Below are 102,437 nucleotides of genomic sequence, written 5' to 3'. Positions count from 1 at the left end.
TGTGGCACGGGACCACCGACACCACCCTCGCCTATCCGAACTTCGGCGAGGAGCTCAAGCAGTGGACCAACCTGAACGGGCTGAGCCAGACCGCGGCGTTCACCGACCATCCGCAGTCGAGCTGGACCCGCACCCGCTACGGCAGCACCGGCACCCAGGCCACCGTCGAGGGGATCAGCATCGCCGGGGTCGGCCACCAGCTGCCGATGTCCGGCCAGATCGCCTACGCCATCGCCTTCCTCGGCCTCGACACCGGCGGCGACGCCACCGGCTCGCCGACGCCGGGCGGTACCACCGCGCTGGTCGGCGCCGCGTCCGGGCGCTGCCTCGACGTGCCCGGGTCCAACGCGGCCAACGGCACACAGCCGATCATCTGGGACTGCCACGGCACCGCCAACCAGCAGTGGACCATCAGCGGCCTGACGATCCGGGCGCTCGGCAAGTGCCTCGACGCCCCGCTCAACGGCACCGCCGGCGTCAAGGCCCAGCTGTGGGACTGCAGCGGCGCGACGAACCAGCAGTGGACCCTCGTCGCGGACGGCTCCATCCGCAACGGGCAGTCCGGGCTGTGCCTCGACGTGTCGGGGGCCGGCACCGCCAACAACACGCCCGTGCTGCTGTGGACCTGCACCGGCGCCGCGAACCAGCGCTGGCTGCGCAGCTGACAACCCCGGCGCTACCCGCATCGGCAAGTTGTTAGCGCTCACAGTGACGTCCCTACCGCCAGAAGGACTGACGCTCATGCTCGCTGCATCACACAACCGGCGGCGCCGCACCCCGCTGCGCTGGGTCGCGCTCGCCGCCGCCCTGCTGGCGTTCGCCGCGGCCGCCGTCGCCGTCCTGCGCCCGCCCAGCGCCCAGGCGCTGGAGAACGGCGTGGCCCGGACGCCCCCGATGGGCTGGAACTCCTGGAACACGTTCGGCTGCAACATCAACGAGACCCTGATCCGGCAGATGGCCGACTCGATCGTCAGCTCCGGCCTGCGCGATCTCGGTTACCAGTACGTCGTGGTCGACGACTGCTGGTTCAATCCGAACCGGGACGGCTCCGGGAACCTGCAGGGCGACCCGTCGCGGTTCCCGAGCGGCATGAAGGCCCTCGGCGACTACCTGCACGGCAAGGGGCTGAAGTTCGGGCTGTACGAGGTGCCGGTCGACAAGACCTGCGCGCAGTACTTCAACTCCTATCCGGGCGCCACCGGCAGCCAGGGCCACGAGGCCCAGGATGCCCGGCAGTTCGCGGCCTGGGGCGTGGACTACCTCAAGTACGACTGGTGCTCGCCCAACGGCTCGATCAGCGACCAGGTGACGACGTTCGCGAAGATGCGTGACGCGCTGGCGGCGACCGGGCGGCCGATCGTCTTCAGCATCAACCCGAACAGCATCCACGCCAAGACGGGGCCGCAGCGCAACTGGGGCGACGTGGCCAACCTGTGGCGTACCACCGAGGACATCACCAACGCCTGGGACACCGGCCAGAGCAACGGCTACCCGATGGGTGTCCGGAACATCGTCGACGTCACGGTACCGCTGGCCGGGTACGCCGGCCCGGGGCACTTCAACGACCCCGACATGCTCGAGGTCGGCCGCGGCGGCATGAACGACACCGAGATGCGCAGCCACTTCGCGCTGTGGTCGATGCTCGCCGCGCCGCTGCTGGCCGGCAACGACATCCGCTCGATGAACGCGGCGACCCAGACCATCCTGGGCAACCGCACGCTCATCGCGATCGACCAGGACTCGCTGGGCCTGGCGGCCACCCAGGTCTCCAACGACGGCACGCGCCGGGTGCTGGCCAAGCGGCTCGCCAACGGTGACGTGGCGGTCGCGCTGTTCAACCAGGGCGGCTCCGCCACCACCGTCTCGACCACCGCCGCGGCCGCCGGCAAGGTGGGCAGCTCCTTCACGTTGCTTGACGCGTGGACCGGTGCCGTCAGCACCACGTCCGGCCAGATCGCCGCGAGCGTGCCCGCCCACGGCACGGTGGTGTACCGGGTCAGCGGCGGCACGGGCGGCACGACCACCCCGCCGCCGTCTGGCGGCACGCTGGTGAGCGTGGCCTCGGGCCGCTGTCTCGACGTGCCCAACGCGAACACCGCCAACGGCACCCAGCCGATCATCTGGGACTGCAACGGCGCGACGAACCAGCGCTGGACGATCAGCGGCCAGACCGTGCAGGCCCTCGGCAAGTGCCTCGACGCCCCGCTCAACGGCACCGCCGGCGTCAAGGCCCAGCTGTGGGACTGCAACGGCGGCACGAACCAGCGCTGGACGCTCAACGCCGACGGCACCATCGCCGGCGCCGCCTCGGGCCTGTGCCTGGACGTCAACGGCGCCGCCACAGCCAACGGCACGACGGTGATCCTCTGGACGTGCACCGGCGCGGCCAACCAGCGCTGGACCCGGTCCTGACCACCCCCGCCACCGCACAGGAGGGAACCATCCATGACCATCAGGCATAGGGCCGCCGTGATCGGCGCCGCCGTGCTGACGCTGGCCGGGGGAGCCGCCGTCGCGCTGCACGTCGGGCCGGCCGCGGCCGCCACGGTCGACACGAGCGCGTGGTACGTCCTCGTCAACCGCAACAGCGGCAAGGCGATCGACGTGTACAACTCGGCGACCAACGACGGCGCCCGCATCACCCAGTGGACCCGCAACAGCGGCGCGAACCAGCAGTGGCAGTTCGTCGACTCCGGCGGCGGCTACTACCGGCTCAAGTCGCGCTCGTCGGGCAAGGTGCTCGACGTCTACAACCTCTCCACCGCCGACGGCGCGAGCATCGTGCAGTGGAGCGACGGCAACGGCGTCAACCAGCAGTTCCGCCTGGCCGACTCGGACAGCGGCTACGTGCGGCTGCTCAACCGCAACAGCGGCAAGGCGGTCGAGGTGCAGAACGCGTCGACGGCCGACGGCGGCAACATCGTGCAGTACAGCGACTGGGGCGGCGCCAACCAGCAGTGGCAGCTCGTCCGCGCCGACGGCGGCGGCACCAGCCCGACGCCGACGACACCGGCGCCCGGCGGCCAGTACAACAACCCGGTGGTGTGGCAGGACTTCGCCGACGGCGACATCATCCGCGTCGGCGACGCCTACTACTACTCGGCCTCCACGATGCACTACTCGCCCGGCGCACCGATCCTGCGCTCGTACGACCTGGTGCACTGGGAGTATGCCGGGCACTCCGTGCCGAGTCTCGACTTCGACTCCAACGCCTACAACCTCAGCGGCGGCCGGGCGTACGTCAAGGGCATCTGGGCCTCGACGCTGAACTACCGGGCCAGCAACAGCACGTACTACTGGCTCGGCTGCGTCGAGTTCAACCGCACCTACGTCTACACCGCCTCCGCGGTCGACGGCACGTGGTCGAAGAAGGCCCGGATCAACAACTGCTACTACGACGCCGGCATGCTCATCGACGACAACGACACGATGTACGTCGCCTACGGCAACACCACCCTCAGCGTCGCCCAGCTCTCCGCCGACGGCACCAGCGAGGTCCGCCACCAGCAGGTCTTCAGCACCCCGTCGAGCGTGGGGACGCTGGAAGGCTCGCGTTTCTACAAGCGCAACGGCTCCTACTACATCTTCGTCACCAAGCCGGCCAACGGGCAGTACATCCTCAAGTCGAGCAGCCCGTGGGGCCCCTACGAGATGCGCCAGGTGCTGCTGAACATGCCCGGCCCGATCTCCGGCGGCGGAGTGCCGCACCAGGGCGGCCTGGTGCAGACCCAGAACGGCGACTGGTACTACATGGCCTTCGAGGACGCCTACCCCGGCGGCCGCGTCCCCGTCCTCGCCCCGATCACGTGGAGCGCCGACGGCTGGCCGAGCGTGCAGACCGTCAACGGCGGCTGGGGCAGCAGCTACCCGGCGCCGCAGATCTCCACCACGAAGACGGTCAAGCCGATGATCGGCACCGACACGTTCGGGACCGCCGCGCTCGGGCCGCAGTGGGAGTGGAACCACAACCCCGACAACACCAGGTGGTCGGCCGGCAGCGGCCTGCGGCTGCAGACCGCGACCGTGACCAGCGACCTGTACTCGGCCCGCAACACGCTGACCCAGCGCATCCAGGGCCCGAGCTCGACCGCGACGATCGAGCTGGACTATTCGGCGATGGCCGACGGCGACCGGTCCGGGCTGGCGATGCTACGCGACTCGTCGGCGTGGATCGGCATCAAACGCGACGGTGCCACCACGCGGGTCACCATGGTCAACGGGCTGACCATGGACGGCAGCTGGAACACGACCGGCACCGGCAGCGAGGCGGCCGCGGCCACCGTCTCCGGCGGCCGGATCTGGCTGCGCGCCACCGCCGACATCCGGCCCGGCTCCGGGCGGCAGGCGCGGTTCTCTTACAGCACCGACGGCGTGACGTTCACGACGCTCGGCCCGGCGTTCACGCTCAACAACGCCTGGCAGTTCTTCATGGGCTACCGCTACGGCGTCTTCAACTACGCCACCAAGTCCCTGGGCGGCGCCGTGACCGTCCGCTCGTTCGGCCAGACCGCACCCTGAGGCTCGCCGGGTAACCACCCCGATCCGAGCCCGTTCCCGGCCGGGTCCGCACCCGCGGACCCGGCCCGTGGAGGCGTGGCCGTCGCCCTGCGCGAACGCATTCGTGAAATCGATGTGCGTCATTGACGTATGACGTATGACGGTTCTACGGTGGGTCCTGCTCGCGCCGGGAAGCCGCGCGAACCGAACATCCCCCGGTCATTCGGGCCGGGAGGCCGGCGCGCGCCGGCCGACACCCCATGGCGTTTCTGAACGCGGCCGGCGCGCATCCCCAGGATCGAGAGGTCCCCCAAATGTCGTCGTTGTTCCTGACCCGCCGCCGGCTGCTCACGACGGCCGCCCTCACCGGCGCGGCCACCGTCACGGGGCTGTCCCGGCTCGGCATCGCCGCCGCCACCAGCGGTCCCAGCAGCTACACCGCCAGCTGGTCGTCGGTCGACCAGCACCCGCCCGCGCCGGAGTGGCTCCAGGACGCCAAGTTCGGCATCTACTACCACTGGGGCGCCTTCAGCGTGCCCGCCTTCGCCAGCGAGTGGTACCCGCGCAACATGTACAACAACGGCTCGAACGAGAACAACCACCACAAGTCCGTCTACGGCGATCCGTCGGTGTGGCCGTACCACAACTTCATCAACGGCGCCCGCGACAAGGCCGGCAACTTCGTGCAGTTCGCGCCCAAGCTGCGCTCGGCCGGCGGCGCCTTCGACCCCGACGAGTGGGCCCAGCTCTTCGCCGACGCCGGTGCGAAGTTCGCGGGGCCGGTCGCCGAGCACCACGACGGCTTCTCGATGTGGAACAGCAGCGTCAACGAGTGGAACTCGGTCGCCCGCGGCCCGCGCCTCGACCTGCTGCGGCTGCACGCCGACGCGATCCGGGCGAAGGGGCTGCGGCTGTACGTGTCGCTGCACCACGCCTACAACTTCACCGGCTACTACCAGTGGGTACCGCAGCAGTCAGACGCGAGCCTGCGCAAGCTCTACGGCCAGCTCGGTTCGGCCGAGCAGCAGCTGTGGTACGACAAGCTGCGCGAGGTCATCGACGGCTACCAGCCCGACATCATCTACCAGGACTTCAACCTCGGCCAGATCAACGAGGCCCAGCGGCTGAACTTCCTGTCGTACTACTACAACCGGGCGGTCGCCTGGAACAAGGACGTCGCCGCGACGTACAAGGACGGCTTCAACAACCGCGGCGAGATCTACGACTTCGAGCGCGGCGGCCCGGCCGACATCCAGACTCCGTACTGGCTCACCGACGACAGCGTCTCGAGCTCGAGCTGGTGCTACACCGTCGGCATCGGCTACTACCCGGCCACCGCCCTGTTGCACGCGCTGCTCGACCGGGTCAGCAAGAACGGCACGATGGTGCTCAACATCGCCCCGATGGCCGACGGCACCATCCCGTCCGGGCAGCGCAGCATCCTGCTCGCCATCGGCGACCACCTCAAGCGCTTCGGCGAGTCGGTGTACGCCACCCGGTCCTGGAGCGTCTTCGGCGAGGGCCCGACGCAGATGGGTGGCGGCTCCTTCCAGACCCCGCGCATCGGCACCGCCCAGGACATCCGGTTCACCCGCAGCAAGGACAGCCGGGTGCTGTACGCCACCGTGCTGGGCTGGCCCGGCAGCACGCTGCACATCACGACGCTGAGCTCCAACCGGATCAACCTCGGCTCGCTCAGCGCCGTCGAGCTGCTCGGCTCCACGGCCGGGACGTCCATCAACCTGCCGACCCGCAGCCAGGACGGCTCCGGCCTGCACATCACGATGCCGTCGGCGAATGCCCCGTACAGCGCCGGAGCGTACGTCGTGCGGCTGACGTTCTCCGGGCAGATCCCCGCGCTCGGCAGCGGCGGGCCGACGACCGGCTGGGTCCGCATCGCCAACGTCACGACCGGCCTCGTGCTGGACAGCGGCGGCAGCGTCGCGTCCGGTTCCGTGCTCAAGCAGTGGAACTACGACGGCAGCACCAACCTGCAGTGGCAGGTGGTCGACCTCGGCACCGGCTACGTCCGCATCGTCAACCGCACCAACGGGATGGTGGCCGACAGCTGGGGCAACGCCGCCAACGGCGCGAGCGCCATGCAGGCGCCCTGGAACGGCGGCAACAACCAGCAGTGGCGGCTCAACAGCGTCGGCAACGGGCGCTACCAGATCATCAACCGCGGCACGGGTACCGCTCTGGACGGCGCTGGCAGCACCGCCGTCGGCGCCACCACCGTCATGTGGGCGCCGAACGGCAGTACCAACAACCAGTGGACCATCACGGCCGTCTGAAGGAGCGCTGCTCGTGCGAACCCAACCACGCGTCCTGCGCCTCGGCCTCGCCGGTGCGCTGCTGGCCGCGACCTTCCTGGTCGGCGCGACCGCGGAACCCGCCGCGGCCGCCACGGCCATCACCATCAACGGAACGTCCGGCGGCCGGACGTTCGACGGCGTCGGCGCGGTCAGCGGCGGCGGCGGCAACAGCCGGCTGCTGATCGACTACCCCGAGACCCAGCGCGCGCAGATCCTGGACTATCTGTTCAGCCCCGGCTACGGCGCCGCGCTGCAGATCCTCAAGGTCGAGGTCGGCGGCGACACCAACTCCACCAGCGGATCGGAGCCCAGCCACGCGCACTTCCGCGGCGATCTGAACTGCGACCGCGGGTACGAGTGGTGGATCATGGAGCAGGCCAAGGCCCGCAACCCGAACATCAAGCTGGCCGGGCTGGCCTGGGGCGCGCCCGGCTGGATCGGCAGCGGGAACTTCATGTCGACCGACATGATCGACTATCTGATCTCGTGGCTGGGCTGCGCGCGGCAGCACAACCTCACCATCGACTACATCACCGCGGCCCAGAACGAGAAGCGCACCGACGCCAACTGGACCATCAGCCTGCGCAGCGCGCTCAACGCGAACGGCTACAGCGGGGTGAAGATCATCTTCGGGGACGACTACCCCGGCAGCTGGGGCCCGGCCAACACGGTCGCGAGCAACGCGTCGCTGCGCAACGCCATCGACGTGCTCAGCGGCCACTACGTGTGCGGCTACCTCAGCGCCCAGACCTCCTGCACGGTCACGGCCAACGCCACCAACTCCGGCAAGACGCTGTGGAACAGCGAAGGCGGCTCGCAGGACTACAACGACGGCGCCAAGCCCCTCGCGCGGGGCATCAACCGCGGCTACATCGACGGGAAGCTGACCGCCTACCTCAACTGGGACCTGATCGCCGCGGTCACCCCGAACGTCCCGTGGGCCACCGTCGGCCTGGTGCTGGCCAACCAGCCCTGGTCGGGCTGGTACGCCGTCGGCAAGAACACCTGGGCGCTCGCGCACACCACCCAGTTCACCGCGCCGGGCTGGAAGTATCTCGACTCCTCCGGCGGCTACATCGGCGGCAACCGCAACAACGGCAGCTACGTCAGCCTGAAGTCGACAAACAACACCGACTACAGCACCATCATCGAGACGATGGACGCGAGCGCCGCCCAGACGCTCAACTTCACCGTCGCCGGCGGGCTGTCCACCGGTGCGGTGCACGTCTGGTCGACGAACCTCAACTCCAGCAACGCCGCGGACCAGTTCCGCCACGCCACCGACATCACCCCGTCCGGGGGCGCGTTCTCGCTCACCGTCCAGCCCGGCTACCTGTACTCGATCACCACCACCACCGGCCAGGGCAAGGGCACGGCGACCAGCCCGGCCCAGGGTGCGCTGGCGCTGCCCTACGCCGACAACTTCGACAGTTACGCCGCCGGCCGGCAGCCCAGGTACCTGCAGGACATGCAGGGCGCGTTCGAGACCGCCGCGTGCGGGGCCGGGCGCTCCGGGACGTGCCTGCGTCAGTCCTCGCCCCAGTCGCCGATCACCTGGAAGACGCTCGCCGAGCCGAGCACCTACGGCGGCAACCTGACCTGGGGCAACTACACCGTCTCGGCGGACGCGCTGCTCGAGAAGTCCGGGTACGTCCAGCTTGAGGGGCGGGTCGGCAGCCAGAACCTGGACCCGATCGCCAACCAGAACGCGTACTACCTGCGCGTCACCGACGGCGGAGCCTGGTCGATCCTGCGCAACAGCACCGGCGGACAGCTCACCACCCTGCGCAGCGGGTCCGTGGCCGCGCTCGGCGTGAACCGCTGGCACAGCCTGTCGCTCGGCTTCTCCGGCAGCACCATCACCGCGACGATCGACGGGGCCACGGTCGGCTCCGCCACCGACGGCGCGTACGGCGCCGGGCAGGTCGGCTTCGGGACCAGCCAGGGCGAGACGGCCCAGTTCGACAACCTGTCAGTGGTGGCCGGTCCCGGCGGCTCCGGCGGGGCGACCGCGCCGCTGCGCAACCTCAACGCCGGCCGGTGCCTGGACGTGCCGTCGCGGTCGCAGACCAACGGCACGCAGCTGGCGCTGTGGGACTGCAACGGCGGCACCAACCAGCAGTGGACGCTCACCTCCGGGCGGCAGCTGCAGGTGTACGGCACGAAGTGCCTCGATGCCGAGGGCGGCGGGACCACCGCCGGCACCCGGACGGTCATCTGGGACTGCAACGGCCAGCCCAACCAGCAGTGGAGCGTCAACGTCGACGGCACCGTCACCGGGGTCCAGTCCGGCCTGTGCCTGGACGCCAGCGGGGCCGGGACGGCCAACAGCACGCCGGTGATCCTGTGGAACTGCAACGGCGGGAGCAACCAGCAATGGAGCAGAAGCTGATGAGGAGCAGGTCCGGGGTTCGCACCGCGCTCACCGCGCTCGCGGTTGTCGCCGCCGCCGGCGGCCTCACCGCCCTCGCCGCGCCGGCCGGGGCCGCGGTCATGACCACCCTCTCGGTGTCGCCGGCCGGGTCCGGCACCGCCTGCACGGCCGCGCAGCCGTGCTCGCTCGCCCAGGCGCAGGCCGCTGTCCGGGCGAGCGCGCCGTCGATGACCGGCGACATCGTCGTGCAGATCGGCGCAGGCACGTACACCCTCGGCGCGCCGCTGACCTTCACGGCCGCGGACTCCGGCGCCAACGGCCACACCGTGTCGTGGCAGGCGGCGTCCGGGACCCGGCCGGTGCTGTCCGGCGGGCAGCGGGTGACCGGCTGGACGGTGGCGGACTCCGGGCAGAACATCTGGCGGGCGAGCGTCGGCACCGGGTTCGACGCCCGGCAGCTGTACGTCGACGGCCGCCTCGCCACCCGGGCCCGCACCCAGGTCAACCGGGGTGACTTCGCTCTGTCGGGCACCGGGCTGAGCTTCACCAACGGTGCGCTGTCGTATCTCAACAACCTGGCGAACAAGAGCCGGGTCGAGGTGGAGTCCGTCGACTCGTTCACCGACCGCTACGCGCCGGTGCAGTCGATCGCCAGCAACACGCTCACGATGCAGCAGCCGGCGTGGGACAACAACACCTTCGGCTACGACACGCTGAGCAAGCCGTTCCGGGCCGGTCCGCTGTACCTCGTGAATGCGCGCGAGTTCCTGGACAGCGTGGGGGAGTGGTACCTCGACACCGCCGCCGGCCAGCTGTACTACAAGCCCCTCGCCGGTCAGGATGTGAACACGGCCGACGTCGAGCTGCCGCGCCTGGAGTCGCTGCTGCGGATCGGCGGCACCTACGCGGCCCCGGCGCACGACCTGTCCTTCACTGGGCTGCAGTTCGCCAACACCAGCTGGTTGCAGCCCAGCAGTAACCAGGGCTACGCCGATCAGCAGACCGGGGCCTACATCTCCGGCGGGTGGAGCCGGCCGGCTGACGCGCTGACGTCGTGTCAGTCCGGCTGCCGGCTGTTCGAGGCGACCCGGCCCGGCTGGCGGCAGATGCCGGCCGCGGTGCAGGTGTCGGCGGCCACCGCCATCACCTTCGCCGGGAACCGCTTCACCAATCTCGGCCAGGTCGGGCTGGGCATCGGCAACGACGCCAACGCCAACGGTACCGGGGTCGGCCTCGGCGCGAGCAACATCACCGTCAGCGGCAACACGTTCGACGCCCTCGCGGCGGGCGGGATCGTCGTCGGCGGCGTCCAGGCTGACGCGCACCATCCGAGTGACGCGCGGATGACGAACAGCGGTATCACCCTGAGCAACAACGTCATCCATGACGTCGCGCTCGAGTACCGCAGCCACGCCGGCATCCTCATGACCTACACGGCGGGCTCGTCCATCGCGCACAACGAGGTGTACAACCTGCCGTACACCGGCATCGCCATCGGCTACGGCTGGGGCGCCAACGACCCGGGCGGCAGCCAGGACTATGTCGACCGCGGCCTGTACAACTACCAGCCGAAGTACACGACGGCGACCGTCGCGGCCAACAACCGGGTCACGGCGAACTACGTCCACGACGTCGTGCAGCAGATGACCGACGGCGGCGCGTTCTACAACCTCTCGGCCAGCCCCGGCACCACGGTGGACCAGAACTACTTCCGCAACACCAACGGCTGGCTCGGCATGTACTTCGACGAGGGCTCGCGCTACGTGTCCGCCGCGAACAACGTCCTGGACAACATCGGCACCTGGGCCTACAGCCAGGCGTGGGCGAACAACAACACCGGCAACCTGACGCTGACCGGCAACTGGACCACCAGCAGTACCACGAACGTCACCACCGGCTCCCGGGGCAACACCAACTCCGGCACGGTCGTGGTCAGCGGTGGCAACTGGCCCAGTGGTGCCCGGGCGGTCATGGCCGCGGCCGGCGTCACCGGCGGGTCCACCGGCGGCACGTTCGCCCTGCGCGGGCAGGCCGCGAACCGCTGCCTGGACATCACCGGGGCATCGCAGGCCAACGGCGCCCTGGCGGAGATCTGGGACTGCAACGGCGGCGCGAACCAGCAGTTCACCCTCAGCTCAGCGGGTGAGCTGCGGGTCTACGGCGGCGCGAAGTGCCTGGACGTGACCGGTCGCGGCACGGCCAACGGCACCGCGGTCGAGATCTGGGACTGCAACGGCCAGACGAACCAGCAGTACCGGCTGGGCAGCGACGGCACCGTGACGGCGGTCGGCGCGAACAAGTGCCTCGACGTCAGCGCCAACGGCACCGCCAACGGCACGAAGGTACAGATCTGGGACTGCCTCGGCACCGCGAACCAGAAGTGGGCCAGAACCTGACGCTCCGGCACGGTGGAGACCCCTCCTGGCGGCCGCGGCCGCCAGGAGGGGTCGTACCGCTTCCGCGGACCTCCGCGGCCCTCACCGATTGATACATCAGATGTTAGTTACGGTTCGCCGAGGCAAATGTCCGGCCTCTAGACACGGCTGCGGTTTAGATCTATAAAGACATCAGATGAATGTCGTCGACCGAGCGTCGGCGGCCGGTGCGACACCCCCCAGCGCAGCCATGTCCCACGAACGACCGGCGCCCCTACGCCCGCGCCCGCGCTCGGCACCCCACGAGCGATGCGACGGGCCGGGCGGCGGCGTGGCCGCGCTGCGCCCTTGAGCGCCTCCACGACAAGGAGCCCCAGTGAACCGCAACGCGATACTCGGACTGGGCATGACGGCGGTGCTGAGCACCGCTCTGTTCACGGCGGCCTGCGGCAACGACGCCGCGTCGCCGGGCACCGGATCCGCCGCGCCGCTGATCGGCGTGGACTACCCCCGGTCCGACACGGACTTCTGGAACTCGTACATCAAGTACGTGCCCCAGTCGGCCAAGGAACTCGGCATCGACCTCAAGACGACCAACTCCCAGAACGACATCGCCGCCCTGATCTCCAACGTCCAGGCGTTCCAGAGTCAGGGCGTCAAGGGCGTGGTGATGGCGCCGCAGGACACCGCCGCGATCGCGCCGACGCTGCAGCAACTGGCCACCAAGAAGATCCCGGTCGTCACCATCGACACCCGGCCGGACACCGGCAAGGTCTTCATGGTGGTCCGGGCCGACAACCGGGCCTACGGCACGAAGGCGTGCCAGTTCCTGGGCACCAAGCTCGGCGGCAAGGGCAAGGTCGTCATGCTCGAGGGCGGCCTGGACTCGATCAACGGCCGGGACCGCACCGAGGCCTTCAACGACTGCATGAAGAAGGACTTCCCCGGCATCACCGTCTTCGGTGAGGCGACCGACTGGAAGGGCGATGTCGCCGCGACGAAGCTGCAGACGCGGTTCACGTCGGACCCCGACATCAAGGGCGTCTACATGGAGTCGTCCTTCGCGCTGTCGGGGACGCTGCAGATCCTCAAGCAGCGCGGCCTGCAGGTGCCGCCGTCCGACCCGAAGCACGTCTTCATCGTGTCCAACGACGGCATTCCCGAGGAGCTCAAGGACATCAAGGGCGGCCTGATCGATGCCACGGTCAGCCAGCCGGCCGACCTGTTCGCCAAGTACGGCCTGTACTACGCCAAGGCCGCGATCGACGGCAAGACGTTCGCGCCGGGCCCGACCGACCACGGCAGCACGATCATCCAGGTGCGCGACGGCGTCCTCGAGGACCAGCTCGCGGCGCCCCTGGTGACGCTCGACGGCGCGACCATCGGCGGCGCGCCGACCGTCAAGTTCGACGACAAGTCCCTCTGGGGCAACAACGCATGAGCTCCGCGTCATCGCCGGCCGGCGGGCCGGCCGGCGACAGCCGGCCCGTCGTCGAGGCCGCGCACATCACGAAACGATTCGGCTCGACGGTCGCGCTGGCCGACGCCGGTATCGTGATCCGCCCCGGAGAGACGCACGCGCTGGTCGGGCGCAACGGTGCCGGCAAGTCGACGCTGGTCAGCATCCTGACCGGCCTGCAGGCGCCCGACGAGGGGACGATCGCGTTCGACGGCCGCGCGGCGCCGCCGCTGCGCGACCGCGACGCGTGGCGCCGCCTCGCCGCCTGCGTGTACCAGAAATCGACAATCATTCCGGACCTGACCGTGGCCGAGAACCTGTTCCTCAACCGGCACACGCTCGCCGCGGGCCGGCTGATCCGCTGGCGGGCGCTGCGACGCGATGCCGAGCGTCTGCTCGCCGACTGGTCCGTCGACGTCGACGCCCGGCAACCGGCCTCGACGCTGTCGGTGGAGCAGCGGCAGTTCGTCGAGATCGCCCGCGCGTTGTCGTTCGGCGCGCGGTTCATCATCCTCGACGAACCGACCGCCCAGCTCGACGCCGCCGGCATCGAGCGGTTGTTCGCACGGGTCCGGGTCCTGCGCGAGCAGGGCGTGACGCTGCTGTTCATCAGCCACCACCTCCAGGAGATCTACCAGATCTGCGATCAGGTGACCGTGCTGCGCGACGCCCGGCACATCGTCACCGCCGCGGTGGCCGAGCTCGACCGGCCGGCCCTGGTGGCGGCGATGACCGGCGAGGATGTGAGCCTGCCGACGGCATCGCCGGGGCAGCGGCCGGCGGACACGCCGGTCCTGCTGTCGGTGCGGGGCCTGGTGACACCTTCCGGCGCCGAGCTTTCGCTGGAGGCGGCAGCCGGCGAAGTCGTCGGGGTCGCCGGCGGCGGCAGCAGCGGCAAGGTGGAGGTGGCCGAGGCGATCGTCGGCCTGACCCGTCCGGTCGCCGGGACCGTCGCCGTCGGCGGGCGGGTGCTGCGCCCCGGCAGCGTGCCGGACGCACTCGACGCCGGGGTCGGGCTCGTGCCGCAGGACCGGCACCGGGAGGGCTTCGTGCCGCTGCTGACGATCGCCGAGAACGTCACGATGACGGTACCGGGCCGAATCCGTCGCCACGGGCTGCTCTCGCCGGGCCGCCGGGACGCCCTCGCCCGGGGCGCCATCGCCGACCTGGCCATCAAGGCCGACGGCCCGCAGGTGCCGGTCGCGGAGCTGTCCGGCGGCAACCAGCAGAAGGTCGTCATGGGCCGCGCCCTGGCCGGCGACCCCAGGCTGCTGGTCCTCATCACACCGACCGCGGGCGTCGACGTGCGGTCGAAGCAGACGCTGCTGACGGTGGTCAACGACGTCCGGCGCCGTGGTGCCACCGTCCTGATCGTCTCGGACGAGCTCGACGACCTGCGCATCTGTGACCGCGTACTGGTGATGTTCCAAGGGCGTGTCATCGACGAGAAGGACTACGGCTGGAGCGACAACGAGCTCGTCGCCGCCATGGAAGGGGTCGATCTCCACCATGTCTGACACGCTGCCGACCGGCACGGTCCGGCCGCCCGCGGCGCCGCCGGTTGCGCCGCGCCGGGCGCCCGCCATCGCCCGCCTGCGCGATGTGGCGCTGGTACCGGCGATCATCGTGGTCGCCGTCGTGGGTTTCATCGTCAATCCGGTATTCCTCAGCTCCGGCAACGTCATAAACGTGCTGCAGAGCATGTCGGAGATCTCCATCGTCGTGCTGGCCGAGACCATCGTGCTCATCACGGGCCGGATGGACCTCTCCCTGGAGTCGACGTTCGGCCTCGCCCCCGGCCTCGCCGCCTGGCTCGTCGTGGACCCGGCCGTCACGCACGGACTGGGCGTGCACGTCCTGCCACCGGCGTTCGCGGTGCCGGTCGTGCTCGTCGTCGGCGCCCTGATCGGGGCGTTCAACGGTCTGCTCATCGTGCGGTTCGGGCTCAACGGGTTCATCGTCACCCTGGGCATGCTGATCGTGCTGCGCGGCCTGCTCACCGGCGTCTCGGGCGGCAAGACGTTCTTCGCGCTGCCGGAGTCGATGACGTACCTGGGGTCCGCCGAATGGCTCGGCGTACCGGCGTCGGTCTGGCTGTCCCTGCTGTTGTTCGCGGCGGGGATCGTCGTGCTCGGCTACACCCGCCCGGGCCGTGCGTTGTACGCCATCGGCGGCAACGCCGACGCCGCCCGGGCCGCGGGCATCCGCACCGACCGGATCCTGTGGCTCACCCTCATCGTGGCCGGCACCCTCGCGGCCCTCGCGGGACTGCTCATCAGCGGCCGGCTCGCCGCCGTTCCGTCCGCGCAGGGCAGCGGCGCCATCTTCCAGGTCTTCGCCGCCGCGGTCATCGGCGGGGTCAGCCTCAATGGCGGCAAAGGCACCCTGTTCGGCGCCTTCACCGGCGTGCTGCTGCTCTTCATGATCCTCAACGTGCTGACGCTGGCCGGTGTGCCGGCCCAGTGGACCAACTTCCTCAACGGCGCCGTGATCCTCGTGGCACTCGTGGTCTCCCGGGTGACCGGCGGGAAGGCACAGACGTGACGGCCCCCTACGGCACTACCACCCCTGGAGCACCGTGACTGAGCGCATCTCGTCCGTCGAAGTCCTGGACGTCCGGTTTCCCACCTCGCGGCACCGTGACGGTTCCGACGCCATGAACCCGTTCCCCGACTACTCCGCGGCGTACGTCGTGCTGCACACCACCGCCGGCGCCGCCGGTCACGGGCTGGTCTTCACCGTCGGGCGCGGGACGGAGATCCAGGTCGCCGCCGTGCGGTCCCTCGCCGCGATGGTCACCGGGCTGCCCGTCGACGAACTCGTCGCCGACCCGGGTGCGCTGGCCCGCCGGCTCATCGGCGACAGCCAGATCCGCTGGCTGGGCCCCGAAAAGGGCGTCGTGCACATGGCCGCGGGCGGGCTGGTCAACGCCGTGTGGGATCTCGCCGCCCGGCGAGCGGGCCAGCCGTTGTGGCAGCTGCTGGCCGGCCTCTCCCCGGAGGCGCTTGTCGCGCAGATCGATTTCCGGTACCTGCGCGACGCCCTGACCGAGGACGAGGCCCTGGCCCTGCTGCGAGCCAACGCCGGCGGGCGGGCCGAGCGCGAGCGCCGGCTGCTCGACGAGGGCTATCCCGCGTACACCACGACGCCCGGGTGGCTCGGATACGACGACGAGAAGCTGGAACGGCTGTGCTCGGAGGCGGTCGACGCCGGCTACCGGCTGATCAAGCTGAAGGTCGGCGGAGACCTGGCCGACGACGTGCGGCGGATGGGCATCGCCCGCGGCGCCGTCGGGCCGGATGTCCGGATCGCCGTCGACGCCAACCAGATCTGGGGTGTACCGGACGCCATCCGGTGGATGCGCGAGCTGACCCGGTTCGATCCGTACTGGATCGAGGAGCCCACCTCGCCCGACGACGTCCTCGGCCACGCCTCCGTCCGGCGCGCCCTCGCACCGGTCAAGGTGGCCACCGGCGAGCATGTTCACAACGCGGTGATGTTCAAGCAGCTCCTGCAGGCCGAGGCCGTGGACGTCGTGCAGATCGACGCCTGCCGGGTCGGCGGGGTCAACGAGAACCTGGCCATCCTGTTGCTGGCGGCGAAGTTCGGCGTGCCGGTCTGCCCGCACGCGGGTGGTGTCGGACTGTGCGAGCTCGTGCAGCACCTGGCGATGTTCGACTACATCGCGGTCAGCGGCACCACCGAGGACCGGTACATCGAGTACGTCGACCACCTTCACGAGCACTTCACCGACCCGGTCCGGGTCCGGGCCGGCCGCTACGTGACGCCGACGGTGCCGGGGATGAGTGCCGAGATCGTGGCCGGCTCCCTGGACGCGTTCCGGTTTCCGGACGGGCCGGAGTGGGCGACCGGGGCGGCGGCGTGATCGTCGACGCGCACCATCACCTGTGGCAGCCGGACCGCGGCTACCGCTGGCTCGACGAGCCCGGCCTGGAGCGGATCCGGCGGCCGTTCTCCGCCGGCGACCTCCTCGCCGAGCTGGCCGCCAACAGCGTGGACGCCACGGTCCTGGTCGAGGGCGGGCGCTGCCATCCCGACGAAGCCGGCGACCTGCTCGCCCTGGCCGCCGACACCGGACCGATCGTCGGCGTGGTCGGGTGGATCGACATCGCGGACGACGACGTCGCCGGCACCGTACGGCGCTATCGCGGCCTTCGCGGCGGCGACCTGCTGGTCGGCGTCCGGGCGCAGGTGCAGGGCGAGCCAGACCCGGACTACCTCGACCGCCCGGACGTGCGCCGGGGTCTCGCCGCGGTCGGGGCCGCCGGGCTGGTGTTCGACCTGGTGATCCGCGCGGACCAGTTGCCCGCGGCGGCGCGGGCGGCGCGGGCCGTCGACGGGCTTCGGTTCGTCCTGGACCACCTCGGCAAGCCGCGCATCGACGAGGGCGACGCCGGGCTGCACCGCTGGCGGGACGGGTTCGCCGCGCTGGCCGCCAATGACAACGTCACCGGCAAGCTGTCGGGCCTGGTCACCGAGGCGGGTCCACACTGGACACCGGACGACCTGGCGCCGTTCGTCGCGGTGGCGGTCGAGGTGTTCGGGCCGGAACGTCTGATGTTCGGGTCGGACTGGCCGGTGTGCCTGCTCGCCGCGGACTATCCGCGGGTGCTCGATGCCCTGGCGGCGGCGCTGCCGCCGCTGTCCGCGGAGGCGCTCGGCGAGATCTACGCCGGCACCGCTATCCGGACCTACGGACTGGCCGATCGCGTCGGGCCCGCCCGATGGTGAGCGGGGGATGCGTCACGCGGCCTGGTCGGCCAGCACCGTCCGCAGCCACGCTTCCGAGGTGTTGACGTGCATCAGCGCGCTGGCATGGGCGAGCATCGGGTCGCGCGAGCGAAGGGCGCGATAGATCGCGTGGTGCTCCTCGATGGTGGTGTGGGCGGAGTTGCCCTCGATCAGCCCGCGCCAGACCCGGGCCCGCAGGGTCCGGCTGGACAGCCCGTCCATGAGCGAGGTCAGCGTCTCGTTGCCGGTGGCCGCGATGACGGTGCGGTGGAACGCGGTGTCGACCTGGATGAGCTTCTCGTGATCGTCGGCGGCGGCGCGCATGTCGTCGAGGATGCGGCCGAGCTCGTCGAGCGCATTGTCGGACATGCGCAGCGCCGCCACGCCGGTGGCGACGGGCTCCAGCATCCGGCGCACCTCCATCACCTCCAGGAGCGTGTCGTCCTGCAGCAGCTCGACCGCCAGGCCGAGCCCCTCCAGCAGCAGGCGCGGCGCCAGGCTTGTCACGTAGGTTCCGTCGCCGCGGCGCACATCGAGGACCCGGGCCGACTCGAGGGCCTTGACCGCCTCGCGGACCCCGCTGCGGGACAGGCCCATCTGCGCGGCGAGCTGCGGCTCGGGTGGCAGCCGCGAACCGGGCGGCAGCTCGCCGCTCTGGATCATGCCCCGGATTCTGGTGATCGCCTCGTCGGTCAATGCCACGAACCACACTATAGAGACATCTGATGTCTGCCGTCCGCAACACCCTCCTGGGAAAGGAACTGAGGATGCAACGCTACGCATCCGTGATCCGGCTGCGGCCGGAGCATCGTGCGACGTACCTCGAGCTGCACGCCGCGGTCTGGCCGGGCGTCGAGCAGACCTTGCGCGCGGCCAACATCCGCAACTACACCATCTTCATCCACGGCGACCTGCTGTTCGGCTACTACGAGTACGTCGGCGACGACCACGAGGCCGACCAGGCCCGCATCGCCGAAGACCCCGTGACTCAGCAGTGGTGGAAACTCACCGACCCCTGCCAGGAGTCGCTCGCCGAGTCCGGCGCCGGGCACTGGTGGGCACCGATGCAGCAGGTCTGGCACCTGAGCGAGGAGGCCGCATGACCCGCGCGGCGTACTACCTCGGCGAGCGCACCTTCGCCGTCCGCGAGGCCGACCCCGTCCCGCCCGGCCACGGCGAGGTCCGCATCGACGTCGCCTACACCGGGATATGCGGGACCGATCTGCACATCCTGCACGGCTCGATGGACCACCGCGTCCGGACGCCGGCCGTGATCGGGCACGAGATGTCGGGCCGCATCGCCGCGCTCGGCAGCGGAGCCGGTGACCTGCGCATCGGCGATCCGGTGACCGTCATGCCGCTGGACTGGTGCGGCCGTTGCCCCGCCTGCCGGGCCGGGCACACGCACATCTGCCACCGGCTCAACTTCGTCGGTATCGACTCGACCGGCTCCATGCAGCGATCGTGGACCGTGCCGGCCCGCATCGTGGTGCCGCTGCCCGCCGGTCTGCCACTGCAACACGCCGCCCTCATCGAGCCGACCGCCGTGGCCGTGCACGACGTCCGGCGCTCGCGGCTCACGGCCGGCGAGCACGCGGTCGTCATCGGGGCCGGGCCGGTCGGGCTGCTCATCGGCAAGGTGGCCCAGGCCACCGGCGCCGCGGTAACGGTCGTCGAGATCGACCCGCACCGCCGGTCGGTCGCCGAACGGCTCGGCCTGGCGGCCGTGGACCCGGCCGCCGGTGACCTCGCCGCGCTGGTCCTGGAGACCACGGACGGCGCCGGCGCCGACGTGGTGTTCGAGGTCTCCGGCTCGGCCGCCGGCGTGCGTACGGCGACCGAGCTGCTGGCCGTCCGCGGCCGGCTGGTCGTGGTGGCGATCCACCCGGCCACGCGCGAGGTCGACCTGCACCGCGTGTTCTGGCGCGAGCTCGAGATGATCGGCGTGCGCGTCTACCAGCGCGAGGACTACGTGGAGGCGGCCCGCCTGGTGGACGAGCGCCTGGTGCCGGCCGAGGTCCTGATCTCGCGCGTCGTGCCGCTCGCCGAGGTCGCCGAGGCGTTCCACGCCCTCGAGGCCGGCGGCGACGTCAAGGTGCTGCTGGACTGCGGAGGCGACGCGTGAGCCTGTCCGGCCGGCTGGCCGTGATCCTCGCCGACGGCGGCGGGCTCGCCCGCTGACGGCGGAGCGGTCGCGCTGCAACTTACATCGGGAAGGCTCGGGCGACCCTCTTCATCCATGGGCGGACTTGAATGCGCTGCTCGAATCTGACAGCGTCGGCAGGCCGATTGTGTGAGCGCTAACACGGCGAGCTCGCGCGAGCGCCTGCTCTTCTTCCTGTGCCCTGGAAAGGAAGCTCGATGTCCGAACGCACCACGCGGCGGCGGCGCTGGCCGCTCGTCGCGGTCACCGCGGCGCTGACCATCGGTGGCGCCGGCGTGGCCGGCACCCACCTGGCCTCCGCGGCCACGACCGGCTGCCGCGTCACCTACACCGTCACCAACTCCTGGCCCGGCGGCTTCGGCGCCAGTGTCGACGTCACAAACCTCGGCGACGCCGTGAACGGCTGGCGGCTGACCTGGTCCTTCACCGCCGGGCAGGGCATCACCCAGCTCTGGAACGGTACCGCCGCGCAGTCCGGCAGTGCGGTGACCGTCACGAACGTCTCGTACAACGCCGCCATCGCCACCGGTGCCACCGTCAACTTCGGGTTCAACGGGAGCTGGACCGGCTCCAACCCGGCCCCCGCGAGCTTCGCGCTCAACGGCGTGACCTGCACCGGCAGCCCGAGCACCACCGGCCCGGCGCCGTCGTCGGCCGGCCCGTCGCCGAGCACCTCGAACCCGCCGCCCGGCCGCGGGCCGTGCGACATCTACGCGTCCGGCGGCACGCCGTGCGTGGCGGCGCACAGCACGACGCGGGCGTTGTACGGGGCGTACAACGGTGCGCTGTACCAGGTGCGGCGCTCCTCGGACAACACGACCCGCGACATCGGGGTCCTCGCCGCGGGCGGGTACGCCGACGCGGCCGCCCAGGACTCGTTCTGCGCGAACACGACCTGCCTGATCACGATCATCTACGACCAGTCGGGCCGCAACAACCGTCTCACCCAGGCCCCGCCCGGCGGCTTCAACGGCCCGGCGGCCGGCGGCTACGACAACCTCGCCAATGCCACCGCCGCGCCGCTCACGATCGCCGGGCACAAGGCCTACGGCGTCTACGTCGCGGCCGGCACCGGCTACCGCAACAACAACACCAACGGCGTGGCGACCGGGGACCAGCCCGAGGGCATGTACGCCATCTTCGACGGCACCCACTTCAACGGCGGCTGCTGCTTCGACTACGGCAACGCCGAGCGCAACAGCCGCGACAACGGCAACGGCACCATGGAGGCCATCTACTTCGGCAACATCAAGGTCTGGGGCTACGGCACCGGCAACGGCCCGTGGATCATGGCCGACCTCGAGAACGGCCTGTTCTCCGGGGTCAACGCCGGCTACAACGCCAACGACCCGTCGGTGAACTACCGCTACCTCACCGCGATCGTCAAGGGCGAGCCGAACCACTGGGCCATCCGGGGCGGCAACGCCCAGTCCGGCGGCCTGTCGACGTTCTACGACGGCAAGCGCCCCAACGTGTCGGGCTACAACCCGATGAAGAAGGAGGGCGCCATCATCCTCGGCATCGGCGGCGACAACAGCAACGGCTCCGCCGGCACCTTCTACGAGGGCGTCATGACGTCCGGGTACCCCACCAACGCCACCGAAGACGCGGTGCAGGCCAACATCACGGCGGCCGGCTACCGCTGATCGCCTGAAGAAAATGCGGCCCCTCCGTTGCCGGCGGGGCCGCATTTGTCGGGTCGGGGTCAGGCCACGGTGCAGGGGATGCCGTTGAGGGTGAAGGCGGTCGGCTCGGCGGTGTTGCCGGTGTGGGTGGCCTGGAAGCCGATGTCGATGGTGGCGCCGGGCGCGAGCGTGCCGTTGTAGCTGAGGTTGCGGGCGCTGACCTGGCCGCTGGAGGGTGTGAAGGTGGCGTTCCAGCCGGAGGTGATGGCCTGCCCCGAAGGCAGGGTGAAGGCGAGCGTCCAGCCGTTGATGGTCGAGGTGCCGGTGTTGGTGATGCCGATGCTGGCCGTGAAGCCGTTGTTCCACGTGCTCATCGTGTAGGTGACCCGCGGGCCCGTGCCGCCGCCGCTGGGCGACGGGCTGAGCGAGGGGCCCGGCGAGAGGGAGATCGAGGGGCTCGGCGAGGCCGTGTCGCCGAGGCCGGCCACGAACGTCATCGCGCTGCGGGCGGGGAGCGTGACGGTCATGGAGCCGTTCGACATGCTGAGCGCGCTCTGCGGGGCCACATTGCGGCTGGCGTCGGTGAGCCAGTTCGAGACGCTGCCGGACGCGGTGGTGTTCGCGAGGGTGAACTGCTGGGTCACCGCCGAGGTGTTCTTGTTGACGGCGACGATGACGACGGTGCTGCCGCCGCGGTACGCCGAGACGTAGACGTTCGACGCCGGGTTCGCGGTCGCGTCGATCCGCACGTATCCGGGGCGTACGAACCGGGCGAACTGCGCCATCATGGCGCCGCGCTTGCTGATCTGGCCGTCCTCGCGCATGGGGCCGTAGCTGCGCCGGATGGTCCACCAGATGTACGCCTGGAACTCGGCGTCGACCATGGCGTGGTGGATGTGCTCGCCCACGTCGAGCGCCTGCGGCCAGAGGTCCCCGGAATCGGAGCTGTTGGGGTAGTACACCTCGGTCATCCAGAGCTCCTTGCCCGCGCCCTTCTGCTTGAACAGCGGGTACGGGAAGTTCGCGTAGGACGTGCCGTAGAGGTGGGCACCGATGATGTCCACGTTGGCCAGCGCCGTGGGGTCGTTGAGGATCGGGTCCGACATGGACTTCACGTACTGGAACGACTCGGGCGCGATGACCCGGGTGCTGATCGAGCCGGCGTTCTCCCGCAGGAAGCGGACGATCTCGGCGGAGGTCCACCACGTCCAGTCCGTGGCGTAGTCGGGCTCGTTCTGCACCGAGATGCCGTAGAGGTTCACCCCGTTGGTGCGCATGTACGAGGTGAAGTCGTTCAGGTGCTGGGCGTAGGCGCCGTACGAGCCGTACTTCAGGCGCTTCGCGTTGGTCTGGCTGCCGTGGGTGAACGTCTCGATCATGCTGGCGGGCGGGTTCCACGGCGAGGCGATGACTGTCGCCCCGAGTTCGACCGCACGCTTCGCCGTCGCCAGGTCACGGCTCCAGTCGGACTGGTTCTCGCCGACGGGAATCCGCAGCAGGGAGAATCCCAGCTGGCCGTCGCCGCCGCCGAACGCCGTGGTCCGCTGGGCGGCGGTGAGGTCACCGATCCAGGCCGCGTGGGCCATGCCGCCGAAGCCCCGGATCGTCTGCCGCGGCGCCGACGGATTGATGTTCGCCGCAGCGGCCGAAGCGTCCGTGGCCAGCAGGACCGACCCCGCGACCGTGAGGACCGGCACGGCTCCCATCGCCGTCAGGACGGTGCGCCGGCTCAGCATCCTTCGCTCGCCGGTCGACGGCTCGTTCCGATCTTGCGTCATGTCTCGTCCTTCGGTCGCTATCCGTTAGCGCTCACACGGTATGGTCTCGCCGTCGTCGTGCGTCAAGGAAACGCACATAGGGGCGCATGAATGGATTGCTCCAGCGTGAAAGTTTCCATTCGAAAAAGGGCGCCGACTTTTCGCTGCGCGCGGCATAACCCATTTCTTCGAACGGATCGGCGTCAGCGGTAGCCGGCGGCCACGATGTTCGCCTGCACCGCGTTGTCGGTCGCGTCGGACGGGTACCCCGAAACCATCGCGCCCTCGTAGAACGTGCCCGCGCTCTGGTTCGTGTTCGTCGCACAGCAGTCGCCGCCGCTGCCCAGGACGATCGCGCCCTGTTTGCGCATCGGGCTGTACCCGCGGGGCAGCGCGCCGTCCCACAGTGTCGTCAGGCTGCCGGCCTGGGCATTGCTGCCCTTGATGGCGAAGCGCGAGGTGCCGTTGTTCTTCAGCATCGCGGTCACGTACCTGTTCGCGAACGCCCGCTGGTTCGGGTTCCACGACGAGCTGCCGCCCGGGTAGAGGCCGTACTCGAGGTCGGCCTGGACCCACGGGCCGCTGCCGGAGCAGCCGCCGAACCAGCAGCTCGTGCCGAAGTAGATGGCGTCCATGGCCCCGGCCCCGTCGGCGCGGCGGGTGGTCTCGCTGTTGCCGTAGTCGAAGCAGCAGCCGCTGTTGACGTGCGTGCCGCTGGTGACCATGTACATGCCCTCGGGGGCGCTGCCGGTCGGCACGCCGGTGGCGGCGCCGTTGCGCCAGTAGCTGTTGCCGGCGTTGATGTACAGCGAGTACGCCTTGGCGCTGCCGACCGTCAGCGACTCGCGGGTGGCGCTCGCCGGGGTGTCGGCCCCGCCGGCCCCGCCGGGCCCCTGGTAGGCCAGGTCGTTGCCGTGGCCGGACTGGTCGAACAGGATCGTCACGACGCACGACGTGCCCGCGCAGAAGGCGTCCTGCGTCGCGGCGTTGGCCACCCCGCCCGGCGCGAGCGCGGCGATGTTGCGCGTGGCGTTGTCGGAGGAGCGCCGCACCTGGTACAGGTTGCCGCCGTACGAGCCGTAGAGCGCCCGGACCGTGCTGTGGGCGGCGATGCAGGGGGTACCGCCCGCGGCGTAGAGGTCGCACGGCCCGCTCGCCCCCGGCGGTGGCGGGGTCGTGCTGCCCGTCGGCGACGGGCCGCCCGATGTGGGGGTGGTGCCGCCGATGCACGTGACGCCGTTGAGCGCGAAGCTCGCCGGTGCGGGGTTGGTGGCGGTGTAGCTGCCGTTGAAGCCGAACGAGACGGTGGCGCCGGTGGCGATGGCGGCGTTGTACGAGACATTGGTGACGGTGACCGCGGTGCCGGACTGCGCGGCGGTACCGTTCCACAGCTGGGTGATGCCCTGCCCGGCGGCGAAGGTCCAGGTCAGGTGCCAGCCGTTGACCGGGTCGCCGAGGTTTGTGACGTCGACGGCGGCGCCGAAGCCGCCCGGCCAGGAGTTGGTGACGGTGTACGTCACGCGGCAGCCGGTCGTGGCCGCGGAGGCGAGCTGCGCGCCGGCGACAGCGGCGCCGGTGAGCAGGAGGGCGGTGGCCGGGATCAGCGCCCACCGTCGGGATCGTGGCATGAGCCCACCCTTCGGGACATTCGCGAATGTGTATGCGGGAGTGTCGGCGCTCACTTTTGAAGGTGTCAACCGACGCCGCGGCGCGACCACCAGGGAGGCGTGCGCATAACGTTTTTCGGCGGCTCCCGTACACTCGCCGGTGTGATCGACAGGCATCTGCCCGCTCCGCGCGTGCGCTGGCGTGGCGACCTGTCCGTGGCGAAGATCGCGCAGCTCGCCGGGGTCTCCCAGCCCACCGTCTCCAAAGTGCTCAACGGCCGGGCCGGGGTCGGCGAGTCCACCCGCCGGCGCGTGGAGGATCTGCTGCGCGAGCACGGGTACCGCCGACCGGCCGGTATGCCCGCGACCGCCGGCCTCGAGGTGCTCTTCTCCGGGATGCTCAGCTACATCGCGGTCGCGGTCATGGGCGGCATCGAGGACGTGGCCGCGGCCCGGGATCTCACCGTCGGCTTCACCGACATCAAGCGGCGGGCGGCGGCCGGGCAGTCGTGGATCGAGCCGCTGCTGCTGCGCCGCCCCGTCGGGGTCGTCGCCGCCTTCGCCGGCTTCACCGCCGAGCATCTCGAACTGCTCGACGGCAACGGCATCCCGGTCGTGACCCTCGACCCGATCGGCGACCTGCACCCGACCCCGTCCGTCGGTTCGAACAACTGGAGCGGCGCGCTGGCCGCCACCCGGCACCTGCTGGGCCTGGGCCACCGGCGCATCGGCGTGATTACCGGGCCGGTCAAGGACCTCGCCGCCCGGGCCCGCCTCGACGGCTTCCGGGCCGGCCTCGACGCCGCCGACGTGCCGTTCGACGAGCAGTTGCGGCGCAGCGGCGTGCTCACCTTCGAGGACGGCCGCGACCTCGGGCTCGAGCTGCTGCGGCGGGCCGACCCGCCGACGGCGGTGGTGTGCGGCAACGACCTGCAGGCCCTCGGGGTGTACGAGGCGGCCCGGATCTCCGGCCTGCGCATCCCCGGCGACCTCAGCGTGGTCGGCTTCGACGACATCGAGCACTGCAACTGGGCCGGGCCGCCCCTGACCACCGTGCGCCAGCCATTCGCCGAGATGGGCGCGGCCGCCGCTCGGCTCGTGCTCGACCTCGCCGCGGGGGAGCGCCCGGGCCAGTCCCGGATGGAGCTCAGCACCGCGCTCGTGGTGCGCGGCAGCACCGCGCCCCCGCCGACCAGCTGAAACTTTCAGGTCGCCCCGGCCGCCCGGACCGCGGGTCACCAGCAACCGGATCTCCGGCTCGGTTTCGAGCGCATTGACGCCTGTCGTGTGAGCGATAACATTCGCGAAACTCATTCGCCAGAACGCCCGTGCCGCCGCTCAGACCGCAGATCCGAGAAGGGAACCCTTCCGCATGTCGCGAATCCCTCGAGGCCGGCACAGCCGTGTGCGCCTCGCCGTCACGCTCGCCGCGGTGAGCGCGGTCGCCGCCGGCGCGGCGATCGCCCTCGCCTCCGGGGCCGACGCCGGTACCACGCTCGGCGCCTCGGCCGCGGAGAAGGGCCGGTACTTCGGTACCGCGGTCGCCGCGGGCAAGCTCAGCAACAGCCAGTACACCGGCATCCTCGATCGCGAGTTCAACATGATCACGCCGGAGAACGAGATGAAGTGGGACGCGACCGAACCGTCCCAGGGCCAGTTCCGCTACACCTCCGCCGACCAGATCGTCTCCCACGCCCAGTCCCACGGGCAGCGGATGCGCGGGCACGCCCTGCTCTGGTACCAGCAGGAGCCCGGCTGGGCCCAGAACATGTCGGGCACGGCGCTGCGCAACGCGATGATGAACCACGTCTCGACCGTCGCCGGACACTACAAGGGCAAGATCTACGCCTGGGACGTGGTGAACGAGGCCTTCGCCGACGGCGGGGGCGGCGGGCGCCGGGACTCGAACCTGCAGCGGACCGGCAACGACTGGATCGAGGTCGCGTTCCGCACCGCGCGCGCCGCCGACCCGGGCGCGAAGCTCTGCTACAACGACTACAACACGGACGGCGTCAACGCGAAGAGCACCGGCGTGTACAACATGGTGAAGGACTTCAAGGCGCGCGGCGTGCCGATCGACTGCGTCGGGTTCCAGTCGCACCTGGGCGGCCTGCCGCCGTCGGACTACCAGGCGAACCTGCAGCGCTTCGCCGACCTCGGCGTCGAGGTGCAGATCACCGAGCTGGACATCTCCGGCTCGAACCAGGCCACCGCGTACGCCAACGTGGTGAAGGCCTGCCTGGCCGTCTCGCGCTGCGCCGGCATCACCGTGTGGGGCATCCGCGACAGCGACTCGTGGCGCACGGGCGAGAACCCGCTGCTGTTCGACGGCAACGGCAACAAGAAGGCGGCGTACACCTCCGCCCTCAACGCCCTCAACGGCCCGGGCAGCACCGTGTCGACGCCGCCGGTGTCGACGCCGCCGGTGTCGACGCCGCCCGTCTCGTCGCCGCCGGTGTCGACGCCGCCCGTGTCCACGTCGCCGTCCTCGCCGGGCGGCAACGGCTGCACGGCGACCGTGTCGCTCAACCAGTGGCAGGGCGGCTTCGTGGCGACCTTGCGCGTCACCGCGGGTACCGGCGCGATCAACGGCTGGACCGTGAACCTGACCCTGCCCTCGGGCGCGGCCATCACCGGCATCTGGAACGCCAACCGCAGCGGCGACACCGGCGCGGTCCGGTTCACCAACGTGGCCTACAACGGCCAGATCGGCGCCGGGCAGTACACGGAGTTCGGCTTCCAGGCCACCGGCACCGGTTCGGGCATCACCCCGGGCTGCTCGGCCGGCTGACTTTACGCACGACGGGGCTCCGCGCCGGCTGATGGCGGGCGGCGCCGGAGGCCCGGTCCCCGTGGCCGTGCGGTTGGCAGACCGCACGGCCACGGGCTTTCCCGGCAGCGGCCGTCCGAAACGAAAGCAATCGGCATTCAAGATCGCATTGCCGGGATTGTCGGTTGCTCAGTATCTCGCGGAATCGGTCGTCACCAACGGTTATCCGCCGTGGTCGTCGCGCCAGAGTAATCTTGCGCGCGCCGATAGGTGGTCCAGCTTCCCGATTGACCCTCATCGAAGAGTCTTCGTAGGGTCCGGAGCACTGTCGTGCTGTCCAGCGGGGAGGCCGGATCGTGCAGAGCGCGCCGTGGCGTCATCGGGGGAATTCCATCGCGTTGGCCGCGCACCTGCGACGAGGGCCGGGGCGCCTGTCGCCGTTCGTGGTGGCTCTCGCGTTGGTCGCGGCGGTGCTGTCGGCCGTTGTCAATGCGAGGCCCGCAGCGGCGGCCCCGCCGGCGAAGCCCGTATGCCCGGCGGAACGGCCGGATCGGGTCGCTGCGATGATGGCGGCGCGACTGTGCGGCGGCAAGGTGGAGGTGTCCGGGGAGAAGTCCGAGACGCTGCAGTTGTGGGCGAACCCGGACGGGACGCTGACCGCGGAGAAGTCCGCCGGTCCCGTGCGGATGCGGGACGCCAAGGGCGTCTGGCGGGCCGTGGACCCGACGCTGCAGGTGGATGCGGATGGAGGCGTTTCGGCGAAGGCCCACCCGCGGGGACTCAAACTGGCCGGACAGTCCGGCGACGGCGATCATGACGTCGTCCGGCTCGGCAGCGGCGACGACGCGGTGGCGTTGCAGTGGGCGGGTCGCCTGCCCAAGCCCAAGCTGGAAGGCGCCCGGGCGACCTACAGCGATGTGCTCGACGGTGTGGACCTCGTCATCGAGTCGACCCGCGGCGGGTACGAGCAGTATTTCGTCGTCAAGACCCGGGACGCGTTGTCGCGGTCGGGAAGACTGAACCTGCGCTTCCGGGCGGCGGGGCAGACGGTCACGCCGGACGGCGCCGGCGGTCTGGTGTTCAAGGACAAGCGGGGCCGGGAGACCGGCCGGATGCCGCAGCCGTCCATGTGGGACGCGGTTGTCGGCGAACACTCCCTCGACCATCTGCATTTGGGCGAGGTCCAGCTCGCGGCGGCGCAGCGGGGCGGAAACATCGACCTGCAGCTGACGCCGGACCCGGCGTTCCTGGCGATGAAGGATCTGACCTTTCCGATCACGATCGATCCGTCGGTGACGCTGCTGTTCGACACGTTCGTGCAGACCGGGTACACGACCGACCAGTCCGGCGGCACGGAGCTCAAGCTCGGGTACTCCGACGACGGCGGTTCGTGGACGGCCCGGTCGTACCTGAACTGGGACACCGGGTTCCTGGCCGGCGCGCATGTCAACTCGGCGACGGTGAACCTGTGGGAGACGCACTCGTGGTCGTGTACGGCGGCGCAGTGGAACGTCTACACGACGTGGGGCCCGAACACGTCGACGCGGTGGACGGCGCAGCCGCCGTTGATCAGCTTGCAGGGCTCCTCGACGCAGACGAAGGGGTACAGCTCCTCGTGCAACGACGGCTGGGTGTCGGCCGACATACCGGGGTTCTTCCAGGAGGCGGCGAACAACAGCTGGGGTGCGACGGGCATGGGCCTCATCGCCGCGAACGAGTCGAATCACAACGGCTGGAAGCGCTTCTCGTCCTCGGAGGGCAGCAATCCGCCGTACGCGGTCGTGAACTTCAACGCCGTGCCGCAGGTGACCTCGCAGCAGACCGACCCCTCGACGCAGTGCGTCACGGGCAGTGGCCGGCCGTACGTGAACAAGCTGCAGCCGAAGCTGCGGGCGCAGGTGACCGATCCGGAGGGCTCGCCGGTGTCGGCGACGTTCGACTGGTGGACGACCGGCGGGTCGAAGATCGGCTCGACCACGGTGGGCCCGCAGGCGTCGGGCTCGATGTTCGAGGCGACGGTCCCGGCGGGGGCGTTCACCAACGGCGGCACGTACAGCTGGCAGGTGCGCGGCACCGACGGCGGCACGGCCGGCCCGTACACCGGCTTCTGTGAGTTCACCGTGGACACCACCGAGCCCGGTGCGCAGCCGGGTGTCTCGTCGGCGACGTTCCCGGAGAACACGTGGACCGGGTCGGTGACCGGCTACACGGCCAGCACCGCGAGCGCCGCGTTCGTGCCGGGCACCACCGTGCTGGCCCTGACCGACGATGACAACGTCGAGCAGGTCACGCTGCCGTTCCCGGTCACCTTCTACGGGCAGACGTACACGACGGCCTGGGTGGACACCAACGGCATCATGTCGTTCGAGAATCCGAGTCGTTCCCATCCCGACGACTTCGGCCAGCTGCCGAACGCGGCCGACCCGAACGGTTCCATCTACGTGTTCGGTCAGGACATCTGGATCGACACGCTGGGCAGTATGCGTACCGCAACGATCGGTACCGCACCCAACCGCACGTTCATCGTGGAGTGGAACAACTTCAAGCACTACGCCGACCAGACCAACCGTGAGAGCGCCGAGATCGTCCTCACCGAGGGCAGCACCACGGTGCGGACCAACTACACCGGCATCGACAACAACGACGCTGAGAAGGGCGGTCTGGCCCTCGTCGGAGTCGAGAACGCCACCGGCACCGCGGCGACGCAGTACTCCTACCTGACGCCCAGCCTCGCGAACAACACCCAGGTGGTCTTCACCTACAACGCCGGAACCCCGCCCGCGTCGGCCGGCACCGCGGCGAGCTTCACCTTCACCCCGTCCGGCGTCGCCGATGTGGCTTCCTATCAGTACGGCGTCGACACCAACCCACCGGCCACCGTCGTCAACGCGGCCGCGGTCGGCGGCAACGCCACGGTGACCATCACGCCCGACGCCGACGGGCCGCACACCCTCTACGTCCGCTCCCAGGACCGCGCCGGCAACCAGTCGCCGATCAAGGCGTACCAGTTCAATGTCGGCTACGGCGGCCTCACCTCGCCCAGGGCCGGCGACATCAGTGCCGGCAAGGTGTCGCTCACCGCCGCCGCCAGCCCGTCCGCGGCCGACATCACCTACCAGTGGCGGCGCGCCGACACCGACTCGTGGCAGACCATCCCGGCCGGGGACGTCGTCCTCGCCGCCGGTGGCGGCGCCGTCACCTGGCCACTGGCCAGGTCCGGCGGGCAGTTCCCGAAGCTCACCTGGAGCCTCGACACCACCGTCAACAACGCCGAGGCCGGACCCGACCCGCTCGACGGCCCGCTGCAGGTGCGCGCCCTGTTCTCGGGCGGCGCATCCGCCCCGGTGAAGATCAGCTATGACCGCAACCAGGCCAGCGCCGCGAGCAGCGACGTCGGCCCGGGGTCGGTCAACCTGCTCACCGGCAACCTCACGCTGAACGACACGGACGTCTCCGTGGACTCCTACGGCTCCGATCTCACCGTCACCCGCGCGTTCAACACGCGCCGGCCGGCGGCCACGGACAAGGCGAGCATGTACGGGCCCGGGTGGGTGTCCGGCGTCGTGGTCGCCGATGCCGAGGCGCCGTACACGAACCTGACCGTGACGGGCTCGCTGGTCCAGGTCGGCCTGCCGGGCGGTGACACGCTCGGGTTCACCGAGAGAACGACGTCGGCGTCGGCGAAGGCGTACGACTCGGAGACCGGCTTCGAGCAGCTCGCCCTCAGCTACGCCAGCGCCGGTGACGCCTACACGCTCAGCGACTACGACGGCAACGTCGTCGTGTTCACCCGTGTCGCCGGCTCGGCGGCGGGCACCTACAACCCGACGTCGGTCAGCACCCCGGGATCCGGGCAGACGACGACCATCGGCTGGGAGAAGGTGACAATCGCCGGCGCCGAGGTGATCCGGCCGACACGGACCCTGGCCCCCGTGCCGACCGGCATCACGTGCGGCACTCTCGTCAAGGGCTGCCGGGCGCTCGACTTCGCCTACGCCACCGCCACATCCGCCACCGGCACCGGGCAGGCGCAGTGGGGCGACTACACCGGGCGGGTCACCCAGATCTCCTTCACCGCCTGGGACCCCGACGCCGCGCCCGCCGCCATGCGGACCGTCGTCATGGCCCGCTACAGCTACGACAGCAACGGCCGTCTCCGCGCGGTCTGGGACCCGCGGCTGGACTGGACCGACACGTCGGTGACGCCGGCCGTGGTCCGGCACCTCGCCGACACCTACGACTACGACGCCGACGGTGTCGTGACGACCATCAGCCCCCAGGGCGGCGATGAGCCATGGCAGCTCAGCTACACCACCATCCCCGGCGACCCCGGCAAGGGCCGGCTGGCCCAGGTCAGCCGATCCGCGCTCACGGCCGGCACGGCACGGCACACGGTCGTGTACAAGGTGCCGCTCACCGGTACCGGCGCTCCCTATGACCTCTCGGCCGCGCAGACGAGCCGGTGGGGCCAGGCCGAACAACCGGTCGACGCCACCGCCCTGTTCACCCCGGCCCAGGTGCCGACCGGCAATCAGGCCACCGGGACGATGCCCGCCACCTACGACCGGGCCACCGTCACCTACCTCGACCCCAACGGACGCACCGTCGACGAGGTCAAGCCCGGCGGGTTCACCGCCGCCACCTGGTACGACGCCTACGGCCACACCGTGCGCAGCCTGACCGCCGCCAACCGCGCCCGCGCCCTGGACGCGTCGGCGTCGGACACCGCGGCGGCCGAGGCGACGCTCGCGCAGCGTCTGTCAACGGTCAACGTGTACTCAGCCGACGGCCAGGAGCTGCGCGAGACTCTCGGCCCCGAGCACGACCTCGTGCTCGGCAGCGGCGCCGTGGTCCGCGGTCGCAACCACACCGTCAACGCCTACGACCAGGGCGCCCCGAACACCGGCGGCCCGTTCCACCTGGTGACTACCAGCACCGTCACCGCCCAGTACACCGGCGCCGGGGGCACCGGCACCGACGCCGACGCGCGGACCACCACGACCGGCTACGACTGGCCCCTGCGGCAGCCGACGATCGCCACGCTCGACGCCACCGGGCTGGCGCTGGCCACCCGCACCACCTACGACGCGAACACCGGGCTGACCACCTCGACCACGGCTCCGGCCGGCGGTGCCACCACCAACACCCCGGCGACCCGCACCACCGTGTACTACCGGGCCGGTACCGGATCCGGGCAGAGCGAGTGCGACAACCACCCCGAGTGGGCCAATCTCGCCTGCCGCGTCCAGCCCGGCGGTCAAGCGGGCTCCGGACCCGAACTGCCGGTCACCGCAACGACGTACGACATCTACAACAACCCGCGCACCGTCGTGCAGAAGACCTCGGCCGGCGCGCAGCGCACCACCACGTCCACCTACGACGCCGCCGGCCGGGTGCTCACCGTGGCCGTCGCCGGCGTCGCCGGCACCGGCCAGGCCGTGCCGACCCGGCGCAACGTCTACGACGCGGCGACCGGCCGCAACACCCGTACCCAGACGCTCGACGGCTCCGGCAACGTCACCGCCGAGAACATTCGTGCCTACGACACCCTCGGCCGGACGACCGGCTACACCGACGCCGACACCAATGCCTCGGTCACGACCTACGACCTGCTCAGCCGTCCGGCGACCGTCAACGACGGCAAGGCGACCCGGACCTACACCTACGACGGCGGCGCCGAACGCCGCGGCCTCGCCACCGGCGTTGCCGACGGCCAGGCGGGCACCTTCGGCGGCACCTACGACGCCGACGGCCGCCTGACCGGCCAGACCTGGCCCAACGGCATCGTCGTGGCCACCGGCTACGACGAGACCGGCGACGAGCGCTCCATCACCTACACCAAGCCCGGCTGCGGCCAGGCCGACTGCACCCTCTACACCGAGACCGTCCGTTCATCCGCACACGGCCAGCAGCGCGACGTCACCTCCAGCCTGGCCGCCCAGCGGTACGGCTACGACAACGCCGGCCGCCTCAGCACCGTCAACGACACGGTGGCCAACGCGTGCACGACCCGCGTGTACGGCTACAACACCGCCACCGACCGCACCTCGCTGGCCACGTACAACCCCGGTAGCGGCGGGGCGTGCCAATCCACGACCGCCGCGGGTACGACGGCGTGGACCTACGACAGCGCGGACCGGCTCACCAGCACCGGCTACGTCTACGACGTCCTCGGCCGGGCCACGACCGTCCCGGCGGCCGACACGAGCAACCCGGGCGGCGGGAACCTCACCGCCGGCTACCACGTCACCGACCTGGTCCGCACCATCACGCAGGCCGGCCGGACGACCACCTACACGCTCGACGTCGGCGGCGAGCGGGTCCGCGGCTGGACCGACTCGGACGTCACCACCACCACGGCCAAGACCAACCACTACACCTCCGACGACGACCGTCCCGAATGGACGGACGAAGCGGGCGGCGCGTGGACACGCACCGTGGCCGGCGTCGGCGGCCCCGCGGCGACCACCACCACCTTCGGCGTCACCGACACCGACTGGCAGCTGGTCGACCTGCACGGCGACGTCGTGGCCACCGTGCACAACACCGACGCCGGCCTGAGCACCGTCGACGGCTCCACCGAGTTCGGCACCGAGCGGAACGCCGCAGACACCGGCAACCGCCGGTACGGCTGGCTGGGAGCCGAGCAGCGGGCCGCGGACACTCCGTCCGGCCTGGTGCTCATGGGTGTGCGCCTGTACCTGCCGACGATCGGCCGCTTCCTCTCGGTCGACCCGGTCGTCGGCGGCAGTTGTGGCGCGTATGACTACACTTGCGCCGATCCGCGCAACAACTCCGACCTCGACGGCAAGAAGAACCGTCCCGCCCGGCGGTGGGGCTGGCCCGACTGGCGGCGACCGCTCCAGCAGATCGGCAACAAGGTCGCCAGCCGCATCGGGGGGATCGTGCGGTGGGGCGTCCGGACGTCCAATCGCGTAGCGATCTGGATGCTCGGAGGCTGGTTCAGCCGCGTCATCCACGGGCTTGGATGCATGGGCAAGCACAGCACGGGCGGTAATCCGAGCGGCTGGATCGCCGCCGGGTACTTCCTCAAGGGTTTCATCACGAACAGGCCCTGCACGTGACCTCGGCAGGTCCGGCGTGACGATTGACGCATGAGAGGGTGGCCGATGGAGGTCTCCGCGACCGGGTTCGGCGGCTCCGTGTTCCAGGCCCTGCTCGGGGCCGGGCGGCGGGCCGGCCGAAAAGGGACAGGTCCGGTGACCTCCACGGCCGTCCTGGCGCACCTGGCCCGTTGGCCGGCGCCCGATGAGGCGCCCGTGGTCAATCAGGTGCGGCTCGCGCTGCGAACCGACGGTGGATGGCCGCCCGCGCCGGAGCCGGCCGGAACGTCTGCCCACGTCGGGGCGGACCGGGTCTCCGCGGTGCTGCGGGAGGCCCGATGGCGGCTGGCCGAACGGCAGCCGGTGGATCGGCCGGTCGTCGGCTGGCACCCCTCGGTCGCCGCGGCGCTCACGGCCACCATCGCCGAGGCGCGGAGCGCGGGCGTCGACCGCGCCGGCCCGAACCACCTCATGGTCGGCCTGCTCGGCACCGGCGACGAGCAGGCCCCGTTCGCGGCGTCCCTGCGTGCCGATCCGTCGTGGCGGCAGCCCGGGGAGCCCCACGTCCCGCTGGTCAACCGGCTCGACATCACCGAGGAGCTGGACGAACGCAACGGCCGCCTCCTGGCCTGGCTCGGCCGGCAACTTCGCCGCGGCCGGGCCCGGCGCACCAGGTTCGGCGGCACGCTGGCCCCGAACCTGCTCGACGAGGCGGCACGGCAGGCGGTCCGCGCCGGCAACGGCACGGTCACGCCGGCGCATCTGGTGCTCGCGGTCGCGTCGCTGCGGGCCCAGCTCGACGCCTCCGGCCGCTCGCTGCGCGCGGCCGTCGTGCCGTGGAACGCCGCCGTGGAAACGCTCGGCCGGCACGGCGTGACGCTCGAGCGGGGGGCGGCCGCACTGGCGCCGGACCCGCGGCAACCGATCCGTCCGGAGTGGACGAGCGAGGCCGAGGCGGCCGTCGAGCGGTCGGTCGCCCTGGCCGCCGCGGCCGGCGACCCGGAGGTCGGGTCGTCGCACCTGACGATCGCCGCACTCGAGCACGAGGCCGCCGCCGCGCTGCTCGCGACGATCGGCGCCGATCCGGCCGCTGTCCGCGCCGAGCTCGAGACCGGGATGGGGCGCGGTAGCAGCGGACGGTAGCGCGGCCAGGGCGTATGGATTTGCGGCCACACGGTGGTCGCGAACAACTGACGCCCCCGCGCCGGTCCTCCGGATGGCCCCGGAGGGCCAAGGGGCTGTATCGAAGTGGATGGCCGGGCTGCGGCGGACTCAGGCGCCGGCGCCTGAGCCTCGCCTCGCTCCGACCCCCACTTCGATACAGCCCCTAGCCGTGCCATTGGCGCCAGAGGCGGGCGTACGGGCCGTCGCGGGTGATCAGGTCGTCGTGGGTGCCCAGCTCGATGATCCGGCCCCCGTCCATCACCGCGATGCGGTCCGCGTCGTGGGCCGTCTGCAGGCGGTGGGCGATGGCGATCACCGTGCGGTTGTGCAGTACCGCGGCCAGGGCCCGCTCCGCCGCGCGCGCCGCGCGCGGGTCCAGCAGGGCCGTCGCCTCGTCCAGGATCACCGTGTGCGGGTCGGCGAGCAGGACGCGGGCGAGCGCCAGCTGCTGGGCCTGGGCCCCGGTCGGCGGCTGCTCGCCGAGGTCGGTGTCCAGGTCGCTCGCCCAGTCCGCGCCGACCGTGCGCAGCGCCGCGGCCAGGCGGTCGTCCGGCGCCGGCACGATCAGGTTGTCCCGGACCGTCTCGCGGAAGACGTGGTGCTCCTGGGTCACCAGGACCACCTGCCGGCGCAGCACATCCGGCGGGAGCTCGGCCACGGCGACGCCGCCGACGGTGACCGTGCCGGTGTGCGGACGGTCCACGCCGGCCAGGAGCCGGCCCAGGGTGGACTTGCCGGCCCCGGAGAGGCCGACGATCGCCAGCCGTTCGCCGGGCTGGACCGTGAGGTTCACGTCGTGCAGCACGTCCGGGCCGCCCGGGTACGCGTAGCGGACGCCCCGCACCTCGATGCGGTCGCCGTCCGGGACCGCGGTGGCCGTCACCGGGTCGGCCGGCACGACGGCCAGCCCCTCGACCCGGGCGAACGACGCGCTGCTGCTCTGCAGCTGCTCCAGCCAGATGAGGATGGTGTCCATCGGGCCGATCAGCTGGCGCAGGTACAGGGTGGCCGCGACGACCGTGCCGAGCGTCACCCGGTCGTCGCGGTAGAGCAGGCCGCCGATCAGGAGGACCAGGACGACCGGGACGTTGTAGGAGCCCTCGGCGGCCGGGAAGTACACCGACCGCAGCCGCAGGGTGGCCAACCGGCTGCGTCTGGTCCGGGCGATCGCGGCCCGGCCCACCGCCAGCCGGGAGCGGTGCAGGCGGAAGGCCTCGATGGTGCGCGCGCCGGCGGTGGTCGCGGCCAGCTCCTCCGCCAGCTCCGAGTTCGCGGCCCCCTCCTCCAGGTACGCGGTGCGCGCCCGGCGCAGGTACCAGCGGCCGGTGACCACGATCCCCGACAGCCCGAGGAGGCCGGCCAGCCCGAGCAGCGGGTCGAGCAGGAGCACCGCCGCGACCAGCAGCAGCGCCTGCATGCCGGCCACGAACACGCCGGGCAGCACGTCGCGGAGCGTGCCGGCGACCGCGTCCACGTCGCTCGTGCCGCGGGCGGCCAGGTCGCCGGGCGGGACCCGCTCGATCACCGAGGCGGGCAGGCTCAGTGCGCGGCTCAGGAAGCCCGTCCGGATGCGGGCCGCGGTGCGCTCGCCGAAGCGGTACCCGAGCAGCAGGGCCGTCCGCGCGAGGACCGTCTGGGCCAGCGCGCACAGCAGGACGGCGCCGGCCAGCAGGTCGATCCGGGCCGCGGCGCGCGGTCCGGTGACCGCATCGATCATCCGGCCCAGCAGGTAGGGCGGGCCCAGGGCGGCCACCGCCGCCAGCACGTTGAGCAGGAGCACGGCCGCCGCGGCCCGCTTGTCGGCCGCGATCAGCCGGCCGGCGGCCCGGGCGACCTGACGGGCGTCGGCGATCGGCAGCGTCGGGGCGCTCACGACGCCTCCTCGGCCGCGGCGAACGTCCGGCTCACCAGGTCGCGGTACCCGGGCTCGCGCTCCATCAGCTCGCGGTGCGTTCCCGAGGCGGCGACGCGGCCGTCGACGAGGTAGTGCACGACGTCGGCCCGGTCCAGCAGCACCGGCGACGTGGTGGACACCAGGGTGCCCCGGCCGGTGCGGGCCGCGGCCAGGCGCTCGGCGATGGCCGCCTCGGTGTGCGCGTCCACGGCCGAGGTGGGGTCGGTCGCGAGCAGCATCTCGGGCTCGGCGGCCAGGGCCCGGGCCAGCCGGACCCGCTGCCGCTGGCCGCCGGAGAGGTTCCGGCCGTCGCGTTCGACGACGTGGTCGAGCCCGGCGATGTCGGTGGCGACGGCGGCGCCGATCGCCCGGCGGATCGCGTCGTCGCCGGCCCCGGTGCGGCCCGCGACCACGTCCCGCAGCGCCCCGGCGAACAGGTGCGCGTCGTGGTCGGCGACCAGGATCCGCTCGCGTACCGCCGGCTTGGCGACGTCGGCGATCCGGTACTGGCCCCAGGCGGCGGCGGTCTCGGCGAACCGGCCGAGCCGGTCGATGATCACGGCCCCGTCGTGGGGGCGGCCCGAGGCCAGCATGGTCAGCCGGCCCGGCTCGGCGACCACGCCGGACTCCGGGTCGCGCAGGGCCGCCGGGCCGGGCGGGGCGGCGCCGTGGCCCGGCTCCTCGACGGGCAGCCGGAGGAACCCGATGATCCGCCGGGCCGCGATCACCCCGCGGCTGACGTCGCCCGCACTGAAGATCAGCATCCAGGTGGGTACCACGAGGATCGCCACATACCCGTAGACCGCGACCAGTTCGCCGACGGTGAGCTCGCCGCGGACCGTCAGCCGCGCCGCCAGCCAGGTCACCGCGGCCAGGAAGATCGTCGGCAGGCCGTCGCCCAGCGCGGTGATCCAGCTCAGGGGGGCGCCCATCCGGTACCCCTCGGCCCGGACGGCCTCCGACTGGGCGGCGTAGCGCTGCCGGTGCGCGTCCTTGCCGCCGAGGCCGTTGAGGATGCGCAGGCCGCCGAGCACGTCGACCAGCCGCGCGGCCAGCCGGCCCTGCCGCTCGCGGTACTCCCCGCCGGAGGTGTTGAGCCGGCGCAGCAGCGGTCCGAGCAGCGTCGCGAGCACGACGACCCCGGCCGCCACGACCAGGGCGATCATCCCGGACACCCGGATGAGCAGCGTCATCACGACCACGTAGGCGACGATCCCGCCCACGCCGGGCCCGGTCACGGTCAGCGCCCGCGCGACCAGCCACACGTCGCCGATGCCGATGGTCACCACCTCGCCGGCGGTGATCCGGCGGGGGAGCGCGGCCCCGAGCGCCACCCCGTGGGCCATGACCGCGTCAGCCGTGCGCAGCGCGCCGTCCAGCCGGATCTTGGTCATGGTCCGGTGCCGGAGGATGCCGAGCACCGCGTTCGCCACCCCCACCACGAAGATCGCGCCGGCCCAGGCGACCAGCGGGCCGGTCTGCCGCGGGCGCAGGCCGCGGTCGATCGCCTGGGAGATCAGGTACGGCGTGATCGCCAGGCTGATCATCCAGAGCGAGCTCCACAGCGCGCCCAGCGCGGCCCTTCGCTTCTGCTGCCACACCAACCATCCCAGGTACTGTCCCGGCCCCCGTGTCCGCATATGTTCATCATCGCCGATGAGCCGCGGTGTCGAGGGACGGCCAGCGGTGCGCGGCCCACTCGGGCCAGCCGGGCCAGCCCGGCGGCGGCGTCGGAACCGGTGCGTCGTACCGCAGCTCGGCGGCGTCGGGCGCCTGGAACAGGGTCCGCCACCGGTCGAGGTCGGCCTCGATCATGGGGAACGTCGTGTGGGGTGCGGTCGCCTGGCGGTGGGCGATCCGGGCGCGCTGGACGTCCCGGTCGACGGGCAGGTAGATCACGCGGCTGGACGCCCCGGCCGTGGCCGCCAGCCGGCGCAGCGCCGACCGTTCGTCGCGGCTCCAGAGCCCGAAGTCGAGCACCACGCTGGTCCCCAGCCGCAGCGCCTGCAGGGCCACCGTGATGAGCCGCCCCTCCAGCACGTCACGTTTGCCGCCGGCCTCGGGCTCGCCGAACAGCGGGATCATCCACTCGTCCGGGGTCAGCCGCAGCGCGCGGTGTGCCACGGCCAGCTCCGCGGCCCGGGTGGACTTGCCGGCGCCGGGCAGCCCGACCATCAGGAGCAGTTCGGGTTTCGCGGTACCCTCGGCCAGGTTGTCGGCCATCGCGAGAAACGGGCCCGGCCGACCGAGGCGCTCCAGCAGCAGGGCCCGGCGCGGCACGTCGTGGCGGACCAGCCGGGCGTACGGGTCGCCGCCGGCGAGCTGAAGGGCCTGCAACTGCCTGTCGAAATCGCTCCCCGGGATCGAGACCCCGAGGACGGCGGGCGTGCCGTCGTGCGTGGTCGCCTCGGCGACGTAGGCGGTCCGACCGCCGTCGAGCCGGGCGCCGAGGGTGATCGACCACTCGGCGGCGAGGCCGGCGAGCAGGCGGGGAAGCCCGGCCAGCCAGGCCTCCCCGGCGGGCCCCAGCGCGCGCAGCGACAGCGCGACGCGCTCGGACACGGTGACTGATGGCAATACCGACACAGATCTGCTCCCCGGATCACAGCAGGACCCGGCAGCACAGCGAGACACGCGAGTCGGCTGCCGGAGGACACTGATCCGGCGGTACGCCTGACCGACCCGGCGGGCCGGTCACGAGGCCGCGGTTACACCAACCGCGATACCGCCGCTAAGCGGCGGCGCGGATGTTCATGGCGGCGGAGCAACCCATGCCGTAACAATACCCGACACCGCGGACCGGCCCACCGATGCCGGCCACGTCATGGGACGCGGTGGGAGGCACTCAGCGACCGCGCCCGCACGCCGGCGGAGGATCGCGAATGGGCAGTGCTGCAATGGTCGGCCGACTTCGCCGATCACGGCACCGCGCTGCGGAGCCGACGACGAGAACGGCACGTTCAACGACGTCACTCCGAGCCATGTCGCCGGCGCCGCTCGGCTGGTCACCGACGGTGCGGCACCCGGCCCGGCGGCCGGGGTGTCCAGGATGTGGCTTAAAAGGTTAACGACCCCGGCGCCGGTAATTTTCACGCGGCCTCCCAGGCTTTCTCCCGGTAGACGGCGCCGATCGGCCCGGTCGGAAACGCGCTGTTGACTTAAATGTTTAAGGTCTCCACGTTCCTAGGCACGTCCATCGACGCAGACCTCAGGAACGAGGAGACCACATGAGTCACCGAAGGGCCCTGCTGGCGTCCGCCGCCGCCGGCGTGCTGGTGCTGGGCGGCGCGGCGTACGCGGCGTTACCGGCGTCGGCCGCGGCGGCCGGCTGCTCGGTCACCTACCAGAATCTCAACACGTGGCAATCGTCGCCCACGTCGGGCGGCTTCACCACCAGCCTGGCCGTCACCAACCTCGGCGATCCGGTCAGCCACTGGACGCTGACGTTCACGCTGCCGGCCGGGCAGACCCGCACCAGCGGCTGGAACGCCACCTTCACCGGCAGCACCGCGGTCACCGCCACCGACGCGGGCTGGAACGGCGCCATCGGCACCGGCGCCACCAACACCACCGTCGGGCTGCAGGGCGAGTGGACCCGCTCGGCGGGCGGCTCCGCCCCGCCCAGCCCGTTCCCGCAGCCGACGAACTTCGCGCTCAACGGGGTGGCCTGCACCGGCAGCACGACCAGTCCGAGCCCGTCGGTCAGCGCGAGCAGTTCGTCCGGCGGCAACCGGGCGCCGACGGTGAGCCTGACCAGCCCGACCGCCGGGCAGACCTACACCGCGCCGGCCACCGTCAACTTCGCGGCAACCGCGAGCGACGCCGACGGTACCGTGGCCAGGGTCGACTTCCTCAACGGCTCCACGGTCGTCGGGTCGGACACCACCGCGCCGTACACGTATTCGTGGGGCGGCGTGGCGGCCGGCACGTATTCGGTCGGCGCCCGGGCGGTGGACAACGCCGGTGCGACCACGACCACCACCCCGATCTCGATCAGGGTCAACCCGTCCGGCGGGGGCGGGGCCGCCCCGGCCCTGCACGTGTCGGGCAACAAGCTGCTCACCGCGTCCGGGGCCACGTACCGGCTGCTGGGCGTGAACCGGGCCAGTTCCGAGTTCGCCTGCGTGCAGGGCAAGGGCATGTGGGACAGCCCGACGCCGGACCAGGCCAGTGTCGACGCCATGAAGGCGTGGAACATCCACGCGGTGCGGATCCCGCTCAACGAGGACTGCTGGCTCGGCACGTTCGGCACGCCCAGCGGCGCCACCTACCAGCAGGCCGTCAAGGACTACGTCGACCTGCTCGTGGCCAACGGCATCAACCCGATCGTGGAGATGCACTGGAACCACGGGGTGTACACCGGCAACGCATCGGCCTGCTCGGACGCCAACGCCACATGCCAGAAGCCGATGCCGGACGCGCAGTACGCGCCGACATTCTGGACCCAGGTGGCCACCGCGTTCAAGGGTAACAACGCGGTCGTGTTCGACCTGTTCAACGAGCCCTACCCGGACGCGGCCAACAACTTCCAGGACGCCACGGCGGCGTGGAAGTGCCTGCGCGACGGCGGCACCTGCACCGGCATCACCTACCAGGTCGCCGGCACGCAGAGCCTGGTCAACGCGGTCCGGGCGACCGGCGCCACAAACGTCATCATGTCGGCCGGGCTGACCTGGACCAACGACCTGACGCAGTGGCTGACGTACAAGCCCACCGACTCCACCGGCAACCTGATGGCGTCGTGGCACTCGTACAACTTCAACGGCTGCATCACCGTGACCTGCTGGGACAGCCAGATCGGCACGGTCGCCGCTCAGGTGCCCGTGGTGGCCGGCGAGATCGGCCAGAACACCTGCGCGCACGACTACATCGACCAGGTGATGACCTGGGCCGACGCGCACGGCGTGGGCTACCTGGCCTGGACCTGGAACCCGTGGGGCGTGTGCAACAGCAACGGCAACGTGCTCATCACGGACTACAACGGCACCCCGACGAGCACCTTCGGGGAGGGCTTCAAGGCACATCTGCTGACCCAGAACCCGTAGCGACGCCGTTCGGTTTCGAGCCGGGCCGTGGCAGCCGATGCCGCGGCCCGGCCTTCACATTGCGCAAAAGCGCTTCAGTAGATTCAAGATCGAATATGACGAGCATGTAACGAATGAATGTCGGCATCCATCGAGATGCTTGACTGTACCGTGGTGAGCGGCTTAGTTTCCTCGAACTGACCTTGCGCGACTCGTCGGCGCTCTGAACTTAAACATTTAAGCCCACGCGATCACTGCTGACCCTCCGGGAGATGGCGCATGAAGAAGCGATCGGCGGCCGTGCTGGCCGTGGCGTTGCTGTTGTCGGTGGCGGGCTGCTCGGGCGCAGCCGGCGGCGGCGGTTCGGCCGCGGCCCCGACCGACCCGGCCCAGGTGAGCGGCGACATCACCGTGCTCACCCACAAGACCGACCTGGCGGCCGACGGCACCCTGGACAAGTACGCGGCCGAGTTCAACAAGATCTACCCCAACGTGCACGTCAAGTTCGAGGCGATCGTCGCCTACGAGACCGACGTCAAGGTCCGGATGAACAGCGACGACTACGGCGACGTGCTCATGATCCCGGGCGCGGTGCCGGTGCCGGACTACCCGAAGTTCTTCGCCCCGCTGGGCGACCCGGCCGCGCTCAGCCAGAAGTACCGCTTCGTCGACAAGACCACGTACAACGGGCAGGCCTACGGCATCGCAACCAACGGCAACGCCAACGGCCTGGTCTACAACAAGGCGGTCTGGCAGCAGGCCGGGATCACCAAGTGGCCGGCCACCCTTGACGAGTTCCGCGCCGACCTCGCGGCGATCAAGTCGAAGACCTCGGCGACGCCGCTCTACACGATCTACCACGAGGGCTGGCCGATGACGGCCTGGCAGTTCAACCTCGGCTCGAACAGCTGCGACACCAAGGCCAACGACAACCTCGCCACCGACACCGCGCCGTGGGCCTCCGGCAAGGAGCTGAACCAGATCGACTCCCTGCTCTACAACGTGGTGCACGACAAGCTGGTCGAGGCCGACCCCACCACGACGGCCTGGGACGGCGGCGCCAAGAGCGGCATCGCCACCGGGAAGATCGGCACGCTGATGCTGGCGTCCTGGGCGATCTCGCAGATGAAGTCGGCCGCGAAGAAGGCGGGCAAGGACCCGGCGGACATCGGCTTCATGCCGTGGCCGGCGCAGGTCAGCGGGCACTACTGCTCGATCGTCCAGCCGGACTACGCGCAGGCGGTCAGCATCCACTCCAAGCACAAGGAGGCGGCCCGGGCCTGGGTCGACTGGTTCGTCGACAAGAGCACCTTCGCCCAGGACGAGGCGCTGCTGCCGACGCTCAAGAGCGGTGCGCTGCCGCCGGAGCTCAAGGCGTACCAGGACGCGGGCGTGCAGTTCATCGAGCTGAGCCAGGAGAAGAACCCCCAGGTCTCGAAGATCGACAACGAGTCCGAAATCGGCCTGAACAAGCCCGACTACCGCCAGAAGATCGTCGACCTGGGACGCGGTGCGGCCGCCGGCACCCTGGACGCCTACTTCGCCGACCTGAACAAGAAATGGGCCGCCGGGATCAAGTCGGCCGGCTGAGTCGCCGGGCGTGGCCGGACCCTCGGTGGCGGGCCCCGCCCGCCGCCCCTGCCGCGACACCGACACGATGAGCGAGGCGACATGATCGATCGACCGGACACCACCACCGCGACGCCCGCCCGCCCCGCCGTCCCAGCGCCGGCCGGCCCCCCGCCCGAGGCGGTGCCGGACGCCGGGCGCCGCCGGCTCAGCCGGCTCACGCCGTGGCTGTTCCTGGCCGTACCCCTGGCGTTCCTGCTGACGTTCACCTATGCGCCGGTCGGGAACCTGGTCTTCTACAGCCTGACCAAATGGGACGGCATCAGCCCCGACATGCCGTTCGTGGGGCAGGACAACTACGTCGAGCTCTTCTCCCGGCCGGACCTGTTCCAGGTCTTCTTCGTCAGCGGCTTCTACCTGGCCTCCGGCGTCGTGCAGATGGTGCTGGCCCTGTACTTCGCCACCGTCCTGAGCTTCAACGTGCGGTTCCGCAACTTCTTCAAGGGTGTCCTGTTCTTCCCGTACCTCATCAACGGCGTGGCGATCGGGTTCGTGTTCCTCTACTTCTTCCAGCCCGGCGGCACCCTCGACTCCGTGCTGCGCCTCGTCGGCGTGCACGGCCAGCACCTGTGGCTCGGCGACCCCGACCTGGTCAACTGGTCGCTCGCCTCGGTGTCGCTGTGGCGGTACCTGGGCCTGAACTTCGTGCTGTTCCTCGGCGCGATCCAGTCCATCCCGGGCGAGATCTACGAGGCCGCGGAGATGGACGGCGCCAACCGCTGGCACCAGGTCAGGCACCTGATCCTGCCCGGCATCCGGCCGGTGATCGGCCTGAGCGCGATCCTCGTGGTCTCCGGCTCGCTGTCGGTGTTCGAGATCCCGTACATCATGACCACCGGCGCCAACGGCAGCACGACATTCGTCATCCAGACCGTCAAGCTGGCATTCCAGTTCAACAAGGTGGGCCTGGCCTCGGCGGCCGCCGTCGTGCTGCTGCTCATCGTCATGCTGGTGACCTGGATCCAGCGGCGCCTCGTCCCCGACGAAGGAGTTGACCTGGTATGACGGTCCAGGCGTTCGCCCGGCGGCGGCGCATCCCAGGCCCGCGCGGGATCGCGGCTCGCAGCGCCGTCGCCGCCAAGTACCTCTCGCTGATCGTCGCGGCGGCGGTGACCCTGCTACCGCTGGTGGTCGTGTTCACCACGTCGCTCAAGACCGAGCGCGAGTCGGCCAACGGCGGACCGCTGGACCTGCCGCACGACTGGCTCAACCTGCACAACTACACCTTCGCGTTCACGCAGGGCCACATGCTCACCGCGTTCGTCAACACGACGGTGATCCTGGTGGTCTCGGTCCTGGGCACGGTCGTCATCGGCTCCATGACCGCGTACGCGATCGACCGGTTCCGGTTCCGGTTCCGCCGCGTGGTGATCGCCCTGTTCCTCTTCGCGGCGCTGGTCCCCGGCGTCACGACCCAGGTCGCGACGTTCCAGGTGGTCAACTCCTTCGGCATCTTCAACACCCGGTGGGCGCCGATCGCGCTGTACACGGGCACCGACATCGTGTCGATCATCATCTTCATCCAGTTCATGCGGGTCATCCCCGTGTCGCTGGACGAGGCGGCCCGCCTCGACGGGGCGTCGTCGTTGCGCATCTACCGCAGCGTGATCCTGCCGCTGCTCAAGCCGGCCATCGCCACCGTCGTCATCGTCAAGGGTGTCGTCATCTACAACGACTTCTACGTCCCGTTCCTGTACATGCCCTCATCCGACCTCGCCGTCATCTCCACGTCACTGTTCCGGTTCAAGGGCCCGTACGGCGCCCACTGGGAGGTCATCTGCGCCGGCGCGGTCCTCGTCATCCTTCCTACCCTGGTGGTGTTCCTCCTGCTGCAACGGTTCATCTACAACGGCTTCACGATGGGTGCCACCAAGTGACGCGGGTCAGCGTGCACGACGGCTGGACGGTGCGCGCCGTCGGCGGCGACGCGCCTGCGCACGTGGCGGGCGTGCGGATACCGGCCACCGTGCCCGGGTGCGTGCACCTCGACCTGCTCGCCGCCGGCCTCATCCCCGACCCGTACCTCGACGAGAACGAACGGCTGCTGGCCTGGATCGGCCGCGTGGACTGGCGCTACGAGACCGTGTTCCAGTGGGAAGGCGCCGGCGATGAGGACGAGATCGACCTCGTCGCGCTCGGCCTGGACACCGCCGCCGAGATCGAGCTCAACGGCGCTGTGCTCGGCCGAGTCCGCAACATGCACCGCAGCCACCGCTTCCCGGTGGCGCCCCTGCTGCACCGCGGGGACAACACGCTCACGGTGACGTTCACGGGCGCGCTGAGCGCCGCCGAGCGGGCCGCCGCCGAGCTGGGCCCGCGGCCGCATGTGAACCGGCACCCGTTCAACGCCCTGCGCAAGATGGCCTGCGACTACGGCTGGGACTGGGGCCCGGAGACCACCACCGTGGGCATCTGGCGCCCGATCCTCCTGGAGTCCTGGCGGGTGGCCGGCATCGCCGGCGTCCGGCCCCTGGTCGGCGTCGATGGCGACACCGGCGTGCTCCGCGCGCACGTGGACCTGCGGTGGGCCCCGGGGCGGCACGGTCCGCTGCGGCTGGACGTCGAAGTCGGCGACGTGAGGGCGCAGACGTGGGTGGCGGCCGGCCAGCAGGAGGCCGTGGTCGAGCTGCGGGTGCCCAACGCCCGGATCTGGTGGCCCCGCGGGTACGGCGACCAGCCGCTCTACGGCATCGCGGTACGACTCGACGGCGAGCAGTGGAGCGGCCGGATCGGGTTCCGCACTGTCGCCCTGGACACCACGCCGGACGCCGGCGGCACGCCCTTCACGCTGGTCGTCAACGGCGAGCGGATCTTCGCCCGCGGGGTCAACTGGATCCCGGCCGACTGCTTCCCCGCCCGGGTCGGCCGCTCCCGGTACGAGCAGCGGCTGACCCAGGCCCGCGACGCCAACGTCAACCTGGTGCGGATCTGGGGCGGCGGCATCTACGAGAGCGACAACTTCTACGACGTCTGCGACGAGCTGGGCCTGCTGGTGTGGCAGGATTTCCTCTTCGCCTGCGCCGCATACGCCGAGGAGGAGCCGCTGCGCGGCGAGGTCGAGGCGGAGGCCCGCGAGGCGGTGACCCGGCTGAGCCCCCACCCCAGCCTGGTGCTGTGGAACGGCGGCAACGAGAACATCTGGGGCTACCACGACTGGGGCTGGCCGGACGAGCTGGACGGGCGCACCTGGGGCTGGGGGTACTACACGCAGATCCTCCCGGCGATCGTCGCCGAGCTCGACCCGACCCGGCCCTACTCGCCCGGCTCGCCGCACTCGCCGGACCCGGCGCGGCACCCGAACGAGCCGGAGCACGGCACCATGCACATCTGGGACGTGTGGAACACCGACGACTACACCGGGTACCGACGCTACGCACCCCGGTTCGTCGCCGAGTTCGGTTTCCAGGGCCCGCCCGCCTGGGCCACGCTCACCCGGGCCGTGCACGACGAGCCCCTCCGGCCCGACTCGCCCGGCATCCTGCTGCACCAGAAGGCCGACGACGGCAACAGCAAGCTGGCCCGCGGCCTGGCCGGCCACCTGCCGCCGCCGGCCACGTTCGAGGACTGGCACTGGGCGACCTCGCTCAACCAGGCGCGCGCGATCACGCTCGGCGTCGAGCACCTGCGCTCCCTCGCGCCGCTGTGCATGGGCGCGGTGGTCTGGCAGCTCAACGACGTGTGGCCGGCAATCTCATGGTCGGCGGTGGACGGCGACGGGCGGTGCAAGCCGCTGTGGTACGCGCTGCGGCGCAGCTTCCGCGACCGGCTGCTGACCGTGCAGCCGCGCGACGGCGGGCTCGCGCTGGTAGCGGTAAACGACAGCGAGCGGCCGTGGCGGGCGGACGTCCCGGTGAGCCGGCGCGACCTCGGGGGCGCTGCGCTGGCCGAGGTCACCGTGCCGGTCGACGTCCCCGCCCGGGGCACGCTGACCGTGCCGCTGCCGCCGGCGGTCGCGGGGGCCGGCGACCCGGCACGCGAGATCGTCGTGGCCGGGACCGGCCCGGACCGGGCCTTCTGGCATTTCGCCGAGGATGTCGCCGCGGCGCTGCCCGAGCCGCGGCTGTCGGCCCGGGCCGAGCCGCTCGTGCCGGCCGGGCCGACGGGGCCGACAGGGTACCTTTTGACGGTGACCGCAGGCACGTTCGTCCGCGACCTGACCGTGCTCGCCGACCGGGTGGCGGGCGACGCGCACGTGGACAAGGCGCTGGTGACGCTGCTGCCGGGGGAGACCGCGACGTTCGAGATCCGCACCACGGCGGTGGTCGAGCCGGAGGCGTTCCTCGACCCGCTGGTGCTGCGCAGCGCCAACCAGCTGGTCACCCAGCCCGACCGGGTCGAGGCCCTCGACACCGCCGGGGGCGGCCGGTGAAGCGGCCGACAATCGGCGAGATCGCGACCCGCGCCGGCGTGTCCATCGGCGCCGTGTCGTACGCGCTCAACGGCCGGCCCGGGGTGTCCCCGGAGACCCGCAAGCGCATCCTGGACATCGCGAATGAGATCGGCTGGCGGCCGAGCGTGGCGGCCCGGTCGCTGTCGGGGTCCCGGGCGCACAGCGTCGGGCTGGTCCTGGCCCGCCCGGCCGACACGCTCGGCGTCGAGCCGTTCTTCATGCGGTTCATCGCCGGGCTCGAGCGCGAGCTGTCCGGCCGGCGCATCGGGCTGCTCCTGCAGATCGTCGAGGACCACGACGCCGCGATCGAGGCGATGCGGCTGTGCTGGGCCGAGCGGCGCGTCGACGGCATGGTGGTTACCGACCTGTGGTCGCAGGACTCGCGGATCGCGGTGCTGGAGGAGCTGCAGATGCCCGCGGTGCTCGTCGGCCGCCCCCGCGGCGACACGAAGCTGCCGGCGGTGCAGACCGACGACTCGGCGGCGGTGGTGTCGGCGGTCGACTACCTGGTGGCGCTGGGCCACCGCCGCATCGCCCGGGTCGCCGGCCTGCCCGTCCTGCACCACACCCAGGTGCGCATCGAGGCGTTCCGCGAGGCGGTGCTCGGCCACGGCCTCGGCGAGCCGCTGGTCGCCGAGACCGACTACACGTGGGAGGAGGGCGCCCGGGCCACCCGGGCGCTGCTGTCCCGGCGGGAACGGCCGACGGCCATCATGTACGACAACGACCTGATGGCCGTCGCCGCGCTCAACGTGGCGCAGGAGATGGGCGTCGCGGTGCCGGGCGAGCTGTCCATCGTGGCCGGCGACGACTCCCAGCTGTGCGTGCTGGTCCGCCCGGCCCTCACGGCGCTGTCATGGGACATCCAGGCGTACGGCGCTCACACCGCCCGCGTCCTGCTGGACGTCATCGACGGCCGGTCCCCAGACTCGCATCGGGAACGCGCCGCCCGCCTGGTGGTGCGGGGGAGCACCGGCTCGCCGCGGGCCTCCTGAGCGGCGCCGGGCGGCGGGCCTCAGCGCGCCGCGCCGGTGACCCCGATGGAACCGCACGTCCTGGCCGGCAAACGTGTCCAGCCAGTTCATGCAGCTCGGCCAGCGAACGAGTCTCCTCCTGCATCTCGTTCCTCCGTCATGCACCTGGTCAAGCGAACTCCGAACGACGGCTACCCGCTGCCGGTGCTGTCAACCAGCCCACTGCCCGTGGCGCTACGGCCTGGTTACAGGCCCCAGCCCCAGCGGAGCTGGGCGACGCCCGAGGTGTTGTTGACGGCCAGGCCGCTGCCGCTCTGCCGGGTGAGGGAGTAGGGGTCGCCGGCGCGCAGTCCGGGCCAGTAGACGATGCCCATCTGCCGGGCCCGGGCGAGGTCGGTGGTGGCGGCGAAGTAGGCGGTGAAGACGTTGCCGTCCTGGGTGGCCCCGTTCGTGTACGTCAGGCCGGTGGTCATCGGCGCGCCGGCCTCGTCGATGATGGTGCGCGAGGAGTAGGAGCCGAGCCGGTTGCTGAGGTTGGTGGTCCAGGCGGAGCGGGTGGTGTCGTTGGCCCAGAAGCCGTAGAAGTGCAGCGACAGCAGTGTGCCGTTGAGGGCGCTGGCCGCGCCGACGCCGGTGACGTTGTCGTTGTAGCCGGTGCCGCTGATCACGACCCGGCCGCGGGGGATGTTGGAATGCCGCGACAGCCAGCTGGAGCAGAGCGAGACCCAGGCGGAGAGGCTGTAGCCGAACGGCTCGTTCATCGGCTCGAAGTAGACGTTGCCGTTGCCGCCATAGTCGGCGGTGACGCGGTCCCACATGGTGTTCCACGCGGTGGCGTCGTCAACGCGGCCGTCCTTGTTCGCCTCCCAGTAGGAGACGATGACCTTCATGCCGTGGTTCAGCGCGGAGTCGAATGCTCCTTTGTACCGTCCCCACCAGTCGGAGTTGACGCTCTGCGGGTTGATCGGCAGCCGTACCGTGTTCGCGCCGATCTGCTGCTGGAAGGCGGTGATGATGCCGTCGGCCTTGGTTCGCACGGTGCTGTAGCTGTCCCCGGCGGTGAGGCCGGTGGGGATGACCCAGCCGTCGACGTAGTTGTCGCGCTGGTCGGCCCAGTTCACGCCGCGGAAGCTGTTGGTGGCCGCGGATGCCGGTTGGGAGATGGTCAGCAGCGTGGCGGCGAGGGCGGCGGCCGCGAGTGTGCTGATGATCGTGCGCAGGCGTGGGTGGTGCATCAGGGCCTCCAACCAACGAATGTTTACGTAAACATCGATGCGCCGGAGCGTCGTAGGCTGCAATGGGCGTCCTGTGGCGGCGCAGCATGTGCCAGGGGGCGGGCCGTGTGCTGCTGGAGCAATCCGGTGACACTTCGATGTTGCTGAATGATTGCGCTCATGTTGCGGAGGTGTCAAGAGGCAGGCCGGCGGCTATCGCCAACGGTTACGATAACCATTGCGAGAACGGTGGGCAGGGGGTCGGCATCGCCAAGGGGACGTCCCGCGACATTCGGGTGGCCAACCGGTTCGAGGTCATGCGCAGCGTGATCGCGGAGTCGACGGCCTCCCGTCAGCGGATCGCGGGGGAGACCGGGCTCAGCCTCGCCACGGTCGCCACGGTCGTCGGCGAGCTGATCACCGCCGGGCTGCTGGTCGAGGTCGGGTTCGAGGACTCCGCCGGCCGGCCCCGGGGGCTGGTTGCGGTCGCCCCCGCCGGCGGGGTACTGATCGGCGTCGACGTGGCCGAGACCTACGTGCGCGTGGACCTGTTCGACGCCGCGCTGCACTTCCTGGACGGCGTCGAGGAGCGGCTGCACCCCGAGGAGAACCGGCCCGAGCAGGTCGTGGGGCACATCGTGGCCGCGATACGCGCGGTGCTGCAACGCGCGGGAATACCCGCCCGGCGGGTGCTCGGCGCTGGCATCAGCGTTCCCGGCCAGGTCGACCGCGACGGCGGCGTCTCCGTCTTCGCGCCGAACTGGAACTGGCACGACATCCCGCTGCGCGGCCTGCTGGTCGAATCCCTGGGCATCCCGCTGCACCTGGACAACCCGCTGCGGGCCGCGGTCGTCGCCGAGTTGTGGTTCGGCGCGGGCCGCCGCCGCGAGGACGTCATCGTGCTGACCCTGGGCACCGGGGTCGGTGCGGGCCTGGCGTTCGGCGGCGCCCTGTATCGCGGTGCGACAAACAGCGCCGGCGAGTGGGGGCATACCACGCTGGTGCTGGACGGGCGGCCCTGCCACTGCGGCGGCCGCGGCTGCGTCGAGACGTACGTCGGCGCGCCCGGCATCATCCAGCACCTGCGTGAACTCGACCCCGACAGCCCGATGCTGCACGGAAACGACCAGACAGCGACGATCGACGCCCTCGCGCACGGCGCCGACACCGGTCACCCGACCGCGCTGAAGGTCATCGCGGAGACCGCCCGCTACCTGGGCGCCGCCGTCGCCAACCTCGTCAACCTGGTCAACCCCGAAACCGTCGTGCTTAGCAGCTGGGTCACCGCCCGCCTCGGCGAACCGCTGCTCACCGAGGTTCAGGCCGTCGTGACACGACACGCCCTGCGCCGCCCGCTCACGGCCGTCCGCATCGTCCGCTCGACGCTGTCCGGCGACCCGGTCAGCCTCGGCGCCGCCACACTCGCCCTGGAGGGATTCCTGTCCGGCATCACCGGCGGCAGGTCCGGCCGGCGTTGATGGAGGAGGAAGCACGTGAGCGTAACGTCGGCGAGGGCTGGGGCCAGTGGTGATGGTCGGTGCTGATGCTCAGGTGCTGCCAGGCGCGCAGTTCGTCGCGCTGGCGGCCGAGCACGCGGCTGGCCGCGGTGACCGCGGACCAGCACGTCGATGCCGCCGAAGCGGGTCTCGGCCTGCCGGACGGCCGCGGTGACCTGCGCCGGATCGGTGACGTCCAACGCCAGCGCGAGAGTAGCGGCGGGATAGGCCCGGGCGAGGTCTTCGACCTTGGCCGCGTTGCGGGCGCCCGTGCCGGCCGACTCACGGCCCGCCAAGCGACGGCATGAACGGCTTCTGCGACCTGGTCCGCAACGACGCCACCCTGCTCGCGGTGCAGCGGCTGACCCCGATCGCCGACGGCCTCGGGATCAGCCTGGCCACCCTCGCGTTGGCCTGGGTGCTGCGCCGCGGCGAAGTCGCCTCGGCGATCACGGGTGCGTCCCGGCCCGAGCGGGTGCACGCCAACGCGCAGGCCTCCGGCGTGCAGCTCACCGACGACGTGCTCCGTCAGATCGACGAGGCGCTCGGCGTGAAGCTCACCACGCGGCGCCCGGGCGCTACCGCTCGTCGATCGCGCCCACTCGTCGGATCGCAGCGCTTGCTTGAAACTTTCTAAGATCTCGCTCGATTGCCTTCCGTGTTCCCGAGGCGGGCAACCGTCGCTGAACGGCGCAATGGCCAGGCAATGACCGAGGTTGTGGCACGCGACCAGTCCGGGCCGGCGCGCCGGCCATCGGCGGAAGATGCTCCCATCCCGGACCGTCGTCAGGGCCTTCATTGACGTGTGTCTTGGAAACCACTTAGCCTGCCGACGCGAAACTTTCGCATCATGAGCGGCGAACGTATGCCGTGGCTGTGGGAGCCGTGTGATGTCCGCGGAGCCGGCATGGAGTGCGTCCGCGAGACACCCGTTCCGTGCTTGTCGTCGCGGCGCTCCGTGTCGTCACTCGAACAGCTGCGCCTACGACGGCACCGTGACCGCCGGCAACAGCACGACGTTCGGCGTGCTCGGCAACTGGCTCGCCTCGAACCGGGCGCCGGCCCTCAGCTGCACGGCGACGACCTGGCGGCAACGAAGAACAGACACCCCACCTACGGCTCCGGCGAGGAAGGGAACCGCTCCGATGAAACTGCGGCAACTACGAAGGACCCGGCTGCGGGTCGGCCTGATCGCCGGCGGCGTCGCCGCGCTGCTGGCGGCCGGGACGATGATGGCCGTCAGCGCCCAGGCGGCGGCCGGCTGCCGGGTGGCGTACTCGGTGTCGGCCCAGTGGCCCGGCGGCTTCACCGCCAACGTGAACGTGACGAACCTCGGCGATCCCATCAACGGCTGGACCCTGGCGTGGGCGTTCCCGTCCGGGCAGCAGGTCACGCAGGCGTGGAACGCGACGGTCACGTCGTCAGGTGGCCAGACCACCGCGGTGAACGCCGGCTACAACCCGGCCATCGCCACCAACGCGACGGTCTCCTTCGGCTTCAACGGCTCGTGGACGGGCAGCAACACCGCGCCGTCCTCGTTCGCGCTCAACGGCGTCACCTGCACCGGCGTCGTGGGCGGCTCGGCGTCGCCGACCGTGAGCCCGTCGGGGAGCCGGTCACCGTCCACCAGCCCGTCGGCGAGCAGATCCCCGTCCGCGTCGCCCTCGGTGTCGCCCTCGTCGCCGCCCCCGCCGGGCAACGCGATGGCGACGGTGGCGGCCATGCAGCCCGGGTGGAACCTTGGCAACACGCTCGACGCCATCCCGGACGAGACCGCGTGGGGCAACCCGCTGACCACCCAGGCCCTGCTGCACCACGTGCGGTCACAGGGGTACAACAGCATCCGGATCCCGGTGACCTGGAGCAACCACCACGGCGCGGCGCCGTCGTACACCATCGACGCGGCCTGGCTCAGCCGCGTTCAGCAGATCGTCGACTGGTCCCTGGCCGAGGGTCTCTACGTGATGATCAACCTCCATCACGACTCCTGGCAGTGGATCAACACCTACCCCACCGACCGCACCAACGTGCTCGCCCGGTACGACGCGCTGTGGACCCAGCTGGCCACCACTTTCCGCGGCTATTCGCCCAAGCTGGTGTTCGAGAGCATCAACGAGCCCCAGTTCGCCGGCACGTCCGGCGACGACCAGAACTACCAGGTGCTCAACGAGCTCAACACCGAGTTCGTCCACATCGTGCGCCAGTCCGGCGGCGGCAACGCCACCCGGCTGCTCGTGCTGCCCACCCTGAACACCAACGCCGACCAGGGCCGGCTGGACGCGTTGAACGCCACCTTCAACCAGCTGCACGACCCCAACCTCGCCGCGACGGTCCACTTCTACGGATGGTGGCCGTTCAGCGTCAACATTTCCGGTGGTACCAGCTACGACACCAACGTGGAACAGGACCTGGTCGGGACCTTCGACCGCGTGTACAACTCCTTCGTCAGCCACGGGATCCCGGTCATCATCGGCGAGTGGGCCCTGCTCAACTGGGACTACAACCGGCCCGGCATCATCGAGACCGGCGAGTTCCTGAAGTTCATCGAGGCCGTCGGCTACCAGGCCCGCACCCGCAACGTGACCACGATGGTATGGGACGCGGGGCAGTTCCTGAACCGCAACACCCTGCAGTGGCGGGACCCGGGCGTGTTCGCCATGATGAAGGCGGGCTGGACCACCCGCTCCGGCACCGCGTCCTCCGACCAGGTGTACGTGCCCCACACCGGAGCCATCACCAGCAAGACGCTGACGCTCAACCTCAACGGCACCGCCTTCCAGGGCCTGCGGCAGGGCAACACCGACCTCGTCAACGGCACCGACTACACGGTGTCGGGCAACACGCTCACTCTCACCCAGGCCGCCGTCACCAGGCTGGCCGGCAACCGCGCCTACGGCGTCAACTCCACCATCGAGGCCCGGTTCTCCCAGGGCGTGCCGTGGCAGATCAGCATCATCAGCTCCGACCCGCCGACCCAGGCCGCCGCCAGCGGCACCACGACCGCGTTCACCATCCCGACCCAGTTCCGCGGCGACCAACTCGCGACCATGGAGGCCAAGTACGCGGACGGCAGCCCTGCCGGCCCCGCGAACTGGACGCCGTACAAGGAGTTCTGGGACCACTTCCAGCCCGACTACAGCGCCAACACGATCACGCTGAAGCCGGAGTTCTTCGCCGAGGTCAACGACGGCCGTGTCACGCTCGTCTTCCACTTCTGGAGCGGAACGCAGATCACGTACTACATCACCAAGTCCGGCACCACGGTGACCGGCGGCACCAGCTGACAGCACCACTCCCATAGAGGACGGCGCCGCGGCCGGTCACCCGCCGGTCGCGGCGCACTCTGCTCAGGAGTGCCGCGACCCTTCTTTCCACGTCAGCGCTCGGCGCGTCAGCAGGACCGTGGTGCGGTCGAGCAGGAAACGGACCATCCCGCGCCGGTCACGCGGGCTGGCCGTTGCTGACGACGAGCTGGACCGGGCCGCCCTTGGTCGTGGCGCCGGCCGGGTTGGTCCGGTCGACGGTGCCGGCCGGGCACTTCGAGGCGACCTGGCCGGCCGCGACCGTGACCGCGAAGCCCGCCTTCGCGACCTTGTCCCGGGCCTGGTCGACCGCGAGGCACTTGACCGACGGGATGTCCACGAGCTTGCCCTGGGACCGGTCCTTGTTCGGCGGCGTGAACTTGACCTCCGGCTGGCCGGCCAGGCCGTCGCGCAGCACGCCGAGCGCCGCGTAGTTCACGGGCGCGTGCAGCATGTTCTTGTCGGTCTCGGGCCAGTCCGGGTCGGTCAGGAAGCCCGACACCGCGAGCTGCTTGGTCATGACGGTGAACGTGGCGCTCTTCTCCGAGTCCGTGGTACCCGACTTGCCGGCGATCTGGCGCTTCACGAAGCCCCGCGCGTACTGCGCCGTGGCGCCGTTGCACTTGCCGTTCGCGGACTGGTCGCCGACCGGGCAGCGGGCCATGTCGACGGCCGCGCGGGCGACCTCGGGGTCGACGGCCTGCCTGCACTTGGGGTCGAGGCCCTCCACCTTCTTGCCGCTGTTGTCCTTGACCTCGAGGATCGGGGTCGGCTCGCAGTACAGGCCGTCCGCGGCGAGGGTGCCGTAGGCGTTGGCCAGCTGCAGCGGGGTCGTCGCGGAGACGCCGAGGGTGAAGGCGCCCCACTGCTTCGGGTCGGCGGCGAGCTTGGCGTCGTCGGGGGCGTTGAACTGGATGCCGAGGCGCTTGGCCACGTCGACCACGTGCTCGACGCCGACCTGCTGCTCCAGGGGCACGAAGAACGTGTTGATGGAGCTGCCGAACGCGGTCCACATGTTGTACGGGCCGGACTGCCCGTTGGAGTTCTTCGGGCAGTAGTGCGCCCCGTTGCACGCGGCGGAGCTGCCGGCGCTGATCGGGAAGTCGGAGACGAACTGCTTCTCCGTCTGGATCGTCGTGGCCAGCGGCAGCCCGGACTCCAGGGCCGCGACCGCGGTGAAGATCTTGAACGCGGAGCCGGCCTGGTAGCCGGGGATGTCCGCGTCCCCGGTGATGATCGGCACCGTGGTGTTCGGGTAGTTGCCCTTCTGCCCGCGCTTGCCGGGGTTGGTGTTCTCGCGGTTGCCGGTCTGGTCGTTGCTGAAGGTCCGGTTGGTCGCGAGGGCGGTCACCCGGCCCGTGCCGGGCTGGATGGCGGCCAGCATCAGCGCGTTGGGCGAGCCGAGGTGGACCTGCTGGTTCTTGGCGACCTCGCTGGGCTGCTCCTGCGCGTACTTCGCCGCCGCGGTCTGGGTCTGCAGGTCGAGCGAGGAGACGACCGTGTAGCCGCCCGCCCGCAGCCGGCTGGCGCGCTGGTACTCGTCCTCGCCGAACACCTTCTGGTCGTTCCACCAGCGGCGCAGGTAGTCGCAGAAGAAGCCCGCGTCGAGCCCGGGGCGCTGGATCGACTCGCAGCCCTCGGGGGTGCGCTTGCCGGTGACGGTGAGCTTCGTGCCGCTGGCGGCGTCGGCGGCGGCCTGGTCGATGTAGCCCATCGCGGCCATCTGGTTCAGCACGTACTTCTGCCGCTTGACCGCCTCCGGGTAGCCCTTCTCGGTGGCCGGGTCCATCGTGCCCGGCGCCTTCACCAGACCGGCGATGAGCGCGGCCTCAGGGAGCGTGAGGTCCTTCGGGTCCTTCTCGAAGTAGACGTGCGCGGCCGCGAAGACGCCGTAGGCGCCGTGGCCGAAGGGCGCGATGTTGAGGTACCGCTCCAGGATCTCCTTCTTGGAGAACTTCTTCTCCAGGGCGATCGCGTACCGCATCTCCCGCAGCTTGCGCGTGGAGGTCTTGTCGGTCGCGTTGACCACCTCCTGCGGCGTGCGCGCGGAGTAGGCGATCGCCTGCCGGACGTACTGCATGGTCAGCGTCGAGGCGCCCTGCTCGGTCCCGCCCGCGTTCTGGTTGGCCACGAACGCCCGCGCGACGCCCTTCACGTCCACGCCCCGGTGCTCGAAGAACCGGTTGTCCTCGGCCGCGACCATCGCCTGCCACATGACCGGGGCGACGTCGTCGATCTTCACGTCCCGGCGGTTCTCGTCGTACATCATCGCCAGCAGCGTCTTGCCGTCGGAGGCGTAGACGTACGTGATCTGCGGCGAGGGCAGCACGTCGATGTCGGTCGGCAGGTTCTCGAACGTGTCGGACCCGGTCTTCGCGGCCAGCCCCGACATCGCGATCGCCGGGAACGCGGCGGCGGCCACCACCAGCCCCGCCAGGAGCCCACACAACAGCAGCGACGCCGCATTGGGCAGCAGGCCATGCTTGCGAATCCGTACCCGGGCCACGCGTCGTCCCCCTGTGTCATGCGGCGTCCTCGTTTGTCGTAGACGCGGCACGTGGAGCGTGAGGTTGGCGGCGGGGTGGAACTTTCAGTTTTCGGTACCGGCCGCCGCCGGTGCGCGCCCCGAGGGCATTGACGGGCCTCACTCGCGTGGCTAGCGTCCGCGAAACATAAACACCCAGTGTCCGGAAAGTTTCCAGATCTTGCTGAGATCGGAGAAGCCGATGAACAGACAGGCACGCCGCACGGTGCTGGTGCTGAGCGTGGTCTCCACGGTCGCCGCCGCCGTCGCGGTCGTGGCGACGTCCGCCGCGTACGCCGCGTCCGGATGCCGCGTGGACTACCGGGTGACGTCCCAGTGGGCCGGCGGCTTCGGGGCCGACGTCTCCGTCACGAACCTGGGCGACGCCCTCAACGGGTGGCAGCTGACGTGGACGTTCGGCGCCGGCCAGACGGTCGGGCAGATCTGGAACGCGACCGCCACGACGTCCGGGGCGACCGTGACGGTCACGAACCAGTCGTACAACGCCGTCGTCGCCGCGGGGGCTTCGGTCGCGTTCGGGTTCAACGGCACGTGGGGGCAGTCCAACCCGGTGCCGGCCTCCTTCACCCTGAACGGAACCACCTGCAACGGCGTGGTGGGCAGCCCGCCCGCCTCGCCGCCCGGGTCGCCGTCTGCGTCGCCGTCCGTGTCGCCGTCCGTGTCGCCGTCCGTGTCGCCCTCCGTATCGCCGTCCGCCTCGACGCCGCCCGGGAACGGGTCGGCGGTCGGCGTGACGGTGAACGCCACCGCGGGGTTCGGCCCGATCCCCGCGAACGGCGTCGGCCTGAACACGGCCGTCTACGACGCCAACATGAACCACTCCGCCATGCCGGGCCTGCTGAGCGCGGCGGGCTTCAACGCGCTGCGCTACCCGGGCGGCTCGTACTCGGACATCTACAACTGGCAGACCCACGTCGCCGACGGCGGGTACGTGGCCGGCGGGACGACGTTCGCCGAGTTCATGGGCACGGCCAGGGCGTCCGGCGCCGCCCCGATCATCACGGTCAACTACGGCACCGGCACCCCGGAGCTGGCGGCCGGCTGGGTCAAGCACGCGAACGTCGACAACAGCTACGGCATCAGGTACTGGGAGATCGGCAACGAGACCGCCGGCAACGGCACGTACGGCGCGAACTGGGAGGCCGACAGCCACTGCACGGACGCCGCGGGCGCCCCGATCCCGAAGGGCACCTACCCGAACCAGACGTACAACTGCGGCCCGGCCGTCTACGCCGCCAACTCCCTGAAGTTCATCGCCGCGATGAAGGCCGTCGACCCGAACATCCGCGTGTGCATCCAGCTGACCACCCCCGGGGCCTGGCCGGACGGGGTCACCAACGCCGCGAACCCCAAGTCGTGGAACGAGACCGTGCTGAGCGCGATCGGCGCGAAGACGGACTGCGTCATCATCCACTGGTACCCGGCCGGCTTCCCGCCCAGCACCGACGTGGCGGCGGCGCTGGAGTACCCGGGCCAGATCGCCGGCATGGTCTCCGCGGCGAAGGCGCAGGTGAAGCAGTACACCGGGCTGAACCCGGCCAATGTCCCGATCATGGTCACCGAGACGAACTCGAACGTCGCCGTGGACGTGCAGCCCAACGCCCTCTTCGCGGCCGACAGCTACCTGACGTGGTTCGAGAACGGCGTCACAAACGTGGACTGGTGGAACCAGCACAACGGCCCCGGCACCCCGAGCGTCATCAACGGCGCCCAGGACTACGGCGACGGCGGCATCTTCTCCAGCGGTACCAATGGCAGCGGTGTCACCGAGCCGCCGCTGAACACGCCGTTCGCCCCGTACTACGGCGTCGCCATGGTCTCGAAGCTCGGCTCGCCCGGCGACACGATGGTCGGCGCCCAGTCCGGCAACGCCCTCGTCAAGGTGCACGCCGTGCGCCGGGCCGACGGCGGGCTCAACGTCCTCATCGCGAACGAGGACCCGGCGGCCACCCGCACGGTGAACCTGACCTACAACGGCTTCACCCCGTCCGGCCGGCCGTCCGTGTACACCTTCGCCAACAACGCCACCGCCATCACCGCCACGACGGGGAGCTCCGCGTCCTCGGTGAACGTGGGCCCGTACAGCCTGACCGTCCTGCAGCTCGCGGGCTCGGGCGGCACCGTGGTCAACGTGCCGGGCCCGCCGGGCGCGCCGACCGCGTCGAACCTGTCCTCCAGCACCTCGGGCAGCAACACGGGCAAGGCCACGCTCACCTGGGCCGCGGCCCCGGCCGGCACGTACCCGGTCGCGAGCTACAAGGTCTACCAGCTCACACCGGCCGGCCGGACGCTGGTCGCGAGCCCGGCCACGACCACGCTCGACCTCAGCGGCCTGACGATCGGGGCCACGTACCGCTACCAGGTGGTGGCCGTGGACAGCCACGGCTACGAGTCGCTGCCGACCTCGCCGGCCACGGTAACGGTCCCGCCCCCGGCCGACGCCTCCTGCGCCGCGCACTACGAGATCAGCAACAGCTGGCAGGGCGGCTTCATCGCCGCCATCACGCTGACCAACCGCGCCGCGACGCCGGTCAACGACGGGCGGGTCACGTTCAGCTGGCCGGCCGACGGGCAGAGCGTGACGAACGGCTGGGGTGCCACCTGGACCCAGTCGGGCCGCCAGGTCACGGTGACCGCGGCGGGCACCGTCGCCGCGAGCGGCGGCACCGCGAGCCTCGGCTTCCAGGGCGGCTACACCGCGCAGAACCCGGCCCCGACGGTGTTCTACCTCAACGGCGTTCCCTGCTCGAACGTCTGAGAGCGGCAGCGCCACGGCTGCCCGGGCGATGCTGCTAACGCCCGGCCGGCCGTGGCGCATGGTGCCGGGCTACCCGGGCGCGGCGGTCGTCCGGCGGACGGCCAGGGTCGGGGTGAGCGTCATGTGGGTCGCCGGTCGGGCCGGGTCGGCGATGCGCTCCAGCACCAGCCGGGCGGCGTTGCGGCCCAGCTGGCGCCCGCCCTGGTCGACGCTGGTCAGGCCGACCGGCGCGAAGCCGGCGAACATGGTGTTGTCGTACCCGGCGACGGCGATGTCGCCGGGCACGGCCAGGCCCGCCTCGGCCAGGGCCTGCATGACGCCCATGGCGACGATGTCGGCGCCGGCGAAGATGGCCGTCGGCGGGTGCAGGCGGGTCAGCAGCTGCCGCGCGCCGAGGTAGCCGCCCTCCTGGGTGTAGCTGGTGGAGGCGATGTCGATGTACTCGTGCAGGCCGCGGGCGCGCATGGCCTGGCGGTAGCCCTCGGCGCGCACCGCGTTGGGCATCTCGGTCATGCGGTCCCGGTCGCGCTCGAGGTGCTCGATGTGGGCGATGCGGCGGTGGCCGAGGTCGGCGAGGTGGTCGACGACGAGCGCGGCGCCGGCGATGTCGTCGTCGGCGACCGAGTCGTAGCCGGCGGCGCGCCCGTGCCGGCCGACGATGACCGTCGGTACGCGCTCGGCGACGTGCTGCAGGTGCCGGCGCGACGAGACCGGCGCGACCAGGATCAGCCCGTCGAGGCTGTGGTCGATCATCGTCTCGGTGACCCGGGCCTCCGCCGCCTCGCCGTTGCTGCCGGGCCCCATGAGCAGCTGGTACCCGGCGCCGTCGAGCAGCTCCGCGGCGCCGTCGAGGACGTCGGCGAAGAACGGGTTGCGGATGTTGGGCAGCATCACGCCGATCGTGTAGGTCTGGCCGCGCAGGCCCCGCGCCGAGGCCTGCGGGCGATAGCCGAGCTCGTCGATGGCCTTGCGGACCTTGGCCTGCATCTCGGGGCTCGCCCCGTAGGCGTTGCGCAGCACCTTCGACACGGCGGTGGTGGACACGTTGGCGTGCCGGGCCACGTCGATGATCGTGACCCGCCGCGTGGCCGCCGGTTTCGGCATTCGATCTCCTTGCGGGGGCTGCGGGCAACGTTGCCCGGGAGTCTACGGCCGCGCCGCCGGTGGCGCGGTGGAGCGCCGGGCGACGAGGGTGGGGGAGAGCCGGATGTGGCTGGTCGGGGCGTGCCGGTCGGCGCAGCGCTCCAGCAGCAGCCGGGCCGCGTTGCCGCCGATGCGGCGGCCGGCCTGGTCGACGGTGGTCAGCGAGACCGGGTCGAAGGCGGCGAGGGCGATGTTGTCGTAGCCGGCCACCGAGATGTCGGCCGGGACGGACCGCCCGGCCTCGGCCAGGGCCTGCAGGGCGCCGATCGCGACGACGTCCGCGCCGGTGAACAGGGCGGTGGGCAGGCTCGGGCGCTCGAGGAGCAGCCGTGCGCCGAGGTACCCGCCGTCGTGGGTGTAGGTCGTCGTCACGACGTCGATCTCGGCGGCGAGGCCGTGCGCGCGCATGGCGTCGCGGTAGCCGAGGGCCCGCACGGCGTTGGGCATCTCGGCCAGCCGGGTCGCGTCGGTCTCGTGATGGTCGATCAGCGCGATGCGCCGGTGCCCGAGCCCGACGAGGTGGTTGACGACGAGGTGCGCGCCGGCGTGGTCGTCGTCGGTGACGGTGTCGTACTGCGCGGAGCGGCCGTGCCGGCCGACGACGACCGTGGGCACGGCCCGGGCGATGCGGTCCAGCCGGGCGCGGGAGGCGAGCGGGGCGATGAGGACCAGGCCGTCCAGGCCGTGGTCGATCATCGCCTCGGTGACGCTCGCCTCGGTGTCCTCGCGGTTCCAGCTGGTGCCGTGCAGCAGTTGGTAGCCGGTCCCGTGCAGCTGGTCGTGCAGGCCCTCGAGGACGTCGGCGAAGAACGGGTTGCGGATGTCGGGCAGCATCACGCCGACCGTGTAGGTGCGGCCGCGCATCCCGCGGGCGGCGGCGTACGGGCGGTAGCCGAGCTCCTCCATGGACTGCCGGACGCGGGCCCGCGCGGCCGGGCTGGCGCCGGCGGCGTTGCGCAGCACCTTCGACACCGTGGTCGTGGACACCTGGGCGTGCCGGGCGACGTCGACGATGGTGACGCGGCGGTCCGTCATCGCGGCACTACCTCCGGGAGTGGGTAACGTTTCCCTCGCAGTGTACGGGCGATCACCGTTATCTCTTGACGGAGCCGCGGGCTCGAACCTATGGTCGGCGTCACACATTTGGAAAACGTTGCCCACGATCTTGGTACCAATGAAACGTTTTAGAAGGTGGTTCCCATCGCATCGCTGCAAGCCCGGACCGGTCCGCCGTGGTGGTTCGCGGCGCCGGCGCTCCTGCTGTTCGCCTTCGTGGTTCTGGTGCCCAGTGCCCGGGGCGTGTACTACGCCTTCACCGACTGGGACGGCCTGTCGCCGGACCTGGCCTTCGTGGGGCTCGGCAACTTCGCCGCGATGGCCGACGACCCGAACGCGGTCCAGGCGGTCTGGCACACGCTGGTCATCGCGGTGTCCATCACGATCGTGCAGAACGGCACCGGGCTGCTGCTGGCCCTCGGGGTCAACTCGATCATCAAGTCGCGCAACGTGCTGCGGGTGTTCCTGTTCGCCCCGGCCGTGGTGACGCCGATCGTGACCGCCTACCTGTGGCGTAACCTGCTCGGCCCGGACGGCGCCGTGAACAGCCTGCTGTCCGCGGTCGGGCTCGGGTCCTGGCGGCCGGACTGGCTCGGCGACCCGCAGCTGGCGCTGTGGTCGGTGGTGGCGGTCATCGTGTGGCAGTTCTCCGGGTACTCGATGGTGATCTTTCTGGCCGGGCTGCAGTCGATTCCGAAGGAGATCTACGAGGCGGCGGCGATGGACGGCACCGGCCCGGTGCGCCGGTTCTGGTCGATCGTCCGGCCCCTGCTCGCGCCGGCGATCACCATCAACCTGATGCTGTCGATCATCGGCGGGATCAAGCTCTTCGACCAGGTGTACGCGCTCACCGGCGGCGGCCCCGGGCACGCCACCGACACCATCTCCACGCTGATCTACAAGGACGCCTTCACGCTTGGCGAGTTCGGCTACAGCATCGCCCTCGCGGTCGTCCTCACCATCATCGTGGCGGTCGCCTCGAGCGGGCAGTACCTGGTGCTGGCGCGCAACGAGCGGGCGGCGGCATGAACCGGTACCGCTGGCGGACCTTCGCCCTGGAGGCGGCGATGGTGGCCGCCGCCGCGGTCGTCGGGTTCCCGGTCTACGTCCTGGTGAACCTGGCCGTCCGGGCCCCCTCCGACACGAGCTCGCCGATCCGGCCGACCACCGCGCCGACGTTGTCGAACTTCAGCGCGGCCTGGCAGCAGGCCGGCCTCGGCGGCGCGTTGATCAATAGCGCGCTGGTCACCGCGGTCAGCGTCGCCGTCGTGCTGGCCGTCTCCGCGCTGGCCGCCTATCCGCTGGCCCGGGTCGCCGCCGCGTGGTCCCGGGGCACCTTCCTGCTCATCATGCTCGGGCTCGTGCTGCCGTTCCAGCTCGCCGCGCTCCCGTTGTACCAGACCATGCGCGACCTGGGCCTGCTCGGCTCCGTAGGGGCGCTGGTGCTGTTCTACTCCGGCCTGCAGGTGCCCTTCACGACGTTCCTGTACGTCGGGTTTCTGCGCTCGCTGCCCCGCGACTTCGAGGACGCCGCGGCCATCGACGGCGCCTCCCCGATCGGCACGTTCCGGTACGTGGTCTTCCCGATGCTCAAGCCGGTCACGGTGACCGCGCTCGTCCTGAACGCGGTGGCGGTCTGGAACGACTTCTTCACCCCGCTGCTGTACCTCAGCGGCGGCACCCAGCAGACGGTGCCGGTCGCGCTCGCGGGCTTCTTCGGCCAGTACGTCTCGGACTGGAACCTCGTCTTCGCCGCGCTGGTGATCAGCATCGTGCCGGTGCTCGCCGTGTACTTCGCGCTGCAGCGCAGCATCATCAACGGCTTCGCCGGAGGGCTGAAGGGATGAGCCTGCGCATCTACGGACTGCAGGCCGAGCAGCTGGCGGAGCCGCTCGGCGTGGACCGGCCCCGGCCGCGGCTGTCGTGGAAGCTCGACAGCGACCGGCGCGGGGCGGCCCAGTCGGCGTACCGGATCACCGCCGCCCTCCGGCGCGACGACCTCGGCGAGCCGGGCCGGCTGGTGTGGGACAGCGGGCGCCGCGAGTCCGGCGACGGGCTGCTCGTCGCCTGGGACGGACCCGTGCTGCAGTCGGCCACCCGCTACCACTGGCGGGTCGAGGCCTGGGACGAGACCGGCGCCCCGGCCGAGCCGGCGCAGAGCTGGTTCGAGACCGCGCTGCTGCACCGGGCCGACTGGGCCGCGGCCTGGATCGGCCGGGACCCGGCGGAACTGCCCCCGGTCGACCCGCCCGGCGGCGACGACGTCGCCGGGGCCGACCTCGTGCCGCCGCCGCTGCACCTGCGCCGCTCGTTCGAGCTCGACCGGCCCCCGGTCCGCGCCCGCCTCTACGCCACCGCCCGGGGCATCTACGAGCCGCGGCTCAACGGCGCCCGCGTCGGCGACCGCGAGCTGGCCCCCGGCTGGACCGAGTACCACCGGCGGCTGCAGTACCAGACCTACGACGTGACCGGGCACCTCCGGCCCGGCCCGAACGTGCTCGCCGCGGTCGTCGCCGACGGCTGGTGGAGCGGCTACGTCGGGTTCGACCCGCGCCGGGCCGCCCGGCACTACGGCGACGACCCCGCCTTCCTGGCCCAATTGGTGGTCGAGCACGCCGACGGGTCCCGGCAGGTCGTGGCCACCGACGCCGCGTGGACGGAGGGACCCGGCGCCATCGCCGGCGCCGACCTGCTCATGGGCCAGATCGTCGACGCGCGCCGGCACGTGCCCGGCTGGGACGAGCCCGGCCCCGCCGACGGGTTCCGGCCGGTCGCGGTCCTCGACGCCGAGCCCGGCCCGCTGGTCGCCGAGCCCGACCATCCGGTGCGCGTCACCGAGCAGCTCCCGGCGGCGGCGGTGCAGTGCCGCGCGCCCGGCCGGTACATCGCCGACTTCGGGCAGAACCTCGTCGGCCGGGTCCGGCTGACCCTGCGCGGTGCGCCGGCCGGGCAGCGCGTCACGGTCCGGCACGCCGAGATGCTGGCCGGCGGCGAGCTGTACACCGCCAACCTGCGCCGGGCCGCGGCGACCGACGTCTACGTCGCCGCCGGCGATCCCGTCGAGGTCTTCGAACCGCGGTTCACCACGCACGGCTTCCGCTACGCCGAGATCGACGGCCACCCCGGCGACGTCGTCGCGCAGGTCCTGCACAACGACACGCCCTTCACGGGCCGGTTCGAGTGCTCCGATCCGGTCACCAACCGGCTGTACGACAACATCCGGTGGGGGCAGCGCGGCAACTTCGTCGCCGTCCCGACCGACTGCCCGCAGCGCGACGAGCGCCTCGGGTGGCTCGCCGACGCGCAGATCTTCGCCCCGACCGCCGGCCGCAACGCCGACATCGCCGCCTTCTTCGCCCGCTGGATGCGCGACGTCGTCGACGGGCAGGACGACGGCGGGGCGTTCCGCGACGTCGCCCCGGTCGTCACCCTCGACCGCGAGGCCGCCCCGGCCTGGGGCGACGCCGGCGTGATCATTCCCTGGTACCTGTGGCGCACCTACGGCGACCGGCAGGCGCTGGAGCACGCGTACCCGGCCATGAAGGCCTGGATCGCGCACGTCCGCCGGCACAACCCGGACCTGCGGTGGCGCCGCCGGGCCGGCAGCACCTACGGCGACTGGCTGCAGATCGGCGCCGACACCCCGCGGGAGGTGCTGGCGACCGCCTACTTCGCCCGCAGTACCGCGATCGTCGCCGACGTCGCCGCCGTGCTCGGCCACGCGGCGGAGGCGGCCGAGCACCGCGCACTGCACACCGCGATCCGGCAGGCGTTCGTCGACTCCTACGTCAGCGCCGACGGCACCGTCGCCGGCGAGACCCAGACCGCGTACCTGCTCGCCCTCGGCTTCGGCCTGCTGCCCGAGGATCTCGTCGCGGCGGCGGCCGAGCACCTCGCGGCCGACATCGAGCGGCGCGGCCACCGGCTCACGACCGGCTTCGTCGGAGTACCGCTGCTGGGCCCGGTCCTGACCGGGCACGGCCGGCCCGACCTCGCCTACGCGCTGCTGCACCAGGACGCGTTCCCGTCCTGGGGCTACTCGATCCGCCACGGCGCCACCACCATCTGGGAGCGCTGGGACGGCTGGACCGAGCACGACGGCTTCCAGGCCGACGCCATGAACTCCTTCAACCACTACAGCCTCGGCAGCATCGGCGACTGGCTGTTCGGCCGGGTCGCCGGCATCGACCAGGCCCCCGGCTCGGTGGCCTACCGGGAGCTGCTGCTGCGCCCGACCCCGGGCGGCCGGCTCACCTGGGCCCGCGCGGAGCAGGACACCGCCCGCGGCCGGGTCGCCTGCGGCTGGGCCGTCACCGACGACCGGATCACCGTGACCGCCACGGTGCCACCCGGCAGCACCGCCGTGCTCGAACTGCCCACGGCCGACCCGGCAAGCGTCCGCGAGGACGACCGGCCGGTCGACACCCAGCCGGGGGTACTCCGGGCCGGACCGTCACCCAGCGGCCTCACCGTGGGCCTGACGTCCGGCCGCTACACCTTCACCGCCGCCGCACCCCTCAGGGAGACATCATGAAACGACACGCACTCGTGGCGGCCGCGGCCGCCGCCGCCGTCGTGGCCCTCGCCGCCTGCAGCAGTGGAACCAACGCAGGATCCGGCGGTACCGACACCAAGACCATCACCCTCGCCTCCGTCGACCAGGGCTCCATCGAGGACGTCGTCAAGGCCTTCGAGGCCGCCAACCCCGGCGTCAAGGTCCGCTACACCACCAGCGGCGCCGACCAGTACCAGCAGCAGATCCGCACCCAGCTCGCGTCCGGGACGGCTCCCGACGTCATGACGGTCTGGCCCGGCAACGGCAACCCGGGCGCCACCTACGTGCTCGCCAAGCCCGGCTATCTGCTGGACCTGTCCGACCAGCCCTGGGTGGCCAAGCTCCCCGCCGGGCTCAAGGGCGTCACCCAGTTCCAGGGCAAGACCTACAACGCGGTCTTCGGCCTCAACGGCATCGGCGCCGTCTACAACCAGCAGGCCCTCGACCAGGCCCAGCTCAAGCCGCCGACCACGTGGACCGAGCTGCTCACCTTCTGCCGCGCCGCGGCCGGCAAGGGTACGCCCGCGTTCGCGCTCGGCATCCAGGACAACTGGGTCACCCAGCTCGCCCTGTACGCGCTCGTCGCCACCCTCGTCTACGGCCCCGACCGTGACTTCGACACGAAGATGCAGAGCGGCTCGGCGACGTTCGCCCGGTCCCCGTGGACGACGGCGATGGCCAAGTACCAGGAGATGAACGGCGCCGGCTGCTTCCAGAAGAACCCGCTGGGCACCAGCTACGAGGCCAGCCAGGAGCTCGCCGCCTCCGGCAAGACCCTCGGCATCATCCAGGGCAACTGGGTCGTCGCCCTGCTCAAGGGCAAGAACCCGGCCGCGTCGTTCGTGCTGAAGGCCCTGCCGGCCACCGACACCCCGGCGACGTTCGTGATGCCCGCCGCGGCCGGCGCCGGCTACGGCGTCAACGCCAAGACCAAGAACAAGGAGCTGGCCCTGAAGTTCGTCAGCTACATCATGTCGCCGGAGGGCATGAAGGTCTTCAACGGCAAGCAGGGCAGCCTGCCGGCGATCCCGGACAACGGCTCCGGCGCGGACCCGGCCTTCACCGAGCTGACCACGTTCCTGAAGGACAACCGGACGGTCCCGTTCATGGACCAGCTGTGGCCGAACGCCAAGGTCCAGCAGACCATGCTCTCCGGCCTGCAGGAGATCTTCAGCGGACAGTCCACTCCGGACAAGGTCCTGGCCGCGATGGACGCCGACTACAAGGCCGGCGCCTGACCGTGCAGCGGTTCCCGGACGGCTTCCTCTGGGGCGCGGCGACGTCCGCGCACCAGGTGGAAGGCGGCAACACCAACAACGACTGGTGGGACTTCGAGCAGGCGCCGGGCACCACGGCCGCGGAGTCCTCCGGCGACGGCATCGACCACCTGCACCGCTACGCGGAGGACTTCGAGTTGCTGGCCGCGCTCGGCCACAACACGCACCGGCTGTCGCTGGAGTGGTCGCGGATCGAGCCCGCGCCCGGCAGGTACAGCGCCGCGGCGATCGCCCACTACCGAAGGGTACTGACCGCGCTCGCCGCCGCCGGCCTGACCGCGTTCGTGACGCTGCACCATTTCACGCTGCCGAGGTGGCTCGCCGCCGCCGGCGGCTGGCTCGCCCCCGGCGCCGCCGACCGTTTCGAGCGCTACTGCCGGCACGTCACCGCGGAGCTCGGCGAGCTCATGCCGTTCGTGTGCACCATCAACGAACCACAGATGATCGCCCTGCACGGCTACCTCGAGGGCTACCACCCGCCCGGGATCAGCAACCCGGTGCTGTGGCAGCGGGTCGGCCGGGTGCTGCTGGGCGCGCACCACACCGCCGTGCGGGCGGTCCGCGAGGCCGGCGGCGGCCGGTGCCGCACCGGGCTCGCCGTACAGCTGCCGCTGCTGGCCCCCGCGCGGGACGACGACGCCAGCCGGGCCCTGCACCGGCTGCTGCAGCACGAGATCGTCGACCTGTACCTGGACGGTCTGGCCGGGCCGGACGGCGGCGACTGGCTCGGCGTGCAGTACTACCGCAAGCAATGGGTCGACCCGGCGCTGCCCGGCCGGTTCGGCGAACCACCACCGGACGTCCAGCGCACCCAGATGGGCTGGGCCGTCCACCCGGACGGCCTGCGGCAGATCCTGCACCACGCCGCCGCCCGGACCGACCTGCCGCTGTACGTCACCGAGAACGGCATCGCCACCGAGGACGACACCGAACGGGTGCGGTACCTGCGCACGCACCTCGCCGCCGTCGCCCGGGCCCTCGCCGAAGGCGTCGACGTCCGCGGATACCTGCACTGGTCGGCCTTCGACAACTTCGAATGGGCCGAGGGGTACCGCCCGAAGTTCGGCCTCATCGCCATCGACCACGCGCGGGACTTCGCCCGCGTACCCAAGCCCAGCGCGCACACCTTCGCCCGGATCGCCGCCACCGGCCGCCTCGACGCGACCCCCTGACGGCCCACGAGAAGGAGTCTCGATGCATCGATCCAAGCTCACCCGCCTGCTCGTCGCCTGCGCGGTCGGCGCCACCACGGTCGTCGCCACGCCGGCGGCGGCCGACGCCGCCCCGGAGCCGGCGTGGCACAGGTACGTCCTGGGGCCGGCGGCGCCGACCGTGACCCCGGTGCGGGCCGAGGGCCGCGGCGACGTCACGCGGCCCGACGCGCTCGTGTCCGGCCACGGCCGGGCCGCCACGCTCACCACCGTCGCCGGGGCGACGCCCGCCTCGGTCCTGCTCGACTTCGGCCGTGACATCGCCGGGACGCCCGGCATCGACGTCACCGCCGTGACCGGCGCGCCGACGCTCACCCTCGTCACCGGGGAGGCGCGACAGTACCTGCGCCGCCCCGCCGCCACCACCGTCGCCGCCCCGGCCACCGCCGGCGCCACCGTGGTCACGCTCGCCTCCGCGGCCAACCTGGAGGCCGGCAACACCATCACGTTCGGCACCGGCGCGACGGCGCAGACCAGCACCATCACCGCCTTCGACACCACCGCCGCGACCGTCACCGTCGGCCCGGCGCTGGCGCAGGACGTGCCGGCCGGGACGGCCGTCACCACCAGCCCCGGCGCGCCCGCCTCCGACGAGTCGCGCGGCCTGGCCGGGGTCGGCGGGCCGGACACGTTCCAGCCCACCGCCGCGGGCCGGCTCACCGGCGGCTTCCACGGCGGGTTCCGGTTCATCCTGCTGACCCTGGCCACCCCCGGCTCCGTCACCATCGCCGGGGCCGGCGTGGACTTCCAGGCGTACCGCGCCACCCCGGCCGACTACCGTGGCTGGTTCCTGTCCAGCGACGACCAGCTCAACCGCATGTGGTACTCCGGCGCCTACACCCTGCAGCTCGACATCAAGCCGGCCGGGCTCAACGGCCTGCCCGAGACCCGCATCTACGACGGGGCCAAGCGCGACCGCAGCATCTGGACCGGCGACCTGCTCGTGCAGGCGCCCACCGCGATCAGCACGCTCGGGCCGCCCGGGGCCGACGCCGTGCGCTCCTCGCTCGACGTGCTGCTCGCCACGCAGCGCGCCGACGGGGCCCTGCCCGGGTCGCCGGACTTCGGCAAGGGCCGGAACCCGGCCGGGTCGCCGTTGTTCTACTCGAACAACTACTCCGGCTACGGGGCCCGCGCCGTCATCGACTACTACCGGTACACCGGCGATGCCGCCTACGCCACCGCCGCGCTGCCCGCCCTGCGCCGGGAGCTCGCCTACAACGACACGTTCCTGGACGCCAACCATCTGGTCGTGTCCAACGACCGCGACTTCTGGCAGGCCACCCAGACCGGCGAGGTCACCAAGTACAGCATCGACTACCACGTCCTGCTGCGCGAGATGGCGTGGCTGGAGCGCCGCCTCGGCTCGGCCGACGCGGCCGCCGCCGACGACGCCAAGGCCGATGCGATAAAGGCCGCGGTCAACGAGCGGCTGTGGAGCCCGGCCCTCGGCGCCTACGGCCAGAGCAGCGACCACCCCGACGTGCTCGTCGAGGACGCCAACGCCCTGGCGCTGCAGTACGGCATCGTCCCGGCCGAGCGCCGCGCGAGCGTGCTCGACGCGCTGCGGCGGTTGTGGACCCCGTACGGCGCGATCCTCGGGCCGGGCCTGCAGGACCCGACCGGGCACACCATCGAGCCGTTCGGCAACGGCATGGAGACGGCCGGGCGCTTCGCCGTGCAGGACACCACGGGCGCGCTCGAGCTGATGCGCCGCACGTGGGGGCCGATGGTGGACCCGGGCAACCCGCTGTACACCGGCGGGCTGTGGGAGTTCAAGAACTCCAGCGGCGGCGTCAACCGCGCCACCGCGAGCCTCGCGCACGGCTGGGCCGCCTCGCCCACCGTCCAGCTCACCGAGCAGGTGCTCGGCGTGAGCCCGGTCGGCCCCGGGTACGCGACCTGGCGCATCCAGCCGCACACCGGCGGCCTGACCTGGGCCCAGGGTGCGGTACCGACGCAGTACGGCACCATCACCGCGAGCTGGGCCTCGATCCTGTTCGGCCAGCTCGTGGCCCTGCAGGCGGACACGCCGGCGGGTACCACCGGGACCATCGCCGTGCCGGCCACCGCCCGGACCGTGGTGACCGTGAACGGCCGTGTCGTGTGGGAGCACGGGCACGGCCACGGGTACCAGGCGGCGCTCGCCGACGGCTACGTCCAGCTCACCGTGCCGGGCGGCAGGTATACGGTCGCGGCGGTGGGCCGGTGACCGCCGCTCACCGGGCGAGCGCGCGGGCGTGGTCGCGCGTCGTGTCGTCCATCGGGAAGAAGCACTCGATGCGCAGCTCCTGCAGGGTGACGTCCTGCGCCGTGCCGAGCGTCGTCACGGTCGAGAAGTAGCCGAGGCGCCGGCCGTCGCGGGCGTACCAGATCGGCACGACCGGCAGGACCGGCACGGTGACGTCCAGGGAGCGCAGTGAGGCGGGGACACCGGGGTAGGCCAGCACCTCCCGCAGGATGTGCTGGGCCCGCTCGTCGGTGGCCCCGCCCACCGCCTCGCGCCGCACCCGGCGGACCAGGGCCTCGCACACGTCGGGCCAGTTCTGCACGTGTTCCCGGACGCCGTCCGGGTGGAACATCCGGCGCGGGCACCTCGGCCAGCCGCAGCACCATGGCCCGGGACGGGCTCGCGCGGCCGGTCTCGATGAAGGACAGGTGCCGCAGCGAGACGGCCGACTCCGCGGACAGCGCCAGCTGACTGAGCCCGCGGGCGGCTCGCCAGCGCTTGAGGAGCGGGCCGACGGTCATCGCCTCAGTATTCCGGGTCCCACGCGTGCTCGCGGTACTGATCCTGCAGCGCGGCGTCCGCGAACGTCGCCGTGTAGTTGGTCATCGTGGAGATCGCCACCCCGGCCACCACGTCGAGGACCCGGGCCCGGTCGAAGCCGGCCGCGACGAACGCGTCCGTGTCCGCCGCCCCGAGCCGGCCGCGCTTGGCGACCAGCGCCCGGGTCAGCGCGGAGAGGGCCCGCAGCCGCGGGTCGGCGGGGGACCGCCGCCGCCGGATCGCCTCGACGTCGGCGGGCGGCACCCCGTCCTGGAGCGCTTCGAGCGTGTGGAAGGCCATCGCCCAGGTGCATACGTTGGCGACGGCGTTCGACAGCAGCAGCAGCACCTGGCGCTCGGCCGGCGTGAACGGGGTCTCGCCGCGGAAGTGACCGAACGCCGCGAAGAAGGAGTGCAGCAGCGCGGGCGAGTCCGCCATCGCCGCGGCCGTGCTCGGTACGAACCCGAAGGCCTCCTGCAGGTGGGCCAGTTGCGGCCGGGCCCAGCCGGGCGCGGTGTCGAGCGTGTGGACCGCTTGGTTCGTCATACCCTCGACACTGCGCCCGCGGCTGCGGCGGAACAATTCCCTCCGAGGTAGCTATGCATGGGGGCCCGCCGACGCCTCGGCGGGGACGGCGAGCGTGTCGGTACGGTCGAGCGGGGCCGCGCCGCGGGGGAGCAGCAGGGTGGCGACGGCGAGCACGGCGGAGATCCCGGCGAGCACGCCGAGCGCCGGCTGCAGGCCGCCGGCGGCGGCGCCGAACGCGGCGATCAGCAGCGGGGACAGGAACTCGCCGAGGAACAGGAAGCCGGTCCACAGGCCGGTGCCGCGGCCCCGCTGCGCGAACTCGAGCCGGTTGATGGCCCAGGTGACGAGCACCGGCAGCAGCAGGCCGGTGCCGGCGCCGGTGATGACCGCGCCGACGGTGACGACGGGGATGTCCGGGCTGAGCGCGACGACGGCCAGGCCGGCCGCGGCGACCCCGAAGGCGATCGGCAGCAGCTGGCGGGGCGTGCGCCCGGAGAGCCTCGCGAACGACGCCGAGCCGGCCGCGGTGGCCAGCGACATCGCCGCGCTGAGGGCGCCGATGGTCGCGGTCGCGGTCACGCCGATGTCGTCGAGGACGAACGACAGCTGCACGATGAGGGCGTAGAACACGACGCCGCCGACGAGGGTCACCAGGCACGGGACGAGCAGGGTGCGCCAGGGCAGCGGCGGCAACCGCCGCTGCGGGGCCGCCGCGGCCGGGCGCTCGGGCTGCCACAGGGAGCGGATCATGGGTACCGCGAGGGGGACGGCGACGGCGTAGAGCCAGAACGGGGTCCGCCAGCCGGATGAGCCGAGCGCGCCGCCGACGGCCAGGAACACGGTCGCGGACAGGGTCGCCACGAGCGTCTGCAGGCCGAGGTACCGGCTGCGGCGCGGCCCCGTCCAGTAGTCGGCGATGAGCGTGGTGCAGCACGTCATGATCGCCGCCTCGCACAGGCCGACGAGCACGCGGCTCGCGATGATGGCGCCGAGCGACGGCAGGTACAGCGGCGCGGTGCCGGCGATCGCGTAGACGAACATGGCCACGATGAGCAGCCGCTTGCGGTCGAGGCGGTCGACGACGACGCCGGCGAACGGGGCGGTGAGGCCGATGACGAGGGCCGGCACCGTGAGCACGACGGGCACGAGCACATCGGCGCCGGGCACGGCCGCGAACCGGTCCTGCATCTGGGGCAGTACCGGGGCGATGAGCACGGCGCCGAGCACGGACAGGCAGCTTCCGGCCAGCAGCAGGGCGAGTTGGACCCGACCGGCCTGACGGGGTGCGGACATGGCGGGACGCCTTTCGGGGCGGCGACGGAGTGCGAGCACTATCGGCACGCGGGGCCGCCCGGAGGAAGTGCGAATCGCCGATGGTCGCCATCAGCCGGGCTGATGGGCACCGCCGAGCTCCGCGCCCGCGGCCGCGAAGACGGAGCGCAGCCAGGCGTGGGCCGGGTCGTTGCGGTACATCGGGTGCCACCACAGCGCCTCGGTGAGCGGCACGACCTCGAACGGGCAGGGCAGCACCCGCACCCCGGCCGGCTCGGCGAGGCGCCGGGCGAGCTGCTGCTGGATCAGCGCCACCCGGTTGGTCCCGGCGACCAGGAACGGCATGGGCAGGAACCCGTCGACGACCACCTCGACGCGCGGCTCGACGCCGATCATGCTCAGCTGCCGGGCGGCCGGCGCGAACGCCGTCGGCCCGTTGAACAGCACGACCCAGCCCATCTCCCCGAGCTGGCGCAGCGTGAGCGCGTCGCCGACGTCCGGGTTGCCGGCCGAGACGATGCACACCCAGTGATCCGTGTAGAGGTCCAGGTACGGCAGGTCGGTGAGGAAGCCGTGCGGGATGATCAGCCCGTCGGCGGTGCGCAGGGTGTCCGGGGCGTGGTCGACCGCCTCCGGCGAGGTCTGGCGCAGGTGCAGCCGCACCCCGGGGGCCTGCTCGGCGAGCCGGCGGGTGACGTGCGGGCCCAGCACGGTCGCGGCGTAGTCCGAGCTCACCACGGTGAACTCGCGGACCAGCGAGCTCGGGTCGAACTCGGCCGTCGCGTCGAACACCCGGCGCACCCCGGCCAGCGCCGGCGCGGTCAGGACGGCCAGCTGCGCGGCCAGCGGCGTCAGCTCGTAGCGGTTGCCGACCCGGTTGAGCAGCGGATCGCCGAAGTGGCGGCGCAGCCGGGCGAGGGCGGCGCTCACCGCGGGCTGGCTGACCCCGAGCGCCTGCGCGGTGCGCGTGACGTTGCGTTCGCGCAGCAGCGTATCGAGGCTGACCAGCAGGTTCAGGTCGAGGTTGGCCAGGACCCGGTCCGCCGTCATCGGCCCAGCATAAACACCGGTGATGCCCACCATCAGCAAGTGCTGGCTACCTGATACCCGGGTGATCTCGCACAGTTGTGCCCATGCCAGCAGTTCGTAACGTGCTCGTAATCGGCGCCGGGGCCGCGGGTACCGCGACCGCGATTCTCCTCGCCGAGGGCGGCGTCTCCGTCGACCTGGTCGACATCAAGCCCGGCGCCGGCGCCGTGGGCTCCGGCATCACCCTGCAGGGCAACGCCCTGCGCGTCCTGCGCCGGCTCGGCGTCTGGGACCAGGTGCGGGCGGAGGGCTACGGGTTCGACACCCTGGGGCTGCGCGCGCCGGACCCGCACGGGACGCTCATCGCCGAGCTCACCGACCACCGCACCGGCGGCCCGGACCTGCCGGCCACGGTCGGCATGTACCGGCCGGCGCTGGCACGGATCCTGACCGACCGCGCGGTCGCGGCGGGCGCCAAGGTCAGCTACGCCACCACCTGCACCGGCCTGGACCCGGACGGTGGCGTCACGTTCGCCGACGGGTCCACGGCCCGGTACGACCTGATCGTCGGGGCCGACGGGGTGCGCTCCTGGACCCGCGGCGCGCTCGGCATCGACCTGGCAACGCGACCCGTCGGCATGGGCATCTGGCGGGCGTTCACGCCGCGGCCCGCGAGCGTGACCCGCACCGACCTGTACTACGGCGGCCCCAGCTACATCGCCGGGTACTGCCCGACCGGCGCCGGCTCGCTGTACGCGTACGTGGTCGAGGAGGCCCAGGACCGCAGCGCGCTCGGCCCGGAGGAGTCCCTCGCCGTCATGCGCGGCCTGGCCGAGGCGTACCACGGCCCGTGGGACGACATCCGCCCGCTGCTGACCGACCCGTCCCGGGTGAACTACACCCGGTTCGAGAGCCACGTGCTGCCGGCCCCGTGGAACCGCGGCCGGGCCGTGCTCATCGGCGACGCCGCCCACACCTGCCCGCCCACGCTCGCGCAGGGCGCGGCCCAGGCCCTCGAGGACGCGGCCGTGCTCGCCGAGCTCCTCCTGGGCGCCGACCGGCTCGACGACACGCTGTGGCAGGCGTTCACCGACCGCCGGTACGAGCGGGCCAGGACGGTCGTCGAGGCCTCGCTGCAGCTGGCCCGCTGGCTGCTGGACCGCGAGCGCGGCGACGTACCCGGCCTCATGGCCCGCATCGCCCACCTCGTCAGCGAACCCGCGTAAGGAAACCGATGTCAGAGCGGCTCATCACGCACCTGCGGCACGTCGACCTCGCCGTGCCCGACTACGACCGGCAGCTGGACTTCTACACCACGATGTGGGGCCTGACCCCGGAGACGACCGGCGACGGCATCGCCTTCCTCGCCGCCGCCGGCTCGCCCGAGCAGTACTCGGTGCGCCTGCGCCGGGCCGGCGAGAAGCGCCTCGACCTCATCTCCTTCGGCGCGGCGAACGCGGCCGACGTCGACGCCCTCGCCGAGCGGCTCGGCCGCGACGGTGTGCGGCTCGTCGGCGAGCCGGGCCCGCTGCAGACCCCCGGCGGCGGGTACGGCTTCCGCTTCTTCGACGTCGACGGGCGCACGGTCGAGGTCTCCAGCGACGTCGCCGTCCGGGTCCACCGCAAGGTCGAGGAGGGCGAGTCCATCCCGGTCAAGCTCTCCCACGTGGTGGTCAACGGGCCGAACCCGGAGGCGACGGTCGCGTTCTACGAGCGGCACCTCGGCTTCGCGCTGTCCGACACGCTCACCTCGCCGCACCTGGGCTCGGTGATGTGGTTCCTGCGCACGAACCGGTACCACCACAGCCTCGCCATCGCCCGCGGCCCGCACGTGTCGCTGCACCACGCCTCGTTCGAGCTGCGCGGCCTGGACGAGTACATGCGCGGCACCGGGCGGCTGCTGCGCGCCGGCGTCGAGAAGGTCTGGGGGCCGGGCCGGCACATGGCCGGCAACAACACCTTCAGCTACTTCCTCGACCCGCACGGCAACACCGTCGAGTACACCACCGAGCTGGAGGAGCTCGACGAGGACACCTGGCACCCGCACCTCTACGACTTCTCCGACCCGATGGTCACCGACCAGTGGGGCACCGCGAACCCGATGAGCGAGTTCGTCGCCAAGCGGTCGTTCAACGACCCCGACCGCGGCGTCTTCGTCGCTCCCCCCGTCTGATGGGCGCGGTCTGATGCGGCTCGCGACCTACCGCCACGCCGGGCGGGACCGCGCCGGTGTCGTCGCCGTCGAGCGGGTCCACCCGTTCGACGGCCTCGACATGCGCGGCGTCGTCGCGCTCGGCCTCGACGCCGCGCTGGAGGCCGGCGAGCGGGCGCTGCGGCTCGACGGCGTCCCGCTGGACGAGGTGCGGCTGCTGGCGCCGATCCGGCCGGCGAGCATCCGGGACTTCGTGGCCTTCGAAGAGCACGTGGAAGGTGTACGGCGAAGCGTCGACGGCGCCCGCGGAGTGCCCGACGCGTGGTATGACGCCCCCACGTTCTACTTCACCAACCCGCACACCGTCATCGGCCCGGACGACGCGGCCGCCTTCCCGGCCGCGTGCGCCGCCCGCGACTTCGAGCTGGAGGTCGCCGCCGTCGTCGGGCCCGGGGCGATCTTCGGGTACACCATCCTCAACGACTGGTCGGCGCGCGACCTGCAGAGCCGGGAGATGCAGGTGCGCCTGGGCCCGGCCAAGGGCAAGGACTTCGCGACCACCCTGGGCCCGTGGATCGTCACCGCCGACGAGCTCGAGGGCCGGCGCGACGCCGACGGCTTCCTGGACCTGCGCTGCACCGCGTCGGTCAACGGCGTCGAGGTCGGCCGCGACCGGCTGGCCAACATGGGCTGGACGTTCGAGACGCTGCTCGCCTACGCCGCCCGCGACAGCCGCGTCGTGCCCGGCGACGTCCTGGGCTCGGGCACCGTGGGCAACGGCGGCTGCCTGGCCGAGCTGTGGGGCCGCCACGGCGCCGCCGCCCCGCCGCCGCTGCGGCCCGGCGACGTCGTGACGCTCACCGTCGAGGGCCTCGGCACCCTCACCAACACGGTCGCCGTCGCCCCGCCGGCCCCGCCGCTGCCCGCGTTCCGCCGCCCCGGCGGCCGCCGGTGAGCGTGGTCGTGACCGGGGCCGCCTCCGGCATCGGGGCCGCGGTCGCCGCCGCCCTCCCCGGCGCGATCGCGCTCGACGTCGCGCCCGCCGACGGCGTGCGCCCCTTCGACGTCACCGACGCGTCGGCGTGGGCCGCGCTCGCCGGGGAGCTGCGCGCCGACCCGCCGCGCGGCCTGGTCCACTGCGCCGGCACGACCCTCCGGGCCCGCCTCGGCGAGGTGACCGCCGAGGCGTTCGCGGGCGTCCATGCGGTGAACGTCCTCGGGCCGCTGCTGGGCATCCAGGCCCTGGCCCCGCTCATGCCGCCCGGCGCGTCGATCGTCGTCGTCGGCTCGCTCGCCGCCCTGCAGGGCCACTACCCGGTGGCCTACACGACAAGCAAGTGGGCGGTGCGCGGGCTGGTCCGCGCGGCGAGCCTCGAGCTCGGCCCGCGCGGCATCCGGGTCAACGCGGTGCACCCCGGCTTCATCGACACGCCGATGACCGCCTCCGCCCCGGCGGCGTTCCGGGCCGCGGCCATCGCCGAGACGCCGCTGGGCCGCGCCGGCACCGCCGCCGAGGTCGCCGCCGTCGTGCGGTTCCTGCTCACCGACGCCGCCGCCTTCGTCACCGGCGCCGAGATCCCCGTCGACGGCGGCGCATCCGGCCACGGCGGCGCCAAGTCCGTGTCCGACGCTCTCCGAAAGGCCTGACCGTGTTCGAGTACTTCCCCGGCAACTACGTGTGGAACCTGGGCGTCGTCGCCACCCTCAACAGCGGTGGCCTCATCGACGAGGTCGACCGCGCCTGCCGCCCCATCCGGGAGCTGGCCGCGCGGGGGTCCGACGTCGGCACCCGCGAGTTCATGGCCGCCTGGACCGCCGTCGCCGAGGACCTGGCCGCGCAGGCCGGGGCCGACGAGAAGGCCGGGCACCGGCGTACGGCGGGGCAGAAGTACCGCCGCGCCACCAACTATCTCGTCCAGGCCGAACGGATGCAGCGCGCCCACGCCCCGGACCGCAACGTGGTGTACCGCCGCTGCCTCGACCTGCAGCAGAAGGTGTTCGACCTGATCGACCCGGCCACCACCCGGGTCGCCGTGCCGTTCGAGAGCACGACGCTGCCCGCGTACTTCACGAACGCCGGCGGCACCGCGCCGTGCATCGTCATGTGGAACGGCCTCGACTCGACCAAGGAGCACATGTACGCCTCCAGGTTCGCCGAGGAGCTCGCCGCCCGGGGCATCTCCACCCTCATGGTCGACTGCCCCGGCAGCGGCGAGGCGCTGCGGCTGCAGGGCCTGACCGCGCGGGCGTCCACGGAGGACTGGGCCGCCGCCTGCGTCGACTACCTGCAGGGCCGCGACGACGTCGACCCCGGACGGATCGGCCTGGTCGGCTGGTCGCTGGGCGGCTACTACGCGCCCCGCGCCGCCGCGTTCGAGCCGCGGCTCGCGCTGTGCGTCGCGTGGGGCGCCAACCACGACTGGGGCGCGGTGCAGCGGCGCCGGCTGGAGCGCGAGGGCGAGAACCCGGTCCCGCACTACTGGGACCACGTGCTGTGGGTCTGGGGCGAGACCGACCTCGACACGTTCATCGGCAAGGCCGAGGCGGTGAACCTCGACGGCGTCGTCGAGCGGATCGCGGTGCCGTTCCTCGTCGTGCACGGCGAGAACGACCGGCAGATCCCGCTGCGGTACGCGCACCGCTCCTACGAGCAGGCCGTCAACAGCCCCCGGCGCGAGCTGCGCGTCTTCACCGCGGCCGAGGGCGGCGCCGAGCACATCGGCCTCGACCACCTCCCGCACGTGAGCGTCTTCATCGCCGACTGGATCGCCGACGTCCTCGGAGCCCGCGCATGAGCGGCCCGGCCCCTATGCGAGGCGGAGGTGTCGGCATGAGCCTCGACCGCACCGACCCGGAGGGCGCCATCCGCGCGGCCGCCGCAGAGTGCTCCAACTGGAACCGGTGGGGCGCCGGCGACGTACGCGGCACGATGAACTTCCTCACCGGGGAGAAGCGGCGGCAGGGCGCGGCCCTCGTGCGGCGCGGCGTGTCGTTCTCGCTGGCGCAGCGCTTCGACATGGACGGGCCGCAGAAGGGCTGGCGGCGGCGGACCAACCCGGTGCACACGATGCTCGACACCGGTACCGATGCGGCGGCCGGCATCCAGGGCTTCCCGCACGGGCTCGGCGGCGCCGACGACGTCATCAGCATGCCGCTGCAGTGCTCGACCCAGTGGGACGGGCTCGGGCACATCTTCGACCACGGGCTCGCCTGGAACGGCCGCCCGGCCGGCGAGGTGGTCACCAGCCTCGGCGACAGGGTCACCGGCATCGAGACCGTCGCGGACGTCATCGCCGGCCGGGCGGTCCTGCTCGACGTCGGGCGCGCGTTCGGCAGCGGCGGGGAACTGCCCGACGGGTTCGCCATCACCGAGGAGCACCTGCGCGCCACGGCCGTGCGGCAGGGTCCCTCCGCGGCGGTCGGCCGCGGCGACCTCGTCCTCGTGCGCACCGGCCAGCTCACCCGGGCCCGCCGCGACGGCTGGGGCGACTACGACGGCGGGGCCGCCCCCGGGCTGTCGTTCACCACCGCCGGCTGGCTGCACCGAACCGAGATCGCCGCGATCGCCACCGACACGTGGGGCTTCGAGGTGCGGCCGAACGAGTTCGACGCCGCGTTCCAGCCGCTGCACCAGGTCGCCATCCCGCACATCGGGCTGTTCATCGGCGAGATGTGGGACCTCGACGCGCTCGCGGAGGACTGCGCCGCCGACGGTGTCTACGACTGCTGGCTGACCGCGGCGCCGATCCCCGTCACCGGCGCGGTCGGCGCCCCGGTCAACCCCATCGCGGTCAAATGACCTCACGCAGCAGCGCCGCGACCGCCGCCGGACGTTCGGCCGGGGCGAGGTGGGCCACCCCGTCCAGCACGACGAGGCGGCCGTGCCGGACCCCGGAGGCGATCTCGGCGAGGCCCGCCGTCGGGGTGACCCGGTCGTCGCCGCCCGCGACGGCGACGACCGGCACGTCGATCCCGGCCAGCCGCGTCCGCACGTCGAAGCCGGCCAGCGCCTCGCACACCCCGGCGTAGCCGGCCGCGTCGGCCGCGCGCAGGGCGTCGAGCAGCGCGCCGGCGACGACCGGCTCCCGGGCCGCGAAGCCGGGGGCGAACCAGCGCCCGGCGGAGGCCTCGACGAGCGCGGCGGTGCCCCGGGTCCGGACCGTCGCCGCGCGCTCGTGCCAGCCCGCGGCCTCGCCGATGCGGGCCGCGGTGCACAGCAGCGCCGCGGCGGTGACCCGCCGCGGGGCGTCGAGGAGCAGCTGCAGCCCGACGGCGCCGCCGGCGGAGACCCCGGCGTAGCCGAACGCGGCCCCGGGCCGGAGCCGGTCGGCCAGGCCGAGCACCCCGCGGGCCAGGTCGGCGACGCCGAACGCGGCCGTCGGTGGGGCGCCGCGGCCGTGCCCGGGCAGCTCCCAGCCCACGACGTGGTACGCGCCCCCCAGCTCGTCCACGCAGCGCGACCACAGCGCCTCGGCCGACGTGCCCAGGGACGGGCCGAGCAGCAGCAGCGGCCGGTCGGGTACGTCGGCCAGCACGACTCCGGTCAGGTCACCCACCCCGGCACCATAGACACGGCGCCGGGGTTGGTGCGAGAGTCGGTTTCCGATGAGCGGAAGAGGTGGCGGGTGACGGCGAGCGTGACGTCGCGGGCGCTGGACGTGCTCGGCGCGTTCGACGGCGACCACCGCAGCCTGACGCTGAGCGAGCTGGCGCGGCGGGCCGGGCTGCCGCTGACGACCGCGCACCGGCTGGCCGGCGAGCTGTGCCGGTGGGGCGCGCTGCACCGCCGGGCCACGGGGGAGTACGTCATCGGACGGCGCCTGTGGGACCTCGGCCTGCTCGCCCCGGTGCCGACCGGCCTGCGCGAGGCCGCCTCGCCGTTCCTGCACGACCTGTACGCGGCCACGCTCGCGACGGTCCACCTCGCGGTCGCCGACGGCGCCCAGGCGCTGTACGTGGACCGGATCTCCGGCAACGCGACGGTGCCGATCGTCAGCAAGGTCGGCTCCCGGCTGCCCATGCACGCGACCGGGGTCGGCAAGGTGCTGCTCGCCCACGCCGAGCCGGACGTCCTGGCCGCGGCGCTCGGGGCGCTGACCCGGATCACGCCGTACACCGTCGTGCGCCCCGACCGGCTCCTCGAGCAGCTGCGGCGGGTCCGGGCCGACGGGTACGCCACGACCGCCGAGGAGATGAGCGCCGGCGCCTGCTCGGTGGCGGTGCCGGTGCGCGGCCCCGGCGGCGAGGTCGTCGCGGCCCTCGGGATCGTCGTGCCGGACCTGCGCCGCCAGCAGCAGCGGCTCGTGGCCGCGCTGCGCGTCGCGGCCCAGGGCATCGGCCGCACCCTCCCGCCGGCGCCGCCGCAAGCTCCGGCGCCGGCGTGAGCACGGTGCTCATGGTGAGCGGCCCCTCCGCCGCGCTCCGGACCGCCGGCGCATTGGTGTGTCCGGAATGAGCACCGGGGTCGGCCGGGCCGCCGCGAAGGCGGACACTGACGGCGTGAAGCTGCTGGAGCGCGACTCGGCGCTCGCGTCGCTGGCCGAGTACGCGCGGGACGCCCTGGCCGGCGACGGCCGGCTGGTGCTCGTCGGTGGCGAGGCCGGCGTCGGCAAGTCGAGCCTGGTCGAGGCGTTCACCGAGCGGCTGGCCGGGACGATGCCCGCGGCCCGGGCGGCCTGGGGCCTGTGCGACGGCCTGTCCACGCCGCGGCCGCTCGGCCCGCTGTTCGACATCGCCGGCGAGCTCGGCGGCGAACTGCTCGAGCGCTCCCGCGCCCGCGCGTCGCGCGACGAGCTGTTCGCGACGCTGCTGCGCCAGGCCGACGCGCCGGGCGAGCTGCACGTGCTGGTGCTGGAGGACCTGCACTGGGCCGACGAGGCGACGATCGACCTGCTGCGCTTCCTCGGGCGGCGGCTGCGCGGCGCCCGCATCCTGCTCATCGCCACCTACCGCGACGACGACCTGCAATCGCGCGACCTGCTGCGGATCGCCCTCGGCGACATCGCCACCCAGCGCACGACCCGGCGGATCGGCCTCGCCCCGCTGTCGGTCCGGGCGGTGGAGCACCTCGCCGGCGGCAGCGGCATCGAGCCGGCCGACCTGCACCGGCTGACCGGCGGCAACCCGTTCTTCGTGACCGAGGTGGTGCGCTCCGGCTCCGCGGCCGTGCCGGCCTCGGCGCGCGATGTGGTGCTGGCCCGGGTCGCCACCCTGGGCGAGGACGCCCGGGCGGTGCTCAACGCCGGGGCCCTGATCGGCAACCGGATCGACCCGCGGCTGCTGGCCGCGGCCACCGGCGGCCCGCCGTCCGTGCTGGACGAGCTGGTCATGTCCGGGCTGCTCATCGGCGACGGCGGCCTGCTGACCTTCCGGCACGAGCTGACCCGGCTCGCCGTCGAGCAGGCGATCCCGCAGCACCGGGTGAGCCTGATCCACGCCCGGATCCTGGCCGCGCTGGGCGAGCTGGGCCGCGACGACGACGCCGGGGCGGCCTTCCACGCGGAGGCGGCCGGGGACGCGCCGGCGGTGCTGCGGTACGCGGTGCGGGCCGCCCGCCGCGCGGCCGAGCTGGGCTCGCACCGGGAGTCCGCGGCGCAGTACGAGCGGGCCCTGCGCTGCGCCGACGGCGTGCCGCCGGCCGAGCTCGCCGAGCTGTACGACGCGCTGGCCGCCGAGCTGTCCCTGGTCGATCGCGGGCCGCGGGTCTGCGAGGTGGCCGGGCAGGCCCGGGAGCTGTGGCACCGCGCCGGCAACCGGCTGCGGGAGGGCGCCGCCCAGCGCCGGCTCTCGGCCGCGCTGCGGTACGCGTGCCGCGGCCGGGAGGCCCTGGCCGCCGCCGAGGACGCCCTGGCCACGCTGGCGCCGCTGGGCCCGACCGCCGAGCTGGCCTGGGCCTGGGCGACCCTCGCGTCGCAGCGGATGGTGAGCGAGCAGCACGAGCTGGCGATCGCCACCGCGGCCCGCGCCCAGGAGCTCGCGGTGGCACTGGGGCTGCCCGAGGTGCACAGCGACGCCCTCATCACCGAGGGCTGCTCCCGCGCGATCCTCGGCGGCGACTGGCTCGGGCCGCTGGGCCGGGCGCTGGACCTCGGCCTCGCGCACGGCCTCGACGAGCAGGTCGGCCGCGCCTACATCAACCTGCACGGGATGCTCTGCACCAAGCGCCGCTACCCCGAGGCCGAGCGGTACTACCAGGAGGGCGTGGCGTACTGCGACGAGCACGACGTGCGCACCTACGCCACCTGCATCCGCGCCGAGCGCGTCAACACCCTGGCCGACACCGGGCGCTGGGACGAGTCGCTGGCGCTGGGCGAGTACGTGCTGACCAACCGCGTCGACGCGTCGCCATTGAACCGGGTCACCCCGCTGGTCTGCCTCGGCCTGATCCGCGCCCGGCGCGGCGAGGACGGGGTGTGGCCGGCACTGGACGAGGCGGCCGAGCTCGCCGACGGCTGCGAGGGTCCGCAGTGGATCGCGTTCGTGCGGGCCGCGCGGGCCGAGGCGTACTGGCTCGAGGGCCGCCAGGAGCCGGCCCGGCGCGAGGCGGAGCTGGTCGCCGACGCCGTCGCGGGCGGCGACGAGTGGGCCCGCGGCCTGGCGGTCTTCTGGCTGCGGCGGACCGGCTCGGACCGGATGCCGGAGGGGACGCTCGCCGAGCCGTACCGGCTGGAGGCCGACGGCGACTGGCCGGCCGCGGCGGACCGCTGGGACGAGGGCGGCTCGGCGTACGAGGCCGCACTGGTCCTGCTCGAGTCCGGCGACGAGGACGCCCGGCGGCGCGCCCTGGGCATCCTCGACGACCTCGGCGCGGCGGCCGCGGCCCGGGTCGCCCGGCAGCGGATGCGCCGCGAGGGCGTCCGCGCCGTCCCGGCCGGCCCGCGCGCCGCGACCCGCGCCCACCCGGCCGGGCTGACCCGGCGCGAGCGGGAGGTGCTCGCGCTGATCTGTGCCGGGCACACCAACGCCGAGATCGCCGAGCGGCTGTTCATCGCGGTGAAGACGGTCGACCACCACGTGTCGGCGGTGCTGGGCAAGCTCGGCGTCGCGACCCGCTCCGGCGCGGCCAAGGAGGCCGTCCGGCTAGGCCTGGTCACCGCCTGAGCCGCCGAACCCCGCGTGCAGGGCCTCGAACAGCCGCTCGAAGCGCGCCCGGTGCTCGTCCAGCACGGCGCTGTGCGGCTCCCCGGCGATGAGGCGCTGTGCCGTCTGTACCAGCACGGTGCCGTACCCCGCGACGAAGAACGCGGCGAACAGGTCGGCGTCGCCGGTGAAGCCCGGGTCGCGGCCGAGCTCGCCGGCGAGGGTCCGCTGCAGGTCGTAGGCGATCTCCCGGGCCCGCGCGACAAGCGCCGGCGACGCGGCGACGGTGCCGAAGAACGGCACGGACCGGTCGTTGACGCCGGAGAGCGGGTGCCGGGCGTCGACGAGGCCGAGGGTCGCCGCCCGCAGCGACGCGAGCAGGCCGGTGCCCGCCGGCCGGTCGCGCACGGCCGCGCGCAGGAGCTGCTCGGCGTCGGCCGCCCGGTCCAGGAACAGGTCCTCCTTGCGCGGGAAGTGGTTGAAGACCGTCACGCTCGACACCCCGGCCTCCCGGGCGACGTCGGCGACGGTGACCGCGTCGAACCCGCGCTCGAGGAACAGCCGGGCCGCGACCTCCGCGATCCGCGCCCGCGTCTGCGGCCCGCCGCGCTCGCCGGTCCTGGGCATGTGTGACCCCATTCTCTTGTGTGACTAAATTTAGTCGCTTAATCTAGCACCATGATGCGCGCCAACTGGGTGGCCCTGACCGGCCTGTCCGCGGTGTTCCTGTTCGAGATGCTCGACAACTCCATCCTCAACGTCGCGTTGCCCACGATCGGCCGCGAGCTGCACGCGTCGACGACCGCGCTGCAGTGGGTCACCGGCGCGTACGCCGTCGTGTTCGGCGGCCTGATGCTCGCCTTCGGCGCCGTGGCCGACCGCTTCGGCCGGCGCCGAGTCATGATCATCGGCCTGGCGCTGCTCGGCGTGGCCAGCCTGGCGACCGCGTTCGTCACCTCGGCCGAGCAGCTCATCGCCGTCCGGGCGGTGACGGGTGTCGCGGCGGCGATGACGACTCCAGGGTCGATGGCGCTGGCCTTCCGGCTGTTCGAGGAGGATAGCCTGCGCGTCCGGGCGATGACCCTCATCTCCACCGTGGGCCTGGTCGGGCTCGCGGTCGGCCCGACCGCGGGCGGCTTCGTGCTCGCGGTCGCGCCCTGGCAGGTCCTGCTGCTGGTCAACGTGCCGATCGCCGTGCTCGCCGCCGTCGGCATCCGGATCGGCGTCGCGCCCGACGACCCCGCCGGCCTGCACCGTGACCCGGCCGATTTTCCGGGCGCCGCATTCGGTACCGCCACCGTCGTGCTCGCCCTCGTCGCGCCGACCCTGTTCGTGCACGAGGGCGCCGGCTCCTGGGCCCCGTGGACCGTCGCCGCCGGGGCCTTGCTGAGCGCCGTGCTGTTCGTCGTGCGCGAGCGCTCGGCGCGCCACCCGCTGCTGGACCTGAGGCTCGTCGCGCGGCCGCTCGTGTCCAGCGGGCTGGCGTACAAGGCCGCGGCCGGGCTGGCGGTCGCCGGCCTCGGCTACCTGGCGACGCTGCAGCTGCAGCTGGACTGGGGCTGGTCGCCCGCGCTCGCCGCGATCGGCCTGCTGCCCCAGGTCGTGGTCCTCATCGCCGGCGGCGCGCTGGTCAACCCGTTCGTGCAGCGGGCCGGGCTGGACCGCGCGGCCTGGCTCAGCGCCGCCGCGGTCGTGGCCGGGCTCGCGGTCTACGGGCTGCTGGGCCGGTACGGGTACGTCTGGGTCGCCCTCGCTCTCGTCCTCGTGGCCGCCGGCATCCGCGTGGTCGGCGTGGTCGCCGGGGTGAACGTGCTGCGGGGCCTGCCGAAGAGCCGCACCACGATCGGCGCGGCGCTTGTCGACACCGCCTCGGAGGTCACCTCGGGGGCGGGGATCGCGGTCACCGGTACCATCCTGGCCGCCCTGTTCACCGGGAACATCGCGACCTCGGCCTGGACCGCGGCGCAGACCGCGCAGTTCCGCCACGCCGTGACCGTCGCCGCGCTGACCCTCACCGTCGCGGCCGCGGCGCTGGTGGCCTGGGGCTACCTCCGCGGCCGGGGCGCCGCCGGGGAGCCGGAGCCCGCGCCGGCGGCCGAGGCGCTGGCCGGCTAGAGGCTGTATCGAAGTGGGGGTCTGAGTCCGCCGCAGCCCGGCCATCCATTTCGATACAGCCCCTAGTTCGGCAGCGACTCGAGGCCGTCCAGCAGCCAGTCCAGGATCGCCTCGAACGTCTGCGGGGCCGGGGCGTGCCGTTCCGGGTCGGCGGCCCACCGGCTGAAGTGCGGGTGGGCGCCCGCGGCGGCGATGCGCTCCAGGTAGGGCGCCGCGCTCGCGGCCAGGTCGGCGTCCGTCGGGGTGCCGATGCCGGCGCGCATGCGCTGCTCCTCCAGCAGGGCCAGGCCCGAGCCGAACACGTGGCCCAGGACGGTGTTCACGAAGCCCATGCGCGTCGCCGCGGGCAGGTTCAGCGGGTCGAGCTCGGCCAGGGCGGCGTCGTACAGGTTGAGCGCGTTCGGGCCCAGGGGCGGCCGGGCGAACGCGAGGCGGGCGAACCACGGGTGACGCTGGACCGCCGCCCAGCCCGAGGTGCCGAGCTCGCGCAGGGCCGGGCGCCAGCCGTCGCCGCGGTGCACGGAGAACCGGCCGTAGACCTGGTCGGCCATGAGGTCGGCGAGGCCGTCCTTGCTCCCGACGTACCGGTAGAGCGCCATCGGGCTGCGCACGCCCAGGCGGCCGGCGAGCGCGCGCATGGTGATCTCGCCGCCGGGCTCGCGGTCGGCCAGCTCGGTCGCGGCGGCCACGATGCGTTCGCGGCTGAGCGGCTCCGTGGTGCGCGGGGGAGCGGGGGCGTCGAACCACACCAGGCCGCCGGGTTCGGGATTGTTCATGGTGGACGAAGATTATCAGGTGGTGTACAACGTACACCATGAGTGGACACCGTACACCGGACGTGCTTGTCGTCGGGGGCGGGCTCGTCGGGCTCACCGCCGCGCTCGTGCTGCGCCACCACGGCGTCTCCGTCACCCTCGTGGAGCGGCGGGCCGGCACCTCGCCGCAGCCGAAGGCCCGCCGCTTCCACATGCGCACCATGGAGATCTTCCGCGAGCTCGGGCTGGCCGGGCTCGTGCACGAGGCCGCCCGCGACCTCGCCGGGCACGACCACATGGCGGCCGGGCGCACCCTCGCCGAGGCCCGGCAGCTCCCGCTGTGGCAGCCCGCCGGCGGCCCCGCCGCCGAGGTCAGCCCGGAGCGGCCGTGCCTGCTCGCCCAGGACGCCCTCGAGCCGCTGCTGCGCGCCGCCGCGGTCGACGCCGGGGCCGACGTGCGCTTCGGCACGCCGCTGGCCGGCCTCGAGCAGACCGCCGGGGAGGTGGTCGGCCGGCTCGCCGACGGCGAGATCCGCGCCCGCTACGTCGTGGCCGCCGACGGCGCCCGCAGCGGCATCCGCGAGGCGCTGGGCATCACCCGGTCGGGCCGCGGCGCGATCGGCGGGCCGAGCGTGAATGTGTACTTCACAGCCGACCTCGGCGACGTCGTGCGCGGCCGCGAGTTCAACCTGTGCCAGATCGAGCACCCGGACGCGCCGGGCGGGCTCGCCTCGGTGGACGGGCGGTACCGCTGGGTGTTCATGAGCCCGGGCGGCGAGACCAGACGCGACTGGCCGGCGCGGCTGCGGCAGGCACTGGGGGTACCGCTGCCGGATCTGGAGGTTCTGAGTGTGCTGCCGTGGCAGGCCGAGATGCTCGTCGCCGACCGGTATTCGGACGGTCGCGTCCACCTCGCCGGGGATGCCGCCCACTTGATGCCGCCGTATGCGGCCAGCGGGGCGAACACCGGAATCGCCGACGTGCACAACCTCGGCTGGAAGCTCGCCGCCGTCCTGCGCGGCGAGGCGGGGCCCGGGCTGCTGGACAGCTACGACGCCGAGCGCCGCCCGGCCGGCTGGTTCGCGGCCGACCAGTCCGCGCGCCGCACCGACTCGTTCAAGCTCGGCACCCCCGACCCGACCCTGGCCCACCCGTACGTGCTCGCGGCCGGCGGCTTCCAGTACACCGCCGGCGCACTGGTGCCGGACGGCTCCGAGGAGCCGGTGCTCGACTTCGCCCCCGCCGGCCGGGCCGGCACCCGGGTGCCGCACCGCTGGCTCGACGACGCGCGGACCCGCTCCACGCTCGACCTCGCCGGGCCCGGCTGGGCGATCCTGCCGGGCGGAAATCGGGTGGATTTCGCCGGTACGGGCGAGTGCCTGCTCCTGCGCCCGGACCACGTGGTCGCCTGGCGGGGCCGCGGGGCCGGCGAGGCCGCGAAGGTGCGGGTCGCGCTGCTGGCTGCTAGTAACGTTGCGAAGGTGTGGGTCTGAACCCCTCCGGCGGAGCCTGGTCGCCTTCGGACTGGTGGCCGCGGTCGTCGGCCTGGCCAGCTCCGGCTGGTTGAGCCCGTGGTGGTCGGTGTTCGTCGACGACGCCGCGCAGTTTCTCGCCGCGCTCGCCGCGATGCTGGCCTGCTGGATCGCGGCGGCCCGGCACCACGGCGCCCAGCGGTGGTGGCGCGTGTGGATGGGGGCCGCTGCGTGCGGCTGGGTGCTGGGCCAGCTGGTCTGGTCGTGGTACCAGCTCTACGCCGACGTCGGGCTGCCCTCGCCGTCGCTCGCCGACGCCGGGTACCTGACCCTGCCCTTCTTCGCGCTCGCCGCGCTCGTCACCCTCTCCGCCGGCCAGTCCGTACACCGCCTGCCCCGCCACCTGGAGGGGCAGGTCCTGAGCACCCTCGACGGCCTGGTCATCGTCGGCGCGCTGTTCGTGCTGAGCTGGGTCACCGTGCTCGGGGCGGTCGTACACGACGGCGCCGCGAGCCGGCTGGCCTACCTGGTCGCGCTCGCGTACCCGATCACCGACCTGCTGCTCACCGTGCGGGTCCTGATGCTCATCGGGATGGCCTCGGCCGGCAACCGCGCGCAGCTGATGCTGCTCGGGGTGGGGCTGTTCGGCATCGCGATGTCCGACAGCGTCTTCGCCTTCCAGGTGACGATCGGCGCGCACGGCATCCCGCCGCTGGGCGACGCCGGGTTCGTCGCGGGCTTCGTCCTCGTCGCCATCGCCGCGTGGACGGAGACGAGGCAGCCGCAGGGCTGGACGGCGCGTCCGGATCCGCACTGGGGGCGGCTGCTACTGCCGTACTTCGCGGTCGGCGCCATGGCCCTGGCGCTGATCGTGCAGCGGGCCCGCGGCAGCGAGCCCGACGACACCGCCGGGTTCGTCGCGTCCACGGTCGTGGCGCTGCTCGTCATGCGCCAGGCCGTCACCCTCCTGCGGGTGGGTGGGCTGGTCGAGTCGCGGACGCGGCTCGTGCTCTCCACGGACGACGATCGGCGGCAGCTGGAGCGCGGCCTGCACGACGGCGTCCAGCAGCGGCTCATCGCCCTGGCGCTGGACATCCGCCGGGCCGAGGCGGAGGTGCCGCCGGAGTACCCCCGGCTGCGCGACCAGCTCAACAACGTGGTGGGCGCGCTGAACGGCACCGTCGACGAGGTGCGGGAGCTTTCGCGCGGGGTACACCCGGCGATCCTCACCCAGGGCGGTCTGCGCCTCGGCCTGCGCGCGCTGGCCCGCCGCTCGGCCGCACCCGTCGAGCTCGACGTGCGGGTGGACGGGCGGCTGCCCGAGCCGGTCGAGGTCGCGGCGTACTACGTGATGGCCGAGGCGCTGACCAACGCGGCCAAGTACGCCGAGGCGAGCGTCGTGTCGGCTGCGGTCGAGGTGCACAGCGGCGTGCTGCACATGTCGATCAGCGACGACGGGGTCGGCGGCGCGGACCCCCGGCGCGGCACCGGCATCATCGGCCTGACCGACCGGGTCGAGGCCCTCGGCGGCACGCTCGCCGTGGACAGCCCGCCCGGGCAGGGCACCCGGCTGACCGCCGAGTTCCCGCTGGACCGGCCCTGACGCGTTTCGATCAGGGGTGCTCGGCGACCAGGCGGATGGTGAAGCCGTCGGGGCCGTGGTGCAGCGACACGTACGCGCAGAGCTGGTGGGTCAGCCACAGGCCCAGCCCGCCCGGCCCGCCCGCCGGCATCAGCCCGGCGGCCGGGTCGGCCGGTCCGGGGCCGGCGTCGGTCACGGCGACGACGATGCGGCCCGGCTCGGCCCAGCCCCGCAGCCGCACCGGCGACGCGCCGTGCCGGGTGGCGTTGGTGACCACCTCGGTGACGCTCAGCTCCAGCCCCTGCCGCTCCTCGTCGCCCAGCCCGGCGATCAGCTGGAGCACGCCGACGGCGTGGCGGCCCTGCGCGGGCGACGGGTCCGCGAGCTCCAGCGCCGGCGGCGCGGCCTGCAGCGGTAACGTCCACGGGGCGACCGCGGTGGCGAGGAAGTCGCGCGGGCGCACGTACAGGGGGCTGGGCCGGCGGTCCCCGTCGGCGGTCACCACGTGCGTGTGCGTGCGCCGCACGTCCTCGAGCACCTCGGGCGGGGCGGTGCGGGTGTCGTAGGGGCACAGCCCGTACATCGGGAACTCGTCGTAGACCTCGTTGGCGGCGGCCTCGTACCGCGCCCACCACTCCCAGGGCACGCCGACCCCGGGGTGCGGCACGTCGCCCGCGATGCGGATCTGCGCCGCGCCGCCCGCGACGTAGCCGGCCAGCATCTCGCGGTGGCTGCGGATCGCCGAGGCCGGGCGCAGGTAGTGCGGGCCGCCGTCGATGAACCGCACGCCGCTGCCCTCGCCGAGCGCCGCGCGCAGCAGCCGCTGGTTGCGCTCGCCGAAGATCGAGACCGTCGGCTCGCCGGCCGCGACGCCCTCGCGCAGGAACGGCAGCACGACGGCGAGGAACTCCTCGTCGGAGCCGTAGAACGCGGCTTCGTGCAGGATGCCGTCGTGCCCGGCCGCGGGGCCCGATCTCACGACATCACCACCCGGAGGTCACCCAGTTGCAGCAGACCGGCCAACCGTGCCACGGGGCTGCCCGGGTCGACCAGCAGCGCGGTGCCGGCGCCGCGGCCCCGGACGTGCTCGACGAGCCGGATCAGGGCCCGGTGGTCGATGAAGGTGAGCTCCCGCGCGTCCAGGGTGACCACGCCGCCGTCCGCCGGCAGCTCGGCCCGGCCGAGCGCGTTCTGCAGCTGCGCGTGCCCTCCGGGGTCGACCTCGCCGGCCAGCACCGCGGCGACGCCCGGCCGGTCGGTGGCGAAGAGCCGCAGCGGGGTCGAGCCCCGCCGGGCCACCGGGTGCATCCCGGCCAGCTCGGCCACGGCTTCGTCGCCCAGCTCGCTGCGGTTGAACCCGCACAGGCCCGACATCGGCCGGCGCGCCATGAAGACGTCCATGAGGAACTCGTAGCGGGCGAACGCCGCCCGCTCCTGCGCGGTGCGCACCAGTGGGGTCGCGTCCGCGGCGACGCGCAGCCCGGTGTAGCCGTCGGCCAGCGCCCGCTCGGTGGCCCGGGCGTAGGTGCGCACCTGCGCGGCCGGGTCCGCCGCGGCCGTGGGATCGCCGTCGGCGACGAACATCACCTGCTGGCCGGCGGCCCGGCCGTCGGCCAGGAACCGCTCCACGACGGGGTGGTACTCGTCCGGGTCGTCGAACACCCAGCCGACGTGATCGTGGCCGCCGAGGGCGTCGACGGTGTCGACGAAGCCCGAGTGGCGCATGCCGGAAAGGTAACACGGGCGCCGCCGGACCCGCTGTGACCAGGCCAGGGTCCGGCGGCGGCGCGCTCGCTCGGGCGCTGCGGTGCGGGACTCGGCGATGTGGCGCGCGGCGGGTACCCTTAGTCGCGAAGGGGAGTAGTCCTCCGCCGGTGTCGCCGTCAGTTCGGAGCCCTCGTGGCTCCCGGTGCCCGGGCCCCGCACCGCGGGGTGGACGAGACCTTCGACCCAGCAGGTGACGAACACGTTGCCGCGGACGGGGTCGGGGTCCTCTTCGTGGATTCGGCCCCCGCCGGCGGCGGGAAGGCCTCACTCATGCCAACGCTTGCCGACCGTTTCCGCCGGTTCCTGCGCAGCCCGCAGGGGCAGCGGCTGATCGTCCGGGCGCAGGAAGAGCTGCGCAAGCCCCAGAACCGCCGCCGCCTCCAGCAGGTCGTCGCCCGTGTCCGCCGTCGCGGTTGAGCGCCCCGGCGAGCTCCGGTACGGCACCGACGCCGTGCTGGTGGTCGCGGGCGTCCCGGGCGCGGGCAAGACGACCCTGCTCCGGCGCCTCTTCCCCACCGGCGGCGCGGGCGTGCGCGTGCTGGACTCGGACCACTCCCGGGAATGGTGGCGGCCGTACCTGGGCCGGCTGCCGTACCGGTACTGGCGCCCGATCGTGCACGCCACCCACTACGCCCGCCTCGTGCACACCCTCGGCGGGCCGGGCCCGGTGGTCGTGCACGAGTGCGCCACGCGGCCCTGGGCGCGGCGACTGATCTTCGCCGCCGCGCGCCGGTCCGGCCGCCGGGTCCACCTGCTGCTGCTCGACGTCAGCCCGGCCGACGCGCTCGCCGGGCAGGAGTCGCGGGGGCGCCGGGTGCGCTCCGCGGCGTTCGCGGCGCACTGCCGCAACTGGCAGGACGTGCTGCGCGACGCCCACCGCGAGGCCGCGACCGTCACGCGCATCGACCGCCCGGGCGCGACCGCCCTGCGCGCGATCCGGTTCGGCGCCGTCGACCGCGCCGACCGGGTCGCGGTCCGGCCCGGTTAGCGTTCGCCGTCCGGGTCGCGGGTGCGGCTTGGCCGGCGTTCGCTGACCACGATCGCGGGCGCCCGCAGCGGTCTTGGGTCCGGTGGCAGGCGGAGCCGCGCGGCGTGCCCGGCGGCCCGCTCGTTGCCGAGTCCCTCGGCGTCCCGGGGCCGCCGGTCCGGCGCGGGGAACTCCCCGGCGTCATGTCCGGTCGCGGCGAGGTGCCCGCTCAGGGTGCGCCGGCGCCGCGGCCCGGGCTCAGCTCAGCTCGGCCCGCAGGGTGGCCAGCGAGGCCTCGATGATGTCGTACAGCCGGCGGTCGTCGTCGCGGTCGAGCCACTCGGTCACGGAGACGTACATCAGGGTCACCGACGTCTCGGCGAGCAGGGCGGCCCGGGTCGGCTCCAGGCCGCGGGCCCGGAAGCCGTCGCGGACCACCTCGGCCAGCGCGGCGCGTTTGTGCAGGTCGCGCTCGCGCAGGCCGGGGTCGGACTCGACGATCGACCGGCGCTGGCGCAGGGCCGGCTTGCGGCCCTCGAACTGGGCATCGGCGACCGTGCGCAGGCCCTCGAGGAGCGTCGTGAGCGGGTCGCCGGCCGCCGGGGCCGCGGCCATGAGCTGCCCGGCGAACGCGGAGATGGCCTCGTCCGCGAAGAGCACCTCGCGCTTGTCGGCGAAGTACCGGAAGAACGTGCGCGTCGTCAGGCCGGCCCGCGCGGTGATCGCCGGCACCGTGGTCGCGGCGAAGCCCTGCTCGGCGAAGAGCTCGAGGGCCGCCTGGCGCAGCCGCTCGCGCGCGTCGGGTTGCCACCGTGCCATGTCCGCAGTCTAGCGGTGATGACATGTCGTGTCATGAGGGGTACGGTCATGACACGGCGTGTCGTCAGAGGGACGGCCGCCGCACCAGGGCGGAGCTTTGCCATGACCGAGGTTTGGATTCTGGGCGGGACCGGCCGCAGCGGGCGGGCGATCGCCGCCGAGCTGCTGCGCCGGGGCATCGGGCCGGTGCTTGTCGGACGGGACGCCGGCCGGCTGGCGGAGGCGGCCGCCGGGCCGCGGCCGGCGGGGGCCGGTGCGGCCGGCGGGCTCCGGACGGTCGTGGCCGGGTCGGTCGCCGAGACGGCGGAGGCGATCCGCCGGGAGCGCCCCGCCGTGGTCGTCAACACCATCGGGCCGTTCATCGAGACCGGGGCGCCCCTCCTGGAGGCGTGCCGGCCGTCCAGCCACTACCTCGACCTCGCCAACGACCTGGCCGCGGTGGCCGCGACCCTCGGCCGGAGCCAGGCGTTCACCGATGCCGGGCGCACCGCCGTCACCGGGGCCGGCTTCGGCGTCACCGCGACCGAGAGCGTCGTGGTGAAGCTGTGCGAGGGGCGGCCGGCCCCGCGGCGGGTGCGGGTCGACATGGTGCCGTCGCTCGTCGTGGAGGCCGGGGCCGTCGGCGATGCCCTCGCGGGCACCATCGTGGAGGGGCTGCCGGGTGTCGCGGGCGGCGGGCGGTTCCAGGGCCGGCGGTACCGCGGCGGACGGCTGGCCCCGGCCCGCCTGGGCGGCGACCCGATCCGGCTGGTGCTGCCCGACGGCTCGACGGTCACCACCGCGAGCATGCCGCTGGGCGAGCTGATGGCGGCCCAGCGCGCCAGCGGCGCCGCGGACGTGGTCGCCGCGTCGAGCGAGGCCCCGTCCTCGCCGCTCGTCCGCGCGGTCCTACCGGCCGCGACCGCCCTGCTCGCGATCGGTCCAGTGCGCGCCTTCGCCCGGCGGCGTCTGGCGGCGGTACGGTTCACGGCCCGGCCGAAGCCGCGCGAGCACTCCTGGGGCCACGCCGTCGTGCAGTGGCCGGACGGGAGCACCCGCGAGGGCTGGCTGCGCGTCGGCGAGGCCCAGGCCTTCACCGCCGCCGTGCCGGCCGAGGTCGTCCGCCGCCTGCTCGACGGCGAGGGCAAGCCGGGCGCGTACACCCCGGCCGCGCTGTTCGGCCCGGGCCTCGCCGAGTCCTGCGGCGGCGAGTACCGGCTAGAGGAGCCCGGCCTCGCGCGGCGCCCGCATTGAGATGCGGGTCGCGGCGGCGCCGTGGTTGCGGCCCACCGGCCGGGCCGCGGGCAGATGCCGGGACACCGGCCAGTGCCGGCCGCCCGGCACCGCGGGCATCGGCTCGTCGTCGGCGGCCGGGTCCGGGTCGTCACCTCAGTCGCCGCCCGCGCCGAAGCCCGGGCGGCCCGGGGTCCACTGGGGCTGGGTGTGCACGGCCCGGCGGGCGAAGCCGCGCTTCTCGATCAGCAGGCGCTGCACGAGGCGGCAGGTGTCGCTCTCGCCGGCCACGTACGCGACGCCGGCGCCGGGCGGCAGCTCCAGGTCGGCCACCGCGCGCAGCAGGACCCGGGAGCCGACCGCCGACGCGCCGCCGCGGTGGACCCACGGCAGCGCGGGCACGCCGTCGGCCCCGGGCATCTCGTCGGCGGGCGCCGGGGCCTCGAAGACGCCGAGGGCCGGGGCCGAGCGGGGCAGGGCTCCCCGCATGGCCAGGAGCGGTACCGCGCCCGTCTCGTCGCCCGCGAAGAGGTGGAACGCGGCGGAGCCGGCCAGGGTGATCTTGCTACGCGGCGGCTCCAGCGTGACCCGGTCGCCGGGCGCCACCTTGCGCGCCCACGCGCAGCCGGGGCCGCCGGCGTCGTGCAGGGCGATGCGCAGCGACAGCAGGGAGCCGGCGGGGTCGTGGCGCCAGACGGAGTACACCCGGCGCGCCTCCCCGTCTTCGGCCGGCACCCGCACGACCAGGTGCGCGCCGGGCCGGAACCGCAGGCGCGGCACCTCCGGGCCGGCCAGGTCGATCTGGCGCATCGAGGCGGTGACGTCCCGGACGTCGCGGACCCGGGCCTGCAGCGGCGGCCGGGCCGTCCTGCGCGGATAGGTCACGCCGCGAGACTAACAATCCTCGTCGGGTCGCAGCGTGCGCCGGCGCAGCGCGGAGGCGGCGAGCCGGCGCACGGCCACGATCGCCGCGGCCACCAGCAGCGGCGGCCAGCCCGGCGGGCCGCCCAGGCGCAGCAGGCCGGCGGCGAGCCAGAAGTCCAGCGCCACCTGCAGCGCCGTGCGCACACCCCCGCCGATGACGAGGGTGACGGCCCCGATGACGAGCCCGGCGGCGACACAGGCGAGGGCGGCGTAGGCCAGGAGCACGCTCACGGCACCGGCGCCCCGCGGCGGGCCAGCTCGGCGCGCTCCTCCTTGATCTCGCGGCTGAGGAAGTAGTTCAGGGCGGTGCGGATCGCGGCGATCGCGGCGAGCTCGCCGATCTCGCGCAGGGTGGGGGCGATCGCGGTCCGCAGGATGTCCGAGGCGAGCTGGAACTCGAGGCCGAGCGCGAGGAAGCGGCCGAGCCCCAGGCGGATGGGGGTGAAGCTCTCGGTGCGCCGGGTCCGGACGGCGGCGACCGCGAACCGCCCGAACGCGACGACCGCACCGGTGAAGATGATTACCGCGCCGCCGGCCTCGACGGCCCGGACGAGCAGATCGACCGCCGAGGCCAGCCACGCCTCACCGAACACGGGGCCCCCGTCCGGGGGCGCCCTCGGCCGCGATCTGCGCCGCGCACTCCTCCAGCGCCGCGTCGGAGATCCACGCGACCGGGTGCCGGCAGATGACGAGCGGCTCCTCGTCGCGGCCGCGGCCGCACTCCTCGGCGCGCAGGAGCCACGGGCGCACCCCGGGGCCGCACGGCTCGTGCCGGGCGCGGCAGTCGGTCAGGCGCCGGGCCACCCATAGAAGTACCGGGCGCTCACCCCACCACGGCTCGACCCGCAGCGAGTGGGCCGGCAGCTCCGGCAGCGCCAGGCCCGTGAGCCCGCCGGCGCCGTGCTGCAGGCCGCCGGTGGACGCGAGGTCGGCCTGCGGGCCGCGCGACCAGCGGACGTACAGCTCGTCTCCGCCGCGGCGCACGAGCTCGGCCAGCCGGTCCAGGACCTCGATCGTGTCCACGCCGGGCGGCCTCAGCGGAGGGCGGTGCCGTTGCTCATACCGCCCGGCCTACCCGGCGCGAGCGGCGGAAAACCACCACCGGATGCTAAGAAGGACGGCGTGGCCTCACTGAGCGGTGCCGGGCGGGGGATGGCGGTCGCGACGCTGGCGTCCCGCATCGCGGGGTTCGTCCGGATCGTGGTGCTGACCGCGGCGCTCGGGCTCGGGACGCGGCTGCTGGACACGTACAACGTCGCCAACACGCTGCCCAACGCCGTCTTCGAGCTCGTCGTCGGCGGGGCGATGGCGAGCGTCGTCGTGCCGCTGCTCGCGCGGGCGGCGGTCACCGAGGCCGACGACGGCGTCGTCTACGCGCAGCGGCTGCTGTCGCTGATGGTGTACGGGCTGGGCGCGGTCACCGTCGTCGCCGTCGTCGCCGCGCCGTGGCTCGTGCGGCTGTACGCGCCCGGCTTCACGGGGCCGCAGCGCGACCTCGCCGTGGTCTTCTGCTGGTACTTCCTGCCGCAGATCCTGTTCTACGGCGTCGGGGCCACCGCCGGGGCCGTGCTCAACATCCGCGGGCGGTTCGGGGCCCCGGCGTGGGCGCCGCTCGTCAACAGCCTCGTCGTGATCGCGGTCGGGCTGGGCTACCTCGCGGTCGACGGGCTCACGACGGTACACCTGACGCTGCTTGCGATCGGCACGACCGCCGGGGTCGTCGCGCAGACGGCGCTCGTCGTGTGGGCGCTCGCGCGCAGCGGCTTCCCGGTGCGGCTGCACCTGGACCCGCGCGGGATCGGGGTGCGCCGGATCGGCCGCCTCGGCGCGTGGGTGCTGCTGTCGGTCCTCTCCGCCCAGGTCATGCTCGCGGCGGCGACGCGTGCGGCGTCGCTGAGCGGGCCGGGCGGGGTCACGGTGTACCAGAACGCGTACGCAATCTTCCAGGTGCCCTTCGCGGTCGTCGCGCTGTCGGTGATGACGGCGATGCTGCCCCGCCTCAGCCGCAGCGCCGCCCGCCACGACCACGAGCGCGTCATCGGCGACCTGTCCCTGGCCGTGCGGGTCGCGGCCGTGGCCCTGGCCCCGGTGGCGGCGGCGATGCTCGTGCTCGGCCGCCCGGTCGCCGCGCTGCTGTTCGGCCACGGCCGCAGCGCCACCGCGACCGTGGGCGTGCTCGGCGTCGCCGTGGCCGCGTTCGGGCTGGCGCTGCTGCCGTTCACCGCGTACATGATCCTGCAGCGCGGCTTCTACGCCCTGCAGGACACGAGGACGCCGGCGCTGATCACCGCGGCCGTGAGCGCCGTCGGCGTCGCCGGCTGCGTGGCCGCGATGTGGTGGCTGCCCGCCGCCGACATCGTGGTCGGGGTGCCACTCGCCTACGCCGCGGCGTACACCGTGGGCCTCGTGGCGACGGCGCTCGCCCTGCGCCGCCGCCTCGGGCGCATCGACGGGCGTCGCATCGCCGGCACGCACGGCCGGGTCCTGGTCGCGGCCGGCGTGGCCGGGGCGGGCGCCGCCCTCGCCGGCACCGTCATGACGGTGGCGCTCGCCGCGCTCGTCGGGCTGCTGCTGTACATCGCCGCCGCGGCCGCGCTGCGCCTGACCGAGCTGCGCCACGTGCGGTGGTGATCCGCCGTGGAGGCCATCCTCGACGTGCGCACGGCGTTCATCGCCAGCGAGGAGCTGGGCGGCCTCGCCGCCTACCGCGACCGCTAGCTGTCCGCCATGACCTCGTAGAGGTTGCCGGTCGCGTCGCGGAAGAACAGGCCCCGCGGGCACAGCGGGTGGTCGATACGACAGTTGTCCGGGGTCGCCGGGTGGTTGCCGAACGGCACCCCGGCCGCCTCGACGCGGGCGTGGACGGCGTCGAACGTGGCGCCGTCGACGGCGAAGGCCAGGTGGTGGCCGACCGGCTCCGCGGTGGTCATGAAGTCCAGCGTCAGCGTGTCGTTGACCCGGACCGGCCGGAAGTGCCCGTGCATCCCGGCCGGCGGCAGGAGCTCGAAGCCCATGACGCCGGCCAGGAACCGGGACGCCTCGTCGTTGTCGAGGGCGGGAACGATTGTGTGGTTCAGCGTGACGGTCATGGTCCCATCGTACGGAGTGAGTACTCACTCCGGCAATGGGGTTCAGTACTGGCCCTGGCGGATGTTCTGCTGGATGTAGCGGAAGTACGGGCTCGCCGGGTCCATGTCGATCGACGTCTGGGTGCTGCCCGGACGCTGGTTGCCGACGAACCAGTCGGCGACGATCGCCGCCTGCTGCTCCAGGTTGAACTCCGAGAACGACGCGCCCGGGGGCCCGTACTCGTACGGGTCGTGCTTGAGCTGGTTGCCCAGGACGCCGGCGATCAGGCTGAGCTGCATCGGCGTGTGCGCGATCTGCCACGCGTGGGTCAGCTCGTGGACGAACGTCTCGCCGTACTGCTTGCCCCGGGCCAGCCCGAACTTGCGCGGGTCGGCGAACGCCTCCCGGCCCATGTTGAGGTAGATCCAGTCGCCGCTGCCGGGCATGGTGAACGCCCGGTCGTCCTTGCCGATGATGTCGGTCAGCAGGATGTCCTCGCGGGGCGGCAGGGTGCCGCCGAACACGGTGGAGTCGGCCCAGTCGTACTCCTCCGGGGTCAGCGACCGTGACTCGCTGCCGAACGAGGCGAGCCCCTCGGCGGCGATGGACAGCAGGGTGTTCGTCGGGCCGGCCATCCACAGGCTGCTGCCGATGATCCGTGCGCCGGGCACCAGCGACCCGGTGGCGAACAACGAGCCGACCTCGACGCCGATGAACGCGACGAGCCCGACGACCGCGCCGACCGGCGACGCGCCCAGCTCCCAGGTGACGATGAAGTCGACGACGTCCACCACGAACGTGCCGATGTCGCTGGAGTACGACACCGGGATGGCGACCTCGGCCGCCGCGAACGTCCGGAAGTACTGGGCGATGACGGGGTCGGCGGGGCGGAACTCGTCCCAGTCCTCGTCGCGGCCGCCCTCGGTGGAGAGGGTGCCCTCCACGTGCCCGTGGTGCGAGAAGGCGAGGACCCGGCCGGCGCGGTTGCTGATTGTCGCGCTGACCCCGAAGGCGTACCCGTCCAGGCCGCTGTCGTGCGCGTGGCCGCGCCACCGGGAGGTGCCGTCGGGGAAGATCCGCGCCTCGACCCAGCCGCCGAGCGCGGCCAGGCCTTCGCTGGCGATCGGGCCGCCGAAGATGAGCGCCGGCTGGGCGTCGCCGATGCGGAACCAGTCGTGCCAGTCCCCGTGCCACCAGGCGCTCCAGACGCCGCCGTCGTCGCCGGCCGCGAACACGTCCATCTGGTCGGGGTTGCGGGACAGCACCGCGAGGGATGCCCGCTGCGCAAAGGTGCGCGTGCCGATGCGGAACCAGTCGTGCCAGTCGCCGTGCCACCAGGCGCTGTAGACGCCGCCGTCGTCGCCGACGGCGAACAGGTCCATCTGGTCGGGGTTGCGGGAGTTGACCGCGAGTGGCGTGCCCTGGCTGAAGGTGCGGCTGCCGATGCGGAACCAGTCGTGCCAGTCGCCGTGCCACCAGGCGCTGTAGACGCCGCCGTCGTCGCCGACGGCGAAGAGGTCCATCTGGTCGGGGT

General features: G+C 72.5%; 75 protein-coding genes and 2 pseudogenes. 49 read left to right on the top strand and 28 right to left on the bottom strand.

Annotated elements, in window-relative coordinates; all coding sequences use genetic code 11:
• The 11 genes from AB0B76_RS34930 to AB0B76_RS34880 all read left to right on the top strand — a co-directional run.
• On the top strand, positions 1-665 hold a 665-nt coding region (locus AB0B76_RS34930; RefSeq protein ID WP_360383373.1), incomplete at its 5' end, for an RICIN domain-containing protein.
• 229 nt (positions 666-894) lie between these two features.
• Positions 895-2,412 carry an RICIN domain-containing protein gene (locus AB0B76_RS34925; RefSeq protein ID WP_360383388.1) on the top strand — a complete coding sequence of 506 codons (1,518 nt, stop codon included), beginning with the start codon at positions 895-897 and terminating at the stop codon, positions 2,410-2,412.
• 33 nt (positions 2,413-2,445) lie between these two features.
• A complete protein-coding gene (locus tag AB0B76_RS34920) occupies positions 2,446-4,518 on the top strand; it encodes a family 43 glycosylhydrolase (protein WP_360383370.1) in 2,073 nt (690 codons plus the stop codon).
• A 293-nt stretch (positions 4,519-4,811) separates the two neighbouring features.
• A complete protein-coding gene (locus tag AB0B76_RS34915) occupies positions 4,812-6,791 on the top strand; it encodes an alpha-L-fucosidase (protein WP_360383368.1) in 1,980 nt (659 codons plus the stop codon).
• 58 nt (positions 6,792-6,849) lie between these two features.
• Positions 6,850-9,204 (top strand): ricin-type beta-trefoil lectin domain protein, encoded by a 2,355-nt coding sequence (locus AB0B76_RS34910; protein ID WP_360383385.1) that lies wholly within the window; start codon positions 6,850-6,852, stop codon positions 9,202-9,204.
• Complete coding sequence (locus tag AB0B76_RS34905; protein ID WP_360383365.1) at positions 9,204-11,582, top strand: RICIN domain-containing protein; 2,379 nt, start codon at positions 9,204-9,206, stop codon at positions 11,580-11,582. Before AB0B76_RS34910 ends, AB0B76_RS34905 begins: the two co-directional genes overlap by 1 nt.
• Before the next feature lie 355 nt (positions 11,583-11,937).
• The gene (locus tag AB0B76_RS34900) at positions 11,938-13,002 is read left to right on the top strand and encodes a sugar ABC transporter substrate-binding protein (protein ID WP_360383362.1); all 1,065 of its coding nucleotides are present in this window, start codon (positions 11,938-11,940) and stop codon (positions 13,000-13,002) included.
• Positions 12,999-14,537 carry a sugar ABC transporter ATP-binding protein gene (locus AB0B76_RS34895; RefSeq protein ID WP_360383360.1) on the top strand — a complete coding sequence of 513 codons (1,539 nt, stop codon included), beginning with the start codon at positions 12,999-13,001 and terminating at the stop codon, positions 14,535-14,537. The genes AB0B76_RS34900 and AB0B76_RS34895 overlap by 4 nt, the downstream gene beginning before the upstream one ends.
• Positions 14,530-15,564: an ABC transporter permease gene (locus AB0B76_RS34890; RefSeq protein WP_360383358.1), complete on the top strand. Its 1,035-nt coding sequence runs from the start codon at positions 14,530-14,532 to the stop codon at positions 15,562-15,564. Before AB0B76_RS34895 ends, AB0B76_RS34890 begins: the two co-directional genes overlap by 8 nt.
• A 34-nt stretch (positions 15,565-15,598) precedes the next feature.
• A complete protein-coding gene (locus AB0B76_RS34885) occupies positions 15,599-16,906 on the top strand; it encodes an enolase C-terminal domain-like protein (RefSeq protein ID WP_360383356.1) in 1,308 nt (435 codons plus the stop codon).
• On the top strand, positions 16,903-17,772 hold the full coding sequence (locus AB0B76_RS34880) for an amidohydrolase family protein (RefSeq protein WP_360383354.1): 870 nt from the start codon (positions 16,903-16,905) through the stop codon (positions 17,770-17,772). The genes AB0B76_RS34885 and AB0B76_RS34880 overlap by 4 nt, the downstream gene beginning before the upstream one ends.
• Positions 17,773-17,784: 12 nt before the next feature.
• On the opposite strand, the gene AB0B76_RS34875 is transcribed toward AB0B76_RS34880, so the two are convergent.
• The gene (locus AB0B76_RS34875; RefSeq protein WP_360383351.1) at positions 17,785-18,474 is read right to left on the bottom strand and encodes a FadR/GntR family transcriptional regulator; all 690 of its coding nucleotides are present in this window, start codon (positions 18,472-18,474) and stop codon (positions 17,785-17,787) included.
• Positions 18,475-18,539: 65 nt separating this feature from the next.
• Here AB0B76_RS34875 and AB0B76_RS34870 point away from each other — a divergent pair, with 65 nt between their 5' ends.
• The 3 genes from AB0B76_RS34870 (at position 18,540) to AB0B76_RS34860 (ending at position 21,582) form a co-directional block, all read left to right on the top strand.
• Entirely contained in the window at positions 18,540-18,875 is a 336-nt protein-coding gene (locus AB0B76_RS34870) for an L-rhamnose mutarotase (protein WP_360383349.1), read from the top strand.
• A complete protein-coding gene (locus AB0B76_RS34865; protein WP_360383346.1) occupies positions 18,872-19,897 on the top strand; it encodes an alcohol dehydrogenase catalytic domain-containing protein in 1,026 nt (341 codons plus the stop codon). The genes AB0B76_RS34870 and AB0B76_RS34865 overlap by 4 nt, the downstream gene beginning before the upstream one ends.
• Positions 19,898-20,133: 236 nt before the next feature.
• Positions 20,134-21,582, top strand: a complete 1,449-nt coding sequence (locus AB0B76_RS34860; protein ID WP_360383343.1) for an arabinofuranosidase catalytic domain-containing protein — start codon at positions 20,134-20,136, stop codon at positions 21,580-21,582.
• 59 nt (positions 21,583-21,641) lie between these two features.
• On the opposite strand, the gene AB0B76_RS34855 is transcribed toward AB0B76_RS34860, so the two are convergent.
• Positions 21,642-23,339: a cellulose binding domain-containing protein gene (locus AB0B76_RS34855; protein ID WP_360383339.1), complete on the bottom strand. Its 1,698-nt coding sequence runs from the start codon at positions 23,337-23,339 to the stop codon at positions 21,642-21,644.
• A gap of 182 nt (positions 23,340-23,521) precedes the next feature.
• Complete coding sequence (locus AB0B76_RS34850; RefSeq protein ID WP_360383336.1) at positions 23,522-24,946, bottom strand: arabinofuranosidase catalytic domain-containing protein; 1,425 nt, start codon at positions 24,944-24,946, stop codon at positions 23,522-23,524.
• Positions 24,947-25,087: 141 nt separating this feature from the next.
• Here AB0B76_RS34850 and AB0B76_RS34845 point away from each other — a divergent pair, with 141 nt between their 5' ends.
• The 4 genes from AB0B76_RS34845 (at position 25,088) to AB0B76_RS34830 (ending at position 35,902) form a co-directional block, all read left to right on the top strand.
• Positions 25,088-26,125 (top strand): LacI family DNA-binding transcriptional regulator, encoded by a 1,038-nt coding sequence (locus AB0B76_RS34845; protein ID WP_360383334.1) that lies wholly within the window; start codon positions 25,088-25,090, stop codon positions 26,123-26,125.
• Positions 26,126-26,297: 172 nt separating this feature from the next.
• Positions 26,298-27,716: an endo-1,4-beta-xylanase gene (locus AB0B76_RS34840; protein ID WP_360383331.1), complete on the top strand. Its 1,419-nt coding sequence runs from the start codon at positions 26,298-26,300 to the stop codon at positions 27,714-27,716.
• A gap of 542 nt (positions 27,717-28,258) precedes the next feature.
• Positions 28,259-34,780 (top strand): RHS repeat-associated core domain-containing protein, encoded by a 6,522-nt coding sequence (locus AB0B76_RS34835; protein WP_360383328.1) that lies wholly within the window; start codon positions 28,259-28,261, stop codon positions 34,778-34,780.
• 30 nt (positions 34,781-34,810) lie between these two features.
• The gene (locus AB0B76_RS34830) at positions 34,811-35,902 is read left to right on the top strand and encodes a Clp protease N-terminal domain-containing protein (protein ID WP_360383326.1); all 1,092 of its coding nucleotides are present in this window, start codon (positions 34,811-34,813) and stop codon (positions 35,900-35,902) included.
• 184 nt (positions 35,903-36,086) lie between these two features.
• Here the strand turns inward: AB0B76_RS34830 and AB0B76_RS34825 are convergent, their stop codons facing one another.
• From AB0B76_RS34825 to AB0B76_RS34815, 3 genes are all read right to left on the bottom strand, one after another.
• Entirely contained in the window at positions 36,087-37,796 is a 1,710-nt protein-coding gene (locus AB0B76_RS34825) for an ABC transporter ATP-binding protein (protein WP_360383324.1), read from the bottom strand.
• Positions 37,793-39,364 carry an ABC transporter ATP-binding protein gene (locus AB0B76_RS34820; RefSeq protein WP_360383383.1) on the bottom strand — a complete coding sequence of 524 codons (1,572 nt, stop codon included), beginning with the start codon at positions 39,362-39,364 and terminating at the stop codon, positions 37,793-37,795. The genes AB0B76_RS34825 and AB0B76_RS34820 overlap by 4 nt, the downstream gene beginning before the upstream one ends.
• Positions 39,365-39,464: 100 nt before the next feature.
• Positions 39,465-40,379: an ATP-binding protein gene (locus AB0B76_RS34815; protein WP_360383322.1), complete on the bottom strand. Its 915-nt coding sequence runs from the start codon at positions 40,377-40,379 to the stop codon at positions 39,465-39,467.
• A gap of 665 nt (positions 40,380-41,044) precedes the next feature.
• Here AB0B76_RS34815 and AB0B76_RS34810 point away from each other — a divergent pair.
• The 6 genes from AB0B76_RS34810 (at position 41,045) to AB0B76_RS34785 (ending at position 49,855) form a co-directional block, all read left to right on the top strand.
• Positions 41,045-42,862 carry a cellulase family glycosylhydrolase gene (locus AB0B76_RS34810; protein ID WP_360383320.1) on the top strand — a complete coding sequence of 606 codons (1,818 nt, stop codon included), beginning with the start codon at positions 41,045-41,047 and terminating at the stop codon, positions 42,860-42,862.
• 258 nt (positions 42,863-43,120) lie between these two features.
• Positions 43,121-44,431, top strand: coding sequence for an extracellular solute-binding protein (locus AB0B76_RS34805; protein WP_360383317.1), 1,311 nt, complete (start codon positions 43,121-43,123; stop codon positions 44,429-44,431).
• A gap of 81 nt (positions 44,432-44,512) precedes the next feature.
• A complete protein-coding gene (locus AB0B76_RS34800) occupies positions 44,513-45,475 on the top strand; it encodes a sugar ABC transporter permease (RefSeq protein WP_360383314.1) in 963 nt (320 codons plus the stop codon).
• Complete coding sequence (locus AB0B76_RS34795) at positions 45,472-46,347, top strand: carbohydrate ABC transporter permease (protein ID WP_360383312.1); 876 nt, start codon at positions 45,472-45,474, stop codon at positions 46,345-46,347. The genes AB0B76_RS34800 and AB0B76_RS34795 overlap by 4 nt, the downstream gene beginning before the upstream one ends.
• A complete protein-coding gene (locus AB0B76_RS34790) occupies positions 46,344-48,839 on the top strand; it encodes a glycoside hydrolase family 2 protein (protein ID WP_360383309.1) in 2,496 nt (831 codons plus the stop codon). The genes AB0B76_RS34795 and AB0B76_RS34790 overlap by 4 nt, the downstream gene beginning before the upstream one ends.
• Positions 48,836-49,855 carry a LacI family DNA-binding transcriptional regulator gene (locus tag AB0B76_RS34785; protein ID WP_360383306.1) on the top strand — a complete coding sequence of 340 codons (1,020 nt, stop codon included), beginning with the start codon at positions 48,836-48,838 and terminating at the stop codon, positions 49,853-49,855. The genes AB0B76_RS34790 and AB0B76_RS34785 overlap by 4 nt, the downstream gene beginning before the upstream one ends.
• Before the next feature lie 224 nt (positions 49,856-50,079).
• On the opposite strand, the gene AB0B76_RS34780 is transcribed toward AB0B76_RS34785, so the two are convergent.
• Positions 50,080-51,069, bottom strand: coding sequence for a cellulase family glycosylhydrolase (locus AB0B76_RS34780; RefSeq protein WP_360383303.1), 990 nt, complete (start codon positions 51,067-51,069; stop codon positions 50,080-50,082).
• A gap of 296 nt (positions 51,070-51,365) precedes the next feature.
• Between AB0B76_RS34780 and AB0B76_RS34775 the strand changes: the two genes are divergently transcribed.
• Positions 51,366-52,526 (top strand): ROK family protein, encoded by a 1,161-nt coding sequence (locus AB0B76_RS34775; protein WP_360383302.1) that lies wholly within the window; start codon positions 51,366-51,368, stop codon positions 52,524-52,526.
• Between the two features lie 197 nt (positions 52,527-52,723).
• Here the strand turns inward: AB0B76_RS34775 and AB0B76_RS34770 are convergent.
• Positions 52,724-52,840, bottom strand: a pseudogene (locus tag AB0B76_RS34770) (hypothetical protein); the annotation flags it as partial.
• Positions 52,841-52,848: 8 nt separating this feature from the next.
• On the opposite strand from AB0B76_RS34770, the gene AB0B76_RS34765 reads away from it, so the two are divergent.
• Positions 52,849-53,181: an aldo/keto reductase gene (locus AB0B76_RS34765; RefSeq protein WP_360383301.1), complete on the top strand. Its 333-nt coding sequence runs from the start codon at positions 52,849-52,851 to the stop codon at positions 53,179-53,181.
• A gap of 508 nt (positions 53,182-53,689) precedes the next feature.
• On the top strand, positions 53,690-55,828 hold the full coding sequence (locus tag AB0B76_RS34760; RefSeq protein WP_360383299.1) for a cellulase family glycosylhydrolase: 2,139 nt from the start codon (positions 53,690-53,692) through the stop codon (positions 55,826-55,828).
• Between the two features lie 157 nt (positions 55,829-55,985).
• Here the strand turns inward: AB0B76_RS34760 and AB0B76_RS34755 are convergent, their stop codons facing one another.
• Positions 55,986-58,352 carry a transglycosylase domain-containing protein gene (locus AB0B76_RS34755; RefSeq protein ID WP_360383298.1) on the bottom strand — a complete coding sequence of 789 codons (2,367 nt, stop codon included), beginning with the start codon at positions 58,350-58,352 and terminating at the stop codon, positions 55,986-55,988.
• Between the two features lie 220 nt (positions 58,353-58,572).
• On the opposite strand from AB0B76_RS34755, the gene AB0B76_RS34750 reads away from it, so the two are divergent.
• Complete coding sequence (locus AB0B76_RS34750; RefSeq protein WP_360383297.1) at positions 58,573-61,149, top strand: cellulose binding domain-containing protein; 2,577 nt, start codon at positions 58,573-58,575, stop codon at positions 61,147-61,149.
• Positions 61,150-61,218: 69 nt separating this feature from the next.
• Here AB0B76_RS34750 and AB0B76_RS34745 read toward each other — a convergent pair whose 3' ends face one another.
• Together AB0B76_RS34745 and AB0B76_RS34740 are read right to left on the bottom strand one after the other, a co-directional pair.
• Entirely contained in the window at positions 61,219-62,253 is a 1,035-nt protein-coding gene (locus AB0B76_RS34745; RefSeq protein ID WP_360383295.1) for a LacI family DNA-binding transcriptional regulator, read from the bottom strand.
• Positions 62,254-62,295: 42 nt separating this feature from the next.
• Positions 62,296-63,327, bottom strand: coding sequence for a LacI family DNA-binding transcriptional regulator (locus AB0B76_RS34740; RefSeq protein WP_360383294.1), 1,032 nt, complete (start codon positions 63,325-63,327; stop codon positions 62,296-62,298).
• A gap of 156 nt (positions 63,328-63,483) precedes the next feature.
• On the opposite strand from AB0B76_RS34740, the gene AB0B76_RS34735 reads away from it, so the two are divergent.
• The 6 genes from AB0B76_RS34735 to AB0B76_RS34710 are packed head-to-tail and all read left to right on the top strand — an operon-like array spanning position 63,484 to position 72,603.
• A complete protein-coding gene (locus tag AB0B76_RS34735) occupies positions 63,484-64,377 on the top strand; it encodes a sugar ABC transporter permease (RefSeq protein WP_360383292.1) in 894 nt (297 codons plus the stop codon).
• Positions 64,374-65,195, top strand: a complete 822-nt coding sequence (locus tag AB0B76_RS34730; RefSeq protein WP_360383290.1) for a carbohydrate ABC transporter permease — start codon at positions 64,374-64,376, stop codon at positions 65,193-65,195. Before AB0B76_RS34735 ends, AB0B76_RS34730 begins: the two co-directional genes overlap by 4 nt.
• Positions 65,192-67,882, top strand: a complete 2,691-nt coding sequence (locus tag AB0B76_RS34725; RefSeq protein WP_360383288.1) for a family 78 glycoside hydrolase catalytic domain — start codon at positions 65,192-65,194, stop codon at positions 67,880-67,882. The genes AB0B76_RS34730 and AB0B76_RS34725 overlap by 4 nt, the downstream gene beginning before the upstream one ends.
• Entirely contained in the window at positions 67,879-69,141 is a 1,263-nt protein-coding gene (locus AB0B76_RS34720; RefSeq protein WP_360383287.1) for an extracellular solute-binding protein, read from the top strand. Before AB0B76_RS34725 ends, AB0B76_RS34720 begins: the two co-directional genes overlap by 4 nt.
• Positions 69,142-69,143: 2 nt before the next feature.
• Entirely contained in the window at positions 69,144-70,352 is a 1,209-nt protein-coding gene (locus tag AB0B76_RS34715) for a family 1 glycosylhydrolase (protein ID WP_360383285.1), read from the top strand.
• Positions 70,353-70,374: 22 nt separating this feature from the next.
• The gene (locus AB0B76_RS34710; RefSeq protein ID WP_360383283.1) at positions 70,375-72,603 is read left to right on the top strand and encodes an alpha-L-rhamnosidase C-terminal domain-containing protein; all 2,229 of its coding nucleotides are present in this window, start codon (positions 70,375-70,377) and stop codon (positions 72,601-72,603) included.
• Between the two features lie 7 nt (positions 72,604-72,610).
• Here the strand turns inward: AB0B76_RS34710 and AB0B76_RS34705 are convergent, their stop codons facing one another.
• From AB0B76_RS34705 to AB0B76_RS34685, 5 genes and pseudogenes are all read right to left on the bottom strand, one after another.
• Entirely contained in the window at positions 72,611-72,973 is a 363-nt protein-coding gene (locus AB0B76_RS34705) for a hypothetical protein (RefSeq protein ID WP_360383281.1), read from the bottom strand.
• A 70-nt stretch (positions 72,974-73,043) separates the two neighbouring features.
• Positions 73,044-73,142 (bottom strand): annotated as a pseudogene (locus AB0B76_RS34700) (transcriptional regulator); the annotation flags it as partial.
• A gap of 4 nt (positions 73,143-73,146) precedes the next feature.
• Positions 73,147-73,707, bottom strand: coding sequence for a carboxymuconolactone decarboxylase family protein (locus AB0B76_RS34695; protein ID WP_360383280.1), 561 nt, complete (start codon positions 73,705-73,707; stop codon positions 73,147-73,149).
• 51 nt (positions 73,708-73,758) lie between these two features.
• Positions 73,759-74,982 carry an MFS transporter gene (locus AB0B76_RS34690; protein ID WP_360383279.1) on the bottom strand — a complete coding sequence of 408 codons (1,224 nt, stop codon included), beginning with the start codon at positions 74,980-74,982 and terminating at the stop codon, positions 73,759-73,761.
• Between the two features lie 90 nt (positions 74,983-75,072).
• Complete coding sequence (locus tag AB0B76_RS34685; RefSeq protein WP_360383277.1) at positions 75,073-76,011, bottom strand: LysR family transcriptional regulator; 939 nt, start codon at positions 76,009-76,011, stop codon at positions 75,073-75,075.
• Positions 76,012-76,094: 83 nt separating this feature from the next.
• On the opposite strand from AB0B76_RS34685, the gene AB0B76_RS34680 reads away from it, so the two are divergent.
• From AB0B76_RS34680 to AB0B76_RS34655, 6 genes are read left to right on the top strand one after another with little or no spacing between them, the layout of a single operon-like run.
• Positions 76,095-77,216, top strand: coding sequence for an FAD-dependent monooxygenase (locus AB0B76_RS34680; protein WP_360383273.1), 1,122 nt, complete (start codon positions 76,095-76,097; stop codon positions 77,214-77,216).
• An 8-nt stretch (positions 77,217-77,224) separates the two neighbouring features.
• On the top strand, positions 77,225-78,163 hold the full coding sequence (locus AB0B76_RS34675) for a VOC family protein (RefSeq protein WP_360383271.1): 939 nt from the start codon (positions 77,225-77,227) through the stop codon (positions 78,161-78,163).
• Between the two features lie 13 nt (positions 78,164-78,176).
• Positions 78,177-79,097 carry a fumarylacetoacetate hydrolase family protein gene (locus AB0B76_RS34670; protein ID WP_360383270.1) on the top strand — a complete coding sequence of 307 codons (921 nt, stop codon included), beginning with the start codon at positions 78,177-78,179 and terminating at the stop codon, positions 79,095-79,097.
• Positions 79,094-79,789, top strand: coding sequence for an SDR family oxidoreductase (locus AB0B76_RS34665; RefSeq protein ID WP_360383268.1), 696 nt, complete (start codon positions 79,094-79,096; stop codon positions 79,787-79,789). The genes AB0B76_RS34670 and AB0B76_RS34665 overlap by 4 nt, the downstream gene beginning before the upstream one ends.
• 2 nt (positions 79,790-79,791) lie before the next feature.
• A complete protein-coding gene (locus tag AB0B76_RS34660) occupies positions 79,792-80,937 on the top strand; it encodes an alpha/beta fold hydrolase (RefSeq protein WP_360383266.1) in 1,146 nt (381 codons plus the stop codon).
• A gap of 35 nt (positions 80,938-80,972) precedes the next feature.
• On the top strand, positions 80,973-81,941 hold the full coding sequence (locus AB0B76_RS34655) for a cyclase family protein (protein WP_360383264.1): 969 nt from the start codon (positions 80,973-80,975) through the stop codon (positions 81,939-81,941).
• On the opposite strand, the gene AB0B76_RS34650 is transcribed toward AB0B76_RS34655, so the two are convergent.
• Complete coding sequence (locus tag AB0B76_RS34650) at positions 81,934-82,698, bottom strand: alpha/beta fold hydrolase (RefSeq protein ID WP_360383262.1); 765 nt, start codon at positions 82,696-82,698, stop codon at positions 81,934-81,936. The genes AB0B76_RS34655 and AB0B76_RS34650 overlap by 8 nt on opposite strands.
• Positions 82,699-82,767: 69 nt before the next feature.
• Here AB0B76_RS34650 and AB0B76_RS34645 point away from each other — a divergent pair, with 69 nt between their 5' ends.
• Positions 82,768-83,526: an IclR family transcriptional regulator gene (locus AB0B76_RS34645; RefSeq protein WP_360383260.1), complete on the top strand. Its 759-nt coding sequence runs from the start codon at positions 82,768-82,770 to the stop codon at positions 83,524-83,526.
• Between the two features lie 67 nt (positions 83,527-83,593).
• Positions 83,594-86,242, top strand: a complete 2,649-nt coding sequence (locus tag AB0B76_RS34640) for an AAA family ATPase (RefSeq protein ID WP_360383259.1) — start codon at positions 83,594-83,596, stop codon at positions 86,240-86,242.
• Here the strand turns inward: AB0B76_RS34640 and AB0B76_RS34635 are convergent.
• Positions 86,222-86,848, bottom strand: coding sequence for a TetR/AcrR family transcriptional regulator (locus tag AB0B76_RS34635; RefSeq protein ID WP_360383258.1), 627 nt, complete (start codon positions 86,846-86,848; stop codon positions 86,222-86,224). The genes AB0B76_RS34640 and AB0B76_RS34635 overlap by 21 nt on opposite strands.
• Before the next feature lie 51 nt (positions 86,849-86,899).
• On the opposite strand from AB0B76_RS34635, the gene AB0B76_RS34630 reads away from it, so the two are divergent.
• On the top strand, positions 86,900-88,336 hold the full coding sequence (locus AB0B76_RS34630) for an MFS transporter (protein WP_360383257.1): 1,437 nt from the start codon (positions 86,900-86,902) through the stop codon (positions 88,334-88,336).
• Between the two features lie 62 nt (positions 88,337-88,398).
• Here the strand turns inward: AB0B76_RS34630 and AB0B76_RS34625 are convergent, their stop codons facing one another.
• Complete coding sequence (locus tag AB0B76_RS34625; protein ID WP_360383255.1) at positions 88,399-89,112, bottom strand: TetR/AcrR family transcriptional regulator C-terminal domain-containing protein; 714 nt, start codon at positions 89,110-89,112, stop codon at positions 88,399-88,401.
• A 38-nt stretch (positions 89,113-89,150) separates the two neighbouring features.
• Between AB0B76_RS34625 and AB0B76_RS34620 the strand changes: the two genes are divergently transcribed.
• The gene (locus AB0B76_RS34620) at positions 89,151-90,584 is read left to right on the top strand and encodes an FAD-dependent monooxygenase (RefSeq protein WP_360383254.1); all 1,434 of its coding nucleotides are present in this window, start codon (positions 89,151-89,153) and stop codon (positions 90,582-90,584) included.
• Between the two features lie 34 nt (positions 90,585-90,618).
• The gene (locus AB0B76_RS34615; protein WP_360383252.1) at positions 90,619-92,166 is read left to right on the top strand and encodes a histidine kinase; all 1,548 of its coding nucleotides are present in this window, start codon (positions 90,619-90,621) and stop codon (positions 92,164-92,166) included.
• A 10-nt stretch (positions 92,167-92,176) separates the two neighbouring features.
• On the opposite strand, the gene AB0B76_RS34610 is transcribed toward AB0B76_RS34615, so the two are convergent.
• Both AB0B76_RS34610 and AB0B76_RS34605 read right to left on the bottom strand, forming a co-directional pair.
• The gene (locus tag AB0B76_RS34610) at positions 92,177-93,124 is read right to left on the bottom strand and encodes a sensor histidine kinase (protein WP_360383250.1); all 948 of its coding nucleotides are present in this window, start codon (positions 93,122-93,124) and stop codon (positions 92,177-92,179) included.
• Complete coding sequence (locus AB0B76_RS34605; protein ID WP_360383249.1) at positions 93,121-93,870, bottom strand: MEDS domain-containing protein; 750 nt, start codon at positions 93,868-93,870, stop codon at positions 93,121-93,123. Before AB0B76_RS34605 ends, AB0B76_RS34610 begins: the two co-directional genes overlap by 4 nt.
• 174 nt (positions 93,871-94,044) lie before the next feature.
• Between AB0B76_RS34605 and AB0B76_RS34600 the strand changes: the two genes are divergently transcribed.
• Positions 94,045-94,329, top strand: coding sequence for a hypothetical protein (locus AB0B76_RS34600; protein WP_360383248.1), 285 nt, complete (start codon positions 94,045-94,047; stop codon positions 94,327-94,329).
• Positions 94,310-94,900, top strand: coding sequence for an AAA family ATPase (locus AB0B76_RS34595; protein WP_360383246.1), 591 nt, complete (start codon positions 94,310-94,312; stop codon positions 94,898-94,900). The genes AB0B76_RS34600 and AB0B76_RS34595 overlap by 20 nt, the downstream gene beginning before the upstream one ends.
• A gap of 237 nt (positions 94,901-95,137) precedes the next feature.
• Here AB0B76_RS34595 and AB0B76_RS34590 read toward each other — a convergent pair whose 3' ends face one another.
• The gene (locus tag AB0B76_RS34590) at positions 95,138-95,698 is read right to left on the bottom strand and encodes a TetR family transcriptional regulator (RefSeq protein ID WP_360383245.1); all 561 of its coding nucleotides are present in this window, start codon (positions 95,696-95,698) and stop codon (positions 95,138-95,140) included.
• A gap of 102 nt (positions 95,699-95,800) precedes the next feature.
• On the opposite strand from AB0B76_RS34590, the gene AB0B76_RS34585 reads away from it, so the two are divergent.
• Positions 95,801-96,931: a hypothetical protein gene (locus tag AB0B76_RS34585; RefSeq protein WP_360383244.1), complete on the top strand. Its 1,131-nt coding sequence runs from the start codon at positions 95,801-95,803 to the stop codon at positions 96,929-96,931.
• A 135-nt stretch (positions 96,932-97,066) separates the two neighbouring features.
• Here the strand turns inward: AB0B76_RS34585 and AB0B76_RS34580 are convergent, their stop codons facing one another.
• From AB0B76_RS34580 to AB0B76_RS34565, 4 genes are read right to left on the bottom strand one after another with little or no spacing between them, the layout of a single operon-like run.
• Positions 97,067-97,795, bottom strand: a complete 729-nt coding sequence (locus AB0B76_RS34580) for a siderophore-interacting protein (RefSeq protein ID WP_360383242.1) — start codon at positions 97,793-97,795, stop codon at positions 97,067-97,069.
• A gap of 9 nt (positions 97,796-97,804) precedes the next feature.
• Positions 97,805-98,065, bottom strand: a complete 261-nt coding sequence (locus AB0B76_RS34575) for a hypothetical protein (protein WP_360383240.1) — start codon at positions 98,063-98,065, stop codon at positions 97,805-97,807.
• Complete coding sequence (locus AB0B76_RS34570) at positions 98,062-98,427, bottom strand: DUF1622 domain-containing protein (protein ID WP_360383238.1); 366 nt, start codon at positions 98,425-98,427, stop codon at positions 98,062-98,064. Before AB0B76_RS34570 ends, AB0B76_RS34575 begins: the two co-directional genes overlap by 4 nt.
• A complete protein-coding gene (locus AB0B76_RS34565) occupies positions 98,417-98,857 on the bottom strand; it encodes a DUF6098 family protein (protein WP_360383237.1) in 441 nt (146 codons plus the stop codon). The genes AB0B76_RS34570 and AB0B76_RS34565 overlap by 11 nt, the downstream gene beginning before the upstream one ends.
• Before the next feature lie 129 nt (positions 98,858-98,986).
• On the opposite strand from AB0B76_RS34565, the gene murJ reads away from it, so the two are divergent.
• Entirely contained in the window at positions 98,987-100,465 is a 1,479-nt protein-coding gene (gene murJ / locus AB0B76_RS34560; RefSeq protein WP_360383381.1) for a murein biosynthesis integral membrane protein MurJ, read from the top strand.
• An 83-nt stretch (positions 100,466-100,548) separates the two neighbouring features.
• Here the strand turns inward: murJ and AB0B76_RS34555 are convergent, their stop codons facing one another.
• Together AB0B76_RS34555 and AB0B76_RS34550 are read right to left on the bottom strand one after the other, a co-directional pair.
• Positions 100,549-100,923: a VOC family protein gene (locus tag AB0B76_RS34555; protein WP_360383235.1), complete on the bottom strand. Its 375-nt coding sequence runs from the start codon at positions 100,921-100,923 to the stop codon at positions 100,549-100,551.
• Between the two features lie 42 nt (positions 100,924-100,965).
• A partial coding sequence (locus tag AB0B76_RS34550) for a hypothetical protein (protein WP_360383234.1) occupies positions 100,966-102,437 on the bottom strand: 1,472 nt, incomplete at its 5' end.

It is taken from the genome of Dactylosporangium sp. NPDC049140, from assembly GCF_040648435.1.
This window is presented reverse-complemented; position numbering and strand designations above follow the sequence as displayed.

Excerpts from the sequence above, each read along its gene's own strand:
- AB0B76_RS34740 (WP_360383294.1), bottom strand. The coding sequence starts at position 63,327 with ATGACGGACCGCCGCGTCACCATCGTCGACGTCGCCCGGCACGCCCAG.
- AB0B76_RS34705 (WP_360383281.1), bottom strand. The coding sequence starts at position 72,973 with ATGTTCCACCCGGACGGCGTCCGGGAACACGTGCAGAACTGGCCCGAC.
- AB0B76_RS34605 (WP_360383249.1), bottom strand. The coding sequence starts at position 93,870 with ATGCGCCACTCGGGCTTCGTCGACACCGTCGACGCCCTCGGCGGCCAC.
- AB0B76_RS34760 (WP_360383299.1), top strand. The coding sequence starts at position 53,690 with ATGAAACTGCGGCAACTACGAAGGACCCGGCTGCGGGTCGGCCTGATC.
- murJ (WP_360383381.1), top strand. The coding sequence starts at position 98,987 with ATGGCGGTCGCGACGCTGGCGTCCCGCATCGCGGGGTTCGTCCGGATC.
- AB0B76_RS34830 (WP_360383326.1), top strand. The coding sequence starts at position 34,811 with ATGAGAGGGTGGCCGATGGAGGTCTCCGCGACCGGGTTCGGCGGCTCC.
- AB0B76_RS34765 (WP_360383301.1), top strand. The coding sequence starts at position 52,849 with ATGAACGGCTTCTGCGACCTGGTCCGCAACGACGCCACCCTGCTCGCG.
- AB0B76_RS34670 (WP_360383270.1), top strand. The coding sequence starts at position 78,177 with ATGCGGCTCGCGACCTACCGCCACGCCGGGCGGGACCGCGCCGGTGTC.
- AB0B76_RS34850 (WP_360383336.1), bottom strand. The coding sequence starts at position 24,946 with ATGCCACGATCCCGACGGTGGGCGCTGATCCCGGCCACCGCCCTCCTG.
- AB0B76_RS34920 (WP_360383370.1), top strand. The coding sequence starts at position 2,446 with ATGACCATCAGGCATAGGGCCGCCGTGATCGGCGCCGCCGTGCTGACG.
- AB0B76_RS34745 (WP_360383295.1), bottom strand. The coding sequence starts at position 62,253 with ATGCCGAAACCGGCGGCCACGCGGCGGGTCACGATCATCGACGTGGCC.
- AB0B76_RS34555 (WP_360383235.1), bottom strand. The coding sequence starts at position 100,923 with ATGACCGTCACGCTGAACCACACAATCGTTCCCGCCCTCGACAACGAC.
- AB0B76_RS34780 (WP_360383303.1), bottom strand. The coding sequence starts at position 51,069 with ATGCACCACCCACGCCTGCGCACGATCATCAGCACACTCGCGGCCGCC.
- AB0B76_RS34915 (WP_360383368.1), top strand. The coding sequence starts at position 4,812 with ATGTCGTCGTTGTTCCTGACCCGCCGCCGGCTGCTCACGACGGCCGCC.
- AB0B76_RS34800 (WP_360383314.1), top strand. The coding sequence starts at position 44,513 with ATGATCGATCGACCGGACACCACCACCGCGACGCCCGCCCGCCCCGCC.
- AB0B76_RS34795 (WP_360383312.1), top strand. The coding sequence starts at position 45,472 with ATGACGGTCCAGGCGTTCGCCCGGCGGCGGCGCATCCCAGGCCCGCGC.
- AB0B76_RS34695 (WP_360383280.1), bottom strand. The coding sequence starts at position 73,707 with ATGACGAACCAAGCGGTCCACACGCTCGACACCGCGCCCGGCTGGGCC.
- AB0B76_RS34720 (WP_360383287.1), top strand. The coding sequence starts at position 67,879 with ATGAAACGACACGCACTCGTGGCGGCCGCGGCCGCCGCCGCCGTCGTG.
- AB0B76_RS34855 (WP_360383339.1), bottom strand. The coding sequence starts at position 23,339 with ATGACGCAAGATCGGAACGAGCCGTCGACCGGCGAGCGAAGGATGCTG.
- AB0B76_RS34590 (WP_360383245.1), bottom strand. The coding sequence starts at position 95,698 with ATGGCACGGTGGCAACCCGACGCGCGCGAGCGGCTGCGCCAGGCGGCC.
- AB0B76_RS34835 (WP_360383328.1), top strand. The coding sequence starts at position 28,259 with ATGATGGCGGCGCGACTGTGCGGCGGCAAGGTGGAGGTGTCCGGGGAG.
- AB0B76_RS34810 (WP_360383320.1), top strand. The coding sequence starts at position 41,045 with ATGAGTCACCGAAGGGCCCTGCTGGCGTCCGCCGCCGCCGGCGTGCTG.
- AB0B76_RS34895 (WP_360383360.1), top strand. The coding sequence starts at position 12,999 with ATGAGCTCCGCGTCATCGCCGGCCGGCGGGCCGGCCGGCGACAGCCGG.
- AB0B76_RS34625 (WP_360383255.1), bottom strand. The coding sequence starts at position 89,112 with ATGAACAATCCCGAACCCGGCGGCCTGGTGTGGTTCGACGCCCCCGCT.
- AB0B76_RS34680 (WP_360383273.1), top strand. The coding sequence starts at position 76,095 with ATGCCAGCAGTTCGTAACGTGCTCGTAATCGGCGCCGGGGCCGCGGGT.
- AB0B76_RS34925 (WP_360383388.1), top strand. The coding sequence starts at position 895 with ATGGGCTGGAACTCCTGGAACACGTTCGGCTGCAACATCAACGAGACC.
- AB0B76_RS34890 (WP_360383358.1), top strand. The coding sequence starts at position 14,530 with ATGTCTGACACGCTGCCGACCGGCACGGTCCGGCCGCCCGCGGCGCCG.
- AB0B76_RS34750 (WP_360383297.1), top strand. The coding sequence starts at position 58,573 with ATGAACAGACAGGCACGCCGCACGGTGCTGGTGCTGAGCGTGGTCTCC.
- AB0B76_RS34840 (WP_360383331.1), top strand. The coding sequence starts at position 26,298 with ATGTCGCGAATCCCTCGAGGCCGGCACAGCCGTGTGCGCCTCGCCGTC.
- AB0B76_RS34805 (WP_360383317.1), top strand. The coding sequence starts at position 43,121 with ATGAAGAAGCGATCGGCGGCCGTGCTGGCCGTGGCGTTGCTGTTGTCG.
- AB0B76_RS34630 (WP_360383257.1), top strand. The coding sequence starts at position 86,900 with ATGATGCGCGCCAACTGGGTGGCCCTGACCGGCCTGTCCGCGGTGTTC.
- AB0B76_RS34685 (WP_360383277.1), bottom strand. The coding sequence starts at position 76,011 with ATGACGGCGGACCGGGTCCTGGCCAACCTCGACCTGAACCTGCTGGTC.
- AB0B76_RS34775 (WP_360383302.1), top strand. The coding sequence starts at position 51,366 with ATGCGCAGCGTGATCGCGGAGTCGACGGCCTCCCGTCAGCGGATCGCG.
- AB0B76_RS34865 (WP_360383346.1), top strand. The coding sequence starts at position 18,872 with ATGACCCGCGCGGCGTACTACCTCGGCGAGCGCACCTTCGCCGTCCGC.
- AB0B76_RS34620 (WP_360383254.1), top strand. The coding sequence starts at position 89,151 with ATGAGTGGACACCGTACACCGGACGTGCTTGTCGTCGGGGGCGGGCTC.
- AB0B76_RS34675 (WP_360383271.1), top strand. The coding sequence starts at position 77,225 with ATGTCAGAGCGGCTCATCACGCACCTGCGGCACGTCGACCTCGCCGTG.
- AB0B76_RS34655 (WP_360383264.1), top strand. The coding sequence starts at position 80,973 with ATGAGCCTCGACCGCACCGACCCGGAGGGCGCCATCCGCGCGGCCGCC.
- AB0B76_RS34730 (WP_360383290.1), top strand. The coding sequence starts at position 64,374 with ATGAACCGGTACCGCTGGCGGACCTTCGCCCTGGAGGCGGCGATGGTG.
- AB0B76_RS34640 (WP_360383259.1), top strand. The coding sequence starts at position 83,594 with ATGAGCACCGGGGTCGGCCGGGCCGCCGCGAAGGCGGACACTGACGGC.
- AB0B76_RS34820 (WP_360383383.1), bottom strand. The coding sequence starts at position 39,364 with ATGATCAGCCTGGCGATCACGCCGTACCTGATCTCCCAGGCGATCGAC.
- AB0B76_RS34585 (WP_360383244.1), top strand. The coding sequence starts at position 95,801 with ATGACCGAGGTTTGGATTCTGGGCGGGACCGGCCGCAGCGGGCGGGCG.
- AB0B76_RS34860 (WP_360383343.1), top strand. The coding sequence starts at position 20,134 with ATGTCCGAACGCACCACGCGGCGGCGGCGCTGGCCGCTCGTCGCGGTC.
- AB0B76_RS34905 (WP_360383365.1), top strand. The coding sequence starts at position 9,204 with ATGAGGAGCAGGTCCGGGGTTCGCACCGCGCTCACCGCGCTCGCGGTT.
- AB0B76_RS34725 (WP_360383288.1), top strand. The coding sequence starts at position 65,192 with ATGAGCCTGCGCATCTACGGACTGCAGGCCGAGCAGCTGGCGGAGCCG.
- AB0B76_RS34710 (WP_360383283.1), top strand. The coding sequence starts at position 70,375 with ATGCATCGATCCAAGCTCACCCGCCTGCTCGTCGCCTGCGCGGTCGGC.
- AB0B76_RS34635 (WP_360383258.1), bottom strand. The coding sequence starts at position 86,848 with ATGCCCAGGACCGGCGAGCGCGGCGGGCCGCAGACGCGGGCGCGGATC.
- AB0B76_RS34690 (WP_360383279.1), bottom strand. The coding sequence starts at position 74,982 with ATGTCCGCACCCCGTCAGGCCGGTCGGGTCCAACTCGCCCTGCTGCTG.
- AB0B76_RS34870 (WP_360383349.1), top strand. The coding sequence starts at position 18,540 with ATGCAACGCTACGCATCCGTGATCCGGCTGCGGCCGGAGCATCGTGCG.